Raw genomic sequence first — 96,515 nt, 5'->3', positions numbered from 1 at the left:
CGTACGCCACCAAAATCCTCCGCCGCAGATCGTCGGAAAAGGCTCGTGCCATCAGCTGTATTCGCAGAGACCGCCAGCACCAGCAGCTTACGTCCAAACACTCATTCGCGGGTATATCTACTCGGGAACCGCTCTAGATTGCAAAATCACCCAATTATCAACTTCTTCGAGACTTCGTCGATCGCGCGCTCCTGCACGCTCCGCTCATCGCCGAAGCCGTTCAGCCACTGCACCTCCGGTTCTCGCCGGAACCATGTCATCTGCCGCTTGGCGTAGTTGCGGTGCGCCTGCTGCGCCGCCCAAATGGCCACCTTGAGGTCAATTTCGCCGCTCAGGTACTGCGCCGCCTGCTTGTAGCCGAGCGACGACAGCGCCCACGCGCCGGGATACTTCTCGATCAAAGCTCTGGTCTCCTCGACCAGGCCGTTGTCGAACATGCGCTGCGCGCGCTCGTTGATGCGCGTGTAGAGCGCGTTGCGGTCGGGATCGAGGCCGAGGCGGAGAATGCGAAAGCCTTGCAGCGGATCGCGACCCCTCTTCCACAGCTCGCTCATCGGCTCGCGCGCAGTCATGCAGACCTCGATGGCGCGAATCACCTTGGGCGTGTCGTTGGGGTGAATGTTGCCCGCCGCCGTGGGATCGAGACGCTTCAGGATGCGGTGCAGCCACTCCGCGCCGCACTGCTCAAGGCGCGCGCGCAGCCGCTGGCGCAATTCTTCCGAGCGCTCCGGGCCGGGGAACAATCCTTCCAGCAGCGCACGCAAATAAAGTCCGCTGCCGCCCACCACAATGGGCATGCGCCCGCGTTGCTTGATGTCGGCGAGCACCTCGCGGGCGTGGCGGGCGTACTCGCCGGCGGTCATGTATTGGTTGGGATCTACAGCGTCGAACAGGTGATGCGGCGCGCGCACGCGTTCTTCCGGTGAGGGCTTGGCGCTGCCGATGTTGAAGTCGCGATAGATAGCGACCGAGTCGCAACTGACGATCTCGCCGCCGAAGCGCTCCGCCAGCGCCAGGGAGAGCGCGGTTTTGCCGCTGCCCGTGGGGCCTAGCACGGCGACCAGCAACGGATCCATTCAGCGCGCGCTCCAGTGAATGATTCCGCCCCAGCGCGCCAGGATCATGATGGCGAGCATGACCGCAATCACAATCAGGCCGATGGTTTCGGCGCTCAGGACTCGGCTTTTTGGCTCGTCCGCCACGTCCGACATTGTAGCCATTTACTGATTTGCTGATTGGGTGATTTGCCGATTCGAAGTCGGCGGCGTTGGGAATCGGCAAATCAGCAAATCGGCGAATCTCCCAATCGCGATAAACTACGCGTTCCCACATGCCTCCCGCCGCCAACGCCCGCCTGTATCGCTTCGGCATCTACCAAGCGGACCTGCGTTCCGGCGAGCTGCGCAAGAACGGCGCCAAGCTGAAGCTCCAGGAGCAACCTTTTCAGGTCCTTGCCATGCTGTTGGAGCGGCCGGGCGAGGTGGTGACTCGCGAGGAGTTGCGCCAGCGCCTGTGGCTGGCGGACACCTTTGTCGACTTCGATCACAGCCTGAACACCGCCATGAACAAGCTGCGCGACGCGCTCGGCGACTCGGCGGCGAACCCGCGCTTCATCGAGACGCTGGCCAAACGCGGCTATCGCTTCATCGCTCCGGTGCAGGCCACTGCGGCACCCGACGAAGCGGCTGACTCAACCCAGCGCCCTCCAAACGCTCCTCCCACCGCCGAAGAATGTGCGGTGGCGGTGGCGCGTTCGGAATCCGCCGCCGGCGCCGCGGAAGCCGAATTGCCGAAAATTGACCGCACGGTCGGCCGCAGCCTGTTTGCGCTGCTCCAGATCATGTACTTGTCCTTCTACATCGCAAGCCTGGCCAAGCTGCACCATATCGGGCGGATTGCCGAGCGCGCCATCCCCGCCTTGGACTGGCTGCTGGTAATCGTGGTGATTATCGGCGCCGTGCTCGGTATTCCCACCCGGCTGTACCTGCTCACCGCGGTGCTGTTCGACGTTCGCACACTGGGCGCGAACTTCCGCCGCCTGTTCCCGTTCCTGTTCGTGCTCGATGAACTGTGGGCCCTGGCGCCGTTTCTGCTGGTAGATTACATCGGGTTCGGGCTGGCGTTCGCGGCCACGGCGGCTTTGCTGTACGTGCCGTTTTCGCAGCGCACGCTGATACGGATGACGTACGAATGACTACAGTAGCTCGTAGTTCGCAGCTGGTAGCTCGGCCCCACTACCAACTGCCAAGTGCCGGCTGCCACGCATGTTTCGCCGTTCCGCAATTCACGGAGGAAGTTATGGCAACTACCGCTCGCTCCACCGGCCACGTACTGCACAACATGGTGACCACGGCGTTCGAGCTCGACGGCTACCGTATCGTCCGCAATCTCGGGGTGGTGCGCGGCATCATCGTGCGCTCGCGCTCGGTGCTGGGAACCATTGGTGCCGGCTTGCAGACCCTGATCGGCGGCAACATCACGCTGCTCACCGAGCTGTGCGAAAAAACCCGCAGCGAGTCTTTCGAGGTCATGCTTCAGCACGCCGGCGAACTGGGCGCCAACGCCATCATCGGCGCGCGCTACGACGCCACCGAGATCATGCAGGGCGTCACCGAAGTGCTGGCCTACGGCACGGCGGTGGTGGTCGAAAAGCAGTAGCCGATTGAAGTTAGGCGGCCACGGTGAGGAGTCTACGATGATGATATCTGTCTTTATCGGCACCAGCCTCGACGGCTTCATTGCGCGACCCAACGGCGATCTCGATTTCCTGCCGCCGGGCGGCGGCGAACCCCACGGCTACGACGAGTTTATGGCAAGCGTCGATGCGATCGTGATCGGCCGCAACACCTTCGAGAAGGTTCTGACCATGGGGGCTTGGCCATATGGTGACAAGCGTGTAGTGGTTCTCAGTAGTCGCCCCGTCGACTTGTCCGCGGCCGTCGGAGGCGTTGTCGAGCAGATGGCCGGGCCTCCGGCTGCGGTCGTTTCGCAACTCGCTGCTAGGGGCGCCCACCACCTCTATGTCGACGGTGGGATCACGATTCAACGGTTCCTTCGCGCCGGGCTCATTCAACGTCTCATGATCACTCGCGTACCCGTGCTGATTGGCGAAGGAATTCCTCTCTTCGGCGCCCTGTCGCGCGACATTCCGCTCCGTCACCTAGCGACTCGGCACTATCCCAGCGGCTTGGTTCAGAGCGAATACCAAGTTGCCGCCTAACCCGTGGCCGCACATTCGCGCCTGCCTTCGCTGGCAGCGACCCCATCCATCTACCCGATATCCAGTTCGACTCCGCCGACCCAGCCCGAAGCCAGATTGTAGATGGCCGCAGCGATCGCTGCGCCGATGCCGCCCATAATCCCGCAAATAATCGGACACAGGACGATGGCGTTTGGCCATCTTCGAGGATGGTGGCGGCCATTGCCGCCCGCTTGAAGCAGGCGCATTTCCCTTACCCTGTCGAAGTTCTCTCGTTTGCGGCAAAAGGCACGAACCTTGCGTCCCGTGCTCGGCCAGTTCCCAGGGAGGCGCGGAATCGGGGACACGGGTTTCAATTGCTCCTTTGGGGGAGGCGGCCATTCACGGTAGAATCCGCCCACTGCTCACGGAGAGGGAATGGGTCTTTCTGCTGGAACCAGGCTTGGTCCCTACGAGATCGTCGCGCCTCTGGGCGCGGGCGGCATGGGCGAGGTGTATCGCGCCCGCGACACGCGTCTGGACCGCACCGTGGCAATCAAGATTTTGCCTGCGGACCTTTATTCCTCTCCGGAGCGCAAGCAGCGTTTCGAGCGCGAAGCCAAAGCAATCAGTTCGCTCCAGCATCCGCACATCTGCGTTCTGCACGATATCGGCCAGCAGGACGGCGTGGACTATCTCGTCATGGAGTACCTGGAGGGCGAGTCGCTCGCCGACCGCTTGCGTAAAGGACCTCTTGCCACCGACCACCTCCTGAAGACGGGAATCGAAATCGCCGATGCCCTCGACAAGGCGCATCGCCAGGGACTGGTACATCGCGATCTCAAGCCTGGCAATGTGATGCTGACGAAAAGTGGCGCCAAGCTGCTCGACTTCGGATTGGCCAAGTCCTCTGCCCTGGCCGCAGCCGCGTCCTCCGGAGGGGTCGAGGACATCGCGACCTTGACGAGCCCGCCCCAGCCAGTCACGGCCCACGGCGTCATCATCGGCACCTTTCAGTACATGTCGCCGGAACAGGTGCAAGGCAAGGAAGCCGACGCCCGCTCCGATATCTTTTCCCTGGGCGCGCTGTTGTACGAAGCTGCGACCGGCAAGCCTGCGTTTACCGGCAAGACGCAGCTCTCGCTGATATCAGCCATCCTGGAGCGGCAACCGGAGCCGGTCACCGCGCTTAATGCAGCCTCTCCCGCGGCGCTCGACTACGTGATTCGCGCCTGCCTGGCGAAGGATCCCGCGGACCGTTTTCAAACCGCGCACGACGTCAGCCTGCAACTGAAGTGGATTGCCGGCCACAGCTCCGCCGCGCTGGAGTACCCCGGAGTCGTGCGCCGCCGCAAGCGCCTTGCACCTCTGGCTGGCTGGATGGTTGCGGCAGCGGTGTTGATTGTTCTTGCCGCAGCAATGCTTCTCCGCCGTGCACCGGCCACACGCGTCACGCGTTTTGTTCTTCCCATTCCCGCCAGGCAAGGTTTGCCCGTCGATACCGGGTCGCTTGCGATCACCGCGGACGGGACGAAGGTAGCTTACGTCGCCGCCGAGAGCGGAAAGTCGCAGTTGTACGTCCGGCCGCTCGACCAGTTCGAGTCCATCTCTATTCCCGATTCCGAGGGCGCAAGCTTCCCGTTCTTCTCCGACGATGGTCAATGGATTGCGTTTTTCGCCTACGGTCATTTGAGAAAGGCGGCGGCAAACGGCACCACCAGTCCGGCAAACGTTGTCGATCTGACTTCCTTCTTCGGAGGCGCGTGGTTGCCGGACGGCACTCTGCTGCTGGCCACACTCAACCCCCCACTGGTGACGGTGCCGGCCCAGGGTGGAATTCCGAAACCGGTACGAGTGCCCTCGAATCGCATCGATCCCGGTTCCCCTATCATGCTGCCGGGCGGCAAGTGGGTGCTGTTTACCGACGACAAGATGACCACTTTCAGCATTGTCGCGCTCCGGGCGGCCACGGGAGAGAGCCGCTTGCTGATTCCTAATGCGCTGCATGCGACCTATACGCCTGGCTACCTCATGTACTACAGCTCGGGTTCGCTGTGGGCGGCGCCGTTCGACGCCAAAACCGCGCAATTAACCGGACCTGCCGTCGTCATCGCCCAGGACGTGGCCGGACGCAACTTTTTCGCTCATTACGCCGTTTCGGCGACGGGAACGTTAGTCTATGCTCCCGGCGCCGGGATAACTGCGACGCGCAACCTGGTGTGGGTCGACCGCAAAGGCGCCGCGACCAAAATCGACGCCCCCGCGGAAGACTATATCGATCCAAGCGTCTCGCCCGACGGCAAGCACTTCGTGGTCTGTGTGCGCAATATCACCGAGCAGGCGCTTGCGGTGTACGACGTTGGCCGCGGTGTCATGATGCGCATGAGCGGCAACCACCTGCGGAACGCGGCCCCCATTTGGGGTTCCGACGGCAAGACCCTGTACTTCGATGCCAGCGGCCAGGGTGCCAAGCCGGGTATTTACCGCATGCCGGCCGATGGCAGTGCGGCGCCGGTCTTCGTCCGGGAAATGCCGTCCAACGCGCACATCACGTCAATATGGGGCGACCGGGCCAGTCTGATGCTCAACGACCCCACTACCAACACCGATCTCTGGCTGCTGAGCCTCGATGGCCGCGACTTGCAGCCGTTTCGCAAGACCTCGGCCACGGAGCGGCAAGGTTCGTTTTCGCCTGACGGGAAATACCTGGCGTATTCCTCCGACGAGAGTGGCCGTTCCGAGGTGTACGTGGAACAGGCCAGCGGCTCGGGCGCGCGCTGGCAGATTTCCACCAATGGCGGCGAGCAGCCGCGCTGGTCGCGCAAAGGAAATGAGATCTTCTATCGCAATGGGACAAAGATGATGTCAGTCACCGTGCAAGCGGCCCCCTTCTCCGCCGCCAAGCCGATTGAGCTCTTCGACGCGAACTACGACCGCGGGGGCGCCGTGCCGGGCTACGACGTCGCCCCCGACGGCCAGCACTTCCTTATGACTGCACCCGAGCGCCCCAACCCCACCGAAATCCGCGTCGTCATCGGCTGGCCCGAGGAATTGAAGCAGCAATCGTCCGCCCCCGCGCGCCCGTAGTTGCGTTCCTCCTGCACGTCGTCACCTGCTTGCGCGGGTAAAAAGCTGTTCTCATCAAGAAATCGCGGGCCCTCTTGGCCCGCGAAAACTGGCAACTGACACACCAGCGACGGTCTTACTCGGCCTTCTTCGCGCCCTTTTCGACCTCGTGGCCGACCGCCTTGGCCCCCTTCTTGACCCCGTGGCCAGTTTTCTTGGCTGCCTCTTCCGTACCCTTCCCCACATCCTTTCCAGCAGCGGCAGTCTTGTCCGCCGCTTTGTCGGTGGCGTGCGACGCCTTGTGGACAACCTTCTTGGTACCATGCGCGGTGTCCGTGGCAGCATCCTTTGTGGTGTCCGCAGTCTTTACAGCCGCTTTCTTGGTGGCGTGCGCCGTCTTTTTCGTGGCCTTCGTCGTGGCTTCTTTCGCATCCTTGGCGGTGTCCTTGACGGCTTCCTGGGCATAAACTGTTGCCACCAACGACAACAATGCCAAACCGAGCAGTGCGGCTAACGTTCGTTTCATATCGCTTCCTTTCTTCATCCAGGGCTGAAACCCGGAGCGCACATTAGAACACGTCCAGGAACGAGCAAACCGGGCCCAGTGGTGTTCGCCAAGCCCGTTCAGTTGAGACCGCCCGATGCTGCACGCAGATTGGGTTGTGACCGGAAACGGTCATGGGAAGCTGCTATCACAAGCGCTACTATTATGCTGTCCAGTAGATTGCTTCCGACTAGCGTCAACCGCCCACAATCCGAAGCGGTGTGCTGCCCTTGAGCGATTCCTTAAGAATCGTTGCCGGGGCCGCCAGGCGATCCGCACTCTTTCCACAGCTTTTCCCACGGCTAGCGCCTACCCCTTCGCCGCCAAATGAAAATAGCGCCGCGCGTGCTTCACGTCGTGCGCGATCTGCTAGCGGAGGGCTTCGATGGTGGGAAACTTCTGCTCGTCGCGGAGGCGCCTCGGGAAGCAGAGCTCGACCTCCATTTCCCTGACCGCGCAGACCGGTAAGGGCGTTCAGTGGCCGGCCTCGCAGCGGGTTACTTGTGATAACAATTCGGGGGGATCAGCGGCGGACCATCTCATTAGGCGATTTATCGACAGTTACGAGCGCCAGGGCACTTGAAAGGGCAATAGAGGGCGGGCGCGAGCCGATTTCTTCCTTCGACATTCTCCCTTAGTCCCAAAGCGAATCACCCGGCGATCAACCCCGACTCCTGCCGTACATGACGCTTAGGGCTTCAGCGCCGAAGTGAATTGATGCGGCCCAAAATGGCACGGCGTCGCTCCGTTTTTCGTTCGGAGATGCAGTTCTGGCCTTGCGAAATCGCTCACGAGAATTAACATCGGGCGTATTGAGAGCTGAACAAAGGAAATTCCAAGGTAATTCGCTTCGCCTCCTCGAAGAGTAGTTCCCACTTGCGGGACGCAGTACCCCTGAGGCGAAGGGCCCAATCTCGTCAGACCCAAGCGCGGGAGAGCAGGAGGCAAACATCCGACGCCTCCAATCGGCCTCGCGGGCCTAAACCAGATAAATGAGGAGAAATACCATGAAACGTATTGCAATTGTTGCAATTGCCCTGGGCATGGCAGTGCTGGCGGTACCGAGTGTCATGGCCAATGGTGACAACGGTCCCAACGTCGCACCCACGACCGTCGTGCTTGGAGCAGACAACCCCCTTATCGATGTTCCCGCTGTTCAATCCGCCGTCGACCAGGGCGGGACGGTCATACTGAGGGGGAAATTCGACTTCGGAGTCGATGCCGGAAACCACATCATCGTTCCCGGAAGACCCTATCCCGATCAGGACGTGAAGGGCAAGAGCACAGTGTTTATCTACCAGAAGGACGTCACGATCATAGGGGAGACTGGCAAGCATGGAGCCCTGCTCACGGTCGTCAAGAATGGCATGCCGCCTTTCTGGATTGGCTGGGACGGCGAGACTTACCGAAATCCGCCGTCTGGCACAGAGAACGTGGATTTCGGCAGGGAGACATTCCCACAGGATAGCCAAGGGAGAATCTCCTATCGCGACACCGGCGACGAGATTGGATACTTAGGATCGCAAACCAGATACGCTCGCGCTTTCCAAAACGTAAGCGCTACGATCAAGAACATCTACTTCGATTCCCCTAAGCACTACGGCGTAAAGGCCACTGCCGGACGCGACGTCATTCTCGTAGGCAATGTCTTCAGCAAGGTTCAGTTCGGTGGTCTCGTTCACATTAACAATCCCCTCGGGCCCGGGACTGGGACTTCCGGCGCCACCCACATTGCGGCCGGTTTTTTGGGGATCAGTCTGGCCTATGCTCCATTCGTGTATCCGGCGATCACCGGCAAGATCGATGCTGAGCAGAACCTAGTTGACGACGTGGGTACCGACCCTACCGTTAATACGCATTCCGGCGAATGTTTCGGGCTGGGAGCGCTCTTCACCAACGCCGCCGTCACGATTCAGCAGAACGAGATACGGAATATTGGCAGGCAGATGAATGGCTTGGGTCCAGATGTCTGGGCGTCCTCCATCGTGCTAGTTGACAACTATACGGCGTCGCCCCTCGTGGCCCAGAACATCGTCTACAACAGCTCGTTCATCGGGATTTGGGATCTTGCCGCACTGCCTCCCCCGCCTCCCGGTCCTCCCCTGTCTCCCGGTCCAAAGATCGAGGGAAACACCGTGAGCGACTGCGCTCTTACGGGCATCTGGTCCGACAGTTCCATTCTCGCTTCTATTGTCGGGCCGAGGGAGGGTGGCCTCATCGATAAGAACTCGATCTCCCAAGATAGCCTGCTAGGCAGTGGCCAGTCCTGCATTAAGGCAGATTTCTTGAGCGCGTGCTCGATCACCAGGAACTCGTTCTCAGGCACTTTCAGTGGGGGCTTGGTCCAACTCGGGAGTTCCAACAATTGCACGCTGCTCATGAACAAGGATCAGAGAAAGTCTATTCCGTCGGGTTCCCCGACGTACATTCTGGATAGGTACTCTCCCGACAGTCCGTACTCTTCCGGCAACCTGATCAAGGGATCGTCCGGGACCGCCGTCGACAACGGCACCAACAACACAATCTCCCTCCCGCCCCGGGGTGGGAAGCAGTGACGGCGCTAAGACGCGGGCCGAACTAGTTCGGCCCGCAGCCTCTCTGCACAGGTTTTCGGGTACATGGAGGATTTGTCGCTTTTCGACAGAACAGGACGTAACGGATGTTGATAACAGCGCTTCACGTAACTTACGCCCAAAGCGGCAATCCCGGCCCCGTAACATACGCTAATGCGATTTATCGCTCGTCATCACAGGGTGAGCGATTCCTTAAGAATCGTTGCCGGGGCCGCCAGGCGATCCGCACTCTTTCCACAGTTTTTCCCAATTCCAGATTCCGGAGGCCACCTCGTTCGGCAACCGGAATCCGAGCTGATGCGCGAGCATACACACCTGCCCGCGATGGTGGGCTTCGTGAGAAAGCATGTAGCACAGCATTTCCAGGCCAACCGGCCAAGGCCGAGCCCAGCCGTCTCGGCGAAACTTCTCGACGCGGCCCCCACAACCGCCGAGCGCTTCCGCGAGCATCTCCGCGCACCGAGCGGCGCTCTCGGCCAATCCCGCACGGGCCTGCTGCGGCGTGCAGTGCGCGCGGTTGAGCTGTCGTGGAACCTTCAGGTGCGGAGCGGTAAGCCTGACCCACTTGGAGCGGACATTGTGCATGTGCGTGAAGATCGCCGCAATGGTGCGGGCCTTGCCGGGCGGTTTGGCTCTCCAGGCGGTAGGGTCAAGATGTTCGATAAGAATCTGGTTCATGCGATCATTGGCGGCAAAGATCTGGACTGCGGCTCGGCCGAGTTGAGTGTGAACCTGGGGTTGGCGCGTGGTCACGGCTCCCTGCTCCTTGACCTATGATACTTCTGGGCCGTCGGCAATCCGGAAGTTGGAATGGGTCTCTCGTTAACTCCCAGGTTGCCCGCAACTCGGGAACAATGGGTAAGATGTCCGCGTGCTCGCATCGCGGCTTTGCCGAGCAATGCGGGCCAACTGATTGGCGGCTTAGTACTCTCCGAGAAAATCCCCCCCAGTCCGACCGACCTCGGCGCGGTCCGATCGTTGCGTTCGCCGCGCCAGGGGGCCTGGCCGCAGGAAAAGCCTGATGGAGCCGCGGAAGTTTAGTATACGTAAAGATGAAAGTGCAGTTCAGATACGCGGTTTTTGCAACTCTCCTGTCGGCTCTGGCTTTTGGCCAAGCGACGCCGAACTCCCAGAAAGCGTCTGATCCGGTTGCTACCACCACTGCTCCGGCAACTTCGCTGTCGGAAGATCAAATCCGCCAACTCATTCGCGAATCCGCCGACAAGGACCTGGAAAACGACAAGAAGCTGCGCGACTACACCTACGTCGAACGGCAGGAAGTGCGCCGTCTCGACGGCAAGGGCCAGGTGAAATCCACGGAGATTAAAACCTACGATGTGATGGAAGTCTACGGGGAGCAGGTGCAGAAGCTGATCTCCAAGGACGACAAGCCGCTTTCTGAGAAAGACGCTAAGAAGGAAGATGACAAGGTTCAGAAGCTGATCGACAAGCGCAAGAATGAGTCGGAAGCTGCTCGCGAGAAGCGATTGCGAAAAGAGGCAAAAGAGCGCGAGGATAGCCGGCAATTCGTCCGCGAAGTGGCCAACGCTTACAACTTCCGCTTCTTGGGCGTGGAATCCCTCGACGGGCGTGAAAACTACGTCATTGACGCCGATCCCAAAAGCGGTTACGAACCACATCTGAAAGGGGCCAAAATCCTGCCCAAGTTTCGCTTTCGTGCTTGGATCGATAAAGATGAGATCCAGTGGAGGAAGCTTGACGTGCAGTGCATCGACACGGTTTCGTTTGGACTATTCTTGCTCCGCTTGCACAAAGGCTCGCGCATCATCATTGAGCAGACTCGGGTCAATGAGGAAGTCTGGCTGCCACGGCACGTCGCTGTGGATGTCGACTTCCGCTTGGCTCTCTTAAAGAAGTTTAATTTCGATCTCGACATTACCGACCGTGACTACAAGAAATTCCGCAGCGACACCAAAATCATTCCGCTCGGAGAAGCACAACAGTAGGATCGGCTGAAATAGAAAGCTCCTCCGCATAAGAGGAAGGGGCACGCGACGGTCGCGGGTGCGGAGCGGAGGCGCCGGCCTCAATTAGGCGGCATAGGGGAGGGCATACATGAATCGAGAACGGGCGCTGAAGATCCTGTTGGTGTTGGTGGGATTGGCTCTTGTGGCTGGAATCTATCCATTGGTGACCTCTCTCTTGCATCTGCGGAACAGCCAGGTCTCGGCAGGCGACCAGATGATTCTTGGCATATATTTCCCGATCGGGGTCTTCCTGTTGTTAGCCGTCCGTGACCCGTCGGCGAATCGCAGCCTGATCGCCTGCTTTGCATGGTCAACCCTTGCTCACGATGCTGTTATGGTGGTGCAGGCATTTCAAGGTGGGAGCCAGCGCGAAGACCTGCCGCCGCTGGTTGTGATTGGCATCATCTGTGCAGCCCTGATCGTGCTGACTCCGGCAAAGCCGTCCGCTGCGCGGGCATCGACAGCCGGTACATAGGCTCGCTAACGGGTTCCAAGTGGCCGAAGACGATGTCGGGAATCGCGCCCGGTACGGCAAGAATTGTCGGTCCAGCCCCGGCGTCAATTGAGGCTCGGCATGTAGACAGCCCGATAGACCCTCCGATTCACATGCATTTCCAGCACCGTCTGGGGGTTGGAATCCATCGTAACCTCCCGGACGATAGCTTCGGCGTTCCCATTGACAGACCCCGCGTCAAACCATACATCACCGTTGCCGAGGACCTGCATGTTGCCGACCGAGGAGCTGAAGAATGGCAGCGTGTCGCGCCAAACCACTGTGGCTGTGTGGTTGACCTCGTCAACCTGATAGATCGGCACGGTGCTGTAGCAGGCGGGCTCGCCGCTCGTGCCGCACATCGCTCCACTCGTGTCCAAGACCCGGCTATTGCCGTTATCGAACACTCCGATTTTGAAAACTCCCGTACTGTTGGGGCTGAGAAGCACCGGGGCGTGTTGTCCGTAAAACCAATCGGCCGGACCGCCGTTGGTTAAGGTGAAGTCGCCCTGGTATCCGAGGCGCCAAACGATGTCGCCGCTTCCGCCGCCATTCTGGTAGTCAATTTTGATCACCCACGACTGCGCCCTCGAGGAGAGAATCAGGTCTCCGTCATCGGGTGAGTAGCTCACCGCATTGCCATGAATCCAGTCGGGAAGTTTAAAGTAGGGATGGCGGTTCACATCGAGGTGATCGAAGGCGTCCCACGCCCAAACCGGATGGTGGTCCGTATCCAGATCAACCAAGGCGGCGCCCTCCACGGTGGTGGTGCCAGTCTGCCCCGCCAGGCTGCTGATATCTTTGAGATCGCTCAGCAGCACGACAACATGTCCATTGGGCAGCGCCAGAGCATCGTGACTCATCTGCGCAATCGTGATGTGGTAGCCCGCCGCCGTGAGCTGATCCTGGAGCTGCGCATTGGTGAGCTGCCAGATAGTGTTCCCCGCCAGATCGATTTCTTGAACCAGGTTATCCATGCCGCAGGTTGAGCAAGATCCAATCCCATCGGCGTGGGCCGCGACAATGAGCAGATGGCCGCTCGGCAATTCCTGGATGGGCAGCGGCTCGTACTGACCCGAATGACTGTCGAAGTTGTACTGCCAAACAATTTTCCCGTTCAAATCCGTTGCAAAGGCCTGCAGCGGGCCCTCGGTCGCCGAAAACAGCGCCACCCCGCTGGCGGGAGTCAACGTGGGCGAGCGGGTGACAGTGATCTGCAGACTCGGCGTCCCACAACCGATGCCGAAGCCTGCCGCGGCCAGTACCATGATCGCAACCCCTTGCTTATTCATTTCCTCCTCCTCGATTTCCGCGCTTTCATCAGCGACTGCCGGCCCGTGCGGCTCGGCAATGTCGCATCGGCGCTGTCTATGCCTGCACGACGCCATGGATCACGGGGCAATAGCTGGCAGCGACAGGCATCGCAAAATGCGCACGCCATTCTTGCTGTTGTGTCCGCTTGACAACACACTCTTGTGAGGGGCTGGGAAGTTGAGCTGAAGGAGCCGCGTACTTAGGAACAAGGAGAGGCATTGCGCGTGCGGTTGATTCCCCTGCACTCACAGAGATACACGCCAGGTTGCCGGATGTTGCTCTCCGTTTGTCCCTGATGTGTAAAGAAGCGTAAAGGGTATCGAGCTGACGGTTTCGCGTTCACGCGGAGGGCAGGGGGATTGGGCGGTGACCGTCTAAAGTTTATAGAGATTGCGATGGACTGATCGACGGAGAGACCGACAGACCGATTCGAACCGGGAAACTACTCCAGATCGTGCTTGTCGGGGTTGTAGAAGAAGCGGAAACGCAGCGCCAAGTACTGTCCGCGGAATTCGGCGGGCAGCGGCGGGAAAGGATTGGAGTAGGTAATCCCGCCCCAGGCGGCGCGGTCCAGCGAGACATCGCCGGACGGGCTCACCAGCCTCATGCCGGCCACCGAGCCGTCCTTCATGATGGCAAATTCTATCCCGACTTTTCCTTTTTTCATCAGCGGAGCGCGCGCGACTTCGGGAATGAGCTGGTACCAGTTCTGGCGGACGGCGTGCAGGACGCGCTCCAGGTAGGGACCGAAATCCACCCCCATGGTGTCGCTGAGGATGTCCATGTTGCTGCGGATGCCGCCGCCGGTGGGAAACGCGGTGCCGTAATCGCCGCCGGCGCCGTAGCCGCTGCGCGTGGCTGCCGCGCCGCGCGCCGCCTGCTCAATCGCCGATCCCGGAGACATGGCGCCGCCGAACGCCTGTTTGGCGCTCATTGGCGGAATGCGAAGCTGCGCCGACTGCTCCTGGTTCGCGGGCGGAGGGGGCGCGCCGCCGCCCGGATTGCGCATTGCCGGATTGGGCTGGGCTTCGGCCGCGGCCGGTGCCTGCTGCGGAGCTCCGCCTGGTCCGGGAGCGCCGGGACGCCGCGCGTCGCGGAGTTCATCCAGCGTTTGGCGGTCAATCTGCGGGGCGCGCGAGGTGGCGATGCGGTCCTTGTCGGAGATGAACTTGGATTTGGGGCGCGTCGTTACTTGCTGCTCGTCCTTGGGCAGTTCGAGAAAGGTGGCCTGGCGCTCCCGCATCAGATCTTCGGCGGAACGCACGGCGACCAGGCGATGCAGCGGAAAATACTTTGGCCCGGCGGCGACGGCGATGACGATCAGCAGGTGCGCCACCAGCGAGATCCAGAATGCTTCCCGCAGGCGCGAGCGCGCCAGGTCGTCCTGGAGCAGGATGAGCAGAACAGGCGCTTCCACCGGACCGGCGGGCTGGCCGCCGTCGCGATCAAAAGGAAGGCTGGTCTGGACCGCTTCCGGCGCATCGCGCCTCGGTTCCGGCGATGGGTAGTCGAGAAGCGGAATTCGAGTCAATGCCATTAGAAGACGAACGGTCCCCCCGCGAGCCGCGCGTGCCCGCATGAGATTAGACGCTCAGTCGCCGCAAACTGCTGCGGGAGTTTTTCGCCACCTGTTGAGGCTGAGAAACGGTTCATCTTATTGTCTCATTGGAACGGCGGACGCGCACGCGAGGTCAATTACTTAACCCGGTACGGGGAAAATGGTTGCGAACCAGTCTGTCGATCGAATCGAGTTGCCGTAGGCTCCTGAAGCCTGAAGCCTGTGTTACGCTTCGCTCATGCTCAAACGACTTGCCCTGGTTATCGCACTGGTGGTGTGCCTGGCGACCGGCGTACTGGGCAAAGAACGCAAGCAAAAATTCCAAGCGGTCGGGCCGGTGCGGCTGGATCGTGAGGGCGAAAAGTGGGCGCAGAAGACGCTGAAGCGTCTGTCGCTGGAAGAGAAGATCGGGCAGATGCTGCTGGTGTGGTCGCGGGCCGAGTTTCTCAACGTCAACAGCGCGGAATACCAGCGGCTGCGCGAGATGATGCACAAGTACCACATCGGATCCTTCGGACTGACGGTGCCGGTGGATGGGCCTTTCGTGCTGCGCAACCAGCCCTACGAAGCGGCGATGATGACCAACCAGCTGCAGCGCGACTCGGAGCTGCCGCTGCTCTTCGGGGCGGACTTCGAGCGCGGGCTTGCCATGCGCCTGCACGGCACCACGGTGTTTCCGCACGCCATGGCGTTCGGCGCGGACGGGAGTTTGGCGGATGCCGAGTCGGCGGGCCGCATCACGGGCATGGAAGCGCGCGCCATCGGCGTGGAGTGGAATTTTTATCCCGATGCCGACGTCAATTCCAACCCGCTGAATCCGGTGATCAATACGCGCTCGTTCGGCGAGGATCCCCGGCAGGTGGGCGCGCTGGCGGCGGCCTACATCGCCGGCGCACACCAATCCGGCATGCTGGTGACGGCGAAACATTTTCCCGGCCACGGCGACACCGCCACCAACTCCCACCTGCAATTGGCGGAAGTGAATGGCGACCTGCAGCGGCTGCAAGCGGTGGAGCTGCCGCCGTTCCAGGCGGCCGTCAGCGCCGGCGTGGACGCGGTAATGATCGCCCACGTCACCGTGCCGGCGCTGGAGCCGGACCCGAACAAGGTGGCGACAACCTCGCACGCAGTGGTCACCGGCCTGCTGCAAAAGAGAATGGGATTCCAAGGACTGGTGGTCACCGACGCCCTCGACATGAACGCGCTGATGCGGATTTACGTCACGGCGCCGAACCCGTCGGGCGCGGCGGCGGTGGCGGCGGTCAAAGCGGGCAACGACATGGTGCTGATCCCGCAGGATATTGACGGCGCCTACAACGGCTTGCTGCAGGCCGCGCGCAGTGGGGAGATTCCGGAGGCGCAAATCAACGCGTCGGTGTTCAAGGTGCTGCGCGCGAAGGCGTCGGTGGGGCTGCACAAGGCGCGGCTGGTGGACATCGAGAAACTATCTGAACTGGTGGCACAGCCGGCGAACGTGGCCTACGGGCAGCATGTGGCCGATGCCGCTATCACCCTGGTGCGCGACAACGGCCAGGTGCTGCCGCTGAGACGTGCTTCTGCGGGAACCGCGGCCATGGCGAATCCGTATCTCAAGGTGGAGGAGACCCGGAACCGGGTGGTTGCCGTCATTCTCACCGACGACGTCCGCTTCGAGTACGGGCGCGTGTTCGAGCGCGAGTTGCGCGCGCGTGTGCCGGATGCGCTGGTATTCTACGTCGACCGGCGCATCGCCGGGGGCATGACACCGCAGGTGATGTCGGCGGTGGAGCAGGCTCAGGTGGTGCTGGCGCCGATGTTCCTGGGGCCGATGATCAGCAACGAGATGAAGAACTCGCTGGGGCTGACCCGCGACATGGACGCGCTGATCGAGTCCATCCTCAGCCGGGCCGGGGCGCGCACGGTAGTCATCGCCATGGGAAATCCATACATGGCGGCGGAGTTTCCCGAGGTACAGAATTATTTGTGCACCTATTCGTTCGTGAGTGTTTCGGAGTTGAGCGCGATCCGGGCCTTGTTCGGCGAGATCGCGATTCGTGGGCGTCTGCCGGTATCGATTCCCGGCATCGCGCAACGCGGCGCGGGCATTGAACGGGCACAGCAGGCGCGCCGAGGAGGGACGAAATATCATGGCAGCACGAAAACAGCTTCAGCCCCGTAAGCAATTCTTCCTGGCAATTCTCGCCCTGGCCACGCTCGTGTGGCTGGCCGGGTGCTCGATCAACGAGGGGCGGACCGAGAGCGGCGAGAAGAAGGTGGACATCCGCACCCCGTTCGGCGACTTGAAAGTCAACACCGACGTGGACGTGAAAGACACCGGGCTGCCGGTGTATCCGGGAGCGCAACGGGTAACAAGAACGGATCACGACAAGGACGCGGCCAACGTGAACATTTCCAGCGGCGCGTTCGGCTTGAAAGTTGTCGCCATCAAGTTCCGCAGCGGCGATCCGCCGTCCAAGGTGCTGGATTTCTATCGGCCGAAGATGAAGGCGTTCGGCGGCAAGTTCCTGGAGTGCCAACAGCAGGGCTTCGTGACCTACAACCATATAGATGCCCCGAAAGAGATCACCTGCGACAAGGGCGCGCATGAAGGCACGGACGTGGAACTGAAGGCGGGCACGCCGGACCGGCAGCACATTGTGGCGGTCAAGCCGGTGGGCGCGGGCAGCGAGTTCGCGCTGGTGTACGTGTCCACGCGTGGGAAGGAAGGAATGTAGGAGCAGCGGCCAGTGGCTTGTGGCCGACGTGCCGCTGGTCGTGAGGCTCGGCCACCCTGCCATCTTTTGCGATACTGGGTTCACCGTGGTGATAGTCGTCGCATCCGAGGTCCGCGTAGTAGACTAACTGTTATTCCTCGAGTGTACCTCCAAGGGTGTTTAGAACAGTCGTAATATCACTTGAGTTCTTGCCGGCGGGATCGAGGCGCAGTGCCTCCGAGAAACTGTTTCTTGCCGCTTTGACGTCGTTCGTCTGGAGCTGAATGTTCCCAAGCAAATACCATGTAGAAGCTTCTGCAGGCTTGTCCGGTTTCTTGCTATAGATATGTAGCGCTTTCGATATGTAATCCATGGCCGACTGATACAGGCTCTGATGCACCTTAATCGCTGCTAAGTCAACGAACGTCGCTGCAACCTGTTTGTCGCGACCTTGTTTTTGCAGAAGAGGAAGAGCCAGTTCGTAATTGGCAGCGGCTGCTTTGTAATCGCCACGTTTTGAGTCTACCGAACCAAGGTGAATTAGGGTCTGCGCATGGAGGTCGTACCAAGCAGTGGCATTAACGTTGTCTAGTGCTTCTTGATACCGCGCCAAAGCTGAATCGTATGCCCCCGACTGCTCTAGGATATTTCCTATCAGCAGTTCCGCTTCGGCTTGACCCTTCGTATCGCCTAGCTTGGAGAATGCATCCAGTGCAATCCTTGAGTTTTGCAGCGCCGCAGCCGCTTTTCCGAGTCTGGCTTCGCGTTTTCCGAGTTCAAGGCTAACTTTGCTAATTATCGCTGGGTCGGCCTGCGAGACGAAAAACTGGATGGCGTCCAGCATATTGCGGTCGGCCAACGCTGACAGAAGTGGACAAGTCAAGAATTCTTTGAGTTTCGAGTAGCTGATCTTTGAGGCAGAGATGTGCTTCATCCACAGGTAAAGCTCAACGTTGCTAGGCCCCCCCGGTCTCTTTAGAAGAAGCTGGACGAGTTCCGGTCGAGGCAGTGTGCCATCGCGGAATCGCTTGTCGATCATTTTCATCCGGGAACTGAGGGGAATCCTCTCCAACAAGGGTTTGGCGTTTGCCGATGGAGAATAACGTGCAAGATTGTTCCCGCCCGCTTCCTGCTCACATGTCCCCACCACACTTCCAGTTCGATCCACTAGGGGGCCGCCACTATTGCCGTAATAGGTTCGCTGGTCGACCTCAATCAAACCGCTGGTCGTTAGCTCGGTGAACTTCGCGTCAAAAACCTTGAGGCTTCTGTTGTTCTCGTCGCCGACCTTCGGATATCCCATGGCGACCAGATTGATTGACTCGTCGGGTAAGTGGAATGAAATGTCCAGCGGTTGTATATTCGACGCTATTTCGGGATTCTTGACCTGAAGAAGGGCGAGATCTTGGGGTTCCAAGACCTGGACGACACTTAGTTCGAGCGTGTCTTCCTTCGACGGGCTGGTCGCGACTACCGGAATACCCTGATCGACCATCGGGCTAACCACATGAGCTGCTGTGAGCACGTAACCACCGGATGAATCAATCAAATAGCCTGTACCCGTACTGCCAATTCTCAGTACTGCGCCGCTGAACTGTTGTCTGATAGCCGTCGCATCCAAAGCTCCCGGCACAAAACTTTCACATGCGCCCTGGCCCATCGCGGCGCTACTCATCAACAACAACAGGGTGAGTAGGCTCAGTTGCTTCCGGGTATCTGCCACGCTCCGCATCTCAACTCTTAACCTCGCCAAAAACGACCTTGATGTTTTGAACAGCCGTTTTCGAGAGGTCTCCGCTAAAGTCGGCAGTTATTGGGGTCAGCGAGACATTGGCTCCGGCGATTCCTTCTTTCTTCACCGTGAATCCAATGCTCGCCGAAAGCCCGCTAAACTGGAGTGGGAGCTGGGGCGTCCCAGCAGCATTCACGCCTTGTGCTGCGCTTACGATGGCGCTTTCGAGAGCGGCCCCAAGATCTTCAGTTCCGACCTTGGTCGCATTTTGCGGGCTCGGCGGTGTAAGTTGAATAACGATTTCTTGAGCTCGATCACGTTCGATTTTACCACCGATCGTGATCACCCACAGCTTCAGCTGCGCACCGACCTCTTTGGTGACAGTTGTTTGCAACGTTAGAGTGACGGATTTTAGGAGCGGCAACTTCTTGTTTGTCAGCTGTTTTTGAACTCGGATGAGCGCAGCCTGAACTTGTGTTAACACTGTTTCGATCGCGACGACCTGAGTATCGGTCGGGTTACCTTTCAAGTTTTGTGCCGTGGCACGCGGTATCGCCATTAACCCAATGAGGCACAGCATCAAAGTTTGACAAAATCGCTTCATGAGTGAATCCTCCAGTAACCGAAATTCAGAGATCCGCTTTTGGAGACAGAGTCGCAGAGTCGCAGTCGGATCTGATATACACCTGCTAAGTTCAGCCTCGCGGCGAAGAGTGGGCACAGTTTACGCACTGCATCGCTGTGCCAAATAAACTTGTCGTTCTTGTTCCGGAAGGCGAACTGCGACCTCCAATCTCTTGAATCCAAAAGGAGGCAGGCCATCGCCAAGTGCCAAAATACTGCCGAGGTTGTTCTAGAAGTGGAACGGCCTGATTGCTGTGCCTATGGCGCGCCGACCATGGTTATTCATATTGACAACAGCGGTGCGTGGATTTTGGTTCCGTTTTGGAACGGTTATTCACAATAACAACATGTCAGCGCGGTTTATGGTTGACCGCGTTCACGGACTGGCGCAAGTTGAGGCGGGCACAACCTAAGTTCCGCCGCCGCTGGGATCCGGCACAAACATGTCGGGCGCGGCGGGTGGGTTTTAAGGCCGCCAGTGCGCCGGGCCGGACGGGACCAGCCGTGAAATTGCGCCGGCGCAGTTGTCTGGAGCCTTAAGGAACCGGCGCATGTCTCGGGGGAGAACCGCGCCGGTTTTTCTTTTCTTTGGTCGACGGCTGACAGTCGACAGTCGACGGCAGAGTGATATGTCGCTGTCGGCCGCCGACGGCCGGGCCGCCGGCCATCGACCGTCGACTTTCTTCTGCGGTAGAATCCCAGTCTTCTCGTCTGCTCCCATGCAAGCTGCTGTCATTACGCGTTACGGCGGGCCGGAGGTATTGGAGCTGCGCGAGGTTCCCGATCCGCAGCCCAAGCCCGGACAGGTGGTGGTGCGGGTGGAAGCCGCCGGGGTGAACTTTGCCGACATCATGGCGGCGCGCGGCGGATATCCGGGAACCCCGGAGCCGCCGCTGGTTGCGGGCCGCGAGTTTGCCGGCCGGCGCCAAGACACGGGCGATCGCGTGATGGGTTACACGCAGAGCAAGGCGTTCGCGGAGAAGATTACTACGTCGCCGAGCTTGCTGTGGCCGGCGCCGGAGAAGTGGCGGGCGGAAGGAGCGGCGGCGTTTCCGGTCAACTACTTCACCGCATACTTCGCATACTGGAAGGCAGGATTGGTAAATGCGGCGGCGCGCGGGAAGCGGGTACTGATCCATGCGGTCGCGGGAGGCGTGGGCACGGCGGCGGTGGAGATCGGAAACGTGCTGGGTGTCGAGATGTACGGGACATCGTCATCGGATGAAAAGCTGGCGAAGGTGCGCGCGTTGGGACTGCAACACGGGATCAATTACAAACGCGACGACTACGAAGAAAAAGTTCGCGAGCTGACCGGCGGCGAGGGCGTGGACGCCGTGTTCGAGATGCTGGGCGGCGAGCACGTGACCAAGAGCGTGCGCTGCCTGTCGTTCCGGGGGCGGGTCATCACCTACGGTTCGGCGACCGGCGAGCGCGCGACGCTTGATCCGAGGATCCTGTACGACAAGCAGACCAGCGTGCACGGACTGTGGCTGGCGAAGATGTCGCAGCGGCCGGAGGTGATGGAGCCGGCGTGGAAGCGGCTTTCGCAGTGGATTGAGCAGGACCGGCTGCATCCGGTGGTGGGGCATGTCCTGCCGCTGGAGAAGGTGGCGGAGGCGTACCGGCTTCTGGCGGAGGGGCGAAATTACGGCAAGGTCGTGCTGGTCATTGGTAGTCGGTAGTCCGTGGCGCTGGCGAGCGCGCGGCTGCGAGTGCGCGCAAAGGAACGGTTGAGACATGGCAAACACTAAATGGATTCTTAGCGGCGCGCTGTTGCTGGTCATGGTGAGCAGCGTAGCCGCCGCCGCCGACGTGCCGCAGCTCAGCGCCGACATCGGGCCGTGCTGGGTGGAGTTCACGGTGAGCGACGCGGCCAAGAAGCCGGTGTACTTGGCAAAGATACGCACCATCATCCGCTACGGATTCTTGAGCAAGCGCAAGACCGAGTTGGAGCTCTCGACCGATGCGGACGGCAAGGGAAAGTTCACCGGCTTGCCGCAAGAGGTGAAGAAACCGATCCAGTTCACGGTGAGCTACAAGGGACAGAGCAAGACCGTGACGCACGACCCGGGGACGAATTGTCACGCGGCGGTTGAGGTGGAGTTGGGGAGCAAGTGATGAAGCGATTCCCTCAAGGGCTAGAGCCCAATTTCTTTTCGGCGCCGATTGGCACGGCTAAAGGCGTGCCGCACCATCGCGGACCTGCCACGGGTTTCAGGGCCATTTTGCCGCTCGCGACAGTGATGGCGCTGGTGGTGGGCGTGGCGCAGGCGAAGTTCGTCCCCGATCCGATCGTGCGCTACCAGATTGACGCGCGGCTGGACGCGAAGCAGAAGACACTCGCCGGTCGCGAGACGATCGTATGGAAAAACCATACCAGCGGGCCGGTGCCCGATCTGCAGTTCCACCTCTACTTGAACGCTTTCAAGAACAACCAGTCCACATTCATGCGCGAGGGCGGAAGCCGCCGGCGCCAGACGGGTGAGCGCCGCATTAAGCCGGAGGAATGGGGTTACGAGCAGATCCATGTGATCAAGGTGGATGGGCAGGACCTGACGGCGAAGCTGGAGTACATCCATCCCGACGACGACAACGTGAACGACGAGACCGTGGCGCGGGTGCCGCTGGCGCAAGCGATCGCGCCGGGGCAGAGCGTCAACATCGAGATCGAGTGGACCTCGAAGATGCCGCGGATCTTCGCGCGCACCGGGTACCGGAACAATTATTTCCTGTTCGCGCAGTGGTTTCCCAAGCCCGGCGTGTACGAAGGCGCGGGTGAGCGGCATCGACAAACCGCGGGATGGAACTGCCACCAGTTTCACGCGACCACCGAATTCTTCGCCGACTATGGCGTGTTCGACACGCGGCTGACGGTGCCCAGCGACTTTGTAATCGGCGCGACCGGCGTAGAGCGCAGCAGCATGCAGAATCCCGACGGAACCGCCACCTACAACTACTACCAGGAAGACGTGCACGACTTCGCGTGGACGACCGAGCCGAACGCGGACGCGGAGAAGATCACGCGCACCTTCCAGGCGGACCAGCGGGTGACGCCGGCGGAGATTGCGGAGTGGTCGAAAAAAACCGGAGCGCCGCCCGAGGACGTAAAGCTGCAGGACGTGCAGGTGTCGCTGATCATCCAGCGCGAGCACGAGGACCAGGTGGAGCGGCACTTCCGCGCGATCTTTGCGGCCATCAAGTGGTTCGGCCTGTTCTACGGCAAGTATCCCTACGACACGCTGACCGTGGTGGACCCGATTGGCGGGTCGGGCGGGATGGAGTATCCGACCTTCATTACCGCGGGTACGCAGTACTGGCCGGCTTCTCACGCGCTCAGCCCGGAGGGCGTAATCGTGCACGAGTTCGGACACCAGTTCTGGTACGGGATGGTGGGCAACAACGAGTTTGAAGAGGCGTGGCTGGACGAGGGAATCAATTCGTATTCCACGACCAAGGTGCTGGAAAAAGCCTTTCCGCCGGGAGAAATGTACGAGCGGCTGGCGGGAGTGCCGTATCCGGCGGCGGAGTGGACGCGCATGCCGGTACCGAAATACCCGTGGTATGGGGTGGAGTCGGTGCCGCTGGGACAGTACTTCGAGCGCGTGCCGCTGCTGCGGATGTACGCGCGCTCCAGCCGCGGGTATTGGAACCGCGCCCAGGCGGACGCGATGGAGCGCTATGCCTGGCTCGACATGGATGGACAAAGCTATGGCGTGCAGGCCTACGCCAAGCCGGAGGTCACGCTGCTGACCCTGGAGGCGCTGCTCGGCGAGCAGTGGCCTAAGGTCATCCGGACGTATCAGCAGCGCTACCGCTTCCGGCATCCCGACGCGATCGACTTCATGAATACCGTGAACGAAGTATCGGGGCGCGACATGAAGTGGTTCTTTGACCAGACGGTCTACGGCACGGGAATGCTCGATTACGAGGTTTCGGTGACAACCGGCACAGCGAAATCAAGAGAGGGCCTGTTCGACGAGAACGGCAAGCCGGCCTACGTCGGCGCCAAGCATGGCAAGGACAAGGATGGCGAGAAAGAGTCGGAAGTCCTGGTGCGGCGGCTGGGCGAGATGCAGTTTCCGGTAACCCTGCAGGTGCGCTTCGAGGACGGCACGGAGAAGGTCGAGCACTGGGACGGGCAGTATCGGTGGGCAAAGTTCAAGTACGGTGGGAAGTCGAAGGTGGCAGCGGCGGTCATTGACCGGGATTTCGATTGGAAGCTGCAGGTACATCGCACGCATGACAGCTACCTGCAAGAGCCGGTGAAGCTGGCGGCGCAGAAGTGGTATCTGCGCTGGGTGGTGTGGCTGCAGAACGCGCTGATGGCGTTTTCGTTTTTCTCCTAGGAGTCGATGGCCGATGGCCGTTGAGAACAGGGAATGCATGATGAAACCGAGTACAGCAATCGGGCAGGGATTGACCGCGGCGTGGCGGAACAAGTGGATGGTATCCATTTTCTTCGGATGCAATCTGCTGATGGCGGCGGCGGTGGCGGCGCCGATGCATGACGCCATCGCCGATCACGTCGGCAACAGCGCCGTGGGCCAGCAACTGGCGGACGGATTCAGCGCCGCGTGGCTGACGGAGTTCACCATCGTCAACAACGAGTTCCTCAAGAACTTCTCCCTGGGAGTGATGTACGCCGGCATCCTGTTTCTGGCGCTCAACACCCTGCTGGCGGGCGGCGCGTTTGAGGTTTTCTCGTCCGGCGCAGGAGCGGGACTGCACGCTTTCGGCCGTGGCATGGGGAAGTATTTCGGGCGGTTTGCGCGCATCGCGGTGATCGGGTCGCTGCTGTATTTCCTGGCGTTCTGGATTTTCAACGGAGTGCCGGAAAAATGGATTGCGGCGAAATTGCAGAGCGCGAATGCGGCCGGGCCGTGGATGTGGCTGGGGCTGGCGCGAGTGGCGCTGCTGGTCGCATCCGTGCTGGTGGTAAATGCGCTGCTGGAATATGCCAGGGCGGACATGGTGACCGACGAGCACGCGTCGGCGATCGCGGCGTTGTTGCACGCCGCCGGATTTTTCCTGTCGCGCTTCGGGCGCGTGATGTTCATCTACCTGACGCTGGGGCTGCTGACCACGGCAACGATCGCGGTTTACGTGGTGTTCGCGCGCTGGATGCCGCAGCACTCGGTGGCGACGATCTTTATCTGGTTCGCGGTGGCACAGGCGCTGCTGTGGATACGCTGGATGCTGCGGCTGGCGTCGTGGGGCGCGGCAGTGGCCTACTACGGGTCACATGCTCGAGCGCGAGACATGGCCCCAACTGCCGCGGTGGCTGCCGAAGCATAAAGAAATTCCCCACCCCATCGCCTCAAAACCAGAGCGACGAGGGTGGGGCAATCGTCAGAAATGGGGCGAGCTACTGGGTCACGGTTTTGACCACATCGCCCACTTTGAAGCCGGTTCCGCTCACCACCTTGCCGACAGCGGAGACATCGTCCACGTCGCTGATCTGGATAGTGCCGATATCGTTGGACAAGCGGCGAAGGACCTTGCCGGTGGTGGGATCCTTAATTTCCTGCGAGACGCGCTCAACCGTCATCTGATCACCGACTTTGACTCCGGCCTTGGCGCCGACATTGAGGACGACCGAGCCGGACTGCACGAAGGCGACCACGCCTTCGACGTTGATCTTGCGCGCCTGCAGCTTGGGAGCGCCGGCAATGACGCCCGTGCTCATCTGATCGACGGCGCCCTTGACCGCTTCGCCAATGATGGTGGACTGAAAGTCGCTGCTTCCGAAGTCGACCGCGCCGCCTCCGAAGCCATGCCAGTTGCCGCCCCCGCCAAGCAGCGAGGTGCTGCTGCGCGACGACTCGCCCTTGCCGTCGGCCACGGCCAGAATCTCGGCGGTATCGATGTCCACAATCCGGGCATCCAGGGTCACGATGGCTTTGGACTCCTTATGCTTGAAGCCGCCAAGTCCAAATCCGCCCCACCCGCCACCGCCGCCACCTACTCCAGTGTTCTTGTTCTCGCCGCCGAACTGGGTAATGCTGCCGACGATGATGGCGTCCACGCCCAGCAGCTTGCCGAGCTTGGCAGCGCTGTTGGGATTGGCGCGATCGCTGTTGGAGAAATTCTGTTCCTTCAGGATTTTGTCCATCGCCTGGCGCTCAATGACGGAGTAGGTACCGTCCTGCACCAAGCGCTTTACCAGCAGGTCGGAAATGCCTCTGCCTACGTCAACATCGGTGCCAAACAGGGCGGCCACGCCGCTGCGGACGGTAGCGTAATCGAAGTCGAAGACGGCAACGCGCTTCTTGCGCTCGGCGGCGTGACCGAAAACGCAGAGCAGGACAAGCACGGCACACAACGAAACAACTTTGGCCTTCATGCGGAGCCTCCAGCGGTTAATGTCAGGCATCGCTGCACGGTTAACATGGCGCGCGGAACGGCGAGACCTTGGCTGGGCCTCGCCCGCGCTGCTGTCCAGGAGCCAATTTCAGCCAGCCGCCATTGTCCACGATCTCGGGATTTTTGCAAGCGGGAGAACGGCCCGTTTTTTCGGCGAATGGCGGGACGAAGATCGTGGCGCGATGAATAGAAATCCCGGCCGAGAGGGGCCCGCCGGGCGGCATGACTACTCCTGTTTTTCTAAGAATGCGGAGATATTGATCGCACCCGCTGTCGTCTTGATCTTACGCTCCCAATTCTTGTACCCGGACTTTTTCACGACAATTGCGTGTTCGCCCGCCGGAAGATCGACGGATGAGGGAGTATTGCCTATGAAACTGCCGTCCACCTCAATGTCAGCGCCGACGGGATCGGAGTTGATCTGAAGTTTCGCGCCGGCAAATTCGGCCGTTTTGGTCGCCGCGGCATCCTTTGCGGTTGCAGCCGGTTCCTGGTGCTGCATTGCAGCTCTCTTGGGCCAGTCAGCCTTAATCGCATTGCAGGCATCCTGTACGGAGTTGCCGAGAGAACGAGTGGATCTGCTGATAATGGAATCGCCATCGCCGTTGAAGACGGCTACTTTGTTGTCCTTTCGTACCCATCCCTTGCCACCTTCGTGATCGAGCACGACGATGTAGTCTGCCTTCTCTTTCCGGTTGTTGATTATCGCCTCAGGACAACGTTCACCGAACGTTTTCACAATTTCGGCCGTCTGGGGCCGCGCACCGCCTTTTACTTGGCCGCCAAACGCACCGCCTGCGCCCCCGCTACTGCCTTGGATTTCCCACGACTGGCTGTCGGTAACGAACACTCGGGGCTTGATGTTGCTTTCCTGGGAGCTTGCGATAATAGCCGAGCACGCAATCATCAGAAATGCAGCTGCACATCGCATTCAGAAAGCCTCCGCAACTTTAGGAAGAGCGGGACATTATGAATCCTCCTACTTGAGAGTCAAGTTACCGCAGTACCACGACGCTTACTGGTCTAACACTCGAATACGCAGTGCGAGAAGCAGGCCGACCGTGAATCACGATCGGCCTGCTTCTTCCCAACTACCGGTTACGGACTACCGACTACCTGTTTTCAGTACTTCGGCATGGTGGGGTCCACGCGGTCGGCCCAGGCGAGAATTCCTCCTTTGAGGTTTTTCACCTTGGCGAAACCGGCCTGGCGGAGAAAGTCCACTGCCTTGGCGCTGCGTCCGCCCATCTTGCAGTGGGCGACAATCTCGCGGCTGGAGTCGAGTTCGTGGACGCGCTTGGGGAGATCGCCGAGCGGGATGAGATAGCCACGGAGGTTGCAGATCTGGTATTCGTGCGGCTCGCGGACGTCGAGCACGAAAATATCCTCGCCGGCGTCCTGGCGGCGGTTCAGCTCTTCGACAGTGATTTCCGGCAGGTTGGATTGCGAAACCGGCGTCTCCTCGCCGCGGATGCCGCAGAATTCGTTGTAGTCGATCAGTTGGGTGATGGTGCGGTGCGGGCCGCAGACGGGGCAGTCGGGATTCTTGCGCAGCTTGAGCTCGCGGAACTTCATGCCGAGCGCGTCCACCAGCAACAGGCGCCCGATGAGCGGCTCACCCTTGCCGAGAATCAGCTTGATGGCCTCGGTGGCCTGCATCACGCCGACCAGCCCGGGCAGAATTCCCAGCACGCCGCCTTCGGCGCACGAGGGCACCAGTCCCGGCGGAGGCGGTTCGGGGTACAGGCAGCGGTAGCACGGGCCTTCCTCGGTGGCAAAGACGCTGACTTGGCCTTCAAAGCGGAAGATGGAGCCGTAGACGTTGGGCTTGCCGGTGAGCACGCAGGCGTCGTTGACCAGGTAGCGCGTGGGGAAATTGTCGGTGCCGTCCACCACGATGTCGAACTGGCGAAAGAGGTCGAGCGCGTTGGCGCTGGTGAGGCGCGCCTCAAACGGGCGCACGTCGACGTAGGGGTTGATGGCCTTGATTTTCTCCGCGGCGGAGTCCAGCTTCTTGCGCCCGACGTCGGCGGTGGAGTGGATGATCTGGCGCTGCAGGTTGGTGAAGTCCACCACGTCAAAGTCCACCACGCCGAGCGTGCCCACGCCGGCGGCGGCGAGATAAAGCGCTAAGGGCGAGCCTAGCCCGCCTGCCCCGATACACAGGACTTTGGCAGCCTTGAGCCTGGTTTGGCCGTCCATGCCCACTTCGGGCATGATCAGGTGGCGCGAGTAGCGCAGGATTTCGTCGTTGGAGAGGGTGGTGGGAGCGAGCTGGGTGATGGTGGCCATGGTCTGTACTCGATTTGTAATTTGCAATTTATTTGCAATCTGTAATTGGTAATTGAGCAGCCCTGTGCGCCGATTCCGGAAAATTACAAATTGCAATTTACCAATTGCAAATTTCCTCCGGCGATGGACGGCACGATGGAGAGCGTGTCGCCCTCGTTAACCGGGGTCTGCTCCTTGCCGAGGTAGCGGATGTCCTCGTCGTTCAGGTACACGTTGACGAAGGCGCGCAAGCGGCCATCGTCGGTGTAGAGGTGCTTGCGCAGTTCGGGATGGCGCGAGGTGAGGCTGCTGAGCGCCTCGCCCACCGTGCCGGCGTTGACCTCGACCGCGTCTTTCTTGTCCGCATATTGACGCAAGGGCGTCGGAATCATGATTTTCATAAGCTTCATACCCTTTAACTGATGCCCGAGGAATGCGGGTGGATTCAACTGCGAAGTACCGCGGGGTTACTCCGCCTCGAACTCTCTGACTAATACTTTCTCCGCGCTGACCTCGACCGGCTCGTCTTCAAAATGCTTGTCGTCCTCACCTGCCCCGTGCAGCGCGAAGGAGTTCGTGGTGACGGCGCGGCCCTTCTCCACGCCGGTGATGACGTAGGAGCAGCCGATCCAGTGCGCCTCGGCAAGGTCGGTTTGCGACCAGCGCGCGGGATGGTCGGGATGCGAATGATAGAAGCCTACAATATCCAGCCCGCGCTCGCGTCCCTGGCGCTGGATGCGCACCAAGTCGCGGGGATCGATGTGGTAGCGGTCCTGGGGGCGGTCGTCGCGCGTGTTGCCGCAGCGCACGATCTCGGTGACGTGGCGCTCCTCGTCGTCGTCTCCCATGCGCCCCAGCAGCACGCCGCAACATTCGTGCGGGTAGGTTTCCTCGCCGTGCGCGCGGAGGGCGTTAAAAGCGGATTGAGGAATCAGCAGCATCGTTGAATCTACGAATTGACGGATTTACGAATTGGCGGATTATTGTGCGGCTCTCGACAAATTCTTCAATTCGTAAATTCTTCTTCAATCCGTCAATTGCTTCACTCCTCCCAAAACGTCTCGCTCAAGTACTTGTCGCCGCTGTCGGGAAACACGGTGACAATCACCGATCCGCGCGGCGCAGTCTTCGCCACTTCGCGGCATCCGGCCAGCGCGGCGCCGGAGGAGATGCCCGCCAGCAGGCCTTCTTCGCGGGCCAGGCGCTTCACCATCTCGTAGGCGCGCTCGGTGGCGATGCCCAGGTCCGCGTCGGCCATCGCAGGATCGTAAATTCTGGGCACGATGGCGGTGGCCATGTGCTTGGCGCCCTCGATGCCGTGGAAGGAGGAATCCGGCTGCAGCGAGATGCAGCGGACATTCGGATTAAGTTCCTTCAACCGGCGCGTCGTGCCGACGAAGGTGCCGCTGGTGCCGAGCATGGCAACGAAATGGGTGATTCTGCCCTCGCTCTGGCGCCAGATTTCATTGGCGGTGGTTTCGTAGTGTGCGCGCCAGTTCGCGTCGTTGGAATACTGGTCGGCGTAGAAATACCGGTCCGGCTCGGCGGCGAACATCTGGCGCGCCTTGCGAATCGCTCCGTCGGAGCCTTCGCCGGCATCGGTGTAAACGATGTTCGCGCCGTACCCGTTAAGAATGCGCTTGCGCTCTACCGATACGTTGGTCGGCATGCACAAGGTGACGCCGAAACCCACGGCGGCGCCGATCATGGCGTAGGCAATGCCGGTGTTGCCGCTGGTGGAATCGAGCAGTTGCCGGCCCGGCGTAAGCTTCCCCGCCCGTAGAGCTTCGCGCACAATGTTGGCGGCGGCGCGATCTTTGACCGAGCCGCCGGGATTGAACCACTCCGCCTTGGCCAGCACTTCCACGCCGCGCAAGTCCCGGGTGACGCGCGCCAGCCGCAGCAACGGCGTGTTGCCGATGCGCTCCAGCACACCCTGACCCAGCCTGCCGGGCGCGGCATCATGCGCCGGCGCCACCGGCTTCCTTCGCGTGCTGGGAAAAGGCTGCGACATCTGCATCGGATTCGGCTGTGTCCCCACGAGTCCAAAATTAGCGGATCAATTGCGGCGCGGGCAACTGCCCGCCCTCGGGAGGTATCGGATCCCTCCCCAGCGGGTGATTTGCAGCAGCCAGCGTCTCTTGCCTGTCACGGTGTTGGATGTGGTAGGGTGGTGCGGCGATACATAAGGTTGCAATTCCCAGATCATGGCCAAGAAACCTGCCCCACGCACCTATGACGAAGTCCTCGCCTGGCTGCGCGACCACGGCTTCGAACTGTTGCAAGCTCCGGGCGTGCAGAACCGCGTTTTCATCAAGAAATACAACTGCTCAGCGGCCCTCGAAAAGATCGACGACAGCGGAGTGAAGATCTTCGCCCACCCGGGCTACCTGATCGGGGGCGAGATCGCGAAGCTGGTCAATCGCGGATATCAGCAGTTTTTCAAGACCACCAAGAGCGAAGCGCCCGCCACCGCCGACCAGCTCAAGTCTTTGCACCAGTTCACGGAAGAGCTGAAGGAAGCCATCGGGGCGCCCAGCTTGTATAACGAGTCGCTGGGCACGGTAAGCGAGAACTACGTCTACGACCGCGTGCAGAACCGCGATGAGCCGTTGGCGGTACGCCCCAAGCGGCCCTGGGAGAAGGCCAAGAGCGAGCGCCGCCGCTGAGCAGTTCCACAGTTGACCTACCCTGATCCCTCGGAAAAATTCCTGGAATGAAAAAAACTGGCGGAACGAATTCCGCCAGCTTGCGTTCGCTGGGCCGGAAAACTACGGTCCTCGCGATGGTGAAGTTCGACCTGGTCCGGAAATCGCGCAGTTCCGATGTCCGGTCCAGTATGCACCGATCAATGCGGCTTCATCTGTCCAGGTGCAGACGGCTTGCCATGGGTATGCGGCTTCGACCCCGCAATCGCGGCCGTGCCATCACCCGCCGAGACGAATTGGGCCAAGTAATCGACGAGTTGATCGGTCGTCGGAGAACCAAGACCCGTTGTGGCATCCCAGCCCGGTCCGGCGCTGAATCCCTGCACTCCAAAGGCCGAGTTATTGCCGCTGGTCACGTCGAAGAAAGACGCTGCGTAGTGCGGCTTCGCCTGGCCAATATGGTAGAGCGCCTTATTGATAAAGCCCAGGTTGTGTCCGGCTTTCTGGTCGGCGATCGTCAGGATGGCTGCCCACTGTGGCGAGCCGGCACTGGTGCCGCCGAAGAGATACATGCCGGCCGCGATGCCCGGAATGTTGAGGTAAGTCAGGGCACCATGGAAGACAGCCGCGCTGTACGACACGTCAGGCTCTCCTCGCTGCTTGCCGCCGTGGATCGTTCCTTGCTGGTACGACGGCTCGTCAAACACCACGCTGAATCCGCCGCCGGTTGCCCCACCTCCAATGTTGCTTTCGTTCCATGCAATCTCGCCCTGATAAGTTCCGGGAGCCGGGTTGGCGGCCGGATCACAGCCAAGGCTCGCCAGGCAATAGCGAGCCGCGTGCAGCTCGGTACCGCCCACGGCGGTGACCAGCGGGTCGGTGGCAGGCGAGGAGGCCGCTTGAACCAGGGATGAGCCGTCGCACGACCCTTGTCCCGCACCGTCGTCACCTGAAGAAGCGAAGAGCGTGATGTTCGCCAGCGTAGCGTCCGCAAATACCTGGTGTTGTTGCGCGAGCAGGTCGGGATCCATACAACTTTCATTCAAGCCGAAGCTCTGCGAAATGACGTCGCCGAGGTGGTTGTCCACCGCATACTTGGTGGCGCTCAGAATGTCGGTGGTGAAGCTCGATTTTGCCAGGACCAGCGTGATGTTAGCGCCGGGGGCGATCGCGTGCGCCCACAGTACATCCAGCGAGATCTCCTCCGCCCACCCCGTCATGGTGGGATTACCGGGAACGAATGGAGTCAGGCCATCCGGCGCCACCTGGGTGAACGTGCCGAGGCTGGAGTCGGGCGGGCCGCCAAGCCCGTTCAAGCTGGGCAGACCGTAAAAACTGTTGTAGGTATTCAACTGCAGCACAATGTTCGGGGACTGGAATGCGTCGACGATGACGATCGTCTTTCCCCTGCCGTCGAAGCCTGCATTGATCAGCGTGTCGATGTTGTACCCATGACGCATCTGATACGGGTCGTAGCAGGTAGTACCCGGGTTGAGGCCGACTACCTGGCAGGTGAAGAGGCCATAGTTCGCACCCACGGCAGCGGCTGAGATTGCCTGCGGGCCAACCTTGACGAATGGCGACGCGAACGAGCTAACTCTGGCTGCACTGCCGGTGATTGGCGCTTTGCTGGTAATCGAGGTTTGCGCGTTCAGGACTGCAGGCGCAATGAGCAGCGCCGAACAAAACGCAATCGCGTTCAAAACTAGTCTTCTGTTTACGGTACTCATACCTCACCTCCATGTGGGTATTTCGCGAGCCGGAGACATTCGGTAAGCCCTATGTAAGGAAATGGGGGAGCGCGATAGCGTACGCTGAGGCGGGATAGAGGTCAAGCAGCCTACTGCGGCTCTGCCTACTGCGGCTCGAGAATTTCTTCCACGCCCATCATCTTGCCTTTTTCGATCGTTACCGAGCGCGTAATCGGTTTGTAGCCGGGAAGACGCAGCGTGAGTTTGTAGCTTCCCGGCGCGACCGCCAGTTTGGCTGGAGTTCGAGATGGGGCTTGCGCTTCGCCCAGCCAGATTCCCGCGCCCTTGGGACGCGTGCGGACCTCCAGCACACCGTCGTCTGCCCCAGGCTTGCCGAAGAGACGCCGCAGCCGGTGGAAAGGAGAGGTCCCTTGGGACGAAGCGACGTTGGTGGGCGTCGCCGGCGTAGCGCCGCTCACCGGCGCCAGTGCGGGTGCGAAGTTGAATGTCCTGCCGGAAGTTACTTCGGCATAGGTGATCTGCGGCTTGTAGCCTTCCTTGCGCAGCGCGATGCGATGCTGGCCCTCGTTGAGGGTGAGGCGAGCCGGGGTTTGCTGCCCGCTGTCGCGGCCGTCTATGTAAATGGCCGCGCCCGTCGGGTCGCTGTTCAGCGCGACATAGCCGTACGCTACCTGCAATTTGACGGCGAGCAGCAATTTCTGTCCGGCAACCACCTCCATCTGGCGCGTCTCCGGCTGATAGCCCTTGAGGGAGAAACCTATCGTGTGCCGCCCGGGAGTCAATCTCCTGGCCGCAAACGGCGTCTGCCAGTCGCGGTTGTTTCTGCCATCGATCGTCACCGAGGCCCCAAACGGCGTCGAGGAAATTTGCAGGTCGCCTAAACCGGCCGCAGTCGCCGCTTGGCCGGGTGCCTGCGCCGGCGCGCCCGCGACTCCATTCGCATGCGCGCGAGGACGGGCTCCGGGCGGTGCTTTTTCCTGCCGCGTGCTTGCGTCGGGGCTGGCGTTCTTGGGGTTCGCTCCCGACGGCGTGCGCGGCGACCGCAGATATGCTCCCAGCGCCAGGGCAACCACCACGACGGCGGCCACGATGGCAATCACCGGCCTGGATTTCTTCGGCGGCGGCACGGGAACGGACGCGCGTGGGGGGGCTACCACCGTGGTATCGAGCGCGCGGGGCATCGGCGGGGCTGGCTTGGTGGCTGTCGCCGCAACCGCAGCGGGTTCCGCGGCTGGCGAGCCCTGTACGACCTCGCTGGTGGGAGTGACCGGCCTGAAGATAGGCGTCGGCGCGACTGCAGTGGCGGTGTCCAGCGACTGGTAATTCTGCAGATCGCGGGCGAACTCGGCGCCGCTGGCGTAGCGCTGCTCGGGCGCCTTGGCCAGCGCCTTCATCACCACGGCGTTCAACCCGGGATGCAGGTGGGCCTTGAGGTCGCACGGCGCCGACGGGGCCTCGTTCACGATTTTGTAGATAATCGTGGTGACGTTTTGGTCGGCGAACGGCCGCTCGCCCGTGATCATTTCGTAGAGCACCACCCCCAGGCTGAACAGATCGGAGCGCCCGTCCAGCGGCTTGCCCTTCACCTGTTCCGGAGACATGTAATTGGGCGTGCCCACCACCTGCCCGGTGGAGGTCATACCTGAGCCGCCGCCCTTGGCGACGCCGAAGTCCATGATCTTCACCGGGCCGTCGGTCTGCAACATGATGTTGGCCGGCTTGACGTCGCGATGAATAATGCCGCGGCTGTGGGCGTAATCGAGGCCGGCGCATACTTGCCGCACGATTTCAATGATCTTCTCCAGCGGTTGCACCTTTTGCTGCTTGAGCAGTTGCTGGAGCGTGTGCCCCTCGATGTACTCCATGGCAATGTAGAACATGCCTTCCTGCTCGCCGGCGTCGTAGATAGTGATGATGTTGGGATGGTTCATCACGCCGGCGGCGCGCGCTTCGTTCTTGAAACGCTGCAGCATCTCCTCGCCATCCATGCTGAGCACGTCGAAGCGCAGGGTCTTGATGGCAACGGTGCGGCCGATGTTGGGGTCCGTCGCCTTGTACACCACGCCCATGGCGCCCTTGCCGAGCTCCGCTGCGATCTGGTAACGGCCGATCTTCTCCATGGACATGCGAATACCGTGGACCGCGCAATCAGGCCGGGGAGGCGTGTGGTTTGGGTGAGCGCGAACTAATGGCCGTTGCGCCGGAGCCTACCGCACCTCAATCCCAAGGGCAACGAATCACAAGTGCGCCGTGGAGCACCCATCGCACGCCGCTTCACGAGTTGCCGCGTTTGAGAGTCGGCAAAACGGAAGCGTACATAATACCGCCTTGAATTCGACAATTTGTCATTTCGTCAATTTCTCGCGGTCCGTCCACTTCGCCGGCAGCGACGGCGGCTGGTACTGGTCCATGTAATCGAGCGCGCTGCGCACGTCGGGCGCAAATTCGTACATGGCACGGTACGCCGGCTTGGCGAAGCGTTTCTCGTACATGTGCTCGAACAGCGACGTCAGGGGATCGTAATATCCGTCCGGGTTGATGAATACCACCGGCTTGGTGTGCTGCCGGAGCTGTTTGAGCGTGATGACCTCCAGCACCTCTTCCAGGGTGCCGAAACCGCCGGGCAGTGCCAGAAACGCGTCCGCGCGCGCCTCCATGGTGGCTTTGCGCTGGCGCACGTCCATGGTGACGATCAGTTCGTCGGCAGCTTCGTACGCCAGGCCGCGGTCGGCAATGAACTTGGGAATCACCCCGACAACCTTACCGCCGCCGCGCTGCACCGCGCGCGCCACCGCCCCCATCAGCCCGACATTGGTTCCGCCGTACACCAGGCCGTGTCCGCGGCGGGCGATCTCGGCGCCGAGTTCCTCCGCGAGCGCGAAAAACGACGCATCCACGGCGTCGCTGGACGAGCTGAAAACACAAATGTTCCTGGCCATCGAGTTTGTGCCCTGCCGCGATTCTTGGCCTATTCCCCCCGGCACGCAATCGTTTTCTGGTTCTTAAGAAAACCATCACTCTGCTGCTGGCCGCCGCCGCTCCCACCGCATCGCACAACGCGCTGGAAACGATCTCATTTTTTGCCGGCCAGCTCGCTACTGCGTTTCTCACTCGAACACCTCAAACGCGCGAGCGGATACGATGTGGGTGGGCTCTCCCATCTCTGGGGTTTCGTTGACGGCTTCTTCTCCGACGCGCTAAAATCTATTGGTTTGCCTGTACTGCCGGGCCCCGTCAGGGGTTGCCGCCGCCGTCCTGGCGGATGGAAGCAGAGCACGCAAGGTTCATGGGCCGCGGGCGCTGGGGCGCCGGGCTGTCTTGATGGAGGCTTTATGTACGCGGTCATCCGCGCCGGGGGAAAGCAGTACCGGGTCGCTCCTGGAGACGTCATCCGGGTGGAGAAACTCAACGGCGATCAGCAGCAGGTGGAATTCGGCGACGTGCTCGCCGTCTCCGCCAACCAGGGCGAGTTGGGCAAGCCGCAGGGCGAAGCCCGCGTGGTCGGCCAGGTGGTGGCCCAGGTCAAGGGCGACAAGGTGCTGGTCTTCCACTACAAGCGCAAAAAGCAATACAAGAAGCTCAATGGACATCGCCAGCAGTACACGGCGGTGCGCATCACCGAGATTGCTTTTGATGGGCAGAGCTTTAAGGCTCCCAAGCCGACGGCGGTAGCTTCCACGAAGAATGCGGACGCGGAGGAGCACGCGTCGGGCGCTGGCACTGGAGCAGAAACCAAGACCGCGCGTCATGGTGGCAGCTCGAAGAAGACGGCTCCGGAGTCCAAGGGCGGCTCTTCTCCGCAAAAGAAGTAGCTTCGAGTTTCTCGTTTCTGGTTTCTAGTTGGCGGTCTGCCGCTGGAGCTGAAACCGAAACTCGGCGCCGCGATCTAGAAACTGAAACCTGAAACTGGAAACTGGATCTTGTTATGGCTCACAAAAAAGGATTAGGCAGTTCACGCAACGGCCGCGACTCGAATTCGCAGCGGCTGGGAGTCAAAGTGTTCGGCGGGCAGACCGTGCCCGGCGGCTCGATCATCGTCCGCCAGCGCGGCACGCGCATCAAGCCCGGCCTCAACGTCGGCCGCGGCAAGGACGACACCCTCTTCGCCAAGATCACTGGCAAAGTGAAGTTCGTGGACAAGGGCGGCTCGGGCAAGTTCGTGCTCGTGGAGCCGGCGGAAGCGTAATCAGCTATCAGCCGTCAGCCATCAGCTCTGCGCGGTGTGGCGCCGGCATTGGCATCGCTCACAATTACAGGCACGGCAGCGCCGTGCCTTTTGCTTTCGGGCGAGCGATGATCGACTGAAAACTGCTAGCTGACAGCCGATAACTATGTTCATCGACGAAGCCAAAATTCAGGTCAAAGCCGGCAACGGCGGCAACGGCTGCATGGCCTTCCGCCGCGAGAAGTTCGTGCCCCGCGGCGGACCCTCCGGCGGCGACGGTGGCCACGGCGGCGACGTCATCATGGAATCCAGCGAGCGCCACAACACGCTCGTCCACTTCCGCTTCAATCCCGAATACAAGGCCGAGCGCGGGCGCCACGGCGAGGGCTCCAACAAGACCGGCCGCGAAGGCGCCGATGTTGTGCTCAAAGTGCCGGTCGGAACCATCGTGTACGACGAGGCCAGCGGCGAGCGCCTGCACGACTTCTCTCATGCCGACGACCGCATCGTGATCGCGCGTGGCGGGCGCGGCGGGCGCGGCAACGCGCGCTTTGCCACCTCCACCCACCAGGCGCCGCGCGAGTGCGAAGCCGGATTTCCGGGCGAGGAGCGCACCCTGCGCCTGGAACTCAAGCTGCTCGCCGATGTCGGGTTGGTCGGATACCCGAACGCCGGCAAGTCCACCCTGATCTCGCGCCTCTCGGCGGCGCGTCCGAAGATTGCCGACTATCCGTTCACCACCCTGGAACCGAACCTGGGCGTCGTCGTGGTAGGCGCGGAGCCGAACGAAATCAGCTTCGTGGTTGCCGACATCCCCGGCCTGATCGAGGGCGCGCACACCGGCGCCGGCCTGGGCACGCAATTCCTGCGGCACATCGAGCGCACGCGCCTGCTGGTGCACCTGGTGGACGTCTCCGACTCCAACGGCCGCCCCGACCCGGTGAAGGATTACGAAGTCATCACCAAGGAACTCTCCAGCTTCGGCGCCGGACTGGAGCAAAAGCCGGTGCTGGTGGCAGCGTCGAAGATGGATGTCGTGAACAAGGATAAGCTGGCGAAGCTGCGCCGCTACTGCAAGAAGCACACCTTGCCGCTCTATCCCATCTCCGCGGTGACCGGCGAGGGTATCGCCAAGCTGACCCACGCCATCGCCAACAGTGTCATGGAGGTGCGCAAGGCCGAACTTGCTGCCGCTGCAGAGCCGCCGCCCAACGCCGAGACGATCGCGAGGTAGTTGTTAGTAGTTAGTAGCTGAGGGATGGTCTGATCAACCCCGGATTTTGAAGGGGACGGCCTTCAGGTCGTCCGTAAATGCTGTACAAAGGGTACGGCTTTAGCCGCTGAGGGACCGGCGATGCGCTTGTTCAGAGCTTCCCTAGTAGTTAGCAGTCAGTAGTTAGAGCGTGTTTCAAGAATCGTTCTCTGCCTTCCGGCGATCTCAGCAAGTGCCTTGGAATCAGGCCTCCAAGGTGCCCCGGCATCAAAGTCGTTACTATTTGAAACACGCTCCTAGGAGTTGGCGCGGTTCGCTTAGCGGCTGTGCGGTTGGTGGGGGCAACAGGTACATGGGTTAGCAACGTGGCATGTCCTCTTCCCACTTGCAACTTCCGACGCGACAGACGACACTTCGACCGAGGCGAGCCAACTACCAGTTACCAACGACTAGCTACGAACTACTGTTTCATGAACGTTGCCCTTTTCGGCGGAACCTTCGATCCGGTACATCGCGGCCATCTCGCGGTGGCGCGCGCGGCGCAGACAGCCCACCAACTCGGCCGCGTTTATTTTGTTCCTGCCGACCTCCAGCCGCTCAAGCAGGGCCAGCCGGTGACGCCCTTTTACCATCGCTACGCCATGTTGGCGCTCGCCACGCGTGCCGAGAAGACATTCATCCCCTCGCTGCTGGAAGCCCCGGGCGAAGACGGCCGCCGCACGCCCAGTTTCACCATTGATACTGTGCGACGCTTCCGCGCCTCGCTGCCCAAAAGCGACCGTCTGTTTTTCCTCCTCGGCATTGATTCCTTCCTGACCATCGCCAAGTGGCGAGAGCCGGAGGCGCTGTTGCGCGAAGTTGAGTTTATTGTGGCCAGCCGCCCGGGATTTTCGCTCGCCGACATCGCCGGCGCGCTGCCCGCATCCCTGCGCCCCAGGAACGCCGTTGCCAAGCCGTTCCAACATCAGCCTGCGAGCGGTGACCTCGCGCTCGGCGGCGTCACGCTGCACCTCCTCGCCGGCCTTAAGGATAAAGCTTCCGCCACCGAGATTCGCGGTTCGGTTTCCCGCCGCCGCGGCGTCTCGCGTTTCCTGGATGAGGCGGTCGCTGCCTACATCGCCAAGATGCATCTGTACAAGTCATCCGCGCCGCGCGCCCGGCGTGCCGCTCCGGCGCGGAGAAAGGTGGCCTCCATACGCGACCGCCAATAGCCGTGCCCCCATCCCGCAGGGCTCCTGCATCCGCCGTACCTCCGTGTTTCCGTGGTCAATTCATCACCCTGGTCTGGCAGAGGTTCCATGCCTAAGAAAAACGCATTGCAGCGCCAGGTCGCTGACGCCATCGCCGCCGCCGAGGAAAAAAAGGCGGAAGACCTCACCGTCCTCCAACTCGACAAGGCCGCCGGCGGCTTCACCGACTATTTCGTCATCTGCTCCGGCAGCAACCCCAGGCAGATTCAAGCCATCTCCGATGAGGTCGAGCAGAGACTTTCGCACGCCGGGCTGCGGCCCGCCCACGTCGAGGGCTACAAGCAAGCTGAGTGGGTCCTGCTGGACTACGTGGACTTCGTGGTCCACGTCTTCTCGCAGAAGGCGAGAAATTTCTACAACCTGGAGCGGCTTTGGAAGTCGGCAAAACAGTTGACGCCCGGGGAGCTGCGAGCGGCTCCCCGGAAACGCGCGCGCGCGAAAGCCTCTGCACCGAGCCGCGCTCATCGTGCGCGCAGCCGCGCTCGCAAAGCCTAGAAACACGCGCGGTCGCCACGCGGCGGAATCCACGCCTGGATCGGCGCCCGGAGCTGGCAGGCCCTTGCAAATCCGTCCCTGAAGGCGGCCGCTTTTCTCGGAACTTCCCTTCCAGTTGACTCGTAGCTACACCCTGGCGCTTAATGTTTTTGAGGAGTCCTTTCGGGGTGAGGTCCGTCTAACGCTCATGAAATTCAGCCGAACCTCCAGCTTCCGCGAGCCGGTCGTCATTGCGCTGGAAAGCCTGTGGTCGCACAAGCTGCGCTCGTTTCTCACCTTGCTGGGCGTGATCATCGCCGTCACCGCCCTCATCGGGGTGATATCGGCGGTCAACGGTCTCAATACCTACGTCGCTGAGCGCCTCGCCAACTTCGGCGTCAACGTCTTTTACGTTGCCCGCTACCCCATCATCACTAACGCCAAGGATTTCCTGGAAGCGCGCCGTCATAACCGCAAGCTCGACCTCGACGACTTCGGCTACCTCCGCGATCACATGGTTCTGGCCGAAGACGTCGGCGCCCAAGACTGGCGCAACAAGGACGTGCGCTCCGGCAACCAGAACATCGACGACGTCACCGTCCGCGGCGCCACCGCCAACATCATTGACGTCACCACCGACAAGGTCGCCCGTGGCCGCTTTTTCTCGGAAACCGAGTACCAGCACCGCGCCAACGTCGCCGTCATCGGCAACGATCTCGAAGAGCGCTTCTTCCGCACCGTGGACGCGCTGGGCAAAACGATCGTTGTCGGCGGCGTGCCCTTTGAGGTAGTCGGTGTCGCCGAGAAAAACGGCACCGCCTTCGGCCAGAGCCAGGACAATTTTGTTTACGTTCCCCTGACCACCGTCTTGAAGGTCTGGGGCCAGGAAGGACCCGACTCGCAGGGATTGTGGGTGGCGGTCAAGTCCAGTTCCCCGGGCGTGATGGAGGAGGCCAAGGGTCAGGCCCGCGCCTTCATGCGCGCGCGCCGCCACCAGGATTTCAACGAGAAGGACGCCTTCGGCATCATCTCCAGCGAATCCGTCACCGGCCTTTGGAACCAGATTTTCGGCGGCCTGGCCAACGCTTCCATTGGCATCGTTTCCATCTTCCTGGTCATCGGTGGCGTCGTCATCATGAACATCATGCTGGCGACCGTAACCGAGCGTACCCACGAGATCGGCCTGCGCAAGTCCGTCGGCGCGCGCAAGCGCGACATCATGATGCAGTTTGTGGTCGAGTCCTCGGTGATGGCCGCCATGGGTGGCTTGTTCGGCGTCCTGCTCGCCGTGGTAGTCACCACAATCGTTCGCGGCCTGACCGCCATGCCGATGCGCACGCCGCTCGGCGTTGTGTTCTTCGCGCTGGCCGTGTCCACCGTCGTAGGATTATTTTTCGGCCTCTGGCCCGCCATCAAGGCCGCCAAGCTCGACCCCGTGGTCGCGCTGCGGGCGGAGCTATAGTAGTTGACGAGTTGTAGCGGTTTTAGGATTGAAGTTTCCGCTTTGAAGGGGCGCGGCTTCAGCCGCGCCGTTCTGGGCCAAGATTTTCGCGGCTTTAGCCGCTGAGGGAAGTGGTCGTTACCCTATGCCCCTGATGGCTACATCGAAGCGTCAGAGCCTGCTTGAGAACATCCTCATGGCGCTGGATACGCTGCGCACCAACAAGCTGCGCTCCGCCCTCACCCTCATCAGCATCATGGTCGCGGTGGCTACCCTGATCGCCGTGGTCGCGCTCCTCATGGGCTTGGACCGCAACATCCAGGAATCCATCCAGGGCTACGGCACCAACACTGCCTTTTTCTCCCATCTGCCCACCGGCCCGCACTTCGGCCGCCTCAGCAAGGAAGAGCGCATGCGCAAGCCGCTCAGCTACGACGACTATCTCGCGGTCCGCGATTCCTGCACCGCCTGCGTCCACGTTACCGTGTCTCTGTTCAATGACCAGCAACTCAACACCGCGCGCTACAAGGGCGAGGAGGTTACCGGCCTCGATTTTCGCGGTGCCACCGGCGAGTTCTTCTCGGTTTACGCCAACGCCGTTGTCGCCCAGGGACGCCCCTTCACCGAGGCGGAGAACCTCCACCACCGCGAGGTCGCCGTCATCGGTGAAGATGTCGCCACCGGTCTCTACCCCGGCATGAATCCCATCGGCAAGCCGGTCAGCGTCGGCGGTCATGAGTTCGAGGTCGTCGGCGTCTTCGAGAAACCTCGGGGTGGCCTCGGCGGCCCCGATAACAGCGACCGCCGCCTGGTGATTCCCTACTGGTCGTTCCGGAAGCTCTATCCCGGCGCGAAATTTCACGGCATCCGCATCGAGGCCGGCAACAACCGCCTCGATGTCGCCGTTGACCAGACCCGCGTCGCCCTCCGCCGCACCCGCCGCGTCATGTACGACAAGCCCGACGACTTTAGCTTTGCCACTTCCGAGTCCCTCATCCGCGACTTCCACAACATCGTCGGCATGGTTGCCCTGGCCATCATCGTGATCGCCTCCGTCGGCATGATGATCGGCGGCGTCGGTGTCATGAACATCATGCTCGTCTCCGTCACCGAGCGCACCCGCGAGATCGGCGTGCGCAAGGCGATGGGCGCGCGACGACGCGATATCATCTGGCAATTCCTCACCGAAGCCATGGTGCTGGCCGCCACCGGCGGCCTGGTCGGCATTGCCGTCGGCTACCTCGTCAGCGGTACCGTTCACATGGTTGTGCCTTCCCTGCCCACTTTCGTGCCCATCTGGGCGGTGCTGTCCAGTTTCACCGTCGCCACCAGCGTTGGCCTTTTCTTCGGCATGTACCCCGCCGTCAAAGCCGCTCGCCTCGACCCCGTCGTCGCCCTCCGCTATGAATAGCCCCATCGCGTCCTTGGCCCCGCTCCACAACTTTCCCCGCTTCTCAGTGTTTATTTGAAGACAAGTGTGGAACCCACACATCCAATAATCCACGCCTTCGCAGCGGCTTTAACTCTTCCGCACGGGCAAGTTCAAAAGGAGTACAGATGATCAAAGCACGCACCGCATTTGCCATCGCCATTCTGCTCGCGGTTCTGCTGCCGCTCACCATGATGGCGCAGACCGAAGCCCCTCCCCCCCAGGGACAGGGCCAGGGTATGGGCGAGCACCACGGCCACATGGGGCGCATGGGCGAACCCAGCGGGCAGGCCCACCTCGACCACCTTTCCCGCATGTTGAGCCTCACCGACGAGCAGAAAGCCAAGGTCAAGCCGATCCTGGACGACGTCGGCGCCCAGGCGCTGAAGATTCGCCAGGACACTTCGCTGTCGCCGCAGGATCGCATGGCCAAGATGCGCGACCTGCACGAGAAAGCCATGACGCAGGTCCGCGGCATTCTCACCCCTGAGCAGCAGACGAAACTCGATCAGATGCAGAACCACGAGGGCATGGGCCACGGCAAGGGCATGGGCCACGGCCAAGGCATGGGTCCCAAGGACCAAGGCCAACAACAGACACCACCCCCGCAGCAATAACTGACGCTCTGCCGCGATACCAACTTAATGCTGCAGGCCCCGGCGCCCTCGCCGGGGCTTCGCTTTGCAGTGACCACTGACGACTGCGGCGGCGGCCCTCGACCGTCGCGCCGGTTTCATCGACAATCGGCAATGGTTTTGCTTTCCCTGAAGCCTGTAGCCTGCAGCCTTCTCCCGCATCTAATGGCCATGCCCGAACCGCAAACAGCCGTCTTTGGCGGTGGATGCTTCTGGTGCCTGGAAGCGGTCTTCGCCCGCGTCACCGGCGTAACCTCAGTCGAGTCCGGCTACATGGGCGGACGCCGCGAAAATCCCACCTACCAGCAGGTTTGCTCCGGCGCTACCGGACACGTGGAAGTAGTGCGCGTGACCTTTGACCCCGACCAGGTTAGCTACCGCGAGCTGCTCGACGTCTTCTTCACCATCCACGACCCCACCACGCTCAACCGCCAGGGCAACGACGTCGGCACGCAGTATCGCTCCGTAATCTTCTATGCCAACGAGCACCAGCGCCGCCAGAGCGAAGAAGTGATTGGCGAACTCAACGCCGCGCACGCCTTCTCCAGCCCGATCGTCACCGCCGTCGAGCCCGCCGGGACTTTTTACCTCGCCGAGCTATACCACCAGCAGTACTACGCCGCCAACTCCTCGGCGCCCTACTGCCAGTACGTCGTCGCCCCCAAGCTCAAGAAGTTTGAACAGAAATTCGCCAAGAAAATGACGTAGCGTGTGGCCCTCGCGGGTATGGCATGGTCTTGTAGGCCCCCGGCAAATCAAAAAATCGCGGGCTCGATGCCCGCGATTCCTGTCTTTACTCGCAACTCACAACCCGCAACTGGGAACTAACGGCGATACCCTCCGCCGTTATACCCGCGATCATAGCCGGCGCGGAAGCCGTCCTGGTATGCCCGCTTGTACGCCATTTCGCTGCCGTACGAAGAGTTGTATCCGTTGTGCCCGTTCCGGTAGGTGGCGCTGTACGTCGGCCGGAAGCTGTGGCCGTTGTTGCGGTCCGACTGCCCGTATCCGACCCCTTCCCGGAAGCCGTTATTGTAGGCGATGGTCTGCGCGTTGTTGTTGCCAGGGCCGTTTGGACCTCTGCCGTACGTCCCATTGGGGGTGCGGTATGGGCCCGGCGCACCGCCGCCATCCCGGCCATAGCCGGCGCGATATCCGTTCAAGTACGCCTGTCCGTTGTTATGAGGATGCCAGCCGCGCCCATGTTCCCGGTCATAGCGCCCGTCCTGCACTCCTCTGTCGTAGGGGACGTCCGAATGGCCCAGGTAGTGCCACCCGTCGCTCTGTCCCCACGGCGAACCTTGCGCCAAGCTGGCCCCGCTCATCAGGAAAAATACCGCCACTGCTAAGACCACCGTCATCATTCTGGATCTCATATCCACCTCCGTCCTGTGGGATGCGATTGCCGGCCCTGCAGGGAAAATCCCTTTCGACCAAGTGGCTGACATTGGTAACACACCTGCGCCACCTTTGTTGCGATGCTCCCTAAGCGCCCCGGCCCGGCGTTTACCAAACTGAGACACTAGTCCCCGAACTCCGGGCTGTCAAACGACAAGGTCTGTCGGACTTTCGGTTCAGTAGCTTATGTGGCACCTCTCTCGCTTTCACGACGACCGCATTACCAATTACCGCAACCGCTCTTGCCATCGACCATCGACCATCGGCCATCGACTGAGTTACATTGATTGGCTCATGTCTGCCCCCGACTCCCACTTCGTCCGCGCCTGCAAGGGCCAGCCGACGCCGCTCACGCCTGTCTGGTTTATGCGCCAGGCCGGACGTTACATGGCCGAGTACCGCGAGGTCCGCCGCCGCCACTCCATCGTCGAAATTTGCAAGACCCCCAACCTTGCCGCCCAGGTCGCCATCGAGGCCGCGGAAATCCTCGGCGTGGACGCGGCCATCGTCTTCGCCGACCTGCTGCTCCCCCTGGAAGTCATGGGCATTCCTTTCCACTTCCAGGCGGGCGAAGGCCCGGTCATTGAGAAGCCGGTGCGCACCGCCGCCGACGTGCACGCGCTCCGCGTTGACTTCTCCGCCGACCTTAACTATGTCGCCGACTCCGTCCGCCTGGTCGCCCAGCATTTCGGCGCCAAGCTGCCCGTCATCGGCTTTTGCGGCGCGCCTTTCACCCTCGCCAGCTACATGATCGAGGGCGGCGGCTCGCGCAACTACGTCGAAACCAAAAGGCTGATGTACCGTTCCACCGAAGCCTGGAACGAGATGATGTCCAAGCTCATCTCCGTGCTCGGCGACTACGTCATCGAGCAGGCCCGCGCCGGCGCCGACGTGGTGCAGATCTTCGATTCCTGGGTCGGCTGCCTCAGCCCCGCCGACTATCGCCGCTTCGTGCTGCCGCGCACCACCGAACTGGTGCAGCGCGTCAAGCACGCCGGCGTGCCGGTCATTTACTTCGGCACCGAGACCGCCACCCTGCTCCCGGCGATGAAGGAAACCGGCGCCGACGTTATCGGCGTCGACTGGCGCATCCCGCTCGATGCCGCCTGGAAGAGCCTCGGCCCGCGCAGCGCCGTGCAGGGCAATCTGGATCCCGTCGTGCTCTTCGCCAACAAGAGGGAAATCCACGCCCAGGCGGAAGACGTGCTCCAGCGCGCCGGCGGACGGCCGGGCCACATCTTCAATCTCGGCCACGGCATCCTGCCCGATACGCCCGTGGACCACGTCAAGGACCTCTGCGACTTCGTGCACCACTACTCCGCCAGGTACGCCACCGCCGCTAAGGTCGAATGGTTCGGGGAAGCGCAATGATGGTGGAAACGCCGGGCTTTAGCCCGGCGAAGAGCGCACCTTATTTATGATTTGTCATTCCGAGGGCTCGGTCGGTCACGGCTTCAGCCGTGACCGAGGCGCGAAGCGCCGAAGCCCCGAGGAACCTGCTTTCGCATGACGGAACCGAGAAAATCCGCCGTTCTCCTCCTCGCCCACGGCAGCCCCGACTCGCCCGACGAGGTTCCCGAATTCCTGCGCAACATCGCCGGTCGCCCGCTTCCGCCCAACGTCGTCGAAGAAGTCAAACACCGCTACTCCCTCATCGGCCACTCGCCGCTGACGGAAATCACCATGAAGCAGGCCGAAGCCGTGCAACGCGAGTTGGAGCGCGTTCGCCCTCGAACGCGGGTGTACGTCGGCATGCGCAACTGGAAGCCGTTCATCGCCGACACGGTCCAGCAAATGTCCGCCGACGGCATTGCGCACGCCGTCATCATCTGCCTCGCGCCACAGAACTCGCGCACCAGCGTCGGACTCTACCAGCGCGCGCTGGGCGAATCCACGCCATTCTCCGTCGACTTCGTCGAGAACTGGCACGATCACCCTTTGCTCATCCGCGCCTTTGCCGAGAAGTTGCAGCCAGGCTGGAAGCGCGCCTGCGAAGAAATCGGCGCGCGTCTGCCCATCGTCTTCACCGCCCACAGCGTGCCCACGCGCACCATCGAGGAGGGCGATCCCTACGAGCGGCAGGCGAAAGAGACGGCCGAAATGGTCGCCATGGATGTGCCTTCGCTCGCCAATGATGACTGGACCTTTGCCTTCCAGAGCCAGGGTATGTCGGGCGGCGTGTGGCTGGGGCCGACGGTCGAGGACACGATTCTTTTGCTCCAACAGAAAGGCCATCGTGGCGTTTTCATCCAGCCTATCGGGTTCGTCTGCGACCACGTCGAGGTGCTCTACGACATTGACATCGCATTCAAGCAGTTCGCCGAACAGCGCGGCATGAGGTTATGGCGCGCCGAGTCGCTGAACGATTCGCCCACGTTCTGCGCCGCCATCGCCGACGTCGCCCGCTCGCGCCTGGAGCAACCGGGAGAACCGACGAAACCGCTGGTGCAGATAAAATCAGATCAGTAACTGCGCGTCGTAGCCCGTAGCCGGTAATCGGTAGTTCCGGGCCGGGCTACCGACTACGAACTACCGACTACGAGCCATGAAGCGCATTGCCATCATCGGCGGCGGGACCAGCGGCCTCAGCGCCGCCATCACCCTGGAGCGCGCCCGCGCTGGCGGCGCCGAACTCGACTACGCCATTTTCGAGGAAGCGCCGCGCCTCGGTGGCGTGCTCGTCACCGAGCGCATTGACGACTGCCTGGTCGAAGCCGGGCCCGATTCCTTTCTCACCGAAAAATCCTGGGGCAGCGATTTCGTGCGCGCGCTTGGCCTCGGCGATCAGCTCATTGGCTCCAATGATCCCGACCGCATCACTTACATCCTGGTCAAAGGCCGGCTGGTGCCCATTCCCGACGGCCTGATGTTCATGGTGCCGACCAGGATCGCGCCCATCCTCTCCACGCCGCTGTTTTCCTGGCGCGCCAAGCTGCGCTTCGCACGCGAGTATTTTCAAGAACCGCATTCGGGTGGCCCACCCTTGTCCCACCCGGGGTTGGCGGGACAGGGTGGGGAAGTTCCTGACGAAACCGTCGCCGAGATGGTCGAGCGACACTTCGGCCCCGAGATGGTCGAGCGCCTGGCCGACCCACTGCTGGCCGGGGTTTACGGCGGATCGGCCGCCGACCTCAGCGCCGCCGCTGTGCTTCCACGCTTTGTCGAGATGGAGCAGCGCTACGGCTCGCTCAGCCGCGGCATGTTGCAGGCCCGCAAGCAACGCGAAAAGGTGGCCAGTACCGGCCAGGGCAGCGCGCGCGCTGCACCGCGTCCGCTGTTTACCTCGCTGAAGGGCGGCATGCAGCAACTGGTGGACGCCATCGTGCCGCAGCTGGCGCCGGGCGCCGCGCGTATCGGGAATCGAGTCGTCGCCGTCGGGCGCTCCCGCGGCAAGTGGATGGTCGCGCCCGAGCAGGGCTCGCCCGAGGAATTCGACGCCGTCATCATGGCGCTGCCTGCCAACGCCGCCGGGCGCCTGCTGCAAAAAATCAGCGAGCCGCTCAGCGAGGAGTTGCAGCGCATCCCCTACAGCTCCTCGATCGTGGTTGTCTGCGGCTACGACAAGCGCGATCTCGCCTCCGTGCCTCCGGGTTTCGGATTTCTCGTGCCCCGCAGCGAGCGCCGACGCATCCTCGCCTGCACTTTCGTGCATGTGAAATTTCCGCATCGCGCCCCGCCCGACCGCGGACTGGTGCGCTGCTTCATCGGCGGCTGGGGCAACGAGTCGGTGCTCAACCTTCCCGACGGCGAAATCCTGGCCGCCGTCCGCAAGGACCTGCGCGAGATCGTCGGCATGACCGCCATTCCGCGCTTTGCCCGCGTCTATCGCTGGCGTGGCGCCATGGCCCAGTACGTTCGCGGCCACCTGGCCCGCGTGCGGCGTATCGAGGAATTGCGCGCTACCATCCCGGGCCTGCAATTGGCGGGCAACGCCTATCGCGGCATCGGCGTTCCCGACTGCATCGCGAGTGGCCAGGCGGCAGCGAAACATCTTCTGACGAACTCCTGAGAAACGGAACCGGCACGAACCGCAAGCCACTCGAAGCCTAAATCTGAATGCCGTCTCCGAGCGCCAATGTTCCTGGGAGCAGAATGGGCTGGAATTCCTTTCGCGTCAGTTCTACTGGGCCGAGAGAGATGGACCCACTGCCGCGTAACGAACCGGATTGAACTGATTTGATCTTCCCGCTCTGTATACTCAAAATCAACTCTGTCACTTCCAAGTTCAGCTGAATATCGAAAGTCACCCGATGCTTTGTCCCGCGAAACACAATCTCCAAGCAGGGTTGGTGCTTGGAGGTGAAAGTGTGTTCGTGCATGGGAACGGATGCAACTTCCTCGGGCGGGTGTTTTGCCGTGTCTCGATATTCCGAGATTTCCCGGTATTTCTGCCAAACACTTTGCAGGATGTCCGACAGGTGGGTCTGAAAGAGTTCCAGCGACCTCGTTCCCAGGGAACCGATAAAGGATTGCCATGGGAAGTAGCTCAGCTCCGCGAGCACAGCCGCCTGCAATGGCGCCAACGCGCCGCTTGTCACGATTGCAGCCGCTGCGGCGGCACCGAAGCTCGAAGGCGCAAGTTCAAACAGGTCCGCCAAGCTGATTGCGCGACCGGTTTCGCTGCCTGCTGACTGGCTCATGAGCGGCCGCCCCCGGCAGTAGTCAAAAGGGACTGCGTCCCTCTGGATGCAACGGCTCGGACCAGGATCACATCCTCGGTATCAACGGGTGATGCAGGTACGGCCTGCTGACGCCCAACGTCGGTTTCAAGGTGAATTATCATTTCGTCTCGCAAGCGCCTTATGCGTTTCTTTCTCACGATAGAGCGAGCGGCTGCAGCCAGTGCCACAGCGGCCCCTCCTGCGAATACAGGCCCGTATCGATGATCGCGGGAATCGGATGGACGAGCAGGGGAGTCCGATGATGCGCTCGCGGGCGCCATGACAACGGAAAAGCTTGCGGTCGCAACGGTCTGGTCTCCGACTCTGACTGCTACCGCAACCGTGTGAGGTTCGCGGCTGCTGAACATGTGAGTTGTTTCTGGACTACTTTGGCTACCGTCCTGCACGCCATCAAAGGAAAACTGGTACGTCAGGCCTTGGGAAGCTGGGTCTAGAGCAGCCCGTACGGTGACCGATTGTCCCGGTTCCGGGTTGACTGGATCCACGCTTAATCGCACGTCGTAGTCCCGGACATTAATGTCCCGCTCACTGGTGACCTTCATCTCCCCACTGGAATCGGTTGCGGTAACAGTTATGGAGTGAGGGCCTGCTGTGCTGTAGCGATAGCTGGCCGTCCGCTCGGGACTTGGCTCACTTGGTTCCGACCCATCGCCCCACGAAAACGAATAGAGCGCACCGGGTCGAGGCGGTTCAAGGAATGCTTCAGCCACGACAGTGTCAAATACCGCTGGTGTTGGAGGATCTGCTGTGACTGTCAGTCGGTCAGGAACGACAAAGACTTCAACCTGAGTACCGCGATCGACCCAGCTCTCGGGCTCAGGCGTTTGATTAGCAACCGTTCCTGGCTGCCCACTACCAGGCGCCGCAGACTGAAATGCCATTCCCAGGTCTGCGCCGCGCAATCGTTCGCTTGCAACGGCGGGGGTCTCCCCGATCACCCGTGGCACCCGTACTCGCTGCGCGTCAAAATAAACTCGGACCAGTGCGCCAATGTTGACCGGGTTGCCTTCCGGCGGATCCGAATGAGTGATCAAGGTCCCGCTGCTATTCTCGACTACGCATTCGCAGCGCAATCTCATCTGTTCCAAGATTGCGGAGGCTTCGTTGCACGTTTTTCCCGAAAGAGGGGGGACTTTGCGGCCAACAAACTGCTGTGCCATCTTCGCAGAGGTCTTCGGCGCAATTTTTTGGTCTTTTCGCTGGCTCCAGCAAAGCGAAACTGCAAGACAAAGCAAGGCAACAACAAGTCTGGACCTGCGCCAATGGAGTGAACCACACATTAGTTCGACTCCTCGTCGAGACTCGCCACTTAGATGGTCGATCTGGGAAAAGTCCAGTGGTGGCAGCCGATGGAACGACACTATAAATGAGATGGAGCCAGTGTCAACAGGCGCTGGCGCACCCTTCAAGGAACGCTGGAATGGCGGATTTCAGCTTAAAGAGATTTGCATCGGCCAGAAAGACAAGGACGCATCCGGAGGCGAGATTTCCCACTATCCGCAAGGCTTCGCCCCCACAGTCCGGCACGCCACGGTTACCGTGCCGGTTCCACGGTATGCCGTACGTATGTTGTTGATTCCACATAGCAGGGGGGAGGGGGGTACTCGATTGACAAAATTTGTCACTGGGTCGGAGCGAAGTAGCCTTTGCGCGCCCTCACCCACCACGCACCTGCTGCCAACCGCTTCCAGGGCAGTGAATCTGGCACGCACGCGCAACGGTGAGGTTCATCACCGCTTTGGCAGGCCAGGAGTGATAGTCATCAGTCTTGTGATCGCCGCCGTGCAGCCGCGGCGTGCGGACTGAAGGAGGCGCCCGTGGCAATCATCACTATCTCAAGAGGATCGTTTAGTGGCGGCAAGATGCTGGCCGAAGCTCTCGCCCGCAGGCTTGGCTACCGCTACATTGATCGCGACCATGTAATCCGCAAGGCGGCGGAATGGGGCGTGTCGCAGGACGACCTGCGAATGGCGATTGATAAGCCGCCCAGCTTTCTCGGCCAGTCGCAGCACACCAAGTACATTTACCTGGCCTTCATCCAGGCGGCACTGGCCGAGGACGTCCGGCATGGCGACGCCATCTACCACGGTCTCGCCGGACATCTGCTGCTCGGCAAGGGACTGCACATCCTGCGCACGCGGATTATTGCGCCCATGGAGTTTCGCATCGCCAAGGTGCAGGAGCGGGGGAAGTTCAACCGTAAGCAAGCCATCGCCTACATCGAAGCCATCGACGACGACCGGCGCAAGTGGACGCGCTTCCTCTACGGCGTGGATTGGGCCGACCCGTCGCTCTACGACCTGGTGCTCAACCTGGAGCAGATAGGCTTGGAAGAAGCCTGCGAGGCCATCTGCGTGCTGGCGGAGTCGAACTGCTTTCAGCCCACGGCCGAAACCCAGGCCGCGATCGAGAACCTTGCGCTGGCCAGTTGCGTCAAGGCCAACCTGGCGATGAATCCGGCCGCTTGTGACCTGCAATTCGAGGTCGTGGCGCGCGCTGGCTCGGTGTCTCTCAAGGGAGACGTTGACACCCCTGGACAGGCCAAGAAGATCCGCGCCTTCGTGGAGGCCATCCCCGGCGTGACGGAGGTCAACCTGGAGCAACTGACGCTGGCGACAAGGATTTGAAGTTCCTCCGCTCCGCATCTCCCGGCTAGAATTGGGGTTCTTAGCTGTGGGGTAAACCGATGAAACGGCTTTTTCCGCTCGCCGTAGTGTTTCTGCTGGTGTCGTTCGCCGCCGCGCAACATGAACCCATGTCCGCCGGCGCCGCCGAACAGAAGCCGGCGCAATCGCAATCCGAAGAAGGCATGGACCACGCCATGCACGCCATGTCGAGCCGCCACATGGACATGGGCCCGCACATGAAGATGACCGAGATGCGGCCGCTGCGCCCGGGCGATCAGCAGCGCGCCGATCAGATCGTGCAGGCGGCCAAAGACGTCATGCGCCGCTACGCCGACTATCACGACGCGCTGGCCGACGGCTTCCGCATCTTCCTGCCCAACCGGAAGCAGAAGATGTATCACTTCACCAACGGCTGGTACGCCATGGAAGCGGCCTTCGGTCTGAACCCGGAGCATCCGACCTCGCTGCTGTACGAGAAAACCGCCGACGGCGGCTACAAGCTGCTCGGCGTGATGTACACCGCGCCCGCGCGAGTGAACGCGGACGATCTGGACGCGCGCGTCCCGCTGAGCATCGCGCGCTGGCACGAGCACGTCAATTTCTGCGCCGCGCCCAAGGGCCGCGAGCGCGAGTACTTCGGACCCAACGCCAAGTTTGGCTTGCTCGGCTCCATCACCACCGAGCAGGAATGCACCGCGGTGGGCGGCAGATTCCGTCCGCAGATTTTCGGCTGGATGGTGCACGTCTATCCCAGCGGGAAGACGCCGGAGGCCATCTGGTCGGTGGAGCGGCAGATGGAGCATCGCCACGGTGAATGATATTTCCCGGCTACCAGCGGCGGCGGCTCAAACCGTGAGGATCACGCATTTCAGGTAAGCGGTTTCGGGGATGGCGAGCAGCACGGGATGGTCCTTGGCCTGGCCGCGTCTTGCGATAATTTTCGGCGACTGGCGAGCGTCGAACGCCGCGGAGCGCAGCATCTCCAGAAAATCTTCTTCGCCGACGTGGAATGAGCAGGAGCAGGTGACGAGCGCGCCGCCGGGACGCAGCATCTTCAGCGCCCGCAGGTTCAGCTCCTTGTAACCGCGCAGGGCGGTGGGAAGCGCCTTGCGTGATCTCGCGAAGGCCGGCGGATCCAGCACGATGGTGTCGTACTGGCGGCCGGCGGTGGCGTAGTCCTTGAGCAGGTCGAAGCCGTTGGCCTCGATCCATTCGATCTCACGGCCGCCGTGCTCGCCGGCGTTCAGTTTTTCGTTCTGCTCGGCGATTTCCAGCGCCGGACGCGAACTGTCCACGGCGGTGACGTGCGAGCAGACGCGCGCCAGGTGAAGGGAGAACCCGCCCTGGTAGCAGAACATGTCGAGGGCCTCGCCGCGCGCGAACTGAGCGGCAGCGGCGTAGTTCTCGCGCTGATCGAGGAAGGCGCCCGTCTTTTGTCCCGCCAGCGCGTGCAATTGGAAGCGCACGCCGTTCATGGCGATAATGGTGTTGGTTCTTTCCCCGTGACACAAACCTTCCTCGCGCGGCAGCAAGTGTTCCAATCGGCGAATGCGGGGGTCGACGCGCTCGACCACCGCGGCCGGGCGCAACGCTTCGAGCAGGGTCTGCAAGACGGCAGCGCGAATGTCGTCGCGGTCCATGGCCTGGGTGAGCACCTGAAAGCTGAGGATGTCGTTGTAGCGATCCACGATCAGTCCGGGCAGGCCGTCGCTTTCGCTGAAGACGAGACGGCATGCATCGCTGTCCCGGACAATGCGCTCGCGATAGGCAATCGCGGCGAGCAGACGTTGGCGGAGCAATTCGACCAAGCCGGCGGGTTCGAGGCGCTCGCCCGACAGCATGCGCACCGCGATCTGCGAGGAACTGCTGTAGAGCGCGGTGCCAAGGTATTTTCCGGCTTCATCCTGCACGCGGACCAGCGAACCGGGAGCAACCTGGTCGTGGCCGACCAGGTCGGAACGGTATACCCAGACGTGGCCGTGGCGGATGCGCGCCGCGGCTCGCCAGTTCACGCTCAGAACAGGTGTGGACAAGGCTCTCTCAAGGATGCGGCGCGGCGACTCCAAACCGGTTGTTGGCCGCCAGACGATCGAGCGCTCTGCGCGCAGCGGCGGCACGGGGACTCTCGGGATCCTCTTGCAGGAACAACTCGTACTCCGCGCTTGCACGTTGGGGATGGTTCTGCTTCTCCAAGGCGACGGCGGCAATCAAGTGCACCACCGCGTAGTGCTCGTGCGGAGCGGAATGCACGCGGCGGACGTTGGCAATGGCCTCGTCATATTTGCCGGTGGCTACATCGCAATCGGAGAGGATGGTAAGGGCCTCGACATTGTTGGGGTCGAGGGCGAGCGTTTTGTTCATCAGCCTGGCCGCCTCTTCGAAATTCCGCTCGATCAGGTATACGCGGCCGAGGTTGACATAAGCGTAGCCGGTGGAGTCATTGAGGTCAGCGGCCTTTTGAAACATCGTCTGCGCCTTCGGCCAGTCCTTGAGTTTCATGGCAATGAAGCCGAGGTTGTTGTAGGCGGCGGCGTACTGCGGATAAATCGAGACCGCTTTGTTGAGATGCCCGGTTGCCTTCTTCCAATCTTCCTCCTGCATGGCCTGGCCGGCTTTTCTTAGCTCTTCCCGTGCCTTGTTCGGCACGTTGAGGTCCTGGGCGGAGACCGGACCCTGTCGGCTGCCCCTACTCTGCTTGCTGTTGGTTCCCGCCAGCGACCTCATCTGCACGTGCACGAACTGCACGGCGGCGGCGAACGGAGGCACATTGAAGCTCATGGTCGTGGCCTCCTCAATATTGCTTCCGCTGACGCGCAGAATGTAACTGCCGGGCGCGATGCTGCGAAACTCCGCTATGCCGTCGCGCGAGAAAGTTTCCGCGACCGGCGTGGCGCCGTCGGTCCTGAGCAACTGCACGCGCATGACATCATCGACCGACCGCTCGTTCTCCCTCACGACGTGCACCTGGAGCGAGGATATCTGTTGCTGGGTGTTGGGAAGGCCGGAAGGGGACGTGCCGGCGCCTCCGGGGCCGCGACGTTGTGCCGCAGCGAACAAGGTGAGAAGGAATACGAGAACGGTAATGCGGACCATGGGACACCCCTGCTGGTGAACTTAAGCGTTCGTGGGGCCTGCTTCCGCCGGGACCGCCGCTTCTTCCTTGGCGTGCTGGACGTCGCGCGCGGGGTCGTACCAGAGGATACGATGACAGGAGTCGCAGATGATGAACTGCTCGTTGGTACGAACGTCGTTGTAGACCTGCGGCCGCAGCATGACCTGGCAGGCCGAGCACTTGTGGTCCGCCGCTTCGGCGAGGGCGCTGCCGCGCAGCTTGAGAACGCGATCGTAGTGGCGCAGGGCGTCGGGAGAGATGGCGGCGCGCACGTGGTCGCGCTTCGACTTCCACTCCGCCATTTCCTTTTCGGCGATGTCGGTGCGTAACCGCGCTTCCGTCTTTTCTTTCTCGATTTCCGCGGTTTCGGCCTTCAACTCGGCTTCCGCTTTCTTCAGATCCTTCTCCAGCGATTCGGCCGCCACCATGCCTTCCAGTATCTTGTCTTCCGCCTCGCGGACATGCTGCTGGGCAAATTCGACCTCGGAGGTGAAGGCTTTGTACTCCTGGTTGGTCTTGACGGCGAGCATCTGGTCGCGGTACTTGGAGATTTTCTGCTGCAGGTCCTGGATCTGGGTCTCGAACTTGCGCCGGGCGACTTCTCCGGCCTTGATGGCGGCGACCGCCTTTTCCTTGCGCCCCCTGGAGTCGGCGAGCTTGGCCTCGATGACCGCAACCCGGCGCGGGAGGGAGGCGATCTCCTGCGAAAGGCGGGCACTCTCGCGGTCAGCCGCCTGCAGCTCTTTCAGATTGTGCAAGTCTGGGTTCATCCCCGACTGGTTCCGATCTGTTGAAAATTGTAGCACGCCGCGCGGTGCAAGTTTGGTTGCGAACACGAGGAATGGGGAGGAAACGCGTACTGCAGGGCATCTTCCTCGCCCTGTTCGAAATACCGCGCCAGTCAGTCGCTCAGTCCACCTTGAGAGGGGCGGTGAGGCTGCCTATCCGTGCCGTAAAGTTGTCGCGGACGACGAACTTTGCCGTGTACTCACCAGGAAGCAAGCGAATGTAATTGAGGTAGGTTACGCCTCCCGAGTCGATCCTGGTCACCGCCTCCGGATCGACGCCCTGGCTGAGGCCCTGGCCGATGCTCGCCACCTCTTTTCCGTCCATGGTGCGGACGACGGCAAGGAAATCCATGCTGATGCGGTCGCCCTTGCTGGTGTCGACCTGCGTTTTCCCGGGTGGCACGAAGAGGGAGAAAAACACCTTCCTCGTGCCCTTCTCGCGCTCAGTTCTTACCCAAGTCGCGGTGAGGGGCAGGCCCGTGAAAGCAAGCGGGGAATCCAGTGCCATGCGCTCGTCGAGGAGTTGGGCTTCCTCGGGGTCGCGCAGCGTCAGATCGAAGTAGTACCCGGAACGGTGTCGGATCTGGACGCCTTTGCGCCGTACCTTGACCGCGATCTTGCGCCAACCCAGGGTGCTAGAGTCGTTGCTGTAGTAGCTGACGAGGTAAAACTGTGTCTCGTCCTGGTCAGCACGGGCGAGCAGCCCACTCACATCATTGCGGTTGTAAAAGGCTTCGCCACCGGTCATTTCCGCGATCTTCAGCATGGCGGCGTGCTTGGCCACCACTGGATCGCTGTAAACGCCGGCCGCAACCGCCTCCAGGGTCCGGCTCTTCTCCGGCACCGTGCCGGTAGTCGGTGGCCCCTCGGCGACCGGCGGCACATAGTCCTTGTAATTTGCGGTAACGTTGGTTGCCAGTCCGGTCACGTCAATCGGATAGATGGTAATGTTGGCGTCCTGCAACAGGCGCATGGTGCGCTGCCAATCGTCCGGCGTGGGACCGCGGCTGGCGGCCCCAGTGACGTTGGCGAAGCTGGCGGGAAATCCGGTCGAAGCCCAGATCAGCGCCTTACGCCCCTGCACGGCGGAAAAGTAGTGTGCCACTTGCTGGAAATTCAGCAACGTCGCCAGGGCGGCATCGTTCTGCCTGCCGATATCGACCTTGGCCTGCGCGGTTTGCGCATCCACGGCGAAGCTGGTCAAGTCGGTGTCGTCCGCCAAGGTCGCATGGGAAGGATCGGTGGACAGATTGCTGCGCGAGGAATCCCTCTCGAAGAGCTTGGCCAACAACACCCCTTCGTCGTCCACGTGCGAAGTCCGCGTGTCCGCGACCGACAGCTCGCCCTGCAGTTGGCCGATGGCCGCTGTCAGGACGGCGGTGTCGCTGGTAAAATCGTGAACAATCCGGGCGCCCCCGCGGCCCATGGTGAGCACCGCGACCAGCGCGTTCTTGTCCACCGCCTTGGAGAGAAAATCGAGGATGCCGCGGCGCGCCTTAACCCGGTCGTCGAATGGCGTGTTCAGCAGGTCCAAGGCGATGATCTCCATCTTGCGGGGCGTGTGCTCCATCACCTGATTGCTGAAGGTGTTCGGCGGTGGCGCCACACGCTGTACCGGCGCTGCTTGCGCAACCACTTCTTCGAAGGCAGCGACCTTCTGCCCTCTTCCGTTCTCCTGGATTTGGAAGTCGTCGCGCCTGAGATGGGAAACGGGATGGCCGTGGTCGAGCACCACCACCGGCACAACCACGAGGTTGGTTTGCGCGGCAAAGGTCGGCGCCTGGTCCCGCTGGGGGCCGCGCTGCTGCGCCGCCACCATCATCGCGAAAACCATGAGGACACAGACTCGCGGAACTGGCATACGGTTATCCTCGGCGGGCGGCCTGCGGGTGCGCCGCCAGCAACAACCTGGGACCCCGCGGAGCATTGTACCTTCTGGAAGTGTCCTAATTTGCCGTTCTGTTCATTGAATAGGGCGATGCCATTCCAAATCAGGAACACCTGCCACTTTTCGCAACGAGGCGCGCGTGGCAAGGCACGTGTTGTAGAATTTTTCGCTTTGTCATCACCAAGCCAAGAGGAGCCCTAATGCTTCGTTTGCTCGCGATACTTCTGCTCTGCGTGCCAGTTTCCGCACAACAGTTGGCTGCGTCCGCCGGGCCGGGGAAACTGACGATTGAGTCCATCTTTGCCGAAGGCGGCATCACCGGCCGCGGGCCGGAAACGATCAAGTGGAGTCCGGACAACACGAAGATATCGTTCGTGCAGCGCGACGATTCCGGCGAGCACGGGCAGCTCTGGTACATTGACGTGGCCAGCGGCCACAAGGCGGTGCTGGTGGCGGAAAGCAAGCTGCAATCGCTGTTTCCACCCGACAGCCGCATGACGGCCGAGCAGCGCGAGCGGGCGCAGCGCTACTCGGTCGCCGCCTACCAATGGGCGCCCGATTCCAAGCACCTGCTGTTCGACAGCCGCGGCCAGCTTTGGTACTACTCGCTCGACACCGGCACCGCGGTGCAGCTCACCGCCGCCCCCGATGCCAGCACCGACCCCAAATTTTCGCCCGACGGCAAACACATTGCCTATGTCCGCAAGCACGACTTGTGGGTGCGTCCGGTAAGCGAAGGCGAGGAAAAACAGGTCACGCGCGACGGCAACGAAAACCTGCTGAACGGCGAAGTGGATTGGGTGTACGAGGAAGAGCTCGGCGTACGGAGCAATTATTTCTGGTCTCCCGACAGCAAGCACTTCGTTTTTCTGCAGATGAATGAGAAGCAGTTGCCGACCTATCCGCTGGTTGACTGGATGCCGACGCACCCCAAGGTCAACGAACTGAAGTACCCCAAAGCCGGCGATCCTAATCCGGAGGTGCGCGTCGGCGTGGTTGCGGCGGATGGCGGCAAGGTGCGCTGGATTAGCGTCGGCGACCCAAATGACAAGGACGTGTACAAGCCGCGGTTTGGGTGGCTGCGCAACGGCGCGGTGTACGTGACGGTCATCAACCGGCTGCACACCAGGATGGACCTCTATTTCGCCGACGCCTTCGGCGGGCGCTCGCGCCTGGTGCTCAGCGAGAGCGAGCCCAACGCGTACCTGGACGACGAGCGCTTCCACATCACGTGGCTGAAGTCGGGCGACCGCTTTCTGTGGCCGAGCTGGCGAGACGGTCACATGCACCTTTATCTCTACAGTTTCGACAAATACAACCCGCTGGCGGCGGACGCCAAGCTGGAACAACAGCTCACCAAGGGCGAGTTTGAGGTCAGCGGCGTCCAAGGGGTGGATGAGGCTGCCGGCACGGTGTACCTCACCGCCAACGCCGGGGACCCGCGGCAGGAGCAGGTCTACGCGGTGAAGCTGGGCGGCGGCGAGATGCAGAAGATCACGCAGACGCCCGGCGTGCACAACGCCAACTTTGCCGGCAACGGGCAATTCTTCATTGATAGCTATTCGGCGCTGTTGTCGCCGCCGCGGCTGGCGCTGTGCAAGGTTGCGGGGACGTGCAGCACGTTTTGGGAAGCGCGAGCGGTTTCAGACTACAACCTGATCGCGCCGCGCGCGCTGGAACTGAAGGCCGCCGACGGCCAGACCACGCTCTACGCTTACTTGTTGCTTCCTCCGGGCGCCGAGCAAGCCGGGGCAGCGAAGATTCCGGTGATCCTGAATCCTTACGGCGGACCCGGCGGGCAGGTAGTCCGCGACTCCTGGGGCGGCGTCACTTTCCTGTTTCACAACATCCTGGCACGACACGGTTTTGCCATCCTCCAGGTGGATAATCGCGGCATGGCCAATCGCGGGCGCGCCTTCGCCACGCCCATCCTGCATCATTTAGGCCAGGTCGAGTTGCAGGACCAACTGGCCGCCCTTGACCAGGTACTGAAGCAGTTTCCGGCACTCGACGCCAACCGCGTCGGTTGGTGGGGCTGGAGTTACGGCGGCTACATGACGCTTTATGCCATGACGCACAGCGACCGAGTAAAGGCGGGCGTGTCGGTGGCGCCGGTGACGGACTGGCGCGACTACGATTCCATCTACACCGAGCGCTACATGGGGCTGCCCAAGGACAATGCAACAGGCTACGCCGACAGTTCGCCGGTCAACGCCGCGCAAGCTCTCCATGGCAAGCTGCTGGAGGTGCACGGCACCAGCGATGACAATGTCCACTTGCAGAACACCATGCAGATGATGCGCTCCCTGATCAACGCGGGCAAGCAGTTCGACCTCCAACTCTATCCGGGCAAGACGCATGGCATCAGCGGTAAGGCCGACCGCACTCACCTCTTTCACCGCATCCAACAACAGTTCGAGCAGTACCTGATGGGACCTCAACCATGAACACGCGCTACACGCTAAAGAATTTCGAACTCTCGGTCTTCACCGACGGGACGTACTTGGCCGACGGCGGCGCTATGTTCGGCGTGGTGCCGAAGGTGATGTGGGAGAAGAAGGCTCGCGCCGACGAGTTCAACCGGATTGTGCTCGCCTGCAATTCGCTGCTGATCCGCGACGACAAGCACACCGTGCTGGTGGACACCGGCATCGGGCCGAAGCTGTCGGAAAAACGCCGCAACATCTACCAGTACACGCCGCAGCTTCCCGACAACCTGCGTGCCGGGGGCGTGGATCCGGCCGAGATTGACGTGGTCATCAACACCCACCTGCACTTCGACCATTGTGGCTGGAACACCTATATCGAGAACGGCCAGGTGAAACCAACCTTTCCCAACGCGCGCTATTACGTGCAGGCGGGCGAGGTGGAGCACGGTCGCCAGCAGCTCGAGCGCGACCGTGTGAGCTACATCACGGAAAACTATGACCCGCTGATCGCCGGCGGGCAGATGACCCCGCTGCGCGGCGATAGCGAGATCGTGCCCGGGATTTCGGTCAGGATTTACCCCGGGCACACGCGCCATATGCAAGCGGTGCTGGTGCGCAGCGGCGGCAAGACGGCGTGCTACATCTCCGACCTGATTCCCATGCTTTCACACCTCGACGTGGTCTGGGGAATGGGCTATGACCTGTTCCCGCTGGAGGTGATTGAGAATCGGAAGAGGTTTTACGCCGAGGCGCTGCGGGACGACTGGCTGGTGGCGTTCACGCACGAACCGCATACGTCCCTGGTATTCCTGGACGAAAATGACAAGGGCAAGGTGATCGCGCACCCGGTTGGCGAGGTCGCGTCGGCGGCTTCACAACGGTAAAGAAGGGCCAAGTGATCCGTGGGCAGGTGGCCTGTTGAAGGAAATTCCTCCGCTTCGACTTCGCTTCAGAACAGGCTCGGGTGGCTCAAGCCACAGCGACGGACGATGCCGCCGATAGGGCAAACGTCGACTCTTGTGTGCCGCCCTCGGGACGCATGGCATACAGGATCAGCTCGGCGCGGCTGGACACTCCCAGCTTGTCAAAAATGCGAAAAATGTAGTTCTTGACAGTGTGCTCGCTGAGCGACAAGCGGGCCGCGATCTCCCGGTTCGTCATGCCCTCGGAGACGCACCGGACCACGTCTAACTCGCGCTTGGAAAGCAAGGGGCGGCCTTTGCTGTCCACGATAGTTTGGGGCACCCATCGGCGCGAGAAGGCATCGAGCACGAAGCCCAACTGGGCGCTATCGGCCCAAATCTGGCCCGCGTGCACGGCGTACACACAGTTGCGCAGGACATCGGGGCTGTCGTCACGGCAGACCACACCACGAGCACCCGCCCGAAAAGCCTCGACCACTAATTCGGGGGTTGAACAGTCGAGAAGAAAAACCGGTTTCACCCCGGGGTAGCGAGCCAGTCCCTGCCGCAGCAGAGCAAAGCCACGCCGCGCACTGCCGTCGGCGCTCACACCGACAACCGCGACATGGGGGTTGAGGTCGGAGGGCAGCGCCGCGGAGTCGTCAGCAGCCGTGAGCACTCCCACGACTTCAAGGCGATCATCCCGGCGCAATGCCTCCAGGATTAGCTGACTGCCCATCGTTGTAGTGTCGGCTACCAACACACGAACGGCAGCCCCATTGGTACCTTGGCTGGACATGGAGACAGTTATCCCCCGTAGTAGGAAATTGTGTTTTGACAGCTTCCGGATGGGCGCCGTTTCCCGACATTACCGCAGCCTTCAGGAAACGGCTCTTACATCAAACGTCCCCCCCACTCCATCCCCACTCTTAATCCCAATGGCGGCATCATGGGGTTCCAGCTTTCGCACCGTCAAGCGCCAAAAGACGCCAATTGCGCCGCTCAGTCCGTAGCGATGGAGAAATCCTTACTCTTGCGGAAACCGATGCCTCTGGTGCAGAACGCATCGCCGCGAGTCGGAGCGTGCCGCCCGTCACCCCATGCGGCGGGACTTACAGCGTACCGCGCGGCGGTTGAAAATCCGCGAGCGCGGCATGGGTGCTACTCAAACTGTTTGCGAAAATCCGCGAGCTGCTGCTCCAGATCCACGACCTTCTGGTGAAGCCCCGCGACCTCCGCTTCCAAACGCGCCATGCGCTCCCCGTCGGCTGAGCTTGGCGATGCCGCATCGCCGGCGGGCGCTGGTTCGGCGCCTTCGAAATCGCCCGAGAACAGGTGGCCATAGCGCGCTTCCTTTGTACCCGGCTGCCGGCGAAGCATTTTGACCAGTGGGGGCTCGCGCTGCATGAGGCGTTGCAGGGTGGACTGCACATCGGCGAGTTCCTCAAAACGGTACATGCGCTCCGTACGGCCACGCAGTTCCCCGGGCGTCTGCGGCCCGCGCAGGAACAACACGCAGAGAATCGCTATCGCCCGGCGATCGAAGTTGAACACTTCCTGGAGCCGGTGCTCGTATTTGGTCACGCGGGAATCCGCCGTGCTAACCGGTCCAGCTAATCTCTTGGTGCCCAACGAGTCCAACGCTGACCTTACGTCGTTCTCCTCCAGATCCATCACCGGATCGCGGCTGGATTTCTGGTTGCAGGCATTGATCAGCGCGTTGAGTGACAGAGGATAGTAGTCTGGGGTGGTAATCTCTTTTTCCACCAACGCCCCCAGCACTCTGGTTTCAATGTCGTTCAGAAGTATGTCCATAGCGTTGACGCTGCCAGAATGATGCGCGGCCATTCCGGAGCCGAACTGGAACTGGTCACGGCTGCTTCGGTGGTGTAGTGGCAGCCGGCGGCGTGGTTGTGGGCTGCGCCATCGGACGCCGCATGCCGCGAGCACCGCTTCCCGGGCCCGGTGGCATGTTGCGCATGGCCGGCTCCATGGCGCGCTGGACGTGCATCAGCAGCCTCTCCCACAATGCAACGTTCTCCTCCGCGATCCGTTTACTGTCAGCGTCCTTAATCTTGGCGACGTCGGCCCTCATTTTGGCCAGCAGGGTACCCATCTGGATCAAGTTCTGCTGCAGCTCGCGTAGCCGCTCCTGCTGGGGAGCCGGCATGGGCTGCGCGGTAGGGGCGCCGGCGCCGGGCTGCGGCATCCCGCCTGGAAAGGGCGCCTGGGGCGGCGTGGATTGGGCGTGGAGGGTAACGGCAGAAAGGACAACGGCAAAGACAAGACTTCTGGCGAACATCCGTGGCTCCTTAGCGGTTTCGAGGCGATAGACCGCAATCCATTTTCGATGGTTGACGATCGATTTGCAAATTCTGAGCCCGCGGTTCGAGCGCGACGCGACGGATCATTGGCCTGGCTCCGACATGGCGCCATGGCAGACGCTGCACTGTCGCCGACCCTTGATGGCGTTGAGCCGAGCTTCGGCGGAGGCGGCGGTGGGGCTGGCACTGCTGGCGAGGCGCTGTTCGTAACGGGCAACGTGCAGTTGCCATTTCTGGATCTCCGTCTGCAGCGCCTGGCGGGTGATCGGGTCGGAAATCGCGGGCACGAGGGACTGCACGCGCTCGATGCTGGCGTGCATGTCCGCGAGATCGTCGCGGTCAGCCTGCAGTTGGACGGTGGTGGAGAAGCGGAAGCTGCCCGGGCGTCCGCCGGCGAGTTCCTGCGGCATGGGCGGCCACTGCGAAGTCACGCGGGCAGGAAACAAGAGAATGATGAGCAGAATCAGAAGAGCGAGAGCAGCCTTGGCCTTCATGGCGTCACCTCGGCTGAGTACGAAGGCATTGTAGGCCGATGGCACAAGGGCGGCGCGGTTGTGTTCGGCAGAGTTGAGCGCCAGTTTCAGGACGGGAATGGCGTTGCGAGCTGTGCGCGGCCGGACCCAGTTGCTTCCGTTTGCGAATAAGGGGAAAAGGCCGGCGCGGGGCCGGCCTTCGTTTCCCGAGCAGAAAGACGGAACTATTTCTTGGGGGCGATCGCGTCTTTGGCGGCCTTGGCGACGCGGAACTTGACCACCGTCTTGGCAGCGATCTTGATGGGTTCGCCGGTCTGGGGGTTGCGGCCCATGCGCGCCTTGCGATTGGATTTCACCAGGCGGCCGAGGCCCGGGATGATGAATAGGCCGTTCTTCTTGGTTTCTCTCACGGCGGTGTCTGCCAGGGTTTCCAGGAAGGCGACCGCGGTCTTGTTATTGGTGTCCACCTTCTCGGCCAAGTGACGGACGAGTTGAGTCTTGGTCATGCCAGAAGCCATGCATCCTCCTTAAGAACTTGAGTCCGAATAGCCAACATGGTACAACAGCGTCCGCGGGATTGAGAAGCGTTCCAGCCTGATTTTACGCGGGTTTTCGGTACTAACCTGTGGAAAACCAGCCAAAAACGGGCGCTTTGAGCGTCGCGGGTTCAAACCCGAGCGTTTTAGTAGGTCTTTGGGTCAGCCACAGAGGGCACAGAGGAAGACAAAGGCGAATGCGCCTTCGCCTAATTGTCGAATCGTGCTGGACCAGGCGCAATCGGCAATGGTCCTGGTTCCGCCCCTCCGTGTCCTCTGTGGTTAAGTCCCGACGAGTGGATGCGATAATACGAGTTTGCCCGCGGATTGGCGAAATCACCGGAGAGACGGACACTGAGTTGAGCTGCGCCATCTGTCATGAACGCAAGGAGAAGCGCTTCTGCCCGGCGGTACACGACCGCATCTGCCCCATCTGCTGCGGCACCGAGCGCGAGGTGACGCTGGATTGCCCCAGCGACTGCCCCTACCTGCAGCAGGCGCGCAAGCACGAGAACGCGGCACACCTGGAGGAGCTGGACCGCGAGGCGCTGATGCCGCAGGTGGAGGTGCCGGAGACGTTCGTGTATGAGCGCGAATCGTTGCTTGCCGGAATCAGCTTCGCCATCGCGCAGGCGGCGCGGCGCGACCGCGGCGTGTACGACCGCGACGTCATCCGGGCGCTCACCGCCATGGCCAAGACCTACGAGACGCAGGTAGGCTCCGGGCTGATCTACGAGCAGCCGATGCAAAACCCGTTGCAGCACGCCGTCGCTTCCGAAATTTCCAAGATGTTGCAGGAGTTTCGCAAGACCGAAGAGCAGAACCGCGGCTACTCGACGCTGAAGGACAGCGAGGTGCTGAAAGCGCTGGTGTTCTCGCTGCGGCTGGCGTTGGGAAAGACGTCGGGAAGGCCGAAATCGAAGGCATTCCTGGATTTCCTGTTCGCCAATTTCCCCGACAAGCCGGTAGTGGGCGCGGCGGAGGGGAGCAGGATTATTGTGCCGTAGAAGTTAGGAAGTAAATAAAGGCGTGTCGCAGGGTCGGAATTGCAGCAGTCTCCCCTCCGCCGCTACGCGGTCATGCCTGGCGGGTGTTGGTTCGGAAAGACCCACCCAGAATCCTAGAAAGCCACCCTCTTCGTACCGCTTATTTTTACCTATAAGTAATATATTTTAAGTGTGCTCTTTATGGTAACATACTTTTCATATGATACTTGACCTAACATATCCGAAGTCTGAGACTATGCGGTATGGCCAGGGTCATGTTGCCGGGATACCGTTGCGAGCGCTGCGAGCACGAATGGCTCCCGCGGTCAAATAATGAGCAGCCGAAAGTGTGCCCGAAATGCAAGAACCCCTACTGGGACAGGCCACGAAAATTGAAGCGATCGATCGCAATTCGGGAATCTGGGGCCGGAGTGAGGAAGCGGCCCGCACAGGTCCGATAAGAGAGGGCATGTGCAGGAGTGCACGAGGATAACGCAGTTTAGGCGAGATAATATGAATTGTTCCGTATGGATGCGAAAAACAAAATGGCTGCGCCATTACCGACGATGGTGTACCACATCACTCATGTCGATAATCTCAGCGCAATTCTCGACGAGGGGGCATTGCGCTGCTGCGGTGATCTTCTGCGAGAAGGAACCGATTACGTGAATATTGCGCATCAGAACATTCAGGATCGCCGCGGCAGGACGCAGGTGCCGTGCGGGCCTAGGGGAACGCTCCATGATTACGTCCCATTCTACTTTGCCCCTCTCTCGCCCATGCTCTGCGCGATTCATCACGGCCGGGTCGAGGGCTATGCGGGAGGGCAGTCCGACGTCATCTACCTCGTTTCCAATGCTCAATTGGTGGCCCGAAGGGACAGCAAATTTGTCTTCACGAACGGCCACGGCACAATGGCGTTAACAGATTTCTTCGACGATCTGGACAAGTTGGACGAAGTCGATTGGGAGGTAATGCGCCTGCAATACTGGAATGACACGCCAAAGGACCCCGACCGCAAACGACGCCGGAATGCTGAGTTCCTTGTGCATGGAAGTTTCCCCTGGACGCTCGTGTCTGATGTCGTTGTTATGACCAACGCGATCAAAGCAAGGATTGAAGCCTTGCTCGACGGCAAGGCAATTGACCACAGGCCTGACATCACTGTTTGTCGAGGGTGGTATTACTGATGCTGCGTATAACGACTGGTAATTTGCTTGAAGCGAACGTCGAAGCTCTGGTGAACACTGTAAACTGCGTTGGCGTGATGGGCAAGGGCATCGCACTACAGTTCAGGCAGGCGTTTCCTGACAACTACCGCCAGTATCAGAAGGCATGCGAGCGAGGAGTTGTAGAGCCAGGAAAGATGTTCGTGGTAGAAACCGGAAAGTTCGTTGGTCCGAAGTACATCATCAATTTTCCCACAAAGCGTCACTGGCGAGGCGTTTCGCGCCTGAGCGACATTCGAGGGGGGCTTAGCGCACTGGCTGAGGTGATCCAGACGCTGCAAATTCGGTCGATAGCTATACCGCCCTTGGGGTGCGGCAGCGGAGGTCTGGACTGGAAGGAGGTCTCCCACCTCATCCAAAGGCAGCTGTCGGGGCTTGCAGCTGTTGACATCTTGCTCTTTGCTCCCCACGGTGCACCTGCAGCGGAACAAATGCTGGTTGCCACGGTCAAACCCAAAATGACGCGCGGGAGAGCACTGTTGCTGGCCCTACTCGACCGGTACGGTTCGGTCGGGTATAGACACACAATGCTCGAGGTGCAGAAGCTAGCGTATTTCCTACAAGCAGCAGGTGAACGCCTGCGGCTAAGATTCACGAAGTACTTTCTGGGACCCTATGCCGAGAATCTTCATCATGTACTCCAAAACATTGAAGGACACTACGTCAGAGGTTATGGGGACCGCAGCAGTCATGCTGAGATTGCTTTATTGCCGGGCGCTCGGAAGGCTGCGTTTGAGTTCCTGCAAAACGATCAAGAGGCCCTTGAGCGAATCGACAGGGTTAGCCATTTGATCGAGGGTTTTGAGACGCCGTATGGTCTGGAGTTGTTGGCTACCATTCACTGGATCGTGAATGAAGACCCGAAGGCGGCTGGGGATTTTGCAGCCGTGGTTCGCGGTTTTACGGGTTGGAATCGTCGGAAACACGAGATCTTCCGCGAGGAACACATACGGAAGGGCTGGCTTCGGTTGCGTGACCAAGGTTGGTTTTCAGGGCTGGACTCTGATCCCGCCCCGGCAGAAGACGATGAAATCGCCCGCCAGCGACCAGCATGAGAACCCGCGAGGATGGGACTGGATGCATCTTCATTTTCCGATGCAAAACGTGGAGAAGATCAGGTTGAGGATGTCGTCGGTGGTGGTGGCGCCGGTGATTTCGTCGAGCTGGCGGAGGGCGCCGTAGAGGTCGAGCAGGAGCATTTCGTGCGGGGTGTTGCTCTCGACCGCGTGGGTGGCGGCGGCAAGAGCGGTGAGCGAGTCCTCGACCAGCTTCTGCTGGCGGAGGTTGGTGAGGAACGCGGTCTCCTGCTGGGGGGCGCGGCCGGCGATCTCCATTATTTTCTCCCGCAGCTCGGCGATTCCTTGTCCGGTCAAAGCGGAGGTCTCGATCACCTCTTCAGAAACAACCTCTCCTGGTGGCAGTGTCTTCGTCATTACACCGTGCGCCTCGTCGTGCAGATCAGCCTTGTTCAGCACCAGGACTCGCGGCCGGCCCTTAGTGCGTTCCTCCAGTTCGAAATCGCTGTCGCCCAAGGTGAGCAAATCGAAAACAACCAAAACAACATCCGCGTCGGCGAGGGCCTCCAGCGATTTACGGATGCCGATGGATTCAGCCTCGTCGAGTGCCTGGCGAATGCCGGCGGTGTCCACCAGGTGCACGGGAATCCCGCCGATGGCGACGGTTTCGGTGACCAGATCGCGCGTGGTACCGGGCGCGGCAGTGACGATGGCGCGCTCGCGTTCCACCAACCGGTTGAACAGCGACGACTTGCCGACGTTGGGGCGGCCGACGATGGCAAGGGTCAGGCCTTCGCGCACCAGTTTGCCGTAAGCGAAGGAGCGGCAAAGCTCGCGCAGCGGCGTGGCGACGGCGTCAATGCGCACCAGGATCTGCGGGCCGGGAAGAACGGAGACGTCGTCCTCGGCGAAATCCACGCCCGCTTCCAGGGTGGCGATCAGCTCAACCAATTCTTGCTTGATAGGCGCCAGGCGGTGCGAGAGCGCGCCCCCGAGCTGCTGCGCGGCAACGCGGGCCTGGTAGAGAGTTTGCGAGTCAATCAGGTCGCGAACGGCTTCCGCCTGCGTGAGGTCCAGCCGGCCATTGAGAAAGGCGCGCATGGTGAATTCGCCGGGTTCGGCGAGGCGCGCGCCGCGGGTGAGCGCGAGCTCGACCATATGTCGTAATACGACAGGAGAGCCGTGGGCCGAGATTTCGACGATGTCGTCGGCGGTGTAGGAGTGCGGCTTCTGGAAGAACGTGACCACGACCTCGTCTATCTTGGTCCCGGGCTCAGGACAGCCGGGGACGGCTGCCCCCCCGTATTGCGGCTCGACCAACTCGCCGAAGAGGGCGCGATTGGGCTCCAGCTCGGACTTCAGGCGCAGCATGGGCGCGGCGATGGCGCGCGCGTCGGGTCCGGCTAGGCGAACCACGCCAAGGCCGCCGCGTCCGGGTGGAGTAGAAATGGCGACGATCGTGTCGTCTAAATTCACAGTTTCAGTTTCAAGTTTCAGTCTCAAGTTTGCAAGGGAGTTGCTGGTCGCGGGGACGAGGGCCCCCGCGCCACATCGGGGGTTGGGGCTAGTCGAGTGCGGCCAGACGCTGATCGTGAAACTCGAACTGAAACTTACCGGCGGCGGCTGAAGCGGGGAGCACTGGCGGGACGGGCCTTGTAGTCCTTGGGATAGAGGACGACGTGGCGGCCGCCGGCTTCCCCCGCGCTCTCGGTGCGCAGGTCGGCGTGATCGCGCAGCGCCAGGTGAATGATGCGGCGCTCGCGCGAGGTCATGGGACCGAATTCGTACGGCGCACCGGACTTGCGCACACGATCGGCGGCAACGTCGGCGGCGAGGCGCAGTTCCTGGATGCGCATGGCGCGGAAGCCCCGGCAATCGAAGCTGACGTGGTCGTGCTCCTCGCGGCCGAGGCGCAGTATCTCGATGGCGAGGTGCTCGAGCGAGCGCAGCAGTTCGCCGCCGCGATCCAGCAGCAGCTCGCTGTCGGGGCCGGAGAGTTCGACCAGGATGTCAGGACGCTCCCAGTCGCGTTCCTCGGGCAGCGGCGGGTCGACCGTGATGCGGTACTTGAGCTTGAAGCCGCCCTTGAGGATGGTGGCGCGGAGGAAGGCCTCAACTTTCTTGGCCGAGGCGACTTTGTCCGCGAGCGGCATGGAGAATGTTGTACCAGAAAGTCGGGTTGCGCGGTAAGTGGTAGTCGGTAGTCCGGAGTGTGGTTTGCCGGGCTACGGACTACCGGCTACGTCTTCGTTGGCGCCAGGCCCTTCTTGCGAGCACGCTTTTCGGCTTCGGCGCGCATTTCCTGTCCGAACTTGGTGTTGTTCATCCAGAACTGCTGGATGATCGAGACCAGGTTGCCCATCACCCAGTAGAGGCACAATCCCGACGACAGGTTCCACGAGATGATGCCGAGCATCACCGGCATCATGAGGGTCATGACCTTCTGCTGCGCCGGATCCATGCCCGCCTGCGGGGTCATCTTCTGCACGGCCAGCGTGGTGATGATGATCAGGATCGGCAGGATGTGGACCGGATCGGGCGAGGAAAGGTCATGCAGCCAAAACCAGTGCGCGTGCCGCAGTTCGATAGCGCTGCCCAGCATGGAGTAGAACGCCACCAGGAACGGAAACTGGATGAGCATCGGGATACAGCCGCCCATGGGGCTGGCGCCCTCGCGTTTGAACAGGGCGGCGATTTCCTGGTTCTGTTGCTGCGAGAACTCCATCTTGGCGGCGCGGTCACCCGGCTTAAGATTTTTCGTCTTTTGGCTGTAGCGGTTCTTGATGGCATTGATCTGCGGCTGGAGCTTCTGCATCTTCAGCGCCGACTTCATGCTGGTGAGCCGCAGCGGGAAGACCACGATGTTGATGATGACGGTCAGGACGATGATCGACCATCCCCAGTTGCCGACCAAGTGTTTGAAGGTCCAGCGCAGCCAGAGGAATAGCGGTTTGGCGATGAAGCCAAGATAGGTGCCGAAGTCCACCATGCCTTCCAGGTTGGAGGCCGCCTGCCCCGGAAGCGCGGGGGCCTTGACCGACTGCAGCACGTCCAGGTTTTTCGGCCCGGCGAAAAGACGCTCGGAGGTGAGGCCGCTGACATTGCCGACCGCCGCGCCCACCACCTCTTGCTTGATCTTCTCGCCCTCGGGCTTGGCAGGGTCCTTGGGAACTTCGATGGCGTTGCGCAGCGTGACCAGCACTGCGGTCTTGGGATCGTCGGGCATGAACACGGCGCCGAAATACTGATCGGCAGCGCCGGCCCAGGCGAAGGGGCCGTTGATGGTGGCGCCGCTGCTGATCTTCTTGATGGGCTCGCGGACGACCTTCTCGCCGCCGTGCCAACTGGTCTCGCCGTTGTAAAGATCAACGGTGGCGCTGGCGTACGAGGCGGGCGTGGTCTGATCGCCGAAGCCGGCCGGCCACGCGGGATAGGCGCGCACCGGCTGGCCATTCTGCGTGACCGAGGTTTCGACCTTGACCACGTAGGAGTGGTCGAAGCGGAAGCGCTTGCGCACGGTGGTGTCGGCGTCGGAGTACTCGAAAGCGATCGTCGCGGGAGCTTTGATCGGACTGCCACGCGTCAGCTCCTGACCCCTATTAGTTCCTTGCAGTATTTCCAACTGAAACACGCTGCCCACATAGAGCGCCGAGCTTAGCTTCTTGCGCAGCGCTTCGTCATAGGTCCAGAGCGAGAGCGGATAGCCGGACTGCTGCGCGGCAACCTGGTGGACAAGCTCGAGCGGATGTCCCTGATCGTCGTCGTACTTTTTCAGGATCCAAGACTTGACCTGCGCGCCGCGGTTGGTGAAGACGATCTTGTAGAGATCGTTTTCGATCACCGTCTCCCGCTCAGCGGTGGCCTGCTTGGCGGCTGCGGCCTTGGCGCCGGGTTGCGCCTTGACGGGCGCAGCGGGCACAGCCGGAGCTTGCGCCGGAGCGACCGGCTGGGTGGCGGCCGGTTGAGCCTTCTGCTCCTTCCGTTCCTGGGCCGGCGGCTTGAAGTACTTCATCAGCAGCGGCTGCGAAATGAGCAGGACGGCGAAGGTGAGGATGAAGACGAGCAGCAGCCGGCGTTCCATGCCGGGTTCTTGCTGCGGGTTTTGCGTGCTTCCGTTCATTTCAGGCTTCAGGCTCTAGGCTCCAGGCGTCAGGCCGGAAGCTACTTCGTGTCGTTTAACGGCGGGTTCGGCATGCGTGTGTGGCACCGGGTCGTAGCCGCCGCGAGAAAAAGGATGGCAGCGCAGCAGGCGCCAAGCCGCGCGCACCGCGCCTTGCCACGGGCCGTGAATTTCGAGCGCTTCGGCGGCGTATTCCGAGCAGGTTGGCACATAGCGGCAGGCCGGCGGCAGCAGCGGCGAGACAAGCCGCTGGTAGAGCCGAATTATCAACAGCAGTGCAGGCTTCATGTCGGTAGTGCCGAGTACCTAAGTGCCGAGTACCTAGTACCGAGCGCCTTTCCAAAATCATCTCAGGCGCGGCGCGATTCCTTTTCCGCCAGTACGCGGAAGGCGTCCGCGACCTCGTCCCTCAGAACCATGAATTGCGACGATAGCACCGACTTTTTCGGGTTAATCACCACGTCCACCGGGAGCGCCAGCGACGCGAGGTTGTCGCGCACCGCTTGGCGCAGACGGCGCTTGATGCGGTTGCGCTGGACCGCGCCGCCGAGTACGCGCCCCACGGTCAAACCCACGCGCGGCCCGCTCGCTTCATTGTCCTGGCGACGCAGGTAGAACACCGTCATGTGGGCGGCAAAGTGGCGGCGTCCCTGCTTGTACACGCGTTGAAAGTCCGCGTGGCGCAGTAGCTTCGAGGTCCTGAAAAAGCGCCGCGCGATCTTCGCACGCGGATCGTCCGAACCTGGATCCGAGACCCGTGCCCCATCTCGTCCCGAACGTTGCTCATCCGCCGGAGCGCACGAGCTCCGCGGTTCGAGCCACGGCGTCTCAACGCGCGATACGGAGGAATTGGGCAGAGCTTTCACCACGGTCAGGACCAGCAGGAGCCCGGCGCTACCCCTACTCGCGGAATCCGGGCTTCACCGAAACACGCTTACGGCCCTTGGCCCGGCGTCGCGCGAGCACCGCTTGTCCGCTCTTGGTTTTCATCCGGCTACGAAATCCGTGCGTCTTCGAGCGGCGACGCCGGTTGGGCTGGAACGTACGCTTCGGCATGAACTCTGGCTGCTCCTCGGTCGAGAAAAATCTCCCTGGGCAAACCGCAAGTATATCCGACGACGGTGGCCGGTGGCTAGGAGTGTGAGTTGCGGGTTATGAGTTGCGAGTGAAATCGGCGGAAACCAAATCCGCGCACTTGTGGTCACTCGCAACTCGCAACTCGATTGCACCACGCTTGCGTCGTTACCGACTGTGTACTTGACATGTCGTGCGGAATGCGCGAAGTTCTCGGTGCCCACTTCGAAGCGTTCAGAACAATTCCTCCAGGGAAGAAAAGTTTCGTGCTAGTATGCGACGCAGCTTGCGAGAGAGAAAAAGGGTCTTGCGATAGCTCCGCACCAGGTTCATCACTCCCGAATTGACCGGCTGCACCGGCCTGCCCTGCGGCAAGGGCGTCGCGGCGGCGTGCAGTCAGCGTAGCGGGAGCGTGAAGGAAGTTCCGCCGCCTGTGAAAAGGCTCGACCCAAGGATTACGCCGGATTGCTTGCCCCCGCGTCCGGCGCGAGATTGGAATGGCCCATGTCCGTGTCGTCTGTCACCTCTACTGTGAATCCCTGGATGCGAATCCTGGAGGCGCTTGAGAAAAAGATCAATCGCCATTCCTACGACACGTGGCTGAAGCCAACCCGTTTCAGCCACTCCGACGACCACACCTTGTTCGTGCTGGTGCCTAACCCTGAGTTCGGGCAGATGGCGGAGCGTTACGCCGACCTGATCCTGGAGGCGATCGACGCTCTCGGCCTGGAGTTCCAAGATGTTGAGTTCGTCACCGGGACGCCGCAACCGCCGGCGCCGGCGGCGTCGCCGGCTGCCAACACGCCGGTGCGACACAATGGCGGCTTCTCCGCGACATCCTCTGCTGCCGCAGCTCCGGCCGCCGCGGCGGCGAAGCTGCAGCAGCAGCGCTTTGACTGGGACAGCGCCGCGCAACTGAACTCGCGCTATACCTTCGAGGGCTTCGTCTGCGGCGCCGGTAACCAGTTCGCGCACGCCGCGGCCCTGGCGGTCGCGGAATCGCCGTCGAAGGCCTACAACCCGCTGTTCCTTTACGGCGGCGTCGGTATGGGCAAGACGCATCTGATGCAGGCCATCGGGCACGAGGTGAAGAAGCGGCTGCCACAGATGTCCATCTGCTACTTGTCGAGCGAGCGCTTCACCAACGAGATGATCAACTCGCTGCGCTACGACAAGATGACCAGCTTCCGCGACAAGTTCCGCAACGTGGACGTGCTGCTGATCGACGACATCCAGTTCCTGGCGCAGAAGGAGCGGACGCAAGAGGAGTTCTTCCACACTTTCAACGCGCTGCACGAGTCCATGCGGCAGATCGTGATCGCCAGCGACCGCCCGCCGAAGGAGCTGGCGGAGATCGAAGACCGGCTGCGCTCACGCTTCGAGTGGGGCCTGATCGCCGACATCCAGCCCCCGGACCTGGAAACCAAGGTCGCCATCCTACAGAAAAAGGCGGAATCGGAGCGGGTGCAGTTGCCGACCGACGTGGCGCTATTCATCGCGTCGAATATCCGCTCGAACGTGCGCGAGCTGGAAGGTGCGCTGATCCGGCTGATCGCGCACTCATCGCTGATCGGGCAGGAGATCACTCTGCCTTACGCTCAGCAGGTGCTGAAGAATTTTATCGATTCGCAGCAGCGCAAGATCACGATCGATTCCATTCAGAAGGCGGTGGCGGAGCAGTTTGGGCTGCGGTTGGCGGAGATCAAGGCAAAGAACAATTCGCGCGCGATCGTGTACCCGCGGCAGATCGCCATGTATCTCTCCAAGCACATGACGGACTCGTCGCTGCCGGAAATCGGGCGGCAGTTTGGCGGCAAGCACCACACCACCGTGCTGCACTCGATCGACAAGATCGAGACCGTCCGCAAGAGCGACAAAGATCTGAGCCGGATGTTGAATAAGCTGACGGAGATGCTGGGCGGATGACGGGTGGACAGGTGCGATCGATGCACGGCGGGGAGCCGTGCTTTTTTTTGGCGTACACGAGGAATAGCGACATTGCACAATGACTCGGTGCCACGCGCGATGTGCTTGGGGAAAAGCCGGTTTTAGGTGAGTGCGACCCATGGCTGCTCGGGACCGGTTTTCCTCACCAGGATGATGCGTTCCGCAGCCGGGTCTGTGGATGAAGTGTGGATAGCGTGCAAGACGGGGAGTGATTTCAACGGAGGGCCAAGATATGGTGTGTCAAGCACAATCGAATGCCCTTATGAACAGGCTCCCGAAATCGGCCAAGTGGCAGGGCCAAAGTGAGTTGGACGGGTCTTCCACATTTCCGAGCTGAACGGCTTCTACTGCTGTTTTATTGAATTTTCTTTTGATATAAGTAAGTCCATAGGATTCATGCACACAGCACCCGAGAGCGCTCCCAGCCGTGCGGTTTCGGGCAGATCGCCAGCGGGAGGGGCACAGCCGTGACGGAAACAACCGCGACACGCGTTTCGGAAGTCCCCGAAGTTAAGGGGGGCGCAATGGAAATCACGGTCAACAAGACGGATTTGCTAAGAGAACTTACGGCGACACAGGGCGTGGTGGAGCGCAAGACCACAATTCCCATCCTGTCGAACTTCCTGTTTGAAGCCGTGGGCGACCGGCTGTCGATCACCGCGACGGACCTGGACCTGAGCTTGCGCACCGGCTGTCCGGCCAAGGTCAAGAAGGAGGGCGCGTGCACCATCCCGGCGCGGCGCCTGTTCGACTACGTCAAGCTGCTGCCTGACGGGGAAATTACCGTCAAACTGCTGGAGAACCACTGGATCAACTTGCGCCTCGGCCGGTCGAACACGAAGATGGTTGGCATGGCGCGGTCGAATTTCCCGGGGCTGCCAGCGTTTCCGGCCGCCACCACGTACAAGCTGCCGTCGCCGGTATTGCACCGCATGATCGCGAAAACCATCTTCGCCATCTCCAATGAGGAATCCCGCTACACACTGAATGGCGCGCTGCTGGTGCTGAAGCCGGAATCCATGACCATGGTGGCGACAGATGGACACCGCTTGGCCCACATCGAGAACAATACCGCGCGCTTCCAGGGGCTTTCGGGCGAGTTGCGCATTCTGGTGCCGAAGAAGGCGATGGGCGAGCTGAATTCGCTGCTCAACGATTACGACGGCGAGTTCGTGGAGTTTGCCAAGGACGAGTCCACGCTGTTCTTCCGCCTCGGCGACCGGCTGCTGACCTCGCGTCAGCTTACCGGCCAATTTCCCAACTACGAAGCGGTGCTGCCACGCGACAACAACAAGATCGTCAGCGCGCCGACGGAGGCGATCTCGGCGGCCATCCAGCGCGTGGCGCAGTTTGCCGACGAGCGCAGCGGTGCCATCCGGCTGCGCCTGGACAAGGGCGAGATCAAGGTTTCCTCATCCTCCAGCGATGCCGGCGAGTCGGAAGACTCGATCGAGACCTCGTACCAGGGCGAGGCGCTCACCGTCGGCTTCAACAGCCAGTACCTACTGGATTTCTTCAAGGCAGCGGGTTCGGGCGAGGTACGGCTGGAATTCAAGGACCCGCAGTCGGCCGGCCAGTTGCGGCCCGATGAACCACCGGACAGCGACTTCAAATACCGCTATATCGTGATGCCGATGAGGATCTGAACTGCGCCACATGCCGAGAACCCAAAATGGGGCGAGCCAATCGCCCCATTTAACTTTTTCCCCGCCGCCGCGGCTGGCATGAGGCATTATGATCTTGGATTCGCGATGGCGATCCGCCCTTTCTATCCGGGCGGACGCAGGAGCCGCAATCATGCCTAGGTTATTGCTGGTTGTCATTGTCTTGCTGCCGGCATGGCTTGGCGCCGCCGCGCAGGGCCTCTCGCCGAAAGCGGGCGCCGTTTCCGAGGGCCTCTACACCAACCTCTACTTCGGAATGAACTACAAGCTGCCGGCGGACTGGACGGTCTCGTTCGTAGCCATGGATGGGCAGTGTGAGCGCGAGTGCATGCTGCTGGACGCGCGCGCCCCGGGCGAGAAATCGCGGCGCGCCATCACCATCACCGCCGAACGATCGGGAGCGGTGAGGGGGCCGGAGCAGGTGGCGCTGGCCGGCGTAAGCCTAGAGCAAATGGGGGCAAAGAAAATTGCGCCCGCCAAGGAAATCACCGTCGCCGGGCGCAAGTCCTATCGCGCCGATTACAGCTCCAGAGTGCTCAGCGGAGAGGTGTACTACACCATTGTCGTGCTGCCGGCGAAGCAATACACGGTGGTGTTCTCGTTCAGCTCCGAATCGCGCAAGCATCTGGACACCATGGTGGATGAGATGGGGAAGGCAATCAGCTTCGTCGCTGGAAGCTGAGGGAGGCGGGCGATGAAGGGCTTCAAGCAATTCCTGCTCCGCGGCAATGTAGTCGACTTGGCCGTGGCGGTGGTGGTGGGCGCAGCTTTCGGCGCCGTGGTGACCGCATTCGTCAAAGACCTGGTGACGCCGCTGATTGCCGCCATCGTCGGCAAGCCGGATTTCTCCGCGTTCTACTTCGACGTAAACGGCAGCCGATTTCTCTACGGTGATTTTATCAACGCCGCGCTTGCCTTCCTGCTGATCTCCGCGGCGGTGTACTTTTTCGTCGTACTGCCCATCAACACGCTCATCCAGCGCTACCGCAAGGCGCCGGCGCCCGCCGATCCGACCACCAAGAAATGCCCCGAGTGCCTGAGCGAGATCCCGATCGCGGCCCGCCGGTGCGCCTTCTGCACGTCGGTGGTCGCGGAAAGCGGCGCGGGAGCCGGCAAGTAGCCGGCGCTGCACGTGGCCACGGAATTCTTTGCCATACGATTCGCTGGTCGCGCATAATCTGCACATACCACGTAAGAGCACAACTCGGCAGGCGCGCCAGATGCGGGCTGCGGGGAAGCCGCGCGCACAGCCGGGCCTGACCGACGCGCGTCTGGGACGGATCGTACGGCTGCTGTCAGACCACGCCATGGTGGTGGTAAGCGGGACCAAGTTGGCGCAAGAGATCGCGGCCAGCCGGTCCGAAGTGTGGCGACTGGTGCAGCGCTTGCGGCGGCTCGGGGTGCGCATTGCCGGACGCCCGGCGACCGGATATCAGATCGAAAGCGTGCCCGACCTGCTGCTACCGGAATTTTTGCGGCCGGCGCTGAAAGGCACGATTTTCGGCGAGCACATTCACCATTATTTTCGGATCGGCTCGACCAACGCGGCAGCCATGCAGGCCGCCGCCGATGGCGCGCCCAACCACTTCACCACGCGAAAAACGCGCGCCGCGGAGAACCCGGCGCCCGAGGGCAGCGTGTATGTCGCCGAGGAGCAGACGGCGGGGCGCGGGCGCGGCGGTCACGGATGGCACTCGGCCCGCTCGGCGGGGATTTACTGCTCGGTGATTCTGCGCCCGAGGGTGGCGCCGGCCGATGTGCTGACACTGTCGCTGGCTACGGGATTGGCGGTGCGCGAGGCGGTTTCCGAAGTCACCGGCATGGCTGCCGACCTGCGCTGGCCGAACGATCTGCTGCTGGGCGGGAAAAAATTCTGCGGCATCTTGATCGAGATGCACGCCGAGGCGACGCGGGTGCGGCACGCGGTGGTGGGCGTGGGAATGAACGTCAACCAGGAGTCATTTCCGCCCAGCCTCGCGGCGCTGGCGACGTCGCTGCGCATGGAAGACCCCAGCCGGCGCTGCTGGTCGCGGGTGGAGCTGGCAGCGGCTTTGCTAAAATCGCTCGACCGCGAATACAGCCGGCTGGACGATCCCGCTGCGCGCGAGGAAGTGAAGCGTCGGTTTGAGCAACATTCGTCTTCGGCGAGGGGGCGTCGCGTCCGCGTTGAGGAAGACGGCGGGTACGAGGGCGTCACCGAAGGACTGGACGAGCGCGGATTTCTGCGGGTGAGGACCGATCTCGGCCTGCGGACCGTGATGTCGGGTGGAGTGAGAGAAAAAGACTAACCACAAATCGCCTCGGATGAACACGGATCGGAGTGAAGCGGCAGCCTGTGTAGTGCGGCGCCTGGAGCCTGCAGCCTTGCTTTTAGTTTTGGATGTCGGCAACACCAACACGGTGCTGGGGGTGTTCGAGGCCGCGGCGGGCTTCGAGCGCGACAGCGAACCGCCGCGCCTGGTGTCGCACTGGCGCGTCGCAACCATCAAGACGCAGACCGTGGACGAGTACGGCGTGCTGTTCCGCAACCTGTTCGCCATGGCGAAGCTGGAGGTGGAGCAGGTGAAGGGGATCGTGATCTCGTCGGTGGTGCCGCCGATGGACACGACCCTGCGCGAAGTCTGCGAGAGATATTTTCACAGCAAGCCACTGTTCATCGAGCCGGGTGTGAAGACCGGCATGCCGGTGCAGTACGACAACCCGGCGGAGGTCGGCGCCGACCGGGTAGTCAACGGGGTGGCGGCGTTTCAGAAATTCGGCGGGCCATGCATCGTGGTGGATTTCGGAACAGCGACCACGTTCGACGCCATCTCCGAAAAGGGCGAGTACCTGGGCGGTGTGATCGCGCCCGGGATTGGGATTTCCGCCGACGCACTGTTCGAGCACACGGCGCGGCTGCCGCGGGTGGACATTCGCAAGCCGGCGCGGATCATCGGGACGAATACCGTGGGAAGCCTGCAGTCGGGGCTGTTCTACGGGTATCTCGGCCTGGTGGACGGCATCCTGGAACGGCTGATTACGGAGCTCGGCGAGAAGACGAAGGTGGTCGCCACCGGCGGGCTGGGCAGCATGATCGGGGCGCATTCGCGCTTTATCACCGAGGTGGACGATCTGCTGACGCTCGACGGCCTGCGCATCATCTGGGAACGCAACCAGGCGATAGCGTCCGCCAAACGAAAAACTGCAAAATGACGCCGTTCGCCATTGGCCATTAGCCTTTGGCCGACGCGCATCCTGCCAATGGCCAACAGCCAAGAGCCAATGGCCTTTGCTCGTGAAAAACTATTTCAATTACTTCACCGAAATCGAGGAGCGCTTCCAGCGGAGGCGGGGGACGATCCTGCTGCTTTCGACATTGGATTGGGCGCTGATCGAAACGTGGAAGGACGCGGGCATTCCGCTGGAGGCCGTGTTGCGCGGCATCGATGCGGCATTCGAGCGCTGGGAACGGCGTCCGTCGAAGACACGCAAGGTGAACAGCCTGGCGTACTGCGCGCAGGAGGTGCTGGCGGCCGCCGAGGAGATGAAGGAAGCGGAAGTCGGGACGGCGCGCCCCGAAAAACCGGATGCGGGATTCGCGCCTGATGAAATCGCCGCGTACCTGGAGCGCAATGCGGCTGCCATTGAATTGGCGACGGCCGGCCTGCCGGTTTCTTCGCAGGCGCTGGCGAACGAGAGCGCGAAGTCGTTGCGGGAACTCGCGGCGGGAATGCTGGTGAAGGCCGCGCTGGAACCCTTGGAGCGGCGGCTCACCGTGGTGGAGGATAAGCTGTTTGCATCGCTGCTGGCGGCGACCTCGGATGAGCAACTGGTCGCGGTGCGGGCGGAGGCCGACCGCGAGCTGGCGCCGTATCGCCGGAACATGAGCGCGGCGCAAATCGACCAGTTGCAAAAACAATACGTCAACAAGAGGCTGCTGGAGCGGTATGGGCTGCCGCGACTCTCACTGTTCTACATGTGATTTGATTGACTAGGCCGTTTCATCTTTAGTCTGTAGGCGATGTCATCCCGAGTCGAGGGAGGGCTCCCGCGCGTTTTTGTAACCGGGGTCCCCGGCACGCCCGCTTTTGGCGTGCTGGGGTGGTCGTGCGCGGGAAACCCGAGTCGAGGGATCTCTGTGTCTCCTCTCTCGGTTACGCCATTTCTGAAACTGCTCTGATTGGGTCGTCGCGCAATTGACAAATCAGCAAATCACCCAATGTGAGCTGCCCGGCCTTCTATAATCGCCGTTTGGAATTAACCATTGAAAAACTGATCTACGGCGGGGATGGGCTGGCGCACCTGCCCGCCGATGCGCGCGGCAAAGGCAAGGCGGTGTTCGTGCCGTTTGTGCTGCCGGGCGAGCAGGTGGAAGTGTCGGTGACGGAGCACAAGCCGGGCTTTGTACGCGCGCGGCTGCACCGGGTGGTGCAAGCGGCGGCGGGGCGGGTGGAGCCCGCGTGCCCGTACTTCGGCCAGTGTGGCGGATGTCAGTATCAGCAGGCCTCGTACGAAGAACAGCTCAGCATCAAGACAGACATCCTGCGCGAGACGCTGCGCCGGACTGCGAAGATCGAGTTCGACGGCGAAATACTCGTCCATCCTTCACAGCCGTGGAATTACCGGAACCGCGCGCGGATGCGGGTGCGGGCGCAGCCGGAGTTCGCCATCGGCTACAACCGGTTCACCTCGGGCGCGCTGCTTCCGGTGCGCGAGTGCCCGATCGGCGGCGCCCTGATCAATCGCGCGCTGGCGGCGATGTGGAAGCTGGGCGAAGCGGGAAAGGTTCCGGCCGGAGTGGTGGAGGTCGAGTTTTTCGCCAACGGCGAAGACAGCGAACTGCTGCTGGAGGTTACGCTGGCCTCGCAGTCCTGCAATTGGCCCGCGCTGGCGGAGTTTGCGCGCGCCGTACGCGAAGAGATTCCCGCGATTGTCGGTGTGGTTCCGTTTCAGCGGGCGACGAATGCAAGCGTGGCGCGGATCGATGTTCCGGACAAGTTTGGGGCCGATTTCGGCAGCGATTTCCTAGTGTATCGCACCGCTAACGCCAATTACCGCGTCAGCGCCGGATCGTTTTTCCAGACCAATCGTTTTTTGGTGGATGAGATGGTCGAGGTGGCGATGGCGGATCGCGCCGGCGGATTCGCGCTCGACCTGTATGCCGGGGTGGGCCTGTTTTCGCTGGCGCTGTCGCAGACCTTTCGCCAGGTGGCGGCGGTGGAGTCGGCGGCATTTTCATTTCACGACCTGCAGGCCAATTCTCCTTCCAACGTGACCGGATATCGCGTCGAGGTAGACAAGTTTCTCGCCCAAGTTCCGGCGGAGACCCGCTTCGACTACGTGGTCGTGGATCCGCCGCGCGGCGGGCTGGGCGAAAAGGCGGCGCGTGCGGCTGCGAGATTGAAGGCGCCACAGTTCACCTACGTCTCATGCGATCCGGCGACCCTGGCGCGCGATTTGCGCGTGCTAACTCAGGCCGGGTATCGGATACGCGCCATGCACCTGCTCGACGTGTTCCCGCAGACGTTCCATATCGAAACCGTCGTTTGGCTGGAGCTTTAATCCGCTGGTTCCGCTCATTTCTCCCGCATAATTCAAAGTTAGCCGCCAGATGTCTTCCCAGCTCACAGTGACGAAACCACACGAGCGGCTGCCCGCGCTGCTGGCGGCGCTGGCGTTCGCGGGTGGAATCCTGCTGGCTTCGCGGGTGTGGCGGCCGCCGGCGTGGTGGGCCGTGGCGGGAGTCGTGTTTGCGGCAGCGGCGTTGGCGTTCTTGCGCAGGCGTGCACGGGTCGCCGTGGCGGCGGCGTTGTGTGCGATTGCGGCGCTGGGGTGCCTGGCGGCGGCGGCGCGCAACGCTGAGTTCTACGCCTCGTTGCGCGCGCAGCGGGTCGCGCCATTCCTCGACGGAACGGAAGTGGCGATCACGGCACACGTGGTGAAAGATGGGGTGGCCCGCGTGCTGGGAGGCGATCGCCGGCAGATCGTGGAGATCGAGACGGAGGAGGTCGCGCGTGTGGACAACGCCAACGCGGGCGAGGGCGCCCGCGCCACACACGCCGGCATCCGCCTGACACTCTACTCGCGAGACGACGCGGAGGAAGAAGGCGAGGCGGAGAGCGCGGCACATCACCAATTTGTGTACGGAGAGCGGTTGCGGTTTGCGGCGAAGCTGCGGGAGCCGCGGAATTTCGGCAATTCGGGGGCGTGGGATTATCGCGGATATCTCGCGGGCCGCGGCATCACGGCGCTGGCGGCGGTCCGAGGCGATCGCGTGGAGCTGCTTTCCGGTTTCAGCGGCACGCGATGGGGAATGTGGGCGAGCCGGGCGCGGCGCAGCATTCTGTCGCACGTGCACACGCTGTGGGACGCACCGCGCGCCGCGCTGACTGACGCCATGCTGATCGGCGACACGGCATCCATCCACCGCGACACGCGCATGGCGTTCCAGCGCACCGGCGTGTACCACATCCTGGTGGTGTCGGGAATGAACGTTAGCATTCTGGCGTTTGTGATTTTCTGGGTGCTGCGACGGCTGCGGGTGAGCGACGTGGTGTCGTCGGCGATGACGGTGGCGATGTCGGTGGGCTATGCGTACGTCGCGGACCTGGGCGCGCCGATCCTGCGCGCAACGTTCATGCTAGCGATTTACCTGGGCGCGCGGCTGCTGTATCGCGACCGCGACGCGCTGAACGCCGTTGGGACCGCCGCGCTGGTGTTGCTGGCGATCGACCCGCGCTCGCTGTTCGACGCCAGTTTTCAACTGACCTTCGGCGCGGTGCTGGCCATCGCGGGCATTGGGGTGCCGCTGCTGCGCCGCACGTCGGAACCGTATCGTGGAGCGCTGCGCGGGCTGGACGAGACCGGCCGCGACGTGGTCATGGCGCCACGTATTGCGCAGTTCCGGCTCGACCTGCGCCTGCTGCGGGAACGGCTTAGCAGGTTGATGGGGCGATGGATTGCGAACGCGACCGTGGTGGGTATTCCGATGGCGGCGATTGCAACCTACGAGATTTTGCTCATCGCCATAGTGGCGCAGTTCGCGCTTACATTGCCGATGACCTTCTATTTCCACCGTGCGACTGTCGTGGGTCTGCCGGCAAATGCGGTAGCGGTGCCGCTTACAGGCGTGCTGATGCCGGCGGCGGCTTCGGCGCTGGCGCTTTCGTATGTGTCTCCTGTTCTTGCCAAACCCGCGGTGATAGTGACGGCGTGGTCTCTGGACGGAATCACGGGCGCGATCCGGTTGCTCGGAGGTTTGCGCGCTGCGGATTGGCGCGTGCCGCCGCCGTCGCTGATGGTTGCGGTACTCGCCGTTGCAGGGTTGGTCTTTTGCGTCTGGTCGTTGCGCAAACGGCGCGCGCTCGCGTGTATGGGACTGGCGGCGCTGGTGATTTCGGCGCTGCTGCTGACCTTGGTTCCGCGCCAGCCGCAGCTCAGGCCGGGCGTGGTGGAGATCACGGCGATTGACGTGGGCCAGGCAGATTCGACGCTGGTCGTCACGCCCGAGGGAAAGACGCTGCTGATCGACGCCGCCGGGGGACTGGGACCGTCGCACTCGGAATTCGATTTCGGCGAGGACGTGATCGCGCCCTACCTGTGGTCGCGCGGCATCACGCGGCTGGACGCGGTCATGCTGACGCACGCGCACTCGGATCATATCGGCGGAATGCAGGCGGTGATCGGCAACTTCCGGCCGCGCGAGTTGTGGGTGGGGCCGAATGCGCCGACGGCGGCATACACGGCGCTGCTGCGGCATGCCTTGACGAACAACGTGGCCGTGGTGCGGCGGGCAGCGGGCGATTCATTCAGCCTTGGCGGAGCGCGGTTCGAGGTGCTCTCGCCGCCCCGCGATTGGCAGGTCGCGGCGCGCCCGCGCAACAACGATTCGCTGGTGATGAGAATCCGCTACCGAAATTCGGCGGCGCTGCTGCCGGCCGATGCGGAAAGAAAGATCGAACGTGTGCTGGCGGAAAGCGAGCAGCCACAGGCCGATTTACTCAAGGTGGGTCACAACGGCAGTATGACCTCGAGTTCGCCGGAGTTTCTGGACAAAGTGCGGCCGCAATTCGCGGTGATTTCGGTGGGTTACCGCAATTCGTTCCACCATCCGCGGCCGGAGGTGCTGCAGCGTCTGGCGGAGCGGCGCGTGCTCACGTATCGCACGGACACACTGGGTTCTGTGGGTTTCTATCTGGACGGGGAGCGGGTCACGCCGGCTCTTCCGTCTCGCCCTCCGCAGTAAGTTCGTTGTCGGATGCGTCGTTTTCAGCGCTGGCGCGATACTCCTCGATGATACGGCGGGCTTCGTCGGCCTGGTCGGCCGCAACCTTGACCACCACTCCGCCGACGCCGGGCAGCACGTCCTGCGGGGCGTCGAGAGCGGTGACCATGCAGTCGATGCCGGCGGTCTCGAGCAGGCCGCTTACCACCATGACTTCCGACTCTTCCTTGGATCCGAACACTTCCACGAGCTCTGCGTTCGGCATAGGCTTAGTGGCCATAGATCCTCCCTGTACTGGAATGCGCCGCAACCGCCGGTTCGCGTGCCGGAATTCTGCTTGCGCCTGCCGCGACTGGGGGTATTATGCGCAACAGACCGCCGAAAAATCGTAGCACCATTTCCGGTTTACGGTGCGGAAGTCGCAGCGGCGACAAAGGGTGATGTGCCGCTCCGGGAATAGGGTATCCGCAACCTGATCCAGGGTAGGCCGCGAACTACCGCAACCGGAGCGGATGTTCGACAATCCACAGAGCGCAACAAACTTGGGGCGATCTTCATCCAATAAGGGGTCGATGGAATCACGGGAAACGCAGACACCGGAGCGGAACCAGGCCGAAGTGGAAGAACTGCGCAAGATCCGGCGGTTGCAGGTGATGATGAACATGGTGATGTCCGTCATCAGCCAGGATATCAACCTGACAGTGGAGGAAGCGTCCGAGATGGTGGCCGACGCCAAGCGCGCTGCCCTCGCCATGTTCCCGGATAAGGAACTCGCCTACGATTTGATCTACAAACCCCGGCTGCAACGCCTGATGAGAGAACGGTTTCGGCTGCAGTAGCGCGGGCAGGCCGTCGGTCGCGGCGCCAGTCCAATTCATTTGAGCGCGACTGCCGAGGAAGATTCCGCTAGCCAGGCGTCGAAGCCGCCGAGGACGTCGGTGATGTTGTGAAACCCGGCGCGGCGCAGCAAGCTGGCGGCGATGATGCTGCGGTAGCCGCTCTTGCAGTGCACGGCGATAGGCGCGTCGCGGTCGAGGCCGGGCAGAGCTTGCGGGAAATCGTCGAGCGCGTGCCAGTGCGCGCCCTCGATGTGGCCGGCCTGCCACTCGCTTTCGCGGCGCACGTCGAGCACGGTGAGCTGTTCCAGGCGCTCGCGCAAATGCGCCGCCGGAATCTGCGGAATTCTTGCCAGCGAATTGCCCGCTTCTTCCCAGCCTCGCACGCCGCTGTTCACATAGCCGATGACGTGCTCGATGCCGACGCGCGCCAGGCGCATGCGCGCTTCCGCCGCCTTCTCTCCTGACTCGGCGACGAGAATGATCCTGGCCCCCAGGCCCAGCACGGTTCCCGCCCAGGAAGCGAACTGACCGCCGAGGCCGATGTTCACCGATCCGGGAATGTGGCCGCGGGCGAACTCATCGCCGGGACGCGTGTCGAGCACGACGAATCCGTGCGCCTGCGCCTCGCGCACCGCGTCCGGCTCGAGCGCGGAGATCGATGGAAGGTCCTGCAAGGCGTCGGCGCCCTCGCGGTTGATGGCCGCATCCTCGGCGAAGTACTGCGGCCGCGGCGGGAGCTTCGAAGTCAGCTCGCGGATGAAGTCGTCACGCGAGTTGATGAGCAGCGCGGAGTTGGTGAGGCGCTCGGTGCCGATGGTGGAAAATCGCTCGGCGCGCATGTTGCGGCCGCACAGCGAGCCCGCGCCGTGTGCCGGATAGACGAGCACTTCGTCGGGCAGGTTGAGCAGCTTCTGGTGCAGGCTGTCGTAGAGCGAGCCGGCGAGTTGTTGGGGTGTATGGCCCTCGGCCAGGTCGGGTCGGCCGACGTCGCCGATGAACAGCGTGTCGCCGGTGAGCACCGCCCAGGGTGTGACGGCGCTTTTCTCGCGATCGTAGACCACCAGGCAGGTGCTTTCCGGCGTGTGGCCCGGAGTTTCCAGGGCGCGGATTTCCACATCGCCATACTGCAGCGAGAAGCCGTCGCGCAGCCCGACGTGCGGAAACCTGGCGCCGGCGCGCTCGCCGATGTAAATCTTCGCTCCGGTGCGTTGCGCCAGTTCTTTGTGGCCGGAGACGAAGTCGGCGTGGAGATGAGTTTCGAAGATGTGCGCGATCTTGAGGCCGTGCTCGTTGGCGGCTTTGAGGTAGATCTCAATGTCGCGCTGGGGATCGACGACGGCGGCAACGCCATGCGAGCCCAGCGCGTAAGAAGCGTGGGCGAGACAACCGAGGTAGAACTGCTCGAAGTACATGACCTGGCCATCCTCTGGCAACAGCTTAACATCGGCCATGGTCGAATTGAACAAATGACGAATTGCGGAATCGCGTGAGCGGTCCAACCTCCGGTGAGGCAATCAATTCATGCTGGTCACGTCGAATCGCCGCCTCGGACTCACAACACGCAACCCGGAACCGGGAACTCGCAAGGTACAATCGCGCTAGCGATGCCCACCGAACCACGCCTGAAGCGTGCCCTGCGGCTGCTCCGGCCCTCGCACCAGCACAGCGTCTTCAGCGCCACCCTGCTGCTGATGGCGGCCGTGATGCTGTCGCGCGTGATCGGCTACGTGCGCGAGGCCTACATCGCGTATGCCTTTGGCGCGGGCGCGCAGACGGACGCCTACGTTGCGGCGTTCACCCTTCCGGACTGGCTGAACTACCTGGTCGCGGGCGGCACGGCGTCCATTACCTTCATCGCGATTTTCACGCGCTACCTGGCGGAAAAGCGCGAGCGCGAAGCGGAGCACACGTTCTCGGTGATTATCACCGTGATGAGCACGGTGCTGGTGATCGGGATCGCGCTCACCGAGGTGCTCACCCCGCAGATCGAGCGGCTGATCTTCCCCGATTTTTCCGCGGCGCAACTGCAGTTATGCGTGCACCTGACGCGCATCCTGCTGCCGGCGCAGTTATTTTTCTATGTCGGCGGAGTGGTGTCGGCGGTGCTGCTGTCGCGGCGCATGTTCCTGATCCCGGCTCTGGCGCCGATCCTGTACAACGCGGGCATCATCGGCGGGGGCGTGCTGGGCGCGCGGCAGTTCGGGATCGCGTCGCTGGCGGTGGGCGCCGTGGCGGGCGCCATCGTGGGGCCGTTCCTCATCAATGCCATCGGGGCGGCGCGGACCGGGATTCGCTACCGGCCGTCGTTCGACGTGCGCGATGCCGCATTTCGCGAATGGGTGTGGCTGTCCATCCCCCTGATGTTGGGTGTTTCGCTGGCGACGGCGGACGACTGGATCCTGCGCTATTTCGCGTCCGGCGGGATCGGCGACATTACTCGGCTGAATTATGCGAAGCGATTGTTCGCCGTGCCGATTGCGGTGCTGGGGCAGGCCACGGGGCAGGCGTCGCTGCCGTTCTTCGCACGGCTGTGGGGCGAGAAGCGGCTGGGGGATTTTGCCGACAACGTGAACGGGGCGGTGTACCGGCTGGCAGCGGCGTCGTTGCTGGCGACGGCGTGGATGATGGCGACGGCGCTGCCGGTCATCGATCTGGTGTACCGGCGCGGGCGGTTCAGCTTTACCGATGCGCGCGAGACGGCGGCGCTGTTCTTCTGGTTCGCGCTGTCGTTGGCGTTCTGGTCGGCGCAGGCGCTGTACGCGCGTGCGTTCTATGCCGCCGGCAACACCCTTACGCCGATGGTGGCGGCGACGGTGATCACCGCGGCGTCGCTGCCGGTGTACTACGCGCTTTTCCACGCGCTCGACGTGGTCGGGCTGGCGATTGCCTCCGACATCGGCATCGCCGCCAACACCATCGTGCTGGCGGTGTTGCTGCACCGGCGCGGGCTGGTGCCTCTGCCGGGATTGAACTGGCGGGAGTTGGGGAAGGCGGCGGCAACGGCGGCCGTGGCGGGTTTTGCGGGCGTGCGGGTCGCGGAACTAGTGCGAGTGGCGGGCAGCCGTAGCGCGGACGTGGAATCGCTGGCACTGGGGACACTGACGTGGGCCGCGGCAGTGGCGGCTGCGCTTTGGGTGCTGCGTTCCGGGCTGCCGCGGGACTTGAGAAGGAAGAAGCCGCAGCCAGCGGTGGCCGCGGTCGAGCCGGCGGCGGCCGATCTCAGCACGGGCGTGGAGCCGTGACTGGTCAGCCGATACGGCGCATGTTGGCCCAGTCGTAAGGAATCTTCTTGCCGCAATCCAGACAAACGATGTAATGACTGGGTCCAGCGCCAACCGTTTCCCATTCGGCGGCGGAGGAGGCGCTGGACGCGGCGGCGGTAAAGGGCTGCGACGTGTTCTTGTGGCGGCAGTGGATGGAGAGCAGTTGGAGAATCTTCTCAAACATGGGGACCCGTCGATAGTCGATGGCCGCTGAACGAAGGCCCATTACTCACGGCCGACGATCTGAGTCAATCAACCCTGCGATGACTGAATGGCACGGGTCCAGACCCGTGCCACACACAACCAAGAACTAGGCACGAGCGGCAGAGGCCGATGTGCCGGTGCTGCTATCGGCCGGCATGGAAGCGTCTTTGGCCTCGCCATTCGCCTTCTGGCCGGGCTTGCGAATGTCAATGCCGCCCTTGAAGAAGGCGCCGTCCTCGATGGAGATGCGCTGGGCGACAACGTCGCCGGTGAGCGAGCCTTCGTTGCGGATATCGACGCGGTCGCTGGCGACCAGGTTGCCGCGCACTTTGCCGGTCACGACGATCTCGCGGGCGTTGATGTTGGCGTTGACCACGCCGTTGCGGCCGATGGTGACACGGTTACCGGAGAGGTTGATGGAGCCTTCGACGCGGCCGTCAATGTAAAGCGATTCGGAGCCAGTCACTTCGCCTTTGATCACCAGCGACTTGCCAATCGTCGCCTGGTCCTGCGAAGTCATGGAGGCGTTCCTAGGGGCCGCCGCCGGAGTCGGTTCCGCCGGGGCAGTATAGGTGGGCGTGGTGGGACGCTGCGGTTCCGGAGTCGGAGTCGGCCCGCCGGTCGTGGGCTGGTTCGTAGGCTTCCACATTGCAGTTTAGATCCTTTCCTCAAGAGGAATGGTGGATACGGCGGCACTTCGCTGGCCAAAGTTCGTTTCCCAGGACCGATCCCAGGAGAAGTTGCTTTGTGCTGCAGCGACAGCCAGTTGCTCAACCTGTCCACCGTTGTAGCACATTTTATCCACCGGTGGGCACCCAACATGTCGCCGCCACGGTGTAAATCTTCGCCGCCGGTTGGCATTTCTTATATCGGGGGCCGGCCCTGCCGGTGACTCGGATTCGTGCTGAGCACGGCAGGCGGCTTGGCTGTGGTTTGTCATCCCAGAAAGGTGCGTCCGCGGATAGTTACGTTTTCCCGCTACGACAGTCGAATCAGGCATGAAAGCGCCGACCTGCGGAAGGCGTTTCACGCGGATGCGCGGGCGAAGCGCGACCCCAAGCTGTCGGAGTTTGTCTTGGAGTGGTTGCGGGCCCAGTTGCGTGTTTCAGCCGCCGGGAGCGTCATTGGTCATGTACTGTTCCATGGTGTCGAGCCGTTCGGTGAGTTCGTCCACGCGCCATTGCAACAGATTGCGGATGGAAAGCATGGCGATGAGTCGGCCGCGTTCGTCCACCACCGGGAGGTGGCGGAAGTGGCGTTCCATCATGATGGAGAAGGCCTCGCCGGGAGTGGTGGCCGGGGTGGCCAGGATGACGGGGAGGGTCATGAGTTCGGCGACCGAGGTTTTCGCCGGATCGCGGCCGCTGAGGGCGAGCTTGCGCAGGACATCGCGCTCGGTAAAGATGCCGACGACCGCGCCCTCGTCGTCCACCACGGTCACGCCACCGACGCGGTGATCGAGCATGAGTTGGATGGCTTCCGCGGCCGTGGCTTGCGGACGAACCGCTGCCGGATGTTCATCGCACAGGTGCAGTAATCCCATGGGCTACTCCTTACGCTTCGGCTGTCTTCACCCCAGTAGGAAGATGTGGAATTATGACGGTTGCCGGCGGGGGGTTCAAGGGGCAATGCGGCCGATCAGAAAATTGCGGACCTCGAGCCGTGGCTTGACTCTTGCCGGCGGCCGCGCTCCATCCTGGCCCCGTGCGTTGATTTTGAGGCGGGGCAGACCTAAGATGCCGGGTTACGCTTGGTGATCCCCCGTGATTGGGCAAACCATATCCCACTACCGCATTGTGAGAAAGTTGGGCGGCGGCGGCATGGGTATGGTGTATGAGGGCGAGGACATCCGCCTGGGGCGGCGGGCCGCCCTGAAATTCATTCCGGAAGACGTCGCCGGCAACGCCGCTTCCCTGGAGCGTTTCCAACTGGAAGCCCGCACCACCTCTTCGCTGAACCACCCCAATATCTGCACCGTCTACGACATCGCATCGCACAACGGCCTGCCCTTCATCGTGATGGAGTTGCTGGAAGGGCAGAGCCTCAAAGATCGGCTGGAGCGCGGCCCGCTGGATGCCCTGGAGGTGCTGGACATCGGGATCCAGATCGCGGACGCGCTGGACGCGGCGCACGCGAAGGGCGTCGTGCACCGCGACGTAAAGCCGGGGAACATCTTCCTGACCCACCGCGGGCAGGCGAAAATCCTGGATTTCGGGCTGGCCAAATTGGCGCCGGAGCCGCAACTGGTGACCGTCGGCGACGCGCGGCCTCGTTCACGCCCGAGCGAGGCAATTACGGAGATGAACGTCATCCCGGGGACGACGGTGTACATGTCGCCGGAGCAGGCGCGGTGCGAGCAACTCGACGCGCGCAGTGATTTGTTTTCCCTGGGAATCGTGCTCTACGAGGCGGCGACCGGACGCAAGCCGTTCCTGGCGCGCACCTCGGTGCAGGCGCTGGCCGCGATCCAGCACGAAAAGCCGGTATCGCCGCTGACCATGAACCCATCGCTGCCGCCGGGCTTTGAGGCCATTGTCGGCAAGCTGCTGGAGAAAGACCGCGCACAGCGCTACCAGAGCGCGCGTGAACTGGCGCAGGACTTGCGGGCGCTGAAGCGCGAGTTGGAATTGCGAGCGGTCGGGGCCGAGGTGCCGGCGCAGGCGCCCCTGGCTTCCACCCGAACCTTCCGCAAGCTGAGCCTCCGGCAGATTTACGCGTTGGTTGCAATCGCCGGCCTGCTGGTAATGATCCTGCTCGTGATCACCGTTTGGTGGGCAAAGCACGGACGCGCTGTGCCGGCGCCGGCGGTGGCGAACAACACGATCGTCGTGCTCCCGTTCAATAACGTCAGCGGCGATCCGGACACGGACTACCTGCGCTTCGCCGTGCCAGACCAACTGGTGAAGATCCTCGCGTACACGCGCGCGCTGGAGATCCGCCCCGTGCCGTCCACCGCGAAATACCTGCAAGGCAACTACGATCCCCAGCAGGCAGGGCGCGAGTTGCACGCCGCCAATGTGCTCACCGGCCATTACATGAGCCAGGGCGAGCGCCTCATCATCACCCTGGACGACGTGGACACCCGTTTCAACCGCCTGGTGTGGCAGGGCACGGTGACGGTGCCGGCGTCGAACCTGCTGACCCTGCAGGAAGATCTGGCGGCGCAGGTGCGGCAGGGATTGCTGCCGGCACTGGGTTCTACGGGGGCAACCTTCGCCACCGCCACCCAGCCGCACGATCCTACCGCCTACGATCTGTACCTCCGCGGTTCTGCGCTGCCGCACGATGTGGCGCCCAACAGCACCGCCGTAACCATGCTGGAGCGCTCGGTGGAGCTGGATCCGAAGTTCGCGCCGGCATGGGACGCGCTCGGACTGCGCTATTACTACGAAGCGCAGTACTCGGGCGGAGGTCAGGAGGCGCTTGACAAGTCGGCGGCGGCCTACGAAAAGGCGCTGGCGCTGGATGAGAACCTGATTTCCTCGGCGGCCCACCTGATCCGGCTGCGCGCCGAGGGCGGCCGGATCGCAAAGGCGTACCGAGAGGCGATGGAACTGGTGAAGCGGCGCCCGGAAAACGCGCAGGCGCACTTCACGCTGGCCTATGTACTGCGCTACGCGGGACTTCTGCACGACGCGGCGAAAGAGTGTGACGCCGCGCTGGCACTTGATCCCGACAACTACGATTTCCGCTCCTGCTCGTTTGTCTTCTTCGAGCTGGGGAACACGACTCGCGCGCTGGAGTATGTCCACCTGGACAGCGGGTCGGACTGGGCGGCGAGCGTCTTTCCGGCGCTCTTGATCCGCGAAAACAAGCCCGACGAAGCGCGGGTGGCGGCGACCAAGATTTCGTCGCGTCCGGCATGGTATGCCACTCTGCTGCAGGCGTGCCTGAAGCCGGTCTCGCCGGCGGAAATGCATCGCCTGACGCGGGCGGCGGAACCGGGGTTGATGGCGCAGCGCGATCCCGAGTTCCGCTACTATCACGGCTCGCTGCTGGCGTGGTGCGGCGAAGTGGACACGGCGGCGGTGCTGATCCGCAGCGCCATCCAGCAAAACTACTGCTCCAACACCGCGCTGCGGACCGATCCCGCGCTGGCCAAGCTGCGCGCCACGCCGGCTTTCGCAGTGCTCAAGGCCGAAGCCAAGCAGTGTCAGGACAGGTTCAACTCTGAAACAAAACACTAACCGCGGAGAACACGGAGGGACACTGAGGCATTTGGCTTTCCAGCTCTTGGCGCCTGGCGGCTACCGTGACTGGAAGCGCCCTTCAAAACCGATTATTAAGCATCTTCTGATACCTCTGCGTCCTCTGTGGTTAGGTTCCCGATGATTTCCGACAGCGCCATTCTAAGAAAAATCGGGCAGCAGCCCAAGCAGTCGGCCGGGTTCAAGCAATTGGTGCGCGAACTGGGCGCGCGCGGCGACGAGCGGCGGGAACTGGCCGAGCGTCTCAACCAGCTTGTGCGGCGCGGCGAGTTGGTGGCGCAGGATGGCGACCGCTACGCCATCCCCCCCAGATCTTCCGACCAGAACCTGGTCGCGGGCCGCCTGACCATGCACCGCGACGGCTACGGGTTTGTGATTCCCGACAGCGAAGAGCTGCGGCAGCGGCTGAATGGCGATATCTACATCGGCTCTCAGAACACCGGCAATGCCATGCATGGCGACCGTGTGCTGGTGGAGCTGCGGCGAGAACGGGCCGACGGGCGGGCCGAGGGGCAGGTCCTGCGCGTCATCGGGCGGGCGCACGCCACGGTGGTGGGCACGTTTCATTACGGCCCGCGCTACAACTACGTCACGCCCATGGACGAGAAGGTCACGCTGGATATCGTGATCCCGCGCGGCGCGGAAATCCCCAGGAAACCCACCACAGAGGACACGGAGCAACCAACCAAGCAGAAAGAACGGCACCGCGTGCTCGGGTCGGAGGCGAAGCGCACAGAGGTTGCCGGGGATCTGGAAAACGTCGTTGTCGACGTCGAGATCACGGAGTGGCCGACGCCGACCCAGAACCCGCGCGGGCGCGTGGTGGAGATTCTCGGCTACGAAGACGATTTCGGCGTGGACGTGGAGATCGTCATTCGCAAGTACCACCTGCCGCACCGTTTTCCAACCGACGTGCTGGAGGAGGCGCAGTCTTTCGAGAACATCATCCCGGCACGGGAGCTGCGCGGACGCCGCGACTACCGCAACCTGCCCATCGTCACCATCGACGGCGAGACGGCGCGCGATTTCGACGACGCGGTGTTTGTCCGCCGGCTGCACAACGGAAACTTCGAGCTGCAGGTGCACATCGCCGACGTTGCGCATTACGTGCGCCCGGGAGCGGCGCTGGATGCGGAGGCGCGGCTGCGCGGCACCTCGGTGTACTTCCCGGACCGCGCCGTCCCGATGCTTCCGATTGAGCTTTCTACCGACATCTGCTCGCTGCGGCCGCACCTGGATCGGCTGGTAATGTCGTGCGTGATGAAGATCGATCCCAAGGGCGACATCGTGGGCTACGAAATCACCCCGGGCGTGATCCGCTCGACCGAGCGTATGACGTACACCGATGTCAACGCCGTTTTGGAGGGCGACGCCAAGCTCCGCGAGCGCTACCACGCGTTGGTGGACGTGTTCGAATTGATGCGCGAGCTGGCGATGATACTGAACCGGAAACGGGTGCGGCGCGGCTCCATCGATTTCGACCTGCCGGAGCCGGTGATCGAGTTCGACGAATTCGGGCTGATGAAGGCGATCACGCGCTCGGAGCGCAATGTCGCGCATCGGCTGATCGAGGAGTTCATGCTGGCCGCCAACGAGAGCGTGGCCTCGTACCTGGAGAACAAGGATGTGCCGTCGCTCTATCGCATCCACGAGAAGCCCGATCCCAAGCGGGTTTACGAGTTCGAGAGCATCGCGGCCGCGTTCGGGTACTCGCTCGGTGTGGGCGCGCTGCCGGTGAAACGCTTTTCGTACACCGATCAGCGACGGCCGGGCCGCGGGCCGGGGCCGCGCACGCGCTCGGGGCAGCGGCAACACGAGCTGGAAATTCCCGAGGACGTGCACATTACGCCGCACATGTACCAGAAGCTGGCCGAGAAGATCGCGGGCAAGCCGGAGGAGCGAATCCTGTCGTACCTGATGCTGCGCTCTCTGAAGCAGGCGAAGTACTCGGAGGAGAACGTCGGCCATTTCGCGCTGGCGGCGCCGACCTACACCCACTTCACCTCGCCGATTCGGCGTTATCCGGACCTGATCGTGCACCGGATTTTGAAAGAGGTACTGGTGGAATCGGCAGAGAAGCACGATGGCCCAGTGCCGTTGGGTGTCGGAGTGCTGAGCGAAAAACACGGAGCGTGGGCGGAGATGAGGCTTCAGGCTTCGGGCTCTAGGCTCCAGGAAAAACAAGAGTCGCCGTGGGCGAAGGGGTCGCCGAAGCGGGCGGGACACGCGGCCCGTGTATCAGGGCACGACTTCAGTCGTGCCGAAAAGCGACATGACAAAGATGCGGCTTCAGCCGCTGAACACGATGGCCCCGTCCCGCCCGAGGTCTTGCACGACATTGCGCAGGAGTCATCCGGGGCGGAGCGGCGCGCCGACGATGCCGAACGCGAGCTGATGGACTGGAAGAAGATCAAGTTCATGCAGGGCCGCGTGGGCGAGGAATTTGAGGCGCTCATTATCAGCGTGACCAAGTTCGGCTTCTTTGTCGAGCTGATGGACATGTTCATCGAGGGACTGGTGCCGCTTTCCAGCCTCACCGACGACCAGTACACCTACCACGACACTACCAAGCAGATCATCGGCCAGCGAACCAAGAAGAAGTATTCGCTGGGCGAACGCGTACGCGTGATCCTGGACCGCATTGATAGCGTGCAACGCAAGCTCCAGTTTGCGGTCATCGAGGAGAAGCCATCGCGGGCGCAGCGAAGGCACAAAAGATAAGAGCAACCTATGCCTTGGGTCCCTACGCCGGTTTCTACCCTGCTGAAGTAAAGGCGTCCGATCGGGAATACACGATGAAACAGTACAGAGCTGCTCCGAGCACCGGAAAGAGCATTATGCAAAACCAAAATGCCTTCTTAAATGCGGATGATTTGTCGAAGCCGAACAGGAAGTATTCCATTGCAACCATCGTGGTTGCCGTCCCAACAACACCTGCGAACACAAGCGCTCTGACAATCGGGACCCAAGGCACAGGAACCTCACCAACAAACTGAAGAGCTATCAATAAGAGAAGAAATGCAAGTGACAGTCCTGCAGCAGTGAGATAGATTCGCCGCGCTGCAACAGACACAATCCAGTCTTTAGTGATGTAGAAATTCCTAACAGCCCGTGGTGCAAGTCTGGATTCGTGAGCGGAAAGTACTGAAGTATCCACAGGCATAGTTCGTAGAATGTCGCGCATGTCGATGGGGACGCGCAAGCAGCGGGAGAAGCAAGAGGACATCTGGATTGCGCAC

At 61.9% G+C, this 96,515-nt stretch carries 88 protein-coding genes; 46 read left to right on the top strand and 42 right to left on the bottom strand.

Annotated features, from left to right (window positions below):
• Window positions 1-146 precede the first annotated feature (146 nt).
• Window positions 147-1,076, bottom strand: coding sequence for a tRNA (adenosine(37)-N6)-dimethylallyltransferase MiaA (gene miaA, locus LAN64_05210; protein ID MBZ5567236.1), 930 nt, complete (start codon window positions 1,074-1,076; stop codon window positions 147-149).
• Window positions 1,077-1,220, bottom strand: a complete 144-nt coding sequence (locus LAN64_05205) for a hypothetical protein (GenBank protein ID MBZ5567235.1) — start codon at window positions 1,218-1,220, stop codon at window positions 1,077-1,079.
• Between the two features lie 110 nt (window positions 1,221-1,330).
• Between LAN64_05205 and LAN64_05200 the strand changes: the two genes are divergently transcribed.
• The 3 genes from LAN64_05200 (at window position 1,331) to LAN64_05190 (ending at window position 3,220) form a co-directional block, all read left to right on the top strand.
• Complete coding sequence (locus tag LAN64_05200) at window positions 1,331-2,194, top strand: winged helix-turn-helix domain-containing protein (protein ID MBZ5567234.1); 864 nt, start codon at window positions 1,331-1,333, stop codon at window positions 2,192-2,194.
• A gap of 104 nt (window positions 2,195-2,298) precedes the next feature.
• Complete coding sequence (locus tag LAN64_05195) at window positions 2,299-2,658, top strand: YbjQ family protein (protein MBZ5567233.1); 360 nt, start codon at window positions 2,299-2,301, stop codon at window positions 2,656-2,658.
• Between the two features lie 37 nt (window positions 2,659-2,695).
• Window positions 2,696-3,220 carry a dihydrofolate reductase family protein gene (locus LAN64_05190; protein ID MBZ5567232.1) on the top strand — a complete coding sequence of 175 codons (525 nt, stop codon included), beginning with the start codon at window positions 2,696-2,698 and terminating at the stop codon, window positions 3,218-3,220.
• A gap of 50 nt (window positions 3,221-3,270) precedes the next feature.
• On the opposite strand, the gene LAN64_05185 is transcribed toward LAN64_05190, so the two are convergent.
• Window positions 3,271-3,447, bottom strand: coding sequence for a hypothetical protein (locus tag LAN64_05185; GenBank protein ID MBZ5567231.1), 177 nt, complete (start codon window positions 3,445-3,447; stop codon window positions 3,271-3,273).
• 169 nt (window positions 3,448-3,616) lie between these two features.
• Here LAN64_05185 and LAN64_05180 point away from each other — a divergent pair, with 169 nt between their 5' ends.
• The gene (locus LAN64_05180) at window positions 3,617-6,265 is read left to right on the top strand and encodes a protein kinase (GenBank protein MBZ5567230.1); all 2,649 of its coding nucleotides are present in this window, start codon (window positions 3,617-3,619) and stop codon (window positions 6,263-6,265) included.
• A 115-nt stretch (window positions 6,266-6,380) separates the two neighbouring features.
• Here the strand turns inward: LAN64_05180 and LAN64_05175 are convergent, their stop codons facing one another.
• The gene (locus LAN64_05175; protein ID MBZ5567229.1) at window positions 6,381-6,770 is read right to left on the bottom strand and encodes a hypothetical protein; all 390 of its coding nucleotides are present in this window, start codon (window positions 6,768-6,770) and stop codon (window positions 6,381-6,383) included.
• Window positions 6,771-7,795: 1,025 nt separating this feature from the next.
• Between LAN64_05175 and LAN64_05170 the strand changes: the two genes are divergently transcribed.
• Window positions 7,796-9,343 (top strand): hypothetical protein, encoded by a 1,548-nt coding sequence (locus LAN64_05170; GenBank protein MBZ5567228.1) that lies wholly within the window; start codon window positions 7,796-7,798, stop codon window positions 9,341-9,343.
• Between the two features lie 210 nt (window positions 9,344-9,553).
• Here LAN64_05170 and LAN64_05165 read toward each other — a convergent pair whose 3' ends face one another.
• Window positions 9,554-10,114, bottom strand: a complete 561-nt coding sequence (locus LAN64_05165) for a DinB family protein (protein ID MBZ5567227.1) — start codon at window positions 10,112-10,114, stop codon at window positions 9,554-9,556.
• Window positions 10,115-10,413: 299 nt separating this feature from the next.
• Between LAN64_05165 and LAN64_05160 the strand changes: the two genes are divergently transcribed.
• Together LAN64_05160 and LAN64_05155 are read left to right on the top strand one after the other, a co-directional pair.
• On the top strand, window positions 10,414-11,328 hold the full coding sequence (locus tag LAN64_05160; protein MBZ5567226.1) for a hypothetical protein: 915 nt from the start codon (window positions 10,414-10,416) through the stop codon (window positions 11,326-11,328).
• A 109-nt stretch (window positions 11,329-11,437) separates the two neighbouring features.
• Window positions 11,438-11,824, top strand: coding sequence for a hypothetical protein (locus LAN64_05155; GenBank protein MBZ5567225.1), 387 nt, complete (start codon window positions 11,438-11,440; stop codon window positions 11,822-11,824).
• An 83-nt stretch (window positions 11,825-11,907) separates the two neighbouring features.
• Here LAN64_05155 and LAN64_05150 read toward each other — a convergent pair whose 3' ends face one another.
• Complete coding sequence (locus LAN64_05150; GenBank protein ID MBZ5567224.1) at window positions 11,908-13,110, bottom strand: aryl-sulfate sulfotransferase; 1,203 nt, start codon at window positions 13,108-13,110, stop codon at window positions 11,908-11,910.
• A 488-nt stretch (window positions 13,111-13,598) separates the two neighbouring features.
• Window positions 13,599-14,693, bottom strand: coding sequence for a TonB C-terminal domain-containing protein (locus LAN64_05145; protein ID MBZ5567223.1), 1,095 nt, complete (start codon window positions 14,691-14,693; stop codon window positions 13,599-13,601).
• 259 nt (window positions 14,694-14,952) lie between these two features.
• Between LAN64_05145 and LAN64_05140 the strand changes: the two genes are divergently transcribed.
• On the top strand, window positions 14,953-16,872 hold the full coding sequence (locus tag LAN64_05140) for a hypothetical protein (protein MBZ5567222.1): 1,920 nt from the start codon (window positions 14,953-14,955) through the stop codon (window positions 16,870-16,872).
• Window positions 16,841-17,428: a hypothetical protein gene (locus LAN64_05135; protein ID MBZ5567221.1), complete on the top strand. Its 588-nt coding sequence runs from the start codon at window positions 16,841-16,843 to the stop codon at window positions 17,426-17,428. The genes LAN64_05140 and LAN64_05135 overlap by 32 nt, the downstream gene beginning before the upstream one ends.
• 130 nt (window positions 17,429-17,558) lie before the next feature.
• On the opposite strand, the gene LAN64_05130 is transcribed toward LAN64_05135, so the two are convergent.
• Window positions 17,559-19,130, bottom strand: a complete 1,572-nt coding sequence (locus LAN64_05130; GenBank protein MBZ5567220.1) for a serine protease — start codon at window positions 19,128-19,130, stop codon at window positions 17,559-17,561.
• A gap of 10 nt (window positions 19,131-19,140) precedes the next feature.
• Window positions 19,141-19,743 carry a hypothetical protein gene (locus LAN64_05125; protein ID MBZ5567219.1) on the bottom strand — a complete coding sequence of 201 codons (603 nt, stop codon included), beginning with the start codon at window positions 19,741-19,743 and terminating at the stop codon, window positions 19,141-19,143.
• A 739-nt stretch (window positions 19,744-20,482) separates the two neighbouring features.
• On the opposite strand from LAN64_05125, the gene LAN64_05120 reads away from it, so the two are divergent.
• The 4 genes from LAN64_05120 to LAN64_05105 are packed head-to-tail and all read left to right on the top strand — an operon-like array spanning window position 20,483 to window position 25,058.
• A complete protein-coding gene (locus LAN64_05120) occupies window positions 20,483-21,445 on the top strand; it encodes an NADPH:quinone oxidoreductase family protein (protein ID MBZ5567218.1) in 963 nt (320 codons plus the stop codon).
• Between the two features lie 55 nt (window positions 21,446-21,500).
• Window positions 21,501-21,881 carry a hypothetical protein gene (locus LAN64_05115; protein ID MBZ5567217.1) on the top strand — a complete coding sequence of 127 codons (381 nt, stop codon included), beginning with the start codon at window positions 21,501-21,503 and terminating at the stop codon, window positions 21,879-21,881.
• Entirely contained in the window at window positions 21,881-24,109 is a 2,229-nt protein-coding gene (locus LAN64_05110; protein MBZ5567216.1) for a M1 family metallopeptidase, read from the top strand. Before LAN64_05115 ends, LAN64_05110 begins: the two co-directional genes overlap by 1 nt.
• A gap of 13 nt (window positions 24,110-24,122) precedes the next feature.
• Window positions 24,123-25,058, top strand: coding sequence for a hypothetical protein (locus LAN64_05105; protein MBZ5567215.1), 936 nt, complete (start codon window positions 24,123-24,125; stop codon window positions 25,056-25,058).
• 70 nt (window positions 25,059-25,128) lie between these two features.
• On the opposite strand, the gene LAN64_05100 is transcribed toward LAN64_05105, so the two are convergent.
• The 6 genes from LAN64_05100 to LAN64_05075 form a co-directional block, all read right to left on the bottom strand.
• Window positions 25,129-26,106 carry a curli production assembly protein CsgG gene (locus tag LAN64_05100; protein MBZ5567214.1) on the bottom strand — a complete coding sequence of 326 codons (978 nt, stop codon included), beginning with the start codon at window positions 26,104-26,106 and terminating at the stop codon, window positions 25,129-25,131.
• 246 nt (window positions 26,107-26,352) lie between these two features.
• The gene (locus LAN64_05095) at window positions 26,353-26,976 is read right to left on the bottom strand and encodes a PEGA domain-containing protein (protein MBZ5567213.1); all 624 of its coding nucleotides are present in this window, start codon (window positions 26,974-26,976) and stop codon (window positions 26,353-26,355) included.
• A 272-nt stretch (window positions 26,977-27,248) separates the two neighbouring features.
• Window positions 27,249-28,418 (bottom strand): molybdopterin-synthase adenylyltransferase MoeB, encoded by a 1,170-nt coding sequence (moeB, locus tag LAN64_05090; GenBank protein ID MBZ5567212.1) that lies wholly within the window; start codon window positions 28,416-28,418, stop codon window positions 27,249-27,251.
• An 83-nt stretch (window positions 28,419-28,501) separates the two neighbouring features.
• Window positions 28,502-28,798, bottom strand: coding sequence for a MoaD/ThiS family protein (locus LAN64_05085; protein MBZ5567211.1), 297 nt, complete (start codon window positions 28,796-28,798; stop codon window positions 28,502-28,504).
• A 66-nt stretch (window positions 28,799-28,864) separates the two neighbouring features.
• Window positions 28,865-29,338, bottom strand: a complete 474-nt coding sequence (locus LAN64_05080) for a M67 family metallopeptidase (protein MBZ5567210.1) — start codon at window positions 29,336-29,338, stop codon at window positions 28,865-28,867.
• A gap of 101 nt (window positions 29,339-29,439) precedes the next feature.
• Complete coding sequence (locus LAN64_05075) at window positions 29,440-30,411, bottom strand: cysteine synthase family protein (GenBank protein ID MBZ5567209.1); 972 nt, start codon at window positions 30,409-30,411, stop codon at window positions 29,440-29,442.
• Window positions 30,412-30,604: 193 nt separating this feature from the next.
• Between LAN64_05075 and LAN64_05070 the strand changes: the two genes are divergently transcribed.
• On the top strand, window positions 30,605-31,066 hold the full coding sequence (locus LAN64_05070; GenBank protein MBZ5567208.1) for a hypothetical protein: 462 nt from the start codon (window positions 30,605-30,607) through the stop codon (window positions 31,064-31,066).
• A gap of 179 nt (window positions 31,067-31,245) precedes the next feature.
• Here LAN64_05070 and LAN64_05065 read toward each other — a convergent pair whose 3' ends face one another.
• The 3 genes from LAN64_05065 to LAN64_05055 all read right to left on the bottom strand — a co-directional run bounded on the left by LAN64_05065 (window position 31,246) and on the right by LAN64_05055 (window position 35,696).
• On the bottom strand, window positions 31,246-32,748 hold the full coding sequence (locus LAN64_05065; protein MBZ5567207.1) for a S53 family peptidase: 1,503 nt from the start codon (window positions 32,746-32,748) through the stop codon (window positions 31,246-31,248).
• Between the two features lie 152 nt (window positions 32,749-32,900).
• Window positions 32,901-34,883, bottom strand: a complete 1,983-nt coding sequence (locus tag LAN64_05060) for a protein kinase (protein MBZ5567206.1) — start codon at window positions 34,881-34,883, stop codon at window positions 32,901-32,903.
• 219 nt (window positions 34,884-35,102) lie between these two features.
• The gene (locus LAN64_05055; GenBank protein MBZ5567205.1) at window positions 35,103-35,696 is read right to left on the bottom strand and encodes a TIGR00730 family Rossman fold protein; all 594 of its coding nucleotides are present in this window, start codon (window positions 35,694-35,696) and stop codon (window positions 35,103-35,105) included.
• Window positions 35,697-36,089: 393 nt separating this feature from the next.
• On the opposite strand from LAN64_05055, the gene rplU reads away from it, so the two are divergent.
• From rplU to msrA, 9 genes are all read left to right on the top strand, one after another.
• Window positions 36,090-36,569 carry a 50S ribosomal protein L21 gene (gene rplU / locus LAN64_05050; GenBank protein MBZ5567204.1) on the top strand — a complete coding sequence of 160 codons (480 nt, stop codon included), beginning with the start codon at window positions 36,090-36,092 and terminating at the stop codon, window positions 36,567-36,569.
• A gap of 113 nt (window positions 36,570-36,682) precedes the next feature.
• On the top strand, window positions 36,683-36,943 hold the full coding sequence (rpmA, locus tag LAN64_05045) for a 50S ribosomal protein L27 (GenBank protein ID MBZ5567203.1): 261 nt from the start codon (window positions 36,683-36,685) through the stop codon (window positions 36,941-36,943).
• A 145-nt stretch (window positions 36,944-37,088) separates the two neighbouring features.
• Entirely contained in the window at window positions 37,089-38,156 is a 1,068-nt protein-coding gene (obgE, locus tag LAN64_05040; GenBank protein ID MBZ5567202.1) for a GTPase ObgE, read from the top strand.
• Between the two features lie 449 nt (window positions 38,157-38,605).
• Window positions 38,606-39,346, top strand: coding sequence for a nicotinate (nicotinamide) nucleotide adenylyltransferase (nadD, locus tag LAN64_05035; protein ID MBZ5567201.1), 741 nt, complete (start codon window positions 38,606-38,608; stop codon window positions 39,344-39,346).
• An 87-nt stretch (window positions 39,347-39,433) separates the two neighbouring features.
• Entirely contained in the window at window positions 39,434-39,880 is a 447-nt protein-coding gene (gene rsfS, locus LAN64_05030) for a ribosome silencing factor (GenBank protein MBZ5567200.1), read from the top strand.
• 187 nt (window positions 39,881-40,067) lie between these two features.
• Entirely contained in the window at window positions 40,068-41,321 is a 1,254-nt protein-coding gene (locus tag LAN64_05025) for an ABC transporter permease (protein ID MBZ5567199.1), read from the top strand.
• 124 nt (window positions 41,322-41,445) lie between these two features.
• On the top strand, window positions 41,446-42,711 hold the full coding sequence (locus tag LAN64_05020; GenBank protein ID MBZ5567198.1) for an ABC transporter permease: 1,266 nt from the start codon (window positions 41,446-41,448) through the stop codon (window positions 42,709-42,711).
• Between the two features lie 146 nt (window positions 42,712-42,857).
• Window positions 42,858-43,346, top strand: coding sequence for a Spy/CpxP family protein refolding chaperone (locus LAN64_05015; protein MBZ5567197.1), 489 nt, complete (start codon window positions 42,858-42,860; stop codon window positions 43,344-43,346).
• A gap of 189 nt (window positions 43,347-43,535) precedes the next feature.
• On the top strand, window positions 43,536-44,072 hold the full coding sequence (msrA, locus tag LAN64_05010) for a peptide-methionine (S)-S-oxide reductase MsrA (GenBank protein ID MBZ5567196.1): 537 nt from the start codon (window positions 43,536-43,538) through the stop codon (window positions 44,070-44,072).
• Window positions 44,073-44,188: 116 nt separating this feature from the next.
• Here msrA and LAN64_05005 read toward each other — a convergent pair whose 3' ends face one another.
• On the bottom strand, window positions 44,189-44,740 hold the full coding sequence (locus LAN64_05005; GenBank protein ID MBZ5567195.1) for a hypothetical protein: 552 nt from the start codon (window positions 44,738-44,740) through the stop codon (window positions 44,189-44,191).
• A gap of 316 nt (window positions 44,741-45,056) precedes the next feature.
• Between LAN64_05005 and hemE the strand changes: the two genes are divergently transcribed.
• The 3 genes from hemE (at window position 45,057) to hemG (ending at window position 48,771) form a co-directional block, all read left to right on the top strand.
• A complete protein-coding gene (hemE, locus tag LAN64_05000) occupies window positions 45,057-46,133 on the top strand; it encodes a uroporphyrinogen decarboxylase (GenBank protein MBZ5567194.1) in 1,077 nt (358 codons plus the stop codon).
• A gap of 135 nt (window positions 46,134-46,268) precedes the next feature.
• On the top strand, window positions 46,269-47,231 hold the full coding sequence (hemH, locus tag LAN64_04995; protein MBZ5567193.1) for a ferrochelatase: 963 nt from the start codon (window positions 46,269-46,271) through the stop codon (window positions 47,229-47,231).
• Window positions 47,232-47,307: 76 nt separating this feature from the next.
• Window positions 47,308-48,771, top strand: coding sequence for a protoporphyrinogen oxidase (gene hemG, locus LAN64_04990; GenBank protein ID MBZ5567192.1), 1,464 nt, complete (start codon window positions 47,308-47,310; stop codon window positions 48,769-48,771).
• Between the two features lie 37 nt (window positions 48,772-48,808).
• Here the strand turns inward: hemG and LAN64_04985 are convergent, their stop codons facing one another.
• Both LAN64_04985 and LAN64_04980 read right to left on the bottom strand, forming a co-directional pair.
• Window positions 48,809-49,402, bottom strand: coding sequence for a hypothetical protein (locus tag LAN64_04985; GenBank protein MBZ5567191.1), 594 nt, complete (start codon window positions 49,400-49,402; stop codon window positions 48,809-48,811).
• On the bottom strand, window positions 49,399-50,604 hold the full coding sequence (locus LAN64_04980; GenBank protein MBZ5567190.1) for a PASTA domain-containing protein: 1,206 nt from the start codon (window positions 50,602-50,604) through the stop codon (window positions 49,399-49,401). Before LAN64_04980 ends, LAN64_04985 begins: the two co-directional genes overlap by 4 nt.
• Window positions 50,605-51,261: 657 nt before the next feature.
• Here LAN64_04980 and LAN64_04975 point away from each other — a divergent pair.
• Both LAN64_04975 and LAN64_04970 read left to right on the top strand, forming a co-directional pair.
• On the top strand, window positions 51,262-52,071 hold the full coding sequence (locus tag LAN64_04975) for a cytidylate kinase family protein (GenBank protein ID MBZ5567189.1): 810 nt from the start codon (window positions 51,262-51,264) through the stop codon (window positions 52,069-52,071).
• Between the two features lie 59 nt (window positions 52,072-52,130).
• Complete coding sequence (locus LAN64_04970; GenBank protein ID MBZ5567188.1) at window positions 52,131-52,889, top strand: hypothetical protein; 759 nt, start codon at window positions 52,131-52,133, stop codon at window positions 52,887-52,889.
• Window positions 52,890-52,916: 27 nt separating this feature from the next.
• Here the strand turns inward: LAN64_04970 and LAN64_04965 are convergent, their stop codons facing one another.
• The 4 genes from LAN64_04965 to LAN64_04950 form a co-directional block, all read right to left on the bottom strand.
• Complete coding sequence (locus LAN64_04965) at window positions 52,917-54,119, bottom strand: class I SAM-dependent rRNA methyltransferase (protein MBZ5567187.1); 1,203 nt, start codon at window positions 54,117-54,119, stop codon at window positions 52,917-52,919.
• On the bottom strand, window positions 54,112-55,164 hold the full coding sequence (locus tag LAN64_04960; GenBank protein ID MBZ5567186.1) for a tetratricopeptide repeat protein: 1,053 nt from the start codon (window positions 55,162-55,164) through the stop codon (window positions 54,112-54,114). The genes LAN64_04965 and LAN64_04960 overlap by 8 nt, the downstream gene beginning before the upstream one ends.
• A gap of 21 nt (window positions 55,165-55,185) precedes the next feature.
• Window positions 55,186-55,953, bottom strand: a complete 768-nt coding sequence (locus LAN64_04955) for a hypothetical protein (protein MBZ5567185.1) — start codon at window positions 55,951-55,953, stop codon at window positions 55,186-55,188.
• A gap of 139 nt (window positions 55,954-56,092) precedes the next feature.
• A complete protein-coding gene (locus LAN64_04950; protein ID MBZ5567184.1) occupies window positions 56,093-57,832 on the bottom strand; it encodes a VWA domain-containing protein in 1,740 nt (579 codons plus the stop codon).
• A gap of 227 nt (window positions 57,833-58,059) precedes the next feature.
• On the opposite strand from LAN64_04950, the gene LAN64_04945 reads away from it, so the two are divergent.
• Window positions 58,060-60,306 carry an alpha/beta fold hydrolase gene (locus tag LAN64_04945; protein ID MBZ5567183.1) on the top strand — a complete coding sequence of 749 codons (2,247 nt, stop codon included), beginning with the start codon at window positions 58,060-58,062 and terminating at the stop codon, window positions 60,304-60,306.
• Window positions 60,303-61,172 carry an MBL fold metallo-hydrolase gene (locus tag LAN64_04940; protein ID MBZ5567182.1) on the top strand — a complete coding sequence of 290 codons (870 nt, stop codon included), beginning with the start codon at window positions 60,303-60,305 and terminating at the stop codon, window positions 61,170-61,172. The genes LAN64_04945 and LAN64_04940 overlap by 4 nt, the downstream gene beginning before the upstream one ends.
• 85 nt (window positions 61,173-61,257) lie before the next feature.
• Here LAN64_04940 and LAN64_04935 read toward each other — a convergent pair whose 3' ends face one another.
• From LAN64_04935 to LAN64_04915, 5 genes are all read right to left on the bottom strand, one after another.
• Complete coding sequence (locus tag LAN64_04935; protein ID MBZ5567181.1) at window positions 61,258-61,989, bottom strand: response regulator transcription factor; 732 nt, start codon at window positions 61,987-61,989, stop codon at window positions 61,258-61,260.
• A gap of 362 nt (window positions 61,990-62,351) precedes the next feature.
• Window positions 62,352-63,005, bottom strand: coding sequence for a YceH family protein (locus LAN64_04930; GenBank protein MBZ5567180.1), 654 nt, complete (start codon window positions 63,003-63,005; stop codon window positions 62,352-62,354).
• Between the two features lie 55 nt (window positions 63,006-63,060).
• Window positions 63,061-63,492, bottom strand: a complete 432-nt coding sequence (locus LAN64_04925; protein MBZ5567179.1) for a hypothetical protein — start codon at window positions 63,490-63,492, stop codon at window positions 63,061-63,063.
• A 105-nt stretch (window positions 63,493-63,597) separates the two neighbouring features.
• Window positions 63,598-64,008: a hypothetical protein gene (locus LAN64_04920; GenBank protein MBZ5567178.1), complete on the bottom strand. Its 411-nt coding sequence runs from the start codon at window positions 64,006-64,008 to the stop codon at window positions 63,598-63,600.
• 203 nt (window positions 64,009-64,211) lie between these two features.
• Window positions 64,212-64,505, bottom strand: coding sequence for an HU family DNA-binding protein (locus LAN64_04915; GenBank protein ID MBZ5567177.1), 294 nt, complete (start codon window positions 64,503-64,505; stop codon window positions 64,212-64,214).
• 377 nt (window positions 64,506-64,882) lie between these two features.
• On the opposite strand from LAN64_04915, the gene LAN64_04910 reads away from it, so the two are divergent.
• The 3 genes from LAN64_04910 to LAN64_04900 all read left to right on the top strand — a co-directional run bounded on the left by LAN64_04910 (window position 64,883) and on the right by LAN64_04900 (window position 67,793).
• The gene (locus LAN64_04910) at window positions 64,883-65,530 is read left to right on the top strand and encodes a hypothetical protein (protein MBZ5567176.1); all 648 of its coding nucleotides are present in this window, start codon (window positions 64,883-64,885) and stop codon (window positions 65,528-65,530) included.
• 524 nt (window positions 65,531-66,054) lie between these two features.
• Complete coding sequence (locus LAN64_04905; protein ID MBZ5567175.1) at window positions 66,055-66,699, top strand: DUF4433 domain-containing protein; 645 nt, start codon at window positions 66,055-66,057, stop codon at window positions 66,697-66,699.
• A complete protein-coding gene (locus tag LAN64_04900) occupies window positions 66,699-67,793 on the top strand; it encodes a macro domain-containing protein (protein ID MBZ5567174.1) in 1,095 nt (364 codons plus the stop codon). Before LAN64_04905 ends, LAN64_04900 begins: the two co-directional genes overlap by 1 nt.
• A gap of 30 nt (window positions 67,794-67,823) precedes the next feature.
• Here LAN64_04900 and mnmE read toward each other — a convergent pair whose 3' ends face one another.
• The 6 genes from mnmE to rpmH all read right to left on the bottom strand — a co-directional run bounded on the left by mnmE (window position 67,824) and on the right by rpmH (window position 72,930).
• Window positions 67,824-69,230 carry a tRNA uridine-5-carboxymethylaminomethyl(34) synthesis GTPase MnmE gene (gene mnmE / locus LAN64_04895; protein ID MBZ5567173.1) on the bottom strand — a complete coding sequence of 469 codons (1,407 nt, stop codon included), beginning with the start codon at window positions 69,228-69,230 and terminating at the stop codon, window positions 67,824-67,826.
• Between the two features lie 134 nt (window positions 69,231-69,364).
• Entirely contained in the window at window positions 69,365-69,907 is a 543-nt protein-coding gene (locus LAN64_04890) for a single-stranded DNA-binding protein (protein ID MBZ5567172.1), read from the bottom strand.
• Window positions 69,908-69,993: 86 nt separating this feature from the next.
• Complete coding sequence (yidC, locus tag LAN64_04885) at window positions 69,994-71,874, bottom strand: membrane protein insertase YidC (GenBank protein ID MBZ5567171.1); 1,881 nt, start codon at window positions 71,872-71,874, stop codon at window positions 69,994-69,996.
• Between the two features lie 15 nt (window positions 71,875-71,889).
• A complete protein-coding gene (gene yidD, locus LAN64_04880; GenBank protein MBZ5567170.1) occupies window positions 71,890-72,162 on the bottom strand; it encodes a membrane protein insertion efficiency factor YidD in 273 nt (90 codons plus the stop codon).
• 62 nt (window positions 72,163-72,224) lie between these two features.
• A complete protein-coding gene (rnpA, locus tag LAN64_04875; protein ID MBZ5567169.1) occupies window positions 72,225-72,593 on the bottom strand; it encodes a ribonuclease P protein component in 369 nt (122 codons plus the stop codon).
• Window positions 72,594-72,774: 181 nt separating this feature from the next.
• Window positions 72,775-72,930: a 50S ribosomal protein L34 gene (gene rpmH / locus LAN64_04870; GenBank protein ID MBZ5567168.1), complete on the bottom strand. Its 156-nt coding sequence runs from the start codon at window positions 72,928-72,930 to the stop codon at window positions 72,775-72,777.
• A 522-nt stretch (window positions 72,931-73,452) separates the two neighbouring features.
• On the opposite strand from rpmH, the gene dnaA reads away from it, so the two are divergent.
• From dnaA to LAN64_04825, 9 genes are all read left to right on the top strand, one after another.
• A complete protein-coding gene (gene dnaA / locus LAN64_04865) occupies window positions 73,453-74,874 on the top strand; it encodes a chromosomal replication initiator protein DnaA (protein MBZ5567167.1) in 1,422 nt (473 codons plus the stop codon).
• A 545-nt stretch (window positions 74,875-75,419) separates the two neighbouring features.
• Window positions 75,420-76,541: a DNA polymerase III subunit beta gene (gene dnaN, locus LAN64_04860; protein ID MBZ5567166.1), complete on the top strand. Its 1,122-nt coding sequence runs from the start codon at window positions 75,420-75,422 to the stop codon at window positions 76,539-76,541.
• 151 nt (window positions 76,542-76,692) lie between these two features.
• Window positions 76,693-77,241 (top strand): hypothetical protein, encoded by a 549-nt coding sequence (locus tag LAN64_04855; GenBank protein ID MBZ5567165.1) that lies wholly within the window; start codon window positions 76,693-76,695, stop codon window positions 77,239-77,241.
• Window positions 77,242-77,253: 12 nt separating this feature from the next.
• Complete coding sequence (gene mscL, locus LAN64_04850; GenBank protein ID MBZ5567164.1) at window positions 77,254-77,679, top strand: large conductance mechanosensitive channel protein MscL; 426 nt, start codon at window positions 77,254-77,256, stop codon at window positions 77,677-77,679.
• 100 nt (window positions 77,680-77,779) lie between these two features.
• Window positions 77,780-78,847, top strand: a complete 1,068-nt coding sequence (locus LAN64_04845) for a biotin--[acetyl-CoA-carboxylase] ligase (GenBank protein MBZ5567163.1) — start codon at window positions 77,780-77,782, stop codon at window positions 78,845-78,847.
• A gap of 76 nt (window positions 78,848-78,923) precedes the next feature.
• Entirely contained in the window at window positions 78,924-79,751 is an 828-nt protein-coding gene (locus LAN64_04840) for a type III pantothenate kinase (GenBank protein MBZ5567162.1), read from the top strand.
• Window positions 79,752-79,833: 82 nt separating this feature from the next.
• Window positions 79,834-80,520, top strand: a complete 687-nt coding sequence (locus LAN64_04835; GenBank protein MBZ5567161.1) for a hypothetical protein — start codon at window positions 79,834-79,836, stop codon at window positions 80,518-80,520.
• A 269-nt stretch (window positions 80,521-80,789) separates the two neighbouring features.
• Window positions 80,790-82,100, top strand: coding sequence for a 23S rRNA (uracil(1939)-C(5))-methyltransferase RlmD (gene rlmD, locus LAN64_04830; protein ID MBZ5567160.1), 1,311 nt, complete (start codon window positions 80,790-80,792; stop codon window positions 82,098-82,100).
• Window positions 82,101-82,167: 67 nt separating this feature from the next.
• Window positions 82,168-84,783, top strand: a complete 2,616-nt coding sequence (locus tag LAN64_04825) for a ComEC/Rec2 family competence protein (protein MBZ5567159.1) — start codon at window positions 82,168-82,170, stop codon at window positions 84,781-84,783.
• On the opposite strand, the gene LAN64_04820 is transcribed toward LAN64_04825, so the two are convergent.
• Window positions 84,749-85,042 carry a DUF2007 domain-containing protein gene (locus LAN64_04820; GenBank protein MBZ5567158.1) on the bottom strand — a complete coding sequence of 98 codons (294 nt, stop codon included), beginning with the start codon at window positions 85,040-85,042 and terminating at the stop codon, window positions 84,749-84,751. The genes LAN64_04825 and LAN64_04820 overlap by 35 nt on opposite strands.
• Before the next feature lie 292 nt (window positions 85,043-85,334).
• Here LAN64_04820 and LAN64_04815 point away from each other — a divergent pair, with 292 nt between their 5' ends.
• Window positions 85,335-85,601 (top strand): hypothetical protein, encoded by a 267-nt coding sequence (locus LAN64_04815; GenBank protein MBZ5567157.1) that lies wholly within the window; start codon window positions 85,335-85,337, stop codon window positions 85,599-85,601.
• Window positions 85,602-85,636: 35 nt separating this feature from the next.
• Here LAN64_04815 and LAN64_04810 read toward each other — a convergent pair whose 3' ends face one another.
• Window positions 85,637-87,013 carry an MBL fold metallo-hydrolase gene (locus LAN64_04810; protein ID MBZ5567156.1) on the bottom strand — a complete coding sequence of 459 codons (1,377 nt, stop codon included), beginning with the start codon at window positions 87,011-87,013 and terminating at the stop codon, window positions 85,637-85,639.
• 192 nt (window positions 87,014-87,205) lie between these two features.
• On the opposite strand from LAN64_04810, the gene murJ reads away from it, so the two are divergent.
• Window positions 87,206-88,843 (top strand): murein biosynthesis integral membrane protein MurJ, encoded by a 1,638-nt coding sequence (gene murJ / locus LAN64_04805; protein MBZ5567155.1) that lies wholly within the window; start codon window positions 87,206-87,208, stop codon window positions 88,841-88,843.
• A gap of 4 nt (window positions 88,844-88,847) precedes the next feature.
• On the opposite strand, the gene LAN64_04800 is transcribed toward murJ, so the two are convergent.
• From LAN64_04800 to LAN64_04790, 3 genes are all read right to left on the bottom strand, one after another.
• Window positions 88,848-89,048 carry a hypothetical protein gene (locus LAN64_04800; protein ID MBZ5567154.1) on the bottom strand — a complete coding sequence of 67 codons (201 nt, stop codon included), beginning with the start codon at window positions 89,046-89,048 and terminating at the stop codon, window positions 88,848-88,850.
• A gap of 126 nt (window positions 89,049-89,174) precedes the next feature.
• Window positions 89,175-89,717: a polymer-forming cytoskeletal protein gene (locus LAN64_04795; GenBank protein MBZ5567153.1), complete on the bottom strand. Its 543-nt coding sequence runs from the start codon at window positions 89,715-89,717 to the stop codon at window positions 89,175-89,177.
• Window positions 89,718-90,173: 456 nt separating this feature from the next.
• Complete coding sequence (locus tag LAN64_04790) at window positions 90,174-90,611, bottom strand: CBS domain-containing protein (protein MBZ5567152.1); 438 nt, start codon at window positions 90,609-90,611, stop codon at window positions 90,174-90,176.
• 220 nt (window positions 90,612-90,831) lie between these two features.
• On the opposite strand from LAN64_04790, the gene LAN64_04785 reads away from it, so the two are divergent.
• Window positions 90,832-93,255 carry a protein kinase gene (locus LAN64_04785; protein MBZ5567151.1) on the top strand — a complete coding sequence of 808 codons (2,424 nt, stop codon included), beginning with the start codon at window positions 90,832-90,834 and terminating at the stop codon, window positions 93,253-93,255.
• Between the two features lie 141 nt (window positions 93,256-93,396).
• A complete protein-coding gene (locus tag LAN64_04780) occupies window positions 93,397-95,997 on the top strand; it encodes an RNB domain-containing ribonuclease (GenBank protein ID MBZ5567150.1) in 2,601 nt (866 codons plus the stop codon).
• Window positions 95,998-96,031: 34 nt separating this feature from the next.
• Here LAN64_04780 and LAN64_04775 read toward each other — a convergent pair.
• Window positions 96,032-96,515, bottom strand: a 484-nt coding sequence (locus LAN64_04775; protein MBZ5567149.1) for a hypothetical protein, incomplete at its 5' end; no start/stop codon positions are given.

The sequence above is a fragment of the Terriglobia bacterium genome (assembly GCA_020073185.1).
GTDB lineage: Bacteria > Acidobacteriota > Terriglobia > Terriglobales > Acidobacteriaceae > JAIQGF01.
This window is presented reverse-complemented; position numbering and strand designations above follow the sequence as displayed.

What these genes read in the sequence shown, in the direction of transcription:
- miaA (MBZ5567236.1), bottom strand. Translation starts at nt 1,076, where the DNA reads ATGGATCCGTTGCTGGTCGCCGTGCTAGGCCCCACGGGCAGCGGCAAA.
- LAN64_05205 (MBZ5567235.1), bottom strand. Translation starts at nt 1,220, where the DNA reads ATGGCTACAATGTCGGACGTGGCGGACGAGCCAAAAAGCCGAGTCCTG.
- LAN64_05200 (MBZ5567234.1), top strand. Translation starts at nt 1,331, where the DNA reads ATGCCTCCCGCCGCCAACGCCCGCCTGTATCGCTTCGGCATCTACCAA.
- LAN64_05195 (MBZ5567233.1), top strand. Translation starts at nt 2,299, where the DNA reads ATGGCAACTACCGCTCGCTCCACCGGCCACGTACTGCACAACATGGTG.
- LAN64_05190 (MBZ5567232.1), top strand. Translation starts at nt 2,696, where the DNA reads ATGATGATATCTGTCTTTATCGGCACCAGCCTCGACGGCTTCATTGCG.
- LAN64_05185 (MBZ5567231.1), bottom strand. Translation starts at nt 3,447, where the DNA reads ATGCGCCTGCTTCAAGCGGGCGGCAATGGCCGCCACCATCCTCGAAGA.
- LAN64_05180 (MBZ5567230.1), top strand. Translation starts at nt 3,617, where the DNA reads ATGGGTCTTTCTGCTGGAACCAGGCTTGGTCCCTACGAGATCGTCGCG.
- LAN64_05175 (MBZ5567229.1), bottom strand. Translation starts at nt 6,770, where the DNA reads ATGAAACGAACGTTAGCCGCACTGCTCGGTTTGGCATTGTTGTCGTTG.
- LAN64_05170 (MBZ5567228.1), top strand. Translation starts at nt 7,796, where the DNA reads ATGAAACGTATTGCAATTGTTGCAATTGCCCTGGGCATGGCAGTGCTG.
- LAN64_05160 (MBZ5567226.1), top strand. Translation starts at nt 10,414, where the DNA reads ATGAAAGTGCAGTTCAGATACGCGGTTTTTGCAACTCTCCTGTCGGCT.
- LAN64_05155 (MBZ5567225.1), top strand. Translation starts at nt 11,438, where the DNA reads ATGAATCGAGAACGGGCGCTGAAGATCCTGTTGGTGTTGGTGGGATTG.
- LAN64_05150 (MBZ5567224.1), bottom strand. Translation starts at nt 13,110, where the DNA reads ATGGTACTGGCCGCGGCAGGCTTCGGCATCGGTTGTGGGACGCCGAGT.
- LAN64_05145 (MBZ5567223.1), bottom strand. Translation starts at nt 14,693, where the DNA reads ATGGCATTGACTCGAATTCCGCTTCTCGACTACCCATCGCCGGAACCG.
- LAN64_05140 (MBZ5567222.1), top strand. Translation starts at nt 14,953, where the DNA reads ATGCTCAAACGACTTGCCCTGGTTATCGCACTGGTGGTGTGCCTGGCG.
- LAN64_05135 (MBZ5567221.1), top strand. Translation starts at nt 16,841, where the DNA reads ATGGCAGCACGAAAACAGCTTCAGCCCCGTAAGCAATTCTTCCTGGCA.
- LAN64_05125 (MBZ5567219.1), bottom strand. Translation starts at nt 19,743, where the DNA reads ATGAAGCGATTTTGTCAAACTTTGATGCTGTGCCTCATTGGGTTAATG.
- LAN64_05120 (MBZ5567218.1), top strand. Translation starts at nt 20,483, where the DNA reads ATGCAAGCTGCTGTCATTACGCGTTACGGCGGGCCGGAGGTATTGGAG.
- LAN64_05115 (MBZ5567217.1), top strand. Translation starts at nt 21,501, where the DNA reads ATGGCAAACACTAAATGGATTCTTAGCGGCGCGCTGTTGCTGGTCATG.
- LAN64_05110 (MBZ5567216.1), top strand. Translation starts at nt 21,881, where the DNA reads ATGAAGCGATTCCCTCAAGGGCTAGAGCCCAATTTCTTTTCGGCGCCG.
- LAN64_05105 (MBZ5567215.1), top strand. Translation starts at nt 24,123, where the DNA reads ATGGCCGTTGAGAACAGGGAATGCATGATGAAACCGAGTACAGCAATC.
- LAN64_05100 (MBZ5567214.1), bottom strand. Translation starts at nt 26,106, where the DNA reads ATGAAGGCCAAAGTTGTTTCGTTGTGTGCCGTGCTTGTCCTGCTCTGC.
- moeB (MBZ5567212.1), bottom strand. Translation starts at nt 28,418, where the DNA reads ATGGCCACCATCACCCAGCTCGCTCCCACCACCCTCTCCAACGACGAA.
- LAN64_05085 (MBZ5567211.1), bottom strand. Translation starts at nt 28,798, where the DNA reads ATGAAAATCATGATTCCGACGCCCTTGCGTCAATATGCGGACAAGAAA.
- LAN64_05080 (MBZ5567210.1), bottom strand. Translation starts at nt 29,338, where the DNA reads ATGCTGCTGATTCCTCAATCCGCTTTTAACGCCCTCCGCGCGCACGGC.
- LAN64_05075 (MBZ5567209.1), bottom strand. Translation starts at nt 30,411, where the DNA reads ATGTCGCAGCCTTTTCCCAGCACGCGAAGGAAGCCGGTGGCGCCGGCG.
- LAN64_05070 (MBZ5567208.1), top strand. Translation starts at nt 30,605, where the DNA reads ATGGCCAAGAAACCTGCCCCACGCACCTATGACGAAGTCCTCGCCTGG.
- LAN64_05060 (MBZ5567206.1), bottom strand. Translation starts at nt 34,883, where the DNA reads ATGTCCATGGAGAAGATCGGCCGTTACCAGATCGCAGCGGAGCTCGGC.
- LAN64_05055 (MBZ5567205.1), bottom strand. Translation starts at nt 35,696, where the DNA reads ATGGCCAGGAACATTTGTGTTTTCAGCTCGTCCAGCGACGCCGTGGAT.
- rplU (MBZ5567204.1), top strand. Translation starts at nt 36,090, where the DNA reads ATGTACGCGGTCATCCGCGCCGGGGGAAAGCAGTACCGGGTCGCTCCT.
- rpmA (MBZ5567203.1), top strand. Translation starts at nt 36,683, where the DNA reads ATGGCTCACAAAAAAGGATTAGGCAGTTCACGCAACGGCCGCGACTCG.
- obgE (MBZ5567202.1), top strand. Translation starts at nt 37,089, where the DNA reads ATGTTCATCGACGAAGCCAAAATTCAGGTCAAAGCCGGCAACGGCGGC.
- nadD (MBZ5567201.1), top strand. Translation starts at nt 38,606, where the DNA reads ATGAACGTTGCCCTTTTCGGCGGAACCTTCGATCCGGTACATCGCGGC.
- rsfS (MBZ5567200.1), top strand. Translation starts at nt 39,434, where the DNA reads ATGCCTAAGAAAAACGCATTGCAGCGCCAGGTCGCTGACGCCATCGCC.
- LAN64_05025 (MBZ5567199.1), top strand. Translation starts at nt 40,068, where the DNA reads ATGAAATTCAGCCGAACCTCCAGCTTCCGCGAGCCGGTCGTCATTGCG.
- LAN64_05020 (MBZ5567198.1), top strand. Translation starts at nt 41,446, where the DNA reads ATGCCCCTGATGGCTACATCGAAGCGTCAGAGCCTGCTTGAGAACATC.
- LAN64_05015 (MBZ5567197.1), top strand. Translation starts at nt 42,858, where the DNA reads ATGATCAAAGCACGCACCGCATTTGCCATCGCCATTCTGCTCGCGGTT.
- msrA (MBZ5567196.1), top strand. Translation starts at nt 43,536, where the DNA reads ATGCCCGAACCGCAAACAGCCGTCTTTGGCGGTGGATGCTTCTGGTGC.
- LAN64_05005 (MBZ5567195.1), bottom strand. Translation starts at nt 44,740, where the DNA reads ATGAGATCCAGAATGATGACGGTGGTCTTAGCAGTGGCGGTATTTTTC.
- hemE (MBZ5567194.1), top strand. Translation starts at nt 45,057, where the DNA reads ATGTCTGCCCCCGACTCCCACTTCGTCCGCGCCTGCAAGGGCCAGCCG.
- hemH (MBZ5567193.1), top strand. Translation starts at nt 46,269, where the DNA reads ATGACGGAACCGAGAAAATCCGCCGTTCTCCTCCTCGCCCACGGCAGC.
- hemG (MBZ5567192.1), top strand. Translation starts at nt 47,308, where the DNA reads ATGAAGCGCATTGCCATCATCGGCGGCGGGACCAGCGGCCTCAGCGCC.
- LAN64_04985 (MBZ5567191.1), bottom strand. Translation starts at nt 49,402, where the DNA reads ATGAGCCAGTCAGCAGGCAGCGAAACCGGTCGCGCAATCAGCTTGGCG.
- LAN64_04980 (MBZ5567190.1), bottom strand. Translation starts at nt 50,604, where the DNA reads ATGGCACAGCAGTTTGTTGGCCGCAAAGTCCCCCCTCTTTCGGGAAAA.
- LAN64_04970 (MBZ5567188.1), top strand. Translation starts at nt 52,131, where the DNA reads ATGAAACGGCTTTTTCCGCTCGCCGTAGTGTTTCTGCTGGTGTCGTTC.
- LAN64_04960 (MBZ5567186.1), bottom strand. Translation starts at nt 55,164, where the DNA reads ATGGTCCGCATTACCGTTCTCGTATTCCTTCTCACCTTGTTCGCTGCG.
- LAN64_04955 (MBZ5567185.1), bottom strand. Translation starts at nt 55,953, where the DNA reads ATGAACCCAGACTTGCACAATCTGAAAGAGCTGCAGGCGGCTGACCGC.
- LAN64_04950 (MBZ5567184.1), bottom strand. Translation starts at nt 57,832, where the DNA reads ATGCCAGTTCCGCGAGTCTGTGTCCTCATGGTTTTCGCGATGATGGTG.
- LAN64_04945 (MBZ5567183.1), top strand. Translation starts at nt 58,060, where the DNA reads ATGCTTCGTTTGCTCGCGATACTTCTGCTCTGCGTGCCAGTTTCCGCA.
- LAN64_04940 (MBZ5567182.1), top strand. Translation starts at nt 60,303, where the DNA reads ATGAACACGCGCTACACGCTAAAGAATTTCGAACTCTCGGTCTTCACC.
- LAN64_04935 (MBZ5567181.1), bottom strand. Translation starts at nt 61,989, where the DNA reads ATGTCCAGCCAAGGTACCAATGGGGCTGCCGTTCGTGTGTTGGTAGCC.
- LAN64_04930 (MBZ5567180.1), bottom strand. Translation starts at nt 63,005, where the DNA reads ATGGACATACTTCTGAACGACATTGAAACCAGAGTGCTGGGGGCGTTG.
- LAN64_04925 (MBZ5567179.1), bottom strand. Translation starts at nt 63,492, where the DNA reads ATGTTCGCCAGAAGTCTTGTCTTTGCCGTTGTCCTTTCTGCCGTTACC.
- LAN64_04920 (MBZ5567178.1), bottom strand. Translation starts at nt 64,008, where the DNA reads ATGAAGGCCAAGGCTGCTCTCGCTCTTCTGATTCTGCTCATCATTCTC.
- LAN64_04915 (MBZ5567177.1), bottom strand. Translation starts at nt 64,505, where the DNA reads ATGGCTTCTGGCATGACCAAGACTCAACTCGTCCGTCACTTGGCCGAG.
- LAN64_04905 (MBZ5567175.1), top strand. Translation starts at nt 66,055, where the DNA reads ATGGCTGCGCCATTACCGACGATGGTGTACCACATCACTCATGTCGAT.
- LAN64_04900 (MBZ5567174.1), top strand. Translation starts at nt 66,699, where the DNA reads ATGCTGCGTATAACGACTGGTAATTTGCTTGAAGCGAACGTCGAAGCT.
- LAN64_04890 (MBZ5567172.1), bottom strand. Translation starts at nt 69,907, where the DNA reads ATGCCGCTCGCGGACAAAGTCGCCTCGGCCAAGAAAGTTGAGGCCTTC.
- yidC (MBZ5567171.1), bottom strand. Translation starts at nt 71,874, where the DNA reads ATGAACGGAAGCACGCAAAACCCGCAGCAAGAACCCGGCATGGAACGC.
- yidD (MBZ5567170.1), bottom strand. Translation starts at nt 72,162, where the DNA reads ATGAAGCCTGCACTGCTGTTGATAATTCGGCTCTACCAGCGGCTTGTC.
- rpmH (MBZ5567168.1), bottom strand. Translation starts at nt 72,930, where the DNA reads ATGCCGAAGCGTACGTTCCAGCCCAACCGGCGTCGCCGCTCGAAGACG.
- dnaA (MBZ5567167.1), top strand. Translation starts at nt 73,453, where the DNA reads ATGTCCGTGTCGTCTGTCACCTCTACTGTGAATCCCTGGATGCGAATC.
- dnaN (MBZ5567166.1), top strand. Translation starts at nt 75,420, where the DNA reads ATGGAAATCACGGTCAACAAGACGGATTTGCTAAGAGAACTTACGGCG.
- LAN64_04855 (MBZ5567165.1), top strand. Translation starts at nt 76,693, where the DNA reads ATGCCTAGGTTATTGCTGGTTGTCATTGTCTTGCTGCCGGCATGGCTT.
- mscL (MBZ5567164.1), top strand. Translation starts at nt 77,254, where the DNA reads ATGAAGGGCTTCAAGCAATTCCTGCTCCGCGGCAATGTAGTCGACTTG.
- LAN64_04845 (MBZ5567163.1), top strand. Translation starts at nt 77,780, where the DNA reads ATGCGGGCTGCGGGGAAGCCGCGCGCACAGCCGGGCCTGACCGACGCG.
- LAN64_04820 (MBZ5567158.1), bottom strand. Translation starts at nt 85,042, where the DNA reads ATGGCCACTAAGCCTATGCCGAACGCAGAGCTCGTGGAAGTGTTCGGA.
- LAN64_04815 (MBZ5567157.1), top strand. Translation starts at nt 85,335, where the DNA reads ATGGAATCACGGGAAACGCAGACACCGGAGCGGAACCAGGCCGAAGTG.
- LAN64_04810 (MBZ5567156.1), bottom strand. Translation starts at nt 87,013, where the DNA reads ATGTACTTCGAGCAGTTCTACCTCGGTTGTCTCGCCCACGCTTCTTAC.
- murJ (MBZ5567155.1), top strand. Translation starts at nt 87,206, where the DNA reads ATGCCCACCGAACCACGCCTGAAGCGTGCCCTGCGGCTGCTCCGGCCC.
- LAN64_04800 (MBZ5567154.1), bottom strand. Translation starts at nt 89,048, where the DNA reads ATGTTTGAGAAGATTCTCCAACTGCTCTCCATCCACTGCCGCCACAAG.
- LAN64_04795 (MBZ5567153.1), bottom strand. Translation starts at nt 89,717, where the DNA reads ATGTGGAAGCCTACGAACCAGCCCACGACCGGCGGGCCGACTCCGACT.
- LAN64_04790 (MBZ5567152.1), bottom strand. Translation starts at nt 90,611, where the DNA reads ATGGGATTACTGCACCTGTGCGATGAACATCCGGCAGCGGTTCGTCCG.
- LAN64_04780 (MBZ5567150.1), top strand. Translation starts at nt 93,397, where the DNA reads ATGATTTCCGACAGCGCCATTCTAAGAAAAATCGGGCAGCAGCCCAAG.